At 58.2% G+C, this 115,343-nt stretch carries 89 protein-coding genes, 11 tRNA genes and 4 riboswitches; of the genes, 21 read left to right on the top strand and 79 right to left on the bottom strand.

Annotated features, from left to right (window positions below):
- Positions 1-9: 9 nt before the first annotated feature.
- The 7 genes from AC50YL_RS24500 to AC50YL_RS24470 form a co-directional block, all read right to left on the bottom strand.
- Positions 10-1,008: a type I glyceraldehyde-3-phosphate dehydrogenase gene (locus tag AC50YL_RS24500; RefSeq protein ID WP_494835421.1), complete on the bottom strand. Its 999-nt coding sequence runs from the start codon at positions 1,006-1,008 to the stop codon at positions 10-12.
- 98 nt (positions 1,009-1,106) lie between these two features.
- Positions 1,107-1,937, bottom strand: coding sequence for a sugar phosphate isomerase/epimerase family protein (locus AC50YL_RS24495; RefSeq protein WP_494835420.1), 831 nt, complete (start codon positions 1,935-1,937; stop codon positions 1,107-1,109).
- Between the two features lie 5 nt (positions 1,938-1,942).
- A complete protein-coding gene (locus AC50YL_RS24490; RefSeq protein WP_494835419.1) occupies positions 1,943-3,034 on the bottom strand; it encodes a Gfo/Idh/MocA family protein in 1,092 nt (363 codons plus the stop codon).
- A 334-nt stretch (positions 3,035-3,368) separates the two neighbouring features.
- On the bottom strand, positions 3,369-5,210 hold the full coding sequence (locus tag AC50YL_RS24485; RefSeq protein ID WP_494835418.1) for a glycosyl hydrolase: 1,842 nt from the start codon (positions 5,208-5,210) through the stop codon (positions 3,369-3,371).
- A gap of 209 nt (positions 5,211-5,419) precedes the next feature.
- A complete protein-coding gene (locus AC50YL_RS24480) occupies positions 5,420-6,361 on the bottom strand; it encodes a methylenetetrahydrofolate reductase (RefSeq protein ID WP_494835417.1) in 942 nt (313 codons plus the stop codon).
- A 319-nt stretch (positions 6,362-6,680) separates the two neighbouring features.
- A complete protein-coding gene (gene tatC / locus AC50YL_RS24475) occupies positions 6,681-7,433 on the bottom strand; it encodes a twin-arginine translocase subunit TatC (RefSeq protein ID WP_494835416.1) in 753 nt (250 codons plus the stop codon).
- On the bottom strand, positions 7,430-7,660 hold the full coding sequence (locus AC50YL_RS24470; protein WP_494835415.1) for a MerR family transcriptional regulator: 231 nt from the start codon (positions 7,658-7,660) through the stop codon (positions 7,430-7,432). The genes tatC and AC50YL_RS24470 overlap by 4 nt, the downstream gene beginning before the upstream one ends.
- A 366-nt stretch (positions 7,661-8,026) precedes the next feature.
- Between AC50YL_RS24470 and AC50YL_RS24465 the strand changes: the two genes are divergently transcribed.
- From AC50YL_RS24465 to AC50YL_RS24455, 3 genes are all read left to right on the top strand, one after another.
- The gene (locus tag AC50YL_RS24465; protein WP_494835414.1) at positions 8,027-9,631 is read left to right on the top strand and encodes a flavin monoamine oxidase family protein; all 1,605 of its coding nucleotides are present in this window, start codon (positions 8,027-8,029) and stop codon (positions 9,629-9,631) included.
- A 96-nt stretch (positions 9,632-9,727) separates the two neighbouring features.
- The gene (locus tag AC50YL_RS24460) at positions 9,728-10,285 is read left to right on the top strand and encodes a RidA family protein (protein ID WP_494835412.1); all 558 of its coding nucleotides are present in this window, start codon (positions 9,728-9,730) and stop codon (positions 10,283-10,285) included.
- Between the two features lie 80 nt (positions 10,286-10,365).
- Complete coding sequence (locus AC50YL_RS24455; protein ID WP_494835411.1) at positions 10,366-10,548, top strand: twin-arginine translocase TatA/TatE family subunit; 183 nt, start codon at positions 10,366-10,368, stop codon at positions 10,546-10,548.
- A gap of 181 nt (positions 10,549-10,729) precedes the next feature.
- On the opposite strand, the gene AC50YL_RS24450 is transcribed toward AC50YL_RS24455, so the two are convergent.
- The 5 genes from AC50YL_RS24450 to AC50YL_RS24430 all read right to left on the bottom strand — a co-directional run bounded on the left by AC50YL_RS24450 (position 10,730) and on the right by AC50YL_RS24430 (position 17,853).
- Positions 10,730-12,733 carry a carbohydrate-binding protein gene (locus AC50YL_RS24450; RefSeq protein ID WP_494835409.1) on the bottom strand — a complete coding sequence of 668 codons (2,004 nt, stop codon included), beginning with the start codon at positions 12,731-12,733 and terminating at the stop codon, positions 10,730-10,732.
- A 314-nt stretch (positions 12,734-13,047) separates the two neighbouring features.
- Positions 13,048-14,097, bottom strand: coding sequence for a Gfo/Idh/MocA family protein (locus tag AC50YL_RS24445; protein ID WP_494835407.1), 1,050 nt, complete (start codon positions 14,095-14,097; stop codon positions 13,048-13,050).
- A 142-nt stretch (positions 14,098-14,239) separates the two neighbouring features.
- A complete protein-coding gene (locus tag AC50YL_RS24440) occupies positions 14,240-15,907 on the bottom strand; it encodes an extracellular solute-binding protein (RefSeq protein WP_494835405.1) in 1,668 nt (555 codons plus the stop codon).
- A gap of 83 nt (positions 15,908-15,990) precedes the next feature.
- Positions 15,991-16,902: a carbohydrate ABC transporter permease gene (locus tag AC50YL_RS24435; RefSeq protein WP_494835404.1), complete on the bottom strand. Its 912-nt coding sequence runs from the start codon at positions 16,900-16,902 to the stop codon at positions 15,991-15,993.
- 21 nt (positions 16,903-16,923) lie between these two features.
- Positions 16,924-17,853 carry an ABC transporter permease gene (locus AC50YL_RS24430; protein ID WP_494835402.1) on the bottom strand — a complete coding sequence of 310 codons (930 nt, stop codon included), beginning with the start codon at positions 17,851-17,853 and terminating at the stop codon, positions 16,924-16,926.
- A 313-nt stretch (positions 17,854-18,166) separates the two neighbouring features.
- Here AC50YL_RS24430 and AC50YL_RS24425 point away from each other — a divergent pair, with 313 nt between their 5' ends.
- Positions 18,167-19,906, top strand: a complete 1,740-nt coding sequence (locus AC50YL_RS24425) for a sensor histidine kinase (protein WP_494835401.1) — start codon at positions 18,167-18,169, stop codon at positions 19,904-19,906.
- A 4-nt stretch (positions 19,907-19,910) separates the two neighbouring features.
- Positions 19,911-21,515, top strand: coding sequence for a response regulator transcription factor (locus tag AC50YL_RS24420; protein WP_494835400.1), 1,605 nt, complete (start codon positions 19,911-19,913; stop codon positions 21,513-21,515).
- A 73-nt stretch (positions 21,516-21,588) separates the two neighbouring features.
- Here AC50YL_RS24420 and AC50YL_RS24415 read toward each other — a convergent pair whose 3' ends face one another.
- The 3 genes from AC50YL_RS24415 to trxB all read right to left on the bottom strand — a co-directional run bounded on the left by AC50YL_RS24415 (position 21,589) and on the right by trxB (position 23,746).
- Positions 21,589-22,047, bottom strand: a complete 459-nt coding sequence (locus AC50YL_RS24415) for a MarR family winged helix-turn-helix transcriptional regulator (RefSeq protein ID WP_494835398.1) — start codon at positions 22,045-22,047, stop codon at positions 21,589-21,591.
- 191 nt (positions 22,048-22,238) lie between these two features.
- Complete coding sequence (tpx, locus tag AC50YL_RS24410; protein ID WP_494835396.1) at positions 22,239-22,760, bottom strand: thiol peroxidase; 522 nt, start codon at positions 22,758-22,760, stop codon at positions 22,239-22,241.
- 59 nt (positions 22,761-22,819) lie between these two features.
- The gene (gene trxB, locus AC50YL_RS24405) at positions 22,820-23,746 is read right to left on the bottom strand and encodes a thioredoxin-disulfide reductase (protein WP_494836008.1); all 927 of its coding nucleotides are present in this window, start codon (positions 23,744-23,746) and stop codon (positions 22,820-22,822) included.
- A 364-nt stretch (positions 23,747-24,110) separates the two neighbouring features.
- On the opposite strand from trxB, the gene AC50YL_RS24400 reads away from it, so the two are divergent.
- Positions 24,111-25,064, top strand: a complete 954-nt coding sequence (locus tag AC50YL_RS24400) for an alpha/beta fold hydrolase (RefSeq protein WP_494835394.1) — start codon at positions 24,111-24,113, stop codon at positions 25,062-25,064.
- Between the two features lie 191 nt (positions 25,065-25,255).
- On the opposite strand, the gene iolB is transcribed toward AC50YL_RS24400, so the two are convergent.
- The 31 genes from iolB to gcvH all read right to left on the bottom strand — a co-directional run bounded on the left by iolB (position 25,256) and on the right by gcvH (position 66,402).
- The gene (gene iolB / locus AC50YL_RS24395) at positions 25,256-26,074 is read right to left on the bottom strand and encodes a 5-deoxy-glucuronate isomerase (RefSeq protein WP_494835392.1); all 819 of its coding nucleotides are present in this window, start codon (positions 26,072-26,074) and stop codon (positions 25,256-25,258) included.
- Positions 26,075-26,099: 25 nt separating this feature from the next.
- The gene (locus AC50YL_RS24390; protein ID WP_494835391.1) at positions 26,100-27,560 is read right to left on the bottom strand and encodes a CoA-acylating methylmalonate-semialdehyde dehydrogenase; all 1,461 of its coding nucleotides are present in this window, start codon (positions 27,558-27,560) and stop codon (positions 26,100-26,102) included.
- A gap of 21 nt (positions 27,561-27,581) precedes the next feature.
- A complete protein-coding gene (gene iolC, locus AC50YL_RS24385) occupies positions 27,582-28,577 on the bottom strand; it encodes a 5-dehydro-2-deoxygluconokinase (protein ID WP_494835390.1) in 996 nt (331 codons plus the stop codon).
- A gap of 69 nt (positions 28,578-28,646) precedes the next feature.
- A complete protein-coding gene (gene iolD, locus AC50YL_RS24380) occupies positions 28,647-30,512 on the bottom strand; it encodes a 3D-(3,5/4)-trihydroxycyclohexane-1,2-dione acylhydrolase (decyclizing) (RefSeq protein ID WP_494835388.1) in 1,866 nt (621 codons plus the stop codon).
- Positions 30,513-30,579: 67 nt separating this feature from the next.
- Positions 30,580-31,332 (bottom strand): sugar phosphate isomerase/epimerase family protein, encoded by a 753-nt coding sequence (locus AC50YL_RS24375; RefSeq protein ID WP_494835387.1) that lies wholly within the window; start codon positions 31,330-31,332, stop codon positions 30,580-30,582.
- Positions 31,329-32,270, bottom strand: a complete 942-nt coding sequence (locus AC50YL_RS24370) for an aldo/keto reductase (protein WP_494835386.1) — start codon at positions 32,268-32,270, stop codon at positions 31,329-31,331. Before AC50YL_RS24370 ends, AC50YL_RS24375 begins: the two co-directional genes overlap by 4 nt.
- A 97-nt stretch (positions 32,271-32,367) precedes the next feature.
- Positions 32,368-33,327, bottom strand: a complete 960-nt coding sequence (locus AC50YL_RS24365) for a carbohydrate kinase family protein (protein ID WP_494835384.1) — start codon at positions 33,325-33,327, stop codon at positions 32,368-32,370.
- Positions 33,328-33,371: 44 nt separating this feature from the next.
- Complete coding sequence (locus AC50YL_RS24360) at positions 33,372-34,382, bottom strand: LacI family DNA-binding transcriptional regulator (protein WP_494835383.1); 1,011 nt, start codon at positions 34,380-34,382, stop codon at positions 33,372-33,374.
- A gap of 48 nt (positions 34,383-34,430) precedes the next feature.
- Positions 34,431-35,258: a carbohydrate ABC transporter permease gene (locus tag AC50YL_RS24355; RefSeq protein ID WP_494835381.1), complete on the bottom strand. Its 828-nt coding sequence runs from the start codon at positions 35,256-35,258 to the stop codon at positions 34,431-34,433.
- 18 nt (positions 35,259-35,276) lie between these two features.
- Positions 35,277-36,161: a carbohydrate ABC transporter permease gene (locus AC50YL_RS24350; RefSeq protein WP_494835380.1), complete on the bottom strand. Its 885-nt coding sequence runs from the start codon at positions 36,159-36,161 to the stop codon at positions 35,277-35,279.
- 98 nt (positions 36,162-36,259) lie between these two features.
- Entirely contained in the window at positions 36,260-37,567 is a 1,308-nt protein-coding gene (locus AC50YL_RS24345; protein WP_494835379.1) for an ABC transporter substrate-binding protein, read from the bottom strand.
- A 462-nt stretch (positions 37,568-38,029) separates the two neighbouring features.
- A complete protein-coding gene (locus AC50YL_RS24340) occupies positions 38,030-38,494 on the bottom strand; it encodes a hypothetical protein (protein WP_494835378.1) in 465 nt (154 codons plus the stop codon).
- 206 nt (positions 38,495-38,700) lie between these two features.
- Positions 38,701-39,309 carry a hypothetical protein gene (locus AC50YL_RS24335; RefSeq protein ID WP_494835377.1) on the bottom strand — a complete coding sequence of 203 codons (609 nt, stop codon included), beginning with the start codon at positions 39,307-39,309 and terminating at the stop codon, positions 38,701-38,703.
- Between the two features lie 163 nt (positions 39,310-39,472).
- On the bottom strand, positions 39,473-40,045 hold the full coding sequence (locus AC50YL_RS24330; protein WP_494835376.1) for a GNAT family N-acetyltransferase: 573 nt from the start codon (positions 40,043-40,045) through the stop codon (positions 39,473-39,475).
- 300 nt (positions 40,046-40,345) lie between these two features.
- Positions 40,346-41,416, bottom strand: a complete 1,071-nt coding sequence (locus AC50YL_RS24325) for a glycoside hydrolase family 88 protein (protein ID WP_494835375.1) — start codon at positions 41,414-41,416, stop codon at positions 40,346-40,348.
- An 84-nt stretch (positions 41,417-41,500) separates the two neighbouring features.
- Positions 41,501-42,313: a response regulator transcription factor gene (locus AC50YL_RS24320; protein ID WP_494835373.1), complete on the bottom strand. Its 813-nt coding sequence runs from the start codon at positions 42,311-42,313 to the stop codon at positions 41,501-41,503.
- A gap of 20 nt (positions 42,314-42,333) precedes the next feature.
- Entirely contained in the window at positions 42,334-44,193 is a 1,860-nt protein-coding gene (locus AC50YL_RS24315) for a cache domain-containing sensor histidine kinase (protein ID WP_494835371.1), read from the bottom strand.
- A 15-nt stretch (positions 44,194-44,208) separates the two neighbouring features.
- Positions 44,209-50,022, bottom strand: a complete 5,814-nt coding sequence (locus tag AC50YL_RS24310; protein ID WP_494835370.1) for a sugar-binding protein — start codon at positions 50,020-50,022, stop codon at positions 44,209-44,211.
- Positions 50,023-50,223: 201 nt separating this feature from the next.
- Positions 50,224-51,906, bottom strand: coding sequence for an extracellular solute-binding protein (locus AC50YL_RS24305; protein WP_494835369.1), 1,683 nt, complete (start codon positions 51,904-51,906; stop codon positions 50,224-50,226).
- A 30-nt stretch (positions 51,907-51,936) separates the two neighbouring features.
- On the bottom strand, positions 51,937-52,812 hold the full coding sequence (locus tag AC50YL_RS24300; RefSeq protein ID WP_161744281.1) for a carbohydrate ABC transporter permease: 876 nt from the start codon (positions 52,810-52,812) through the stop codon (positions 51,937-51,939).
- Between the two features lie 18 nt (positions 52,813-52,830).
- Entirely contained in the window at positions 52,831-53,781 is a 951-nt protein-coding gene (locus AC50YL_RS24295) for an ABC transporter permease (protein ID WP_494835368.1), read from the bottom strand.
- Positions 53,782-54,174: 393 nt separating this feature from the next.
- Entirely contained in the window at positions 54,175-55,764 is a 1,590-nt protein-coding gene (locus AC50YL_RS24290; RefSeq protein ID WP_494835366.1) for an extracellular solute-binding protein, read from the bottom strand.
- Between the two features lie 58 nt (positions 55,765-55,822).
- Positions 55,823-56,752, bottom strand: coding sequence for a carbohydrate ABC transporter permease (locus AC50YL_RS24285; RefSeq protein WP_494835365.1), 930 nt, complete (start codon positions 56,750-56,752; stop codon positions 55,823-55,825).
- Positions 56,753-56,772: 20 nt separating this feature from the next.
- Complete coding sequence (locus AC50YL_RS24280) at positions 56,773-57,678, bottom strand: ABC transporter permease (RefSeq protein WP_494836006.1); 906 nt, start codon at positions 57,676-57,678, stop codon at positions 56,773-56,775.
- 407 nt (positions 57,679-58,085) lie between these two features.
- Positions 58,086-60,371 carry a helix-turn-helix domain-containing protein gene (locus AC50YL_RS24275; protein ID WP_494835364.1) on the bottom strand — a complete coding sequence of 762 codons (2,286 nt, stop codon included), beginning with the start codon at positions 60,369-60,371 and terminating at the stop codon, positions 58,086-58,088.
- A gap of 340 nt (positions 60,372-60,711) precedes the next feature.
- Positions 60,712-61,656: a nucleoside hydrolase gene (locus AC50YL_RS24270; protein ID WP_494835362.1), complete on the bottom strand. Its 945-nt coding sequence runs from the start codon at positions 61,654-61,656 to the stop codon at positions 60,712-60,714.
- Between the two features lie 60 nt (positions 61,657-61,716).
- A riboswitch (purine riboswitch) is annotated at positions 61,717-61,816 on the bottom strand.
- A gap of 182 nt (positions 61,817-61,998) precedes the next feature.
- The gene (locus tag AC50YL_RS24265; RefSeq protein ID WP_494835361.1) at positions 61,999-62,943 is read right to left on the bottom strand and encodes a lipoate--protein ligase family protein; all 945 of its coding nucleotides are present in this window, start codon (positions 62,941-62,943) and stop codon (positions 61,999-62,001) included.
- A gap of 4 nt (positions 62,944-62,947) precedes the next feature.
- Positions 62,948-64,387: a dihydrolipoyl dehydrogenase gene (lpdA, locus tag AC50YL_RS24260; RefSeq protein WP_494835360.1), complete on the bottom strand. Its 1,440-nt coding sequence runs from the start codon at positions 64,385-64,387 to the stop codon at positions 62,948-62,950.
- Between the two features lie 24 nt (positions 64,388-64,411).
- On the bottom strand, positions 64,412-65,305 hold the full coding sequence (gene sdaAA, locus AC50YL_RS24255; protein ID WP_494835359.1) for an L-serine ammonia-lyase, iron-sulfur-dependent, subunit alpha: 894 nt from the start codon (positions 65,303-65,305) through the stop codon (positions 64,412-64,414).
- A 13-nt stretch (positions 65,306-65,318) separates the two neighbouring features.
- The gene (sdaAB, locus tag AC50YL_RS24250) at positions 65,319-65,990 is read right to left on the bottom strand and encodes an L-serine ammonia-lyase, iron-sulfur-dependent subunit beta (protein ID WP_494835357.1); all 672 of its coding nucleotides are present in this window, start codon (positions 65,988-65,990) and stop codon (positions 65,319-65,321) included.
- A 22-nt stretch (positions 65,991-66,012) separates the two neighbouring features.
- The gene (gcvH, locus tag AC50YL_RS24245; RefSeq protein ID WP_494835356.1) at positions 66,013-66,402 is read right to left on the bottom strand and encodes a glycine cleavage system protein GcvH; all 390 of its coding nucleotides are present in this window, start codon (positions 66,400-66,402) and stop codon (positions 66,013-66,015) included.
- 204 nt (positions 66,403-66,606) lie between these two features.
- Positions 66,607-66,732: riboswitch (glycine riboswitch) on the bottom strand.
- Positions 66,733-66,881: 149 nt separating this feature from the next.
- Positions 66,882-66,984, top strand: a riboswitch (glycine riboswitch).
- Between the two features lie 3 nt (positions 66,985-66,987).
- Positions 66,988-67,095, top strand: a riboswitch (glycine riboswitch).
- Positions 67,096-67,199: 104 nt separating this feature from the next.
- Between gcvH and gcvT the strand changes: the two genes are divergently transcribed.
- From gcvT to AC50YL_RS24220, 5 genes are all read left to right on the top strand, one after another.
- A complete protein-coding gene (gene gcvT, locus AC50YL_RS24240; protein WP_494835355.1) occupies positions 67,200-68,312 on the top strand; it encodes a glycine cleavage system aminomethyltransferase GcvT in 1,113 nt (370 codons plus the stop codon).
- A gap of 5 nt (positions 68,313-68,317) precedes the next feature.
- Positions 68,318-69,676, top strand: coding sequence for an aminomethyl-transferring glycine dehydrogenase subunit GcvPA (gcvPA, locus tag AC50YL_RS24235; protein WP_494835353.1), 1,359 nt, complete (start codon positions 68,318-68,320; stop codon positions 69,674-69,676).
- Positions 69,673-71,178: an aminomethyl-transferring glycine dehydrogenase subunit GcvPB gene (gene gcvPB, locus AC50YL_RS24230; RefSeq protein WP_494835352.1), complete on the top strand. Its 1,506-nt coding sequence runs from the start codon at positions 69,673-69,675 to the stop codon at positions 71,176-71,178. Before gcvPA ends, gcvPB begins: the two co-directional genes overlap by 4 nt.
- A gap of 421 nt (positions 71,179-71,599) precedes the next feature.
- Positions 71,600-72,202, top strand: coding sequence for a TetR/AcrR family transcriptional regulator (locus tag AC50YL_RS24225; RefSeq protein WP_494835351.1), 603 nt, complete (start codon positions 71,600-71,602; stop codon positions 72,200-72,202).
- Between the two features lie 371 nt (positions 72,203-72,573).
- Positions 72,574-73,317, top strand: coding sequence for an SDR family oxidoreductase (locus AC50YL_RS24220; protein ID WP_494835350.1), 744 nt, complete (start codon positions 72,574-72,576; stop codon positions 73,315-73,317).
- Between the two features lie 160 nt (positions 73,318-73,477).
- On the opposite strand, the gene AC50YL_RS24215 is transcribed toward AC50YL_RS24220, so the two are convergent.
- Entirely contained in the window at positions 73,478-73,921 is a 444-nt protein-coding gene (locus tag AC50YL_RS24215) for a cell wall hydrolase (RefSeq protein ID WP_494835349.1), read from the bottom strand.
- A gap of 69 nt (positions 73,922-73,990) precedes the next feature.
- A complete protein-coding gene (locus tag AC50YL_RS24210) occupies positions 73,991-74,821 on the bottom strand; it encodes a sugar phosphate isomerase/epimerase family protein (RefSeq protein ID WP_494835348.1) in 831 nt (276 codons plus the stop codon).
- A 234-nt stretch (positions 74,822-75,055) separates the two neighbouring features.
- On the opposite strand from AC50YL_RS24210, the gene AC50YL_RS24205 reads away from it, so the two are divergent.
- The 3 genes from AC50YL_RS24205 to AC50YL_RS24195 are packed head-to-tail and all read left to right on the top strand — an operon-like array spanning position 75,056 to position 78,875.
- Positions 75,056-76,618: a spore germination protein gene (locus AC50YL_RS24205; RefSeq protein ID WP_494835346.1), complete on the top strand. Its 1,563-nt coding sequence runs from the start codon at positions 75,056-75,058 to the stop codon at positions 76,616-76,618.
- Positions 76,615-77,790 (top strand): Ger(x)C family spore germination protein, encoded by a 1,176-nt coding sequence (locus AC50YL_RS24200; RefSeq protein WP_494835344.1) that lies wholly within the window; start codon positions 76,615-76,617, stop codon positions 77,788-77,790. The genes AC50YL_RS24205 and AC50YL_RS24200 overlap by 4 nt, the downstream gene beginning before the upstream one ends.
- On the top strand, positions 77,790-78,875 hold the full coding sequence (locus tag AC50YL_RS24195; RefSeq protein ID WP_494835343.1) for a GerAB/ArcD/ProY family transporter: 1,086 nt from the start codon (positions 77,790-77,792) through the stop codon (positions 78,873-78,875). Before AC50YL_RS24200 ends, AC50YL_RS24195 begins: the two co-directional genes overlap by 1 nt.
- A 49-nt stretch (positions 78,876-78,924) precedes the next feature.
- Here the strand turns inward: AC50YL_RS24195 and AC50YL_RS24190 are convergent, their stop codons facing one another.
- The 9 genes from AC50YL_RS24190 to AC50YL_RS24150 form a co-directional block, all read right to left on the bottom strand.
- Positions 78,925-79,512 (bottom strand): TetR/AcrR family transcriptional regulator, encoded by a 588-nt coding sequence (locus AC50YL_RS24190; RefSeq protein WP_494835341.1) that lies wholly within the window; start codon positions 79,510-79,512, stop codon positions 78,925-78,927.
- A gap of 4 nt (positions 79,513-79,516) precedes the next feature.
- On the bottom strand, positions 79,517-80,383 hold the full coding sequence (locus tag AC50YL_RS24185; protein WP_494835340.1) for an alpha/beta fold hydrolase: 867 nt from the start codon (positions 80,381-80,383) through the stop codon (positions 79,517-79,519).
- Between the two features lie 176 nt (positions 80,384-80,559).
- Positions 80,560-81,369: a hypothetical protein gene (locus tag AC50YL_RS24180; RefSeq protein ID WP_494835338.1), complete on the bottom strand. Its 810-nt coding sequence runs from the start codon at positions 81,367-81,369 to the stop codon at positions 80,560-80,562.
- Entirely contained in the window at positions 81,366-82,430 is a 1,065-nt protein-coding gene (locus AC50YL_RS24175; RefSeq protein ID WP_494835337.1) for an ABC transporter ATP-binding protein, read from the bottom strand. The genes AC50YL_RS24180 and AC50YL_RS24175 overlap by 4 nt, the downstream gene beginning before the upstream one ends.
- Complete coding sequence (locus tag AC50YL_RS24170) at positions 82,427-83,452, bottom strand: ABC transporter ATP-binding protein (RefSeq protein ID WP_494835336.1); 1,026 nt, start codon at positions 83,450-83,452, stop codon at positions 82,427-82,429. The genes AC50YL_RS24175 and AC50YL_RS24170 overlap by 4 nt, the downstream gene beginning before the upstream one ends.
- A 32-nt stretch (positions 83,453-83,484) precedes the next feature.
- Positions 83,485-84,630, bottom strand: a complete 1,146-nt coding sequence (locus AC50YL_RS24165; RefSeq protein ID WP_494835335.1) for an ABC transporter permease — start codon at positions 84,628-84,630, stop codon at positions 83,485-83,487.
- 3 nt (positions 84,631-84,633) lie between these two features.
- Entirely contained in the window at positions 84,634-85,629 is a 996-nt protein-coding gene (locus tag AC50YL_RS24160; RefSeq protein WP_494835334.1) for an ABC transporter permease, read from the bottom strand.
- 69 nt (positions 85,630-85,698) lie between these two features.
- Positions 85,699-87,732: an ABC transporter substrate-binding protein gene (locus AC50YL_RS24155; RefSeq protein ID WP_494835333.1), complete on the bottom strand. Its 2,034-nt coding sequence runs from the start codon at positions 87,730-87,732 to the stop codon at positions 85,699-85,701.
- A gap of 345 nt (positions 87,733-88,077) precedes the next feature.
- Complete coding sequence (locus tag AC50YL_RS24150) at positions 88,078-89,184, bottom strand: GntR family transcriptional regulator (protein ID WP_494836005.1); 1,107 nt, start codon at positions 89,182-89,184, stop codon at positions 88,078-88,080.
- 402 nt (positions 89,185-89,586) lie between these two features.
- Between AC50YL_RS24150 and AC50YL_RS24145 the strand changes: the two genes are divergently transcribed.
- The 6 genes from AC50YL_RS24145 (at position 89,587) to AC50YL_RS24120 (ending at position 95,800) form a co-directional block, all read left to right on the top strand.
- Positions 89,587-90,228, top strand: a complete 642-nt coding sequence (locus AC50YL_RS24145; RefSeq protein ID WP_494835332.1) for a GntR family transcriptional regulator — start codon at positions 89,587-89,589, stop codon at positions 90,226-90,228.
- 264 nt (positions 90,229-90,492) lie between these two features.
- Entirely contained in the window at positions 90,493-91,311 is an 819-nt protein-coding gene (locus AC50YL_RS24140) for a metallophosphoesterase family protein (RefSeq protein ID WP_494835331.1), read from the top strand.
- A gap of 81 nt (positions 91,312-91,392) precedes the next feature.
- Positions 91,393-92,325: an ABC transporter permease gene (locus AC50YL_RS24135; RefSeq protein WP_494835330.1), complete on the top strand. Its 933-nt coding sequence runs from the start codon at positions 91,393-91,395 to the stop codon at positions 92,323-92,325.
- A gap of 14 nt (positions 92,326-92,339) precedes the next feature.
- The gene (locus AC50YL_RS24130; protein WP_494835329.1) at positions 92,340-93,227 is read left to right on the top strand and encodes a carbohydrate ABC transporter permease; all 888 of its coding nucleotides are present in this window, start codon (positions 92,340-92,342) and stop codon (positions 93,225-93,227) included.
- A 61-nt stretch (positions 93,228-93,288) separates the two neighbouring features.
- Complete coding sequence (locus tag AC50YL_RS24125; protein ID WP_494835327.1) at positions 93,289-94,887, top strand: ABC transporter substrate-binding protein; 1,599 nt, start codon at positions 93,289-93,291, stop codon at positions 94,885-94,887.
- Positions 94,888-94,993: 106 nt separating this feature from the next.
- Positions 94,994-95,800, top strand: coding sequence for a tyrosine-protein phosphatase (locus tag AC50YL_RS24120; RefSeq protein ID WP_494835325.1), 807 nt, complete (start codon positions 94,994-94,996; stop codon positions 95,798-95,800).
- A 123-nt stretch (positions 95,801-95,923) separates the two neighbouring features.
- Here the strand turns inward: AC50YL_RS24120 and map are convergent, their stop codons facing one another.
- From map to AC50YL_RS24105, 3 genes are all read right to left on the bottom strand, one after another.
- Entirely contained in the window at positions 95,924-96,670 is a 747-nt protein-coding gene (map, locus tag AC50YL_RS24115; RefSeq protein ID WP_494835324.1) for a type I methionyl aminopeptidase, read from the bottom strand.
- A 95-nt stretch (positions 96,671-96,765) separates the two neighbouring features.
- Positions 96,766-97,971, bottom strand: coding sequence for an MFS transporter (locus AC50YL_RS24110; RefSeq protein ID WP_494835322.1), 1,206 nt, complete (start codon positions 97,969-97,971; stop codon positions 96,766-96,768).
- Between the two features lie 261 nt (positions 97,972-98,232).
- Positions 98,233-99,099, bottom strand: coding sequence for an aldo/keto reductase (locus AC50YL_RS24105; protein WP_494835320.1), 867 nt, complete (start codon positions 99,097-99,099; stop codon positions 98,233-98,235).
- Between the two features lie 430 nt (positions 99,100-99,529).
- On the opposite strand from AC50YL_RS24105, the gene AC50YL_RS24100 reads away from it, so the two are divergent.
- Positions 99,530-101,101 carry an amidase gene (locus AC50YL_RS24100; RefSeq protein ID WP_494835319.1) on the top strand — a complete coding sequence of 524 codons (1,572 nt, stop codon included), beginning with the start codon at positions 99,530-99,532 and terminating at the stop codon, positions 101,099-101,101.
- Between the two features lie 306 nt (positions 101,102-101,407).
- On the opposite strand, the gene glmS is transcribed toward AC50YL_RS24100, so the two are convergent.
- From glmS to AC50YL_RS24005, 19 genes are all read right to left on the bottom strand, one after another.
- Positions 101,408-103,240: a glutamine--fructose-6-phosphate transaminase (isomerizing) gene (gene glmS, locus AC50YL_RS24095; RefSeq protein WP_494835318.1), complete on the bottom strand. Its 1,833-nt coding sequence runs from the start codon at positions 103,238-103,240 to the stop codon at positions 101,408-101,410.
- Positions 103,241-104,088: 848 nt separating this feature from the next.
- Complete coding sequence (gene glmM, locus AC50YL_RS24090) at positions 104,089-105,435, bottom strand: phosphoglucosamine mutase (RefSeq protein WP_494835317.1); 1,347 nt, start codon at positions 105,433-105,435, stop codon at positions 104,089-104,091.
- Between the two features lie 21 nt (positions 105,436-105,456).
- Entirely contained in the window at positions 105,457-106,941 is a 1,485-nt protein-coding gene (locus tag AC50YL_RS24085; protein ID WP_494835316.1) for a CdaR family protein, read from the bottom strand.
- Complete coding sequence (gene cdaA / locus AC50YL_RS24080) at positions 106,934-107,773, bottom strand: diadenylate cyclase CdaA (RefSeq protein WP_494835315.1); 840 nt, start codon at positions 107,771-107,773, stop codon at positions 106,934-106,936. Before cdaA ends, AC50YL_RS24085 begins: the two co-directional genes overlap by 8 nt.
- Before the next feature lie 138 nt (positions 107,774-107,911).
- Complete coding sequence (locus tag AC50YL_RS24075; RefSeq protein WP_494835314.1) at positions 107,912-108,541, bottom strand: zf-HC2 domain-containing protein; 630 nt, start codon at positions 108,539-108,541, stop codon at positions 107,912-107,914.
- Between the two features lie 128 nt (positions 108,542-108,669).
- On the bottom strand, positions 108,670-109,236 hold the full coding sequence (gene sigW / locus AC50YL_RS24070; RefSeq protein ID WP_494835313.1) for an RNA polymerase sigma factor SigW: 567 nt from the start codon (positions 109,234-109,236) through the stop codon (positions 108,670-108,672).
- Between the two features lie 603 nt (positions 109,237-109,839).
- The gene (ppc, locus tag AC50YL_RS24065) at positions 109,840-112,629 is read right to left on the bottom strand and encodes a phosphoenolpyruvate carboxylase (RefSeq protein WP_494835312.1); all 2,790 of its coding nucleotides are present in this window, start codon (positions 112,627-112,629) and stop codon (positions 109,840-109,842) included.
- 348 nt (positions 112,630-112,977) lie between these two features.
- Positions 112,978-113,051: transfer RNA gene (locus AC50YL_RS24060), tRNA-Gly, on the bottom strand.
- A 6-nt stretch (positions 113,052-113,057) separates the two neighbouring features.
- Positions 113,058-113,134 (bottom strand) — tRNA-Pro (locus AC50YL_RS24055).
- A 27-nt stretch (positions 113,135-113,161) separates the two neighbouring features.
- Positions 113,162-113,238, bottom strand: a tRNA-Arg gene (locus tag AC50YL_RS24050).
- Positions 113,239-113,241: 3 nt separating this feature from the next.
- Positions 113,242-113,316 (bottom strand) — tRNA-Gly (locus tag AC50YL_RS24045).
- Positions 113,317-113,473: 157 nt separating this feature from the next.
- A complete protein-coding gene (locus tag AC50YL_RS24040) occupies positions 113,474-114,310 on the bottom strand; it encodes an ABC transporter ATP-binding protein (RefSeq protein WP_494835311.1) in 837 nt (278 codons plus the stop codon).
- 383 nt (positions 114,311-114,693) lie between these two features.
- Positions 114,694-114,773, bottom strand: a tRNA-Leu gene (locus AC50YL_RS24035).
- 32 nt (positions 114,774-114,805) lie between these two features.
- Positions 114,806-114,881: transfer RNA gene (locus tag AC50YL_RS24030), tRNA-Lys, on the bottom strand.
- A 6-nt stretch (positions 114,882-114,887) separates the two neighbouring features.
- Positions 114,888-114,963: transfer RNA gene (locus AC50YL_RS24025), tRNA-Gln, on the bottom strand.
- A 9-nt stretch (positions 114,964-114,972) separates the two neighbouring features.
- Positions 114,973-115,048 (bottom strand) — tRNA-Val (locus tag AC50YL_RS24020).
- Between the two features lie 13 nt (positions 115,049-115,061).
- A tRNA-Glu gene (locus tag AC50YL_RS24015) sits at positions 115,062-115,136 on the bottom strand.
- Between the two features lie 16 nt (positions 115,137-115,152).
- Positions 115,153-115,228, bottom strand: a tRNA-Thr gene (locus tag AC50YL_RS24010).
- Positions 115,229-115,233: 5 nt separating this feature from the next.
- Positions 115,234-115,309, bottom strand: a tRNA-Asn gene (locus AC50YL_RS24005).
- Between the last annotated feature and the right edge of the window lie 34 nt (positions 115,310-115,343).

Genomic DNA, 115,343 nt, shown 5'->3' with positions numbered 1-115,343 from the left:
GTCCCATCGTTATTTGTTCGCCAAGAACGCCGCTACCTCCGCCAGACGCGTAGCGAAGCCCCATTCGTTGTCGTACCAGGTCGCGACGGACAGGAGCTCTCCTTCCACGTGCGTGAGCGGCAGATCGATGATCGACGTATGCGGATCGCCGACGACGCGCGAGGACGCCCATTCGCCTTCCAGCACGTCGAGCACGCCTTTCAGCGGGCCTTCCTTGGCGGCGCCGCGGAACATATCGTTCACTTCCTGCACGTTGCAAGGCTTCTCCGTGATCAGGTTCAGCTCGGCGATGCTGCCCGTGCGGGTCGGAATGCGGTATGCTTTGCCCGTGATTTGCAGGTCCGGCCAAATGAACTTAAGCGCCTTGGCCGCGCCCGACGAGGACGGAATGATGTTCTCGGCAGCCGCCCAGGAGTCCCGGCGGTCGCGCATCGGCTGATCCGTCAACGATTGCGTGTTGGTATAGGAATGGACCGTGGAGAACAGCCCGAATTTAATGCCGTAGTTTTCTTTGACCAGCTTGACGACGGCGGCCAGGGCGTTGGTCGTGCAGCTGGCCATGCTGATGATGCGGTGCTTGTCGGGATCGAAGCTGTCGAGGTTGATGCCTTTCAGCAGCACCGCGTCGCAATCGTCGAGGGTTTTGCTCGGCCCGCTGATCAGGACGCGCTTCGCGCCGCGGTCAATATGCACCTGCGCGACGGAACGAACGACGGCGCGGCCCGTGCAATCGACGACCAGATCGACGCCGAGCGCCTTCCAGTCCGGTACTTCCTGCGAGGAATTAATATAGAGAATCTCTCGTCCGCCGATGACCATCGCGCCGTCTTTGGCGGATACGTCCTCGTGCCAACGCTTATAGTTGGAATCCACTTCGAACAGCGCGGCGAGCGTGCCCTCGTCCTTGATATCCGATACCGATACCGGAACGAAAAGCTTGTCCTGAAGCGCGACGCGCAGCAGCGTTCTGCCGATGCGGCCAAATCCGAAAATCGCAATTTTACCCATTAATCTCAGCCTCCGTTTGCAAAGATGTTGTAGACGGGTATAGTGTACTCTTCTGTGCGCCCGAAGTCCAACGAAGGCCCAATTCCTGGTTGCCGGGATCAATGAAGATTTTGTAAAAAGGCGAGACTGCCCGCAGCTTCCCGTTCCTCCAGGCCATGCATGACGAGCGGTCCGTCGAAGCCGGCCGAGCGCAGCAGGCGCAGGTAACCGGCGAAATCCAGATCGCCTTGGCCGACCGCCGCGAATGCCGGCTCGCTGCCTTCGCCGGCGCGGATGTCCTTCGCATGGGCCAGCACGATCTCCCCCGCCAGCAGGCCTGCCGCTTCCTCCAGCGTCCCGGGCCAGGAAGCGCGGTCGCGTCCGGCGACGAGATTGGCGGCGTCGAAAACGATTTTCAACTGCCGCGATTGCAGCGTGTCGAGCAGCTTCCGGGCCGACCTCGCATCGTTGACCACGTTCGCGGCTTCGGGCTCCAGCGCGAGCACGACGCCGTGCCGTTCCGCGATCGGCAGCGCCCGCGCCATGCAATCGCGCATATCGCGCCATGCTTCGGCGCTTCCGTTGTCGGGATGCGGCTTCCACATGTCGAGCGGATCGCGGCTGCCCGACCCGAGCGTCACGATCCGGACGCCCATCCCGGCGCACATGGCGGCCAAATGCTCCAGCCGCGCCAAGCCTTCCGCCCGCGCCGCCGGATCGGGATGCGACATGTTGAAGGTGCCCGACACGGCTTCGATCGCGATCCCCCTGTCCGCCGCTTCCTCGCGCACGGCCTTGGCGACGGCCGCGTCGTAACGCTCGGGCATGGACGCCATGCCCGCGCAGGCCATGTTGAACTGCATGCTTGCGAAGCCGTGCGCGCGGACGGCGTCCAAGGTCTCGGTCAGCGAATCGCGCTTGAAGGTTTTGGCGAAAATGCCGATCCTCATGCCCGTTACACGCTCCCCGCGACGTCCGCAAGCCGGACTTTGCGTTCGTCTCGCGCCGATTCGGCGATGGCCGCCATGGCGCGCATCGCCGCAAGCCCGTCCTGCACGCTCGCCCCGCGCTGCGGCGCACCGTGCAGAATCGTGTTCGCGAAGCCTTCCACCTGCAGCTTGAAGAAGTGGGCATCCGCGCCGATCGGCTTGCGCGAACCGCCCTCCCGCGTCGAGAACAGCTCGACGTCGCTGGATTTGAACCGCCACGGATGGTAGGTCGTGCCCGTTACGCTGCCATGCTCGCCATAGATCTGGAAACCTTCGTGCCAGTCCATCCTGACCGGGATCGTCAGGTCGAGATGGCCGATGGCGCCGTTTGCGAATTCAGCGGCGGCGAACCAGCAGTGCGCTTCGAATTTGCGGACGTAACTCGCCTGCACGGATAATATGTCCCCGCCCAGAAAACGCGCCGTGTCGACCAGATGGCTGCCGTGGGTCAGCATGAAATAACGCTGCTTGTCGCCCTTGGGATCCCCCTCCGGCTTGCGCGAAGCGGCGCTTCGGACCGGAATCGGCTGGATATTATCCGTCACCGCGTAGCGATAGACGGAATCGCAGTACCATGCCTTCAGCGCCAGCATCTCGCCCATCTCTTCCCGGATGAAATCGCGGGCCGCGACGATGCCGGGATCGAACCGCTTCATGTTGCCGACCTGCAGGATGCGCCCCGTCCGGGCGACCGTCTCGGCCAGCGCTTCGCATTCTTCGATCGTCGTGCCGAGCGGCTTCTCGACGAGCACATGCTTGCCCGCTTCGAGGGCGCTCGTCGCGGCGCCGACATGAAACGCGTCCGCGATGCCCACGATGACGGCATCCACGTTAGAATCCGCCAGCATATCGTCGTAACTGGAATAGACGGCCCGCGGCTCGTGAATGGCGGCCATCCGTGCCGTCAAGTCCTCCGCGACGTCGCAGATCGCATAGAGCTCGGCGTTGTTCGCCCGCCGGCAAGCATCGAAATGCGCGGCCTGCGAGATCGGCCCGCACCCGAGCACGCCGATGCGCAGCCGTCGATTTCGATTGTCCTCCGTTTTCCCGGTATCCATTTAGAGCAATCCTCCTTGAACGATCCCGGCACCTCATCACCGGTGCGGCGGCCAGAATCGCAAACCTGTCTGTCGTTCAAGTATACCTGAATCCGCGTCCGCGCCACCATGAGGGAGGACCGGGCCGATGCACGAACCCGACAGTGCTTCTACGGTCCACCGCGGTGCCCCGCGCGTAATGCGCGCAATATGCGAACCGCTGCTTAATGCCCCGAACGTTAAACGGGATTAAAAAATCGGCAGCGCTAACGGCATGTTCCGGGTCGATGCGCCATGCCGGGCACTGCCGATTCGGCGCCTCTACAGCAGAGAACCTAGACGCGAAACGATCCCGCTACCTCACGATCGCCCTTACGGTCATTCGTTCGAACGTCGCCGCGCCGAATTGCACGAAGAAGCGGAGATGACCGCTTGCCCCGTCGATCCGCGAGATGAGCGTTCGGCTGCCGCCCACGCACAGATCGATCCAGCCCGGCATGACGACGGCCAGGACGGAAATCTTCTCCGACAGCCCCTCCACGCGGTAGATGGAAGACGACTCGTCTTCCTGCAGCGAGCGCGCATGGATGCGATGAACGCCGATTTTGCCGGCCGACGGCTCGATCCGGACATCGTAGCCGTCCGCGAATTCGGCCGAATCCGATACCGAGAAGCCCAGGTACATATTCGGGTAGTGCGCGATTGCCTCGAAGGACAGAACGCAGCCGGACTCGAACGCTCCCATGCCGCGCGCGAGGAAGCCGTTCATGTCCTCCAAGTCCAAGTCTCCGAGCAACCGCGTCTCGCCCGCCGCTTCCCTCAGCTCGGGCACGAAGGCCAGCCCCAGCGTACCGTCCGCCCGCTGCACCAATTCGCGGAAGACGAGCTCGCCCGCGTACCTGTCCGGCGAGCTCAGAAAGCCCGCGGCGATCCGCCGCCCATCGTGGAACGGCGCCGTCTTGGGAACGCGCCACTGCACGCAGTCGAACGCGTCCATCGCCGGCCGCAGCCAAGGCCCTTCCAAACTGCGGGCGTAGCGGTAGCGCGCCAACCCGTCGTTGCTGAAGACGAGATAGTGCCAGCCGTTCCACTCGAAGCAGTCCGCGCATTCCGGTTCGTCGTGATAGCCGGGCACGATGAACGGTCCGACCTCCGCCCACTCGGTCAGGTTGGCCGACACGAGGTGAACGAGGCAGCCTTGCGGCCTGCCGGGATCGTCCACGATGCTCGTCGTGACGAGCATATGATACTTCCCCTGCCGGTCCTCGAACACATGCGGATCGCGCACGGACGCGCGCGCGTACCGGTCCGAGATCCGAATGTCCGCCTCGGTCTTCGCGAAATGAACGCCGTCCCCGCTGACCGCATAGGTGAGGCGCGCCGGAGAACCGTCGACCGCCCTTACCGCGTAGAACGCGTAATAGACGCCGTCCTTCAGGAAGACGGAGCCGGTGCAGATCGACCCCTCCCCTTCTTCCGTAATGCCGACCGCGATCGGATGCGGGATCCACGAACGGAGATCCTTCGTCGAGATTTGCGCCCATTGATGCGCGCCCAAGCCCCATTTGCTGGCGTGGCCGCGGCGGTCGTAGAGGTAATAGAGCCGGAACGTGGTCCCGTCGAAGTACGGCATGCAGTCGCCGACGCCCGTGTTGAAGCCCCGCGGCCGCCAATATTGCACCGTCGCCGGCTCTTCGCCCAAGTAGCGGCTTTCGAGCGTCGGGCTGCCCGGCTCCGGCGCGACCGCCTCTCTCCACAGGGTGACGCGATCGGCGCCATCGTGCACGTTCACGGTCGCCTCGCTCAGATCCACCGCGCCCATCGGCCAATCCTCGTCCGCCAAGACGCCGTCCACGTACAACCGCGCCGCATGCCCCGCATACTGCAGCAGCACGTTATGATTCCCGCCGCCGATGCGATCCCAGGGGATCGACAAGACGATCGGCGTCTCCCTTGCGTCCGTATGGATCTCGGCTATCAACGACAGCGCTTTCCTATCGGCGATAAAGCCCGCGTAGATACGCACCGGGCTGCCGGATTCGGCCGACGCGATGACGGCCAGGTCCCCCTCCGGCGCGCCCGCGGTTTCTAAGCCAACCGAAAATTGCCTGACCGGTCCCCAGTCCAGAAGCTTCGGCGAATCGCTCCTTCCGACGGTCGACTCGGGGGAGATCCGCAGTAATTTGTCCGCATTCATGTTTGCGACACTCCGTTCGTCATGGAATAGGCAGCCGCGCGGCTTCGTCCCTCGTACGGCTTCCACTTGGTAGGATTCTGTAAAAGGGCGCGTCTTCCTGCATGCCGCCGCCGGGTTTCCTCCGGGAACGCCAAAGAAGCCGCCGCTCGTGAGAGCGGCGGCCTCGGGCGGGAACGCCGTTTCCGGTTTTCGCGCTGCTTGTCTTGTCTTTAGATAGCGAACGCCGGCCGCAGCCGTTTCTCGATCGCGGCCTGGATATCCTGCACGAGCTGGATGGACGCGTCGATCTCGACCTTGCGCGTCGAGACGCTCTCCACGCTGCAGCCGAGCGGGATGCCTTTCTCGAGGCCGAAATCGAAAATCTCCTCGAAAATCTTCTGCGAGAGCCGAACGGACTTGTCCAGCACGTCGTTGGAATGCTTCAGCTCGTTTTCCAGCCATTTCGGGATGCTGATGCCGAGCCATTTCATGAAAGCCAACGTTTTGGTGGAGCCGCAGGGTGCCAGGTTGATCAAGATCGGAACCATGTCGATCTCTTGCTCCATGCAGTGATAGTAGTAGTCCGAGAGGAAATTCTTCGTCGCCTCGACGTCGTACGTCGCCTGCGAGATGAAGAAGCTGCAGCCGTTCTTGATCTTGCGCGCGATTCTCAGGTGCTCGTCGTTCTTCATGGCATGCCGTTCGGGAATGACGACGCCGCCGTAGGTGAGCGCCGGATTCATTTTCCGGCTCAAATCGTAGGCTTCCGGCAACCCGAGCGTCACCTGCTGCTTGCCGGAAGAAGCGCCCACGAACACGGAGAACCGGTCTTGATCCGAGGGCGCCCCCAGCCAATCCGCCAACTGCGGCTCCGAATATTTGCCCACGCAGCGGTAAATGATCTTGGGCACGTTTAACCCGCTTAAATACTCGCTGCCGTAGGTCGTCGGGTCGACCGTTTGCAGGTAAGGGAAGGGACGGTCGTCCTCGATGCGGTCGCTCTCCTCCTGCACGTCGTACAGGATGAGCCCGTCGATCCGCACCGCTTCCAGCCGCTCGACCTGCTTACGCGCGATCTCGGCGAGCTTGTCCGGCGCATGCGTCTCCTTGGGCGGCGTCATGCCGTAGGTGACGATGCCCGTCGCCCTGCGGCGTATTTTATCTTTCAGCATATGCTCACATCCTTAGTCGCTTCTTGTCCTTATGCTCTATGAATATTCAACGCGCTAAAATAATGAAACAAGCTTCTTGCCGTCGCGCTCTTCTTATTTCTTCGCGCCTCTCCCATTATCCTACGGCAATCCGGCGGCAAACCGCAAATTTTGACCCGCGGATCTGGGACCGCGTCCATCATTATCCTTCCGCGGTCCCGATGGGCATGAAAAAGAACCGCTCCTGCGAGCGGTTCGGATTCATGCATGTCAAGGACGGCCGGACGGCCCGTTGCGTTAAGGCAGCCGCCGGCCAGCGCGTCCGGCACGCGGCGGCGGCTTAGGCGCCCGAGGCTTCGACGAGCGACGCGCTTCTGCGCCGCCCGTAGACGAGACGGGACAGCAGGACGCTGATCTCGTAGAGCAGCACCAGCGGGATGAACACCATCATATGCGAAACCAGTTCCGGCGGGGAAATCAAGCTGGCGACGATCACGAGGATCAGGTACGCGTAACGCCGCATCTTATGAAGCACCTTCGGCGTCAGCACGCCGATCTTCGTCAGGAACATCACGACGACCGGCAGCTCGAAGGCGATCGCGAGCGGAAGCACGATGTTGAACATGAAACCGAAATACTGCGCCACGCCGTAGGTTTCGACCAGCTGCATGCTCCGGGTGATGCGGGACGTGAACGCGTAGCTCATCGGGAAGACGACGAAATAACCGAAGCTCAGCCCGACCAGGAAACAGATCACGCTGTACGGCACGTACCGCAGCGCCGCGGAACGCTCCTTCGGGTGAAGCCCCTTCTTCACGAAGCCCCACAGCTGGTACAGAATGAACGGCAGCGATACCGCGAGCGCGAACGCCAGCGCGATGGTCATGTACATGCGAATGCCGTCCCAAGGCGAGAACACGTTCCACGTCATCTCCGAGCCCGGGGGAACGCTCTTCAAGTACCGCAGCACCTTCGGGGACACGTACAGCCCCCCGCCCAGCGACACCAAGACGACGGCGATAATGCGCCAGATTCGGCTTCTCAGCTCGGTCAGATGCCCCATGAGCGTCATCGTCTCGTCGCTCCGTCTCATTCGCCGCACGCCCTTCCGGCTTTTCTAAGCTCGAACGTGTGAAATCCGTCCCGCAGCTTACCGTTGATTTCCTTCAGCCGCTCCACGTCGCCGAACGAATACTTGCGCACGCCTCCGCTCGTTCGAACCGGAAATACCAACTGCTTCTCCTCGTAATACCGGATTTGCCTTTCCGTCAAGCCAGTCAAGTCGCATACGATTCCGATGCCCATCACCTTGTCATTCATCGTCCAACGGCCTCCCCTAGTGTGTGTAGTAGTCGGTCGCCGGGTGAATCCCCGACAGAAGGCATGTCACAAAACCTTACAATTGCCTTCTTGGGTCGAAATGATAACAGCACGTTAGAAAATATTCAATGGGCCTGTTAGCCCGGTCCGTGCTTGTCCTTTACGTTGCGAAACGTTTCTTTAGCACATAAACGCACTAAAACTGGTGTTTTTTGCCTACTTAACGTTAGGTGATTGAATATTTTTATCATACTTATAAATTTTATTTATGTAAGACTTCCTCACAAAAGATTGGATTTGCCAAAAAAATCCGTGTTACATTGCTCGCAGAGTCGGACTGACGATCCACAAAAGGAGCTGAAGCGCATGGAAACGAAAGAAACGCCAAACGAAGTCTCGCGCAGACAATTTCTGACGACCGTCGGCAAAATCGGCGGTGCCGCCGCCGTATTCAGCGTCATGGGCACGATGGGGCTGTTTACGCCGGAGACGATGAAGGCGGCGGAATACACGCCCCCTAACAGCTGGGACCTGAAGGGCTCGGGCCGCTCCGGCAAAAAAATCATTATCCTCGGCGCCGGTCTCGCCGGCTTGACGGCCGCCTACGAGCTCGGCAAGGCCGGCTACGATTGCACGATCCTCGAAGCCCGAGCCCGTACCGGCGGCCGGAATTGGTCGGTGCGGCGCGGGACGACCGTGGCGGAAGTCGGCGGGCAGAAGCAGGTCGCGCGCTTCGACGACGGCCATTACCTGAACGCCGGCTGCATGCGCATCCCGCAGTTTCACTCCACGATGGAATATTGCCGGGAATTCGGCATTCAGATGGAGCCGTTCAACAACGTGAACGACAGCGCCTTTTATTACAATCAGAACGTCGGCGCCTTATCCAACACCCGGGTCGTGAAACGCGCGGCCAAGGCCGACGCCAAAGGCTATATCAGCGAGCTGCTGGCCAAGGCCGTCAACCAGCCGGGTCTCGATCTGCCGCTCACGCCGGAGGAGAAGGACAAGGTCGTCGCTTATCTCCGCTCCGAGGGCAATCTCGATGCCGACTTGTTCTACAAGGGCTCGTCGCGCGGCGGCTACAAGGATGAACCGGGCTCGCGCCTCGACGCCGGCGTCATCCGCGACCCGTTCGACATGAAGGCGATCATCAACTCCGGTTTCGCCAATTATTTCAGCAGCGAGTACAGCTACGATCAGCAAATGATGATGTTCCACCCCGTCGGCGGCATCGACGCCATTCCGAAAGCGTTCGAGAAACGGCTCGGCAACCGGATCAAGCACAATATGGAGGTCACCGAGATCAAGCATGTCGGCGAGAAGGTGCAAGTCTCCTACAAGGATCTGCTGAGCGGGGACGCGAAGCAGATCGAGGGCGATTTCTGCATCTGCACGATCCCGCTGTCCGTGCTGAAGACGATCAAGCACGACCTGTCCGGCGAGATGACGAACGCGATCAACAACACCAAGTACGCGAATGCCGGCAAAATCGGCCTGCAGTTCAAGCGCCGCTTCTGGGAAGAGGACGATCTCATCTTCGGCGGCAATACGCTGACGAACATGGACATCTCCTCCATCTACTACCCGCCGACTAACTACATGGCCAAGAAGGGCGTGCTGCTCGGCTATTACGCGATGGGTTCCAGCGCGGACAAAATCGGCGCATTGACCTTCCAGCAGCGCGAAGCGCTCGCGCTGGAGCAGGGAGGCAAAATCCATCCGCAATACTTCAGCGAGTTCGAGTCCTCCTTCTCCGTGAACTGGAAAACGATCAAGTACAACATGGGCAGCTGGGTGTCCTACTCGTCCGACGATCGCAAGACGAACTATCCGGTGCTGTGCCGGCCCGACCGGCGCGTCTACCTCGCCGGCGAGCACATCAGCTACATTACGGCCTGGATGGCCGGCGCGATCGACTCCGCCCGCTCGGTCGTCACCGATATTCACGAGCGCGTCATGAAAGAGTAGTCCGTTCGCCGGCAATCGATCGGATTCGAGCCTTCGCCACGCTTTTCCGGGCGCACTGCCCCAGGTTGTTACCAGTCCATTCGGGAGGGATTACCCATGAAATTGAGTCGAAAATTGAAAATCGCCGGCGTCGTTGTCGTGATTTCCTGCCTCGCCGCCACCGCGAGCGTCTACGCCGCGATTACGCCGAGCAAATATCCGCTTGCCCCGATCAACGAGCCGGAATTCTACGGCAGCCCGTCCTCCTCCATCGCCAGCGCCGTCGCCATGCCGGGCAGCACCGCCACGTTCGAGACGAGCGGCACGACGCCGTCGGTCGTCAACAAGGACGGCAAGACGGTCTACGAGCGTTACGGCGATACGGAAACGCAAGGCCTCAGCGTGCTGAAGAACATCGAGAAGCAATTAAAGGATCAGGGCTTGTCGATGAAGGACGTCACCTACCTGCGGGTGTACGTCGCGCCGGACGCCGCGAAAGACGGCAAGTTCGATTTCGACGGCTGGTTCAGCGCGTACGCGAAATATTTCAATACGACGGATAACCCGACCAAGACCGCCCGCTCCACCGTCGGCGTCGCCGGCCTCGTCAACGCCGATTGGCTGATCGAGATCGAAGCCGTCGCCGCCTATCCGAGCAATCACGATCAGGATTAACGAACACTGCGAATAAGCAGGATGTCTGCGATCGCCGTACAGAGTACCGCATTCCTACTATAAGAATGGAGATGATTCGCATGCTGCAAAACATTGGCTTACCGGGTCTGATGATGATTCTGGTTGTCGTCTTGATCATATTCGGACCATCCAAGCTGCCCGAGCTCGGCCGGGCGGTCGGCCGCACGCTGCACGAGTTCAAGTCCTCCGCCAAGGAGCTCGTCTCCGACAGCAAGGAAGAGGTTACGGATTCGAAGTCGTAGCCGCTGCACGCAAGGTACGCGGCCTCGGCAGCTTGGCGCTCCGCACCGTCGAGACGCGCGAAAAAAAGCCCCGTCATTCCCGGTTTCATCCGGGAACGACGGGGCTTTCGCTTGTGCGCTGCGCGCTTGGCCGGCGCGGATCGCGAGCCGCGGCTAACGGATCAGCCGCGCTATCCGGTCTTTATTGCACCCGCAAGTTATCGAAGTAATAATCGAGCGACGTTCTGCCGTTGATCTGCGCGGTGAAGCCCGAATAGAGATACAGATTGACGCTATTGAGCTGATGGCGGCTCGCCTGCGGGATGCCGGAGAGGTTGACCGTCACGGTATTCCACTGGTTCGCCGTCAGATTGGGCAGGCGATCCTCGTAAATGACGCCCCCTGCCTGATCCTGCAGCTTCAGCGTGATCGGTTCGGTCTGCCCGGATGGCGTCTGGCTGGTCGGATAGACGTCGAGCTTCAAGCTCGCCGCGCCCGAGATGTCGACGTACGGGCTCGCGATGTTGGAATAGCCGTTCGCCCAGCCGCTCGCCGGCACCGCGTAATGGAACTTGATCGACTGCGCGCCTTCCGTCTTCTTCGTCGTATCCGCCGTACGGGTCGCTTCGCCCGCCCACTGCGCGACGTTCTCGAAGCCGTTGATCGTCAGCGCGGACGAGCCGGTCGTCGTGACGGTGATTTTGTCGATATCCGCCGCCGGCGTATCGCCCGCGTCCCGTTGGATCTTGATCGTGTTCGCCGTCCCGGCGTTCAGCGGGATCGTAATGTTCGCCGTGCTGCCGAACGTATTCCATCCGCCCGTCGCCGCGTAGCTCGTTTGCTGAATCTTCGTTCCGTTCACGTAGAGGCTGAGCGTCGCGGCCCCGCCGTTGCCGTTCGCGTAACGGATGGCCAGCGTCGCGTTGCCCCCGCCGCCTCCGCTCACGCCGCCGACCTGCGCGTACGCGCCGACCGCGTTCAGATTGCCCACCACCTTGCCGCCGGACGCGTTGGTCGCATTCTGCTGCTGGCCGCCGCCGCCGAACGTGCCGCTCTCCGCTTCGTAGGACAACGTCGTTCCGCCCCCGGGCGGCGTGGTTCCGCTATACCCGGACGTCGGCGGCGCCGGCGCCGGCGGCGTATTGGTCATCACCGCGAGCAGCTGGCTCATGACCGGCTTGAACGTGTTGTTGTTGCGCAGCAAGCCGAAGTTCGATTCCGGATCGTTCAGGTTCGTGCTGCCGTCCTTGTACGTGTACAGGAACATCGGTCCTGTCCAGGACTGCCAGGCGGACTGGGTCCACACTTGAAAAGCCGACACGATGTAATCGCTTTGCTGCTGCTCGGTTACCGTATTCGGCCCGGACGTCGGATAACCGAATTCGGTCGCCCATACCTGCTTGCCGCCGTCTCCGTTATTGGCCATGATCGCGTGAATCTCGTTCGCCCGCAGCAGCGCGTTCCATACGCTCGGCGTGGTCGGCGCGGCCGGCCAGCAGTAAGGATGGATCGCTTGCACGTCAAAATAATTCTTCCCGCCGTTCGCGTAGATCTGCGTGACCCAATCGTACGGATCGACGATGCCGGCGGTATTGATCAGATTCGCCGGCGCGCCGTCGACGATCGTCACGGGAATGTGCAGATCGTTCGAAGCCGCGCGAAGCGCCGTCGCTCCCGGTATCAGGATGTTGCTGACGAACAGCGAAGGGCTGGATTGGACCGAATAGTTCGGCTCGTTCCACAGCTCGTACGCGGTCACGCCGAGCGGCATGTAGCGTCTTGCCGCAAGATCGAGGAAGTTCTTCCACGCGTTGACGTTCGCGGCGTTCGGATAATAGCGGGTGTCGGCATTGCCGCCGTTCGCCCAGCTCGGCGCGTAGGAAGCGACGAGCAGCACTTTCAGCCCCCGGCTGAGCGCCGTATTGACCATTTTGTCCGGCCAGCTCCAGTCGTAGGAGGTCGCCCCTCCGGCCTGAACGATATCCCATTTCAAATCGATCCGGACCCATTGCATGCCCATTGCGACGACGTTGTCCGCCGCCGTATTGAGCTCGGCCTGCGTGCCGAAATACCACTGCCCGTTGACTCCGCCTCTGGAATTCGGCGTACTGTAAGCGCTAACACTTGATGGCGCGATAAAGCCCGACACCAGCATAGCCAGCATGGCGAAGCAAAGCAAGAGCGAAACGCGGTTTTTCCTTGTCACGATAAAACCTCCCGATCGTTAAAGTGTGGATGTTGCGGCAGCTCCCTTTCCTTGCGGTCTTATCCCTCCCCGAAAATGGTCTGAAGCACGGGCCGGCCGCGCTTTGAGGCTATCGTAATTCACGCCCGGCGGCGGGTCAATTCAAGATCTTTACCTGTGCGGTATTGGATTCTTGATATTCCGCGGCCAGCGATCGCGCGCGACAAAAACCGCCAAGCCTCGGCATGCTGACGGTTTCGAGTCCTCATATAAAAAAACCATCCCGACGCAAGCGCATCGGAATGGTCACTGTTAATCTTTAAAACAACTACCCGCTACAAGCTCACCGTACGCTTCTCCGCATTCGACCGGATAATCGCGTCCAGCACCTCCTGGTTGCGGTAGCCGTCCATGAATCCCGGCAGCCCGTCCGGCGCGGCGCCGTCCAGCATCCCCAGGAAATCCGCGTACTGCGAGACCTTGCAGCGCTCCGGCACGTCGATAACCGCCCGCGCGAGCTGGCCCGGCGCTTCTTCGCGAATCCAGATCAGCTGGTCGGGATTCAGCGTCGACGCGTGCAGCGTCCCCGCGTCGCCGTAGACCGACGCCTCGTGCTGGTTGCCGGAGCCGACCGCGTTGCGCGAGGACTGGAAGACGCCGACGGTTCCGTCCGCCATGCGCGCCTGGAAGCTGACGAAGTCGTCGACCTCGATCCGCACCACCCCCCCGGTCGCGGGATCCGGCCGCTCGGGAATGAGCGTCTCCAGCTGCGCCGACAGCTCGCGGAATTCGCCGAACAGAAACCGCGCCAGGTCGATCATATGCGAGCCCAGATCGCCGAGCGTGCCCGTCCCGGCGATGTCCTTGTTGAACCGCCAGATGTACGGGGTGTTACGGGAAGCCGCTCCCCAGCTCTGCAAATATTGGATCGAGAAGCTTCGCGCCTTGCCCAGCTTGCCTTCCCGCAGCAGCTCCCGCGCATAGCGGAACGCCGGCGTATACCGGTAGCTGAAGCCGATCATGCCCGCCGACGGACGGCGCTCGTACAGCGCGAGCAGCGGAGCGGCTTCCTCGAAGACGCGGGTGAACGGCTTCTCGCCCAAGAACGGCTTGCCCGCTTCCAGGCATCCCTGCAGAATCGCCGCATGAACGTGGTTCGGCGTCACGGATACGATCGCGTCGACGTCCGGATCCGCGATCAGCCGTCCGAAATCGGCGTACCGTTTGTCCGCCGGGATACCGAGCTGATCGCCGACGCCCGCAAGCGCTTCTTCATTCACGTCGCTCACCGCGACGACTTCGAACCGCCCTTCGGCAGCGAGCCATCGAATATGCGACTGCACCATGCCGCCGAGCCCGATTAAGCCAATGCGATATTTGTTCATCGTTATTCCTTCTCCCTTCATCCCGGATTGCGCTGCTCATGGCGGTTCCCGTTCCAAACGGTCATCCGCAATGAGCCTCGCTCACCGCACCATTCCCATAAATTTGCCCCGCAGGCGTTCTGCGGGGCAGCAGGCAAAGCGATTATTTCAATTCCTGGTAACGCGCGAAAGCATCGTTGTAGATCTTCACCAGCTTCTCGAGGCCCATGTCGTTCAGCTTCTTGACGTAGCCGTCCCACTCCTCGTCGATGCCGCCTTTGGTTATCCACTGCGCGCGGGTGCTGGCGATATAGCTGTCGATGTCCGTCGTCAGCGTCGGCAGATCCGCGTATTCCTCGGCCGTGTACATGACGTCCGGGAACGGCTCCGTCACGAACTCCTTGCCCAGGTTGTCGAGCTGCAGCTTCAGGCCGTCGCCGCTTGCCGGATCGAGCTTGATGTTCTTCTCGAACTCGGGGCTGGCGTACTTCGGCCCGAAGTCCCGCAGCGAGCCGTCCCAGTACCACGCGTCCGCGCTCGTGCCGTCCGGCGGATCCATCAGCGTATACGTGCCGTCGCTTTCCTTCTTGATCGTGGTGCCGATCGCGCCCCAGAAATTCTGGATGCTCGCTTCGCCGGTGTAGAACTGGTCCGCCCAGCGTGCGGTAACGTCCGGATATTTGTTCGTCGTCGTAATCAGCACTTCGTTGCGGCGGTAGCTCATGCCGTTCGGCTCGCCGAGCTGATACTTGTTGCCGTCCGGGCCGGCAATAGGCGCGATGGCCTCGTACTCCTTGCTCCATTGGCCGAATACGGCGTCCGGCGTCCACTGGTACGTGAAGCCGATCAGGGAGGCATCCGGATTTTGGCGCTTCGCCGTCAGCATCGTATTGTCCTGCGTGAACGTTTCCTTGTCGATCAAGCCTTCGGCATACAGCTTATGCGCCCATTCCATGCCGGCCTTATACGCGTCGGACGTCGGGAAATATTCGGTCTTATCGTCCTTGACGACCATATGGTTGGCCCGGAGATCCGTGATGCCGAACGGCGCGAGGAAGTTCATGTCCAGGTCCCCCGAGTCGCTGTACGGAATTTCGTCCGCCTTGCCGTTGCCGTTCGGATCCTGCTCCTTGAAGGCTTTGAGCACGGCGTACAGTTCGTCGATCGTCGTCGGCTCCTTGAGCCCGAGCTTATCCAGCCACTGCTTGTTAATGACCGGCTGCACGGACGATACCGGACGCGACGGGAGCCGCGCGGGCAGCGAATAAATCTTGCCGTCCGGGAACGTGCTCAGCTTCTTCAGATCCGGCGATTCCGCCATGGCGGCCTTCAGGTTCGGCATATCCTTCTCGATATAATCGTCCAGCGGACGGAAAATGCTCAGGTTATTGACGATATCGGCATTCGTGAACGCGATGTCGCCGATGATGACGTCCGGCAGCTTGCCGCTCGCCAGCATGACGGACTTCTGATCGCCCCAGTCGTTGGACGAGACGACCTGCCAGTTGATCTTGACGTTCGTCTGCTTCTCCAGCTCCTGCAGCCAGGCGTTCTTCGTGAACGTATCGCCCATGCTGCCCCAGCGGATCGTCAGCACGTTCAGCGTAATCGGATCTTTGACGATCGGCAGACCCTCTGGATTGTAATTGCCGTCTTCCGTTTTGCCGCCCTCCGATTTGTTGCCCGCCGCCGCGTTCGTGCCCGCATTCTTATTCGAATTCGTGCCGTCGTCATTGCTGCTGCAGCCCGCCAGTACGGTCGTGCCGAGCACGGACAGCAGCGCCAGGCCGGACAGCATTCGGAATGCGCTTCGCTTCGATACATTTGCCATGCGTAGATCCCCCTTTAAGTAATCGGTTCCATGAGTTCCCGTTCCAATCCTCGACCACCGATCCTTGACCGGCGGCTGCGCCTCTACTCCTTCACCGCGCCGATCATCACCCCCTTGTTGAAATACTTCTGCACGAAGGGGTAGAAGCAGATGATCGGCAGCGTGGACACGATGATGACGGAATAGCGGAGCAAATTGGCCAGCCGCAGCGCGATCTGGGCCGCCTCCCCGGTTCCGAGCGCCGTCTGCATCTGGTTCGTGACCAGAATATCCCGGAGGATCAGCTGCAAGGGGAACAGGTTCTTATCCTGCAAATAGATCAAGGCGTTGAAATACGCGTTCCACTGCCCTACCGCGAACCACAGCGCCAGCACGGAGACGACCGCTTTGGAGAGCGGCAGCACGATCTGGACGTAGAAGCGAAGGTTGCCGCAGCCGTCGATCTGCGCCGCTTCCCATAATTCCGCGGGGATGCTCGTACGGAAGAAAGTACGCGCCACGATGATATCGAATACCGCGACCGAGAACGGCAGCACCATGACCAGGAACGTATCGTACAGATGAAAATCGCGAACCGTCAGGAACGTCGGGATAAGCCCGCCGTTGAAGAACATGGTGAAGATGAAGAAGAGCGACAGCGCCTTGCGGCCGACGAGGTCCCGCCTCGACAGCGCATAGCCGGCCGAGACGTTGACGGCAAGCCCGATCGCGGTGCCGACGACCGTGTACAGGATCGTGTTGCGGTAGCCGATCCAGATATTCGCATGCTTCAGCAGCTCCTTGTAGCCGTCGAACGTCCATCCGCGGGGAAACAGCCACACTTTCCCGCCTGCCACGGCGGATGGATCGCTGAATGACGCGATCACGATAAAATAAAGCGGATATAACACAATCAATAGCATGAGAGCGGCCCAAATGTACAGCAGCGTCTCCAGCGCCTTGTCGCCGGATCCCGGCTTCTTGCGCCGCAATTTCAGGTTCGTCGCAGCTTCCATCGCGGTTCGACCTCCCTCCCGTTACCAGAGACTGTGCTCGGTATATTTTTTGGACACCCAGTTGACGAGGAGGAGCAGCGAGAAATTAATTAACGTGTTGAACAGGTTGATCGCCGCCGAGAAGCTGTATTGGGAGCTGATAAGCCCGATCTTGTACACGTAGGTCGAGATCACCTCGCTGCCGGAGATGTTCAGGTTGTTCTGCATCAAGTACGCTTTCTCGAAGCCTACGCCGAGCAATCCGCCGACACGCAGGATGAGCAAGGTCACCGCCGTCGGAATCAGCATCGGAATGTCGATGTACCGGATCTTGTGCCACCGGCCCGCCCCGTCGACCGTAGCCGCCTCGTAGAGACTGGGGTCGACCGACGACAGCGCCGCGATGTAGATGATGCTGTCCCAGCCCATATGCTGCCAGACGTCCGACCATACGTACACGCTGCTGAACAGGCTTGCCGATCCCATCAGGTTCGGCGCTTCGGCCCCGAACAGCCGGTACAAGGCGCCGATCAGTCCGTTCCCCGGCGACAACAGGATCAGCATCAGGCCGACGACCACGACGGTGGAAATGAAATGCGGCATGTACGTGACCGTCTGAAATACGCGCTTGAACCGGTTCGCCCGCAGCTGATTGACCAGGATCGCGAACGCGATCGGAATGGGAAACGTCGCGAAGCTGTACAGGCTGATGATCAGCGTATTCTTGATCGTGACCGAGAATTGGTAGGAGTTGAAATACTTCTCGAAATACTTCAAGCCCGCCCACGGGCTGTCCATGATGCCCTTGGCGGGGCTGAAATCCTTGAACGCGATGATGACGCCGTACATCGGTTTATACGTGAAGAGCAGCAGCAGCACGACGGCCGGCAGCAGCAGGACGTACAAGCCCCAGTTCCTGCCGATCCTCGCGAACGTCCGCTGCACGCCGCCGCTTGATTGCGTGTTGATCATCGTCCGCACCCCCTTTGCCTGTGAATGAACCTGCCGTTCTCGTCCATGACCCCAGTATACGTGCGGATTCCGGTGCCATATGGACTTCATGCGCGCAGATTCCGGACATTTCGCAGGCCGGCGCCGATGATCGGACCGACCCGGACCCTTGGGCGCGAGCCCTGCGTTGCAATCCAGACTTCTTGCTGGCATTTTCCGGACATTCGTTGCTTGAAAGCGGATTCGCGTCTTGTATTTTCGGATGGCGGCATTATAATAATCAGACGGCGCACCGATGATCCCGGAGCCGAGCGAAAGGGGACTGCGGCGGCAGATGGCACGACAAGCGGAGAACAAGCTGTATCCGATCCAGCATTACGTCCGAATCATCCTGATCATCTCGTTCTCCGCGCTGGTGCTGGATATCATGATCAGCTTCGCTTCGATCACGATCGTCAAGCAGCAATCGGCCCGGGATTTGCGGGACACCGCCTATCTCTACATCAACCGGATCAACAACGACTTCTCCTACATCAACCACTTCATGGGCTGGACGCTGGCCAACGACGAGAACGTCAAGGTCATGGCGGCCCACGGCTCCGACGAAACGGAATTCCTGAAAGCCAACACGGCGCTGTACCGGCGTTTCGTCGAGCTGCAGAAGAGCTACGGCACGGCTTACAACTTCTTTCTCTATTTCGATAAGAAGAATTACTTGCAGAACTGCGCGCCGATGGGGATGACCTATACGGAGTACCAAGCCCTGCAGAAGCAGGTCGGCATCTATATCAAGGACAAGGTTTATTACGAGAAGCTCTATTCGTGGTGGTCGACCGTTCAGCTGGCGGGGAAATTTTATATCCTGAATATCGTCCCGTATCATGACAGCTACCTCATCTGCCTCATCTCCGCGGAAGATCTGATCCGCCCCCTGCGCCAAACCAATCTGGGCGAGAACGGCTATGCCTCCCTGACCAGCGAGGACGGCACGCGCGTGACCAGCCCGATCTCCAACAAGGGCAAGCTGCTCGACGTCAAGCCGAAGCATGCCGCGTTCCCCGATCTGCTCCGAACCAAAACGACGGTGAACGGCGAATTCACCAACGCGTCCTTCTACGTGAAGCTCGTCATCCAATTCGGCGCGTTCGAGAAAATCATGATCGCCCAGCTGCTCATCGTGCTGCTCGCCGTCATCATCGCCTGCAGCCTGTGCTTCATCATGCTTTATTTCAAGAACAAGGTGCTGCAGCCGATCAAGAACTTCTCCTACAACCTCACCTTCTGGGACGGCGACGGCGAGCCGCTCGACATTCGAAGCAGCAAGATGTTCGAGCTGGAGAAGGCGAACAAGCAGTTTCTTAACCTGGTGAAACAAATCAAGGATTACAAGATCGACATCTACGAGCGCGAGATCGAGAAGCAGCGCATCCAGCTGGATTACACGAAGCTGCAGATCAAGCCGCATTTCTTCCTGAACTGCCTGACGACCATCCACAGCATGGCGCAAATGGGCATGGACGAGGAAATCCAGCAGATGGCCTTGTCCACCTCGGACTATTTCCGGTACATTTTCCAGAACGGCCGGGATTTCGTCCGGCTGGAGGATGAGCTCGAGCATGTCCGAATCTATCTCGAGATCCAGAAAAGCCGCTACAGGGACTCGTTCGTCTACCGGATCTCGCAATCCGAGCGGACGCGGGGCGCAAGGATTCCGCCGCTTGTCCTGCAGACGTTCGTCGAGAACGCGATCAAGTACGCGGTGTCCAGGGACAACGAAGCGCAGATCTCGCTCGACGTCGCGCGCGAGCTGGCGGAGGACGCCGAGATGACCGTGATCCGCATCTCCGACAGCGGTCCCGGCTTCGCGCCGGACGTGCTGGCCAAGCTGCAGGACGGACAGCCGCTCGACCAGGCGCACGGAACGCAGATCGGCATCATGAACACCGTCCAGCGACTGGCGTATTTGTACCGCGACCGGGCGGCCATCCGCTTCGCCAACCGCGATAGCGGGGGCGCCTGCGTCGTCCTCTACCTGCCGGAGCCGCCGGCCAATTCAACCGGGATGGGAGCGTGACCGCGTGAACGTGCTGCTCGTGGACGACGATTATTTCGTCGTGACCGCCTTGGAGAAGAAGATCGACTGGGCCTCGCTGGGGATCGAATCGGTCCATACCGCCCATAACGTCGCCCAGGCGCGCGACGTTATGAAGCGCCATGACATTGAGATCCTCATCTCCGATATCGAGATGCCGCAAGGCAGCGGACTGGAATTGCTGGCGTGGATCCGGGAGGAGCATTACGACGTGCAGGCCATCTTCCTGACCAACTACGCCGATTTCAATTACGCCCAGAAGGCGATCGAGCTGCGAAGCTTCGAATATTTCCTGAAGCCGGTCCAGTTCGATAAGCTGATGCTGATCATCCGCAAGGCCGTCGAGCGGGCGCAGGAACAGCAGCAGAACGAGCGGGCGATTCAAGAGGGCCGCTACTGGCAGCAAAATCATGCGAAGATGCGCGAGCATTTCTGGCGGAAGCTCGTCGGCGGCAGCGCCTCCTCCCCGGTCAAGCCGGCCGAGATCGCGGCGGCCGTCCAGGAGCAGCATCTCGCCTACGGCATGAACGATACCGTGCAGCCCGTGCTGTTCAGCCTGTTTCCGTACGACGGCAGCATGGGCCGCGACGAGAAGAACCTGTTCGACTTCGCGCTGCTGAACGTCCTGTACGAATTGTTCCGGCACGCGGACTTTACCGTCGAGACCGTCCTGGAGTACAAGACGCGGCAGTGGATGGCTATCCTGAGCTGGAACCGGCCGCCAGCCGCCGAGGTGCTCGCGGATATGTGCGGGTCTTTCATCCGGCAGGCGAACCGCTCGCTCAAGAGCGATGCCTGCTGCATCGTCGGCGTCCCCGGCACGCTCGGAGGCGCAAGCCCGATCATCCGCCGGCTGCTCCAGCTGAACGAAGACATCGCCAAGCGGCGCAATCAGGTTTTCTTCGCGGAGCAGTACGGTATAACGGCCGAGGAAAGCTATGCGCCGCCGAATCTGCCGCTGCTCGAAGCGCTGCTCGACGAGGGCAAGCCGGCCGAATTCCTGAAGGAAACGACCCGGTATTTGAACGACCGTTCGCTCCAGCCCTATTTCGCCACCTCCGTGCTCAGCCTGTTCCGGCTCGATCTGATGCAGCTCGTGTACGCGTTCCTCAAATCGAAAGGCATTCAGGCGCATCAGCTGTACGCCGGAAGAGCGAACGAGCAGCTGCTCGCCCAGTCCCTGAATTCCGTCGAGGACATGGAGGAATACCTCCGCTGCCTGGTCAATACCGCCATGGAATACCGGGTCTTCGCGGAGCAGCCCAAGTCCGTCGCGGAAGAGATCAAGCAGTACATCCATGCCCGTTACGGCGAGGATCTGACCCGCAATAGCCTCGCGGACGTCGTCTTCCTCCACCCGGACTACCTGGCGCGGCTGTTCAAGAAGGAGACCGGCGTATCGCTCGGCGCCTATATCATCGAGGCGCGGATCGCGGCCGCCAAGCAGCTGCTCCGCGCGACGGACCACTCCGTGTTCGCCGTCGCCAAGAAGGTCGGCTATGCCAACTATTCCTACTTCGCGAAGGTGTTCAAGCAGGAGGCCGGAGTGACGCCGAGCGAGTATAAGCAGCACGGGATGCGGCAGCCGTGATCGGCAACACGCGAAAGAGGCCAACCGGGCACAATCCGGTTGACCTCTTTTTAATGACCTGATGTTCTTGTCTTTATTTCCCCATGGATTTTTCGTTCACCTGATGAAGCAGCTTCCGAATTGCCCCGTTCAGTACGCCGATCTCCGCTTCGGTCATCCCGCTCGCTTCAAGGAGCGACAGCGGTACGCACGTCGATTGGTCTTTGAGCGATATCCCCTTGTCGGTAATCCGAATGTGCAGCACCCGCTCGTCTTCCTTCGAACGTTCGCGCCGGACAAGCCCCGCGGCTTCCATTCGTTTCAGCATCGGAGTCAGCGTGCCGGAATCCAAGACCAACTGGTCGCCCAAATCCTTGACCGACATCGTCTCATGCTCCCATAGCGCAAGCAGAACCAGGTATTGCGGATAGGTTAAGTCCAAATCGTCGAGCAACGGCCGATACATTCGGAAAATCGCCCTCGAGCAAGCATATAACGAAAAACACAGATGAGCATCCAACGGTATATGAGGTCCCTGATTATCGTTTTTCATAGGTCATCCCTCCTCGAACGTTTCTTCGACAGCCCATCGCCCTTCATATTACAATCCCTTTTACGAAAAAACAATGCATCGCGGAGCCGCAAGACGGAAATAGCGAAAAAAGAAGATGAAGCCCCTTGATCAAGGGGCTTCCGTCTCCGTCGCGCTTTGTTCGTATTTTTCGGATTAGGCCGAGGGCCCGCTTAATCCGCGATCCCGCGCAGGGCGGCCAGCGCGCCGTCGTAATTCGGATGATCCGACAGTTCGCTCAAATACTCGACGTAACGGACCGTATCGTCGGCGTCGACGATAAAGATCGCGCGTTGATCCAGCTGCAGTTCTTTGATCAACACGCCGTACGCCTCGCCGAAGGCACGGTGTTTGTAATCCGACAAGGTGATGACGCGTTCGATGCCGGCAGTCGCGCAAAACCGGCTCTGCGCGAACGGCAAGTCGACCGATATCGTCAAGACGACCACGCCGTCGCCCAGCTTCGAAGCCTCTTGATTGAAACGGCGCGTTTGCGCGTCGCACACGTCGGTATCCAGCGAAGGCACGACGGAAATGAGCTTGGTTTTGCCTTTGTAATCGGAGAGGCTCGCTTCCGTCATCAGATCCTTGTTGATGGTGAAAGCGGGCGCCTTGTCCCCGACTTTCAATTCCGGACCTACCAGCGTGATCGGTTGTCCGCCTACCGTTGCTTTGCCTGTACGTTCTTGTGCCATGATAAATAACCTCCATCGGTTGATTCGTTTATTGGGTCGTTAGCTGTTGCCCATCCTGATTACTGCCGTTCGAACAAGAAGCTCTCGCAATCCAAAGCCGCTTTGCACCCGCTGCCCGCCGACGTGATCGCCTGACGATATATCGGATCCATGACGTCTCCGCAAGCGAATACGCCGGGAACGTTCGTGCGGGAAGTTCCCGGAACGACTTCCACGTAGCCCAGCTCGTCGGTTTGGACCTGGCCGCCCAAGAAGCCGGTGTTCGGACGATGGCCGATCGCCAGGAAGATTCCGTCGGCTTCCAGCACTTCCTCCTCCCCCGTCGCGTTGCTGCGCACTTTGAGGCCGGTCACCCCTTTGTCGCCGGCCATGACTTCGAGCGGGGCAGCGTTAAGGCTCCATGCGATTTTCGCGTTACCGCGCGCGCGGTCCTGCATGATTCGGGAGGCTCGGAGTTCGTCCCTGCGATGCACGAGCCGGACCTCGGAAGCGAACCTCGTCAAGAATTGCGCCTCCTCCATCGCGGTGTCGCCGCCGCCGATGACGATGATCTTCTTGTTGCGGAAGAAAAATCCGTCGCAGGTGGCGCAAGTGCTGACCCCTCTCCCGAAATTCTCGGCTTCTCCGGGAATGCCGACCGTTTTCGCGGAAGCGCCGGTCGAAAGGATCACCGCGTCCGCCGTTATTTCGGCGCCGCCTTCCAAGTACAACGTGAACGGACGCTTGGTTAGATCCACGCGGGCGACGTAGCCGGATTGTATGCGGGCGCCGAATCGCTCGGCCTGCTTCCGCATATTCTCCATGAGCTCCGCCCCCGTGATTCCCTCCGGAAAACCGGGGAAGTTCTCGATTTCCGTCGTCGTCGTCAGCTGCCCGCCAGGCTGCGGCCCTTCGATAATGAGCGGCGACAGGTTCGCCCGAGCCAAGTAGATCGCCGCCGTTAATCCCGCGGGACCCGTTCCGATAATGACCGTTTGATGAAGCATCATGTTTTCCTCCCTCGTTCGCCCGATAATCATTTGTGCACAAACTTTATGAACCAATCCTAGCTGCGTGGAAATAATTTGTCAACAAATTAATTTTACACAAGTTAATTTCCGTTGAGGCTCTCCAGCGCGTTGATGCGATTTTTCCCGCCTATATGGAAGCAATAAAATCGGCGGTTCGAACGCAGCGGAATCCGTTCATTTTTACGCTTCAATAGAGCGTTTAGCGGGTCGACTTTCAGAAATTAATTTGTTGACAAATGATTTGTACACAAATAATATAGAGACACGGACGAGCCAAAACTTTCCACGATTACGATGGCGAAGTCAGGTTCGCATCACCTACAACTCCGAGGAGGAATACATGATGAAAAACTTGAAAAGCAACAAACTTTTGACGCTGTCGCTGGCGGTGGCGCTGATCGGCACGGGAACGGGAATCGGAACGAGCCTCGCGAAATCGCCTGTCGCGGAAGCGCAGCATTATTCGTCCGGCGTCGTGAATACGAGCAGCGGCCATTACGTAACGGTCGCGAACAACGTGAAGCTGTACGTCGAAGACGTCGGCGAAGGCAAGCCGGTCGTCTTCATCCACGGATGGCCTGCCAATCACGAGATGTACGAATATCAGGAAACCGAATTGCCCAAGAAGGGCATTCGCTTCATCGGGATCGACCTGCGCGGCTTCGGCAAATCCGATCGCCCTTACGACGGCTACGATATGGACACCTTCGCGGACGACGTGCGCCAGGTCATCGACAAGCTCGAATTGAAAGACGTGACGCTGGCCGGATTCTCGATGGGCGGCACGGTGGCGACGAACTACATGATCCGGCACAAAGGCCACGCGGTGTCCAAGCTCATGCTGTTCGGAGCCGCTTCGCCCAGCTGGAGCCAGCGCGACGGCTATCCGTACGGCATCACGCAGCAGGATATCGACAACATCGCAGCTAACCTGAAAGCGGATCGCCCGAACATGCTGAAAAGCTTCGGCGACGATTTCTTCTACAATCAACCGAGCCCGGCATTCCGCGCTTGGTTCGATCAAATGGGACTGTCTTCGGATCCCCGCGCAACGATCGAAAGCATTCAATCGGTCGCGGAAACGGATCTGCGCGCCGGCCTGAAGACCATCAACGTGCCTACGCTGATTTTGCACGGCGTACACGACAAAGCGGTTCCGTTCGCCATCGCGGAGCAGCTGCACAAAGGCATTCGGAACTCGACGCTCGTGCCGTTTCAAAACAGCGGCCATGGCCTCTTCTATGAAGAAAAAAATAAATTCAACGACGAGATCGTCAAATTCGTCAAGCCTTAAGACCGATGCGGCCTTCGTCAACCTTGCTTGTCGCTCCTGCTATCGGAAAGGCATCCAATCGTCGACCCATGTATCGTCGTTCCTAACGGACATGAAAAACCCGCCGAATGCCCGGCGGGTTTTTCATGTTTTCTGCTTTGTCGGAGACAATCACCAAGCGATTCGGCCTAATAAATAAACATTCGCGCGGTTTACTTCCCCGCCGGCTTCGGCATGAGCCACGCATGATCCGGATCGTTGTAAAACTTCCACGTCCGCACCGGCCCCGCCATCACGTTCAAATAATACACCTCGTAGCCCGGCGGCGCGGACACGGGATGGTAGCCGCGCGGCACGAGGACGGCTTCTCCGTTCGCCACGGCCAGCGTCTCGTCGAGCGATCGGTCGTCCGTATAGACCCGCTGCACCGCGAAGCCCTGCGTCGGCTCCACATGATAGTAGTACGTCTCCTCGAGCAGCGATTCCTCGGGCAGATGATCCCGGTCATGCTTATGCGGCGGGTAGCTGGACCAGTGGCCGCCCGGCGTGAACACTTCCACGACGAGCAGGCTGTCCGCCGCCTCGGATTCCGGCAAAATGTTATGGATCAGCCGTTCCGTGCTGCCTTGCCCGCGCGCTTCGACGCCTACGTGCTCAGGGCCGATCAGGCGGGCCGCGTGCGTCCCCTTGCCCGGTGCCCAGCAGATCGCGAGCCGAAGCTCGGTCGCGGCCGTGACGTCGAACCGGTCGCCGGACGGCACGTAGACCGAATACGGCGGAATTTTCTCGAACACGCTCATGCGCGCGCCTATATTGTTCCACGCCCGCTCCGCGGTCGCGACGTCCGCGCGGCCCGTAAGCAGCACGATGCATGCCTCCAGGTCGCCTGTGGAACGGATCAGCCGCTCCCCGGCTTGCAGCGCATAAACTTCGAAGCCGACATGCGCCCAGCCCGCCGATGCCGGCGTGATGCGCAGGATATTGCCGTCCGCGTCCGGCGTCGGGCTTGGTTTTACGATGAATTCGCTCATGGATGCGTATGCTCCTTCCTGTCGCTTACCAGCGCGCCGTGACCATTTTCTTGCGCGTGTAGAACTCCACGCCGTCCTGTCCGTTCGCGTGCAGGTCGCCGTAGAACGATTTCTTCCAGCCCGAGAACGGGAAGAACGCCATCGGCGCGGGCACGCCCAGGTTGATGCCGAGCATGCCGGCGTCGATGTTCTCGCGGAAATGGCGGACGTGGCTGCCGTTCTGCGTGAAGAGGCAGGCGCCGTTCGCGAAGTCCGATTCGTTGGCCAGCGCGATCGCTTCGTCCAGGCTGTCCACCCGCACGACCGACAACACCGGCGCGAAAATCTCGTCCTGCCAGATCTTCATCTCGCTCGTCACGTGATCGAAGACGGTCGGCCCGACGAAGAATCCGTCGCCCGATACCGCGGCATCGGTACGTCCGTCGCGACGCAGCACTGCGCCCTCCTTCTCGCCGGACGCGATGTAGCCGAGCGTCCGCTCCTTGTGCGGACCGCGGATGACCGGCCCGAGGAAGACGCCCTCGTCCATGCCGTTGCCGATCGTGATCCGGTCCGCCGCGGCGACCAGCTTCTCGATCAGCGGCTCGGCCGCTTCGCCGACGGCGACGACGACGGCGCAGGCCATGCAGCGTTCGCCCGCGGAGCCGAAGGCCGCGCCGACGATCTGCGTGACCGCGGCATCGAGATCCGCGTCCGGCATGACGATGGAGTGGTTCTTCGCGCCGGCGAGCGCTTGCACGCGTTTGCCGTGGGCCGATGCGGTCTTGTAGACGTATTCGGCCACCGGCTGGGAGCCGACGAACGAGATCGCCCGCACGTCCGGATGCGCGAGCAGGCCGTTCACGACGTCATGCGCGCCGTGAACGACGTTCAGCACGCCGTCCGGCAGGCCCGCTTCCCGGAACAGCTCCGCCAGCCGGTTCGCGAGCAGCGGCGTCCGTTCGGACGGCTTCAGCACGAACGTATTGCCGCAGGCGATCGCAAGCGGGAACATCCAGCACGGCACCATCATCGGGAAGTTGAACGGCGTGATGCCGCCGACGACGCCGACCGGGTAGCGGTACATGCCGGACTCCAGGTTCGTCGCGATATCCGGCAGCTGCCGGCCCATCATGAGCGATGGCGCGCCGGCGGCGAATTCGACGCATTCGATGCCGCGCAGCACCTCGCCGTGCGCTTCGGTATAGCTCTTGCCGTTCTCCAGCGTGACGATGCGGGCGAGCTCGTCCCAGTGGTCGACGAGCAGCTGCTGGTATTTGAACAGGATGCGCGCGCGGCGGGGAACCGGCGTCTTGCTCCATGTCGCGAAAGCGGCTTGGGCGACGCGGACGGCGCCGTCCAGTTCGTCCTTGGACGACAGCGGAACATGGTGGATGATCTCGCCGGTTGCCGGGTTATAGACCGGCTCGGAGCTGCCGGAGACGGATGCGACCCATTCGCCGCCGATGAAGTTGGGAAGCAGGGCCGGTGCGTTCGTGTGGGACATTCGGAAAATCTCCTTTCGGGATTATGCGTGTTGGGAAGCCTCGATATAATCTTCGATCTGCCGAACGGTCGGCATCGCGTCGGAGCAGCTGTGGCTGGAGATGACGATGGACGCGGACGCGCTGCCGAAAGCCATGCTCCGGCCGACGCTCCACCCCTGCATCAGGCCGTAGAGAAAGCCCGCCGCGTACGAATCGCCCGCGCCGAACGTCTTGATGACTTTCGCGGGGAAAATCGCTCCCCGGTGCGAGCTGCCGTCTTTGCCGTAGGCGATCGAGCCGTCCTTGCCGTGCTTGATGACGACAAGCTCGGCGTGGCAGCCGAACCATTGCGCAGCCGTAAATTCATCGCTCCGTTCGGCGTTGCCGTCGAAGCGCTCGAGCATGTCGAATTCCTCGCGGGTGCCGATGATGATGTCGCTCTTCTCCGCAGCAAGATGGTAGTAGATCGCCGTTTCCTCCGGCGAAGCCCACGAATACGGCCGGTAATCGATATCGAAGACGACCTTCGTGCCGTGCTTGCGGGCATATCGGAGCGCCAGCAGCACCGCTTCGCGCGACGGGCTCTTCGCCAGCGCCGTGCCGGAGACGAGCAGCGCCTTGCTGCCGGCGATGAGCGACTCGTCCACTTCTTCCGGCGCGAGCAGCAGGTCGGCGACGTTGTCGCGGTACATCAGGATGCTGCAGTCCTCGGGGCTTTTGATCTCCGTGAACGCAAGTCCCGTTACCGCGCCCGTCCGATCCGTCGTCACGCCGGACGTATCGATGGCGTTGTCGCGCAAATAGTTCAGGATGAACCGGCCCATTTGGTCGTCCGCCACCTTGCCGATGAAAGCGGCGCTTTGCCCCAAGCGGGACATGCCGATGCAAATATTGGCCGGCGAGCCGCCGACGTACTTAGTGAACGTCATCGTCTCTTCCATCGGGCGATTGATCTCGTTGGCGTTCAAATCGATGCACAGCCGGCCGATCGCGACGAAATCGCGCGGCTTGCCGGCATCGAAAGCGATGGCCTCCATGCTGCAGCCCTCCCTGATGATCGGATTGAATGTATGTCATGCGATGAATCGCTGTGAATCGTTACGTTGTCAATACGGACGCGCGGACCGGAGTGCCTCTTGCATCCGCTCATGCGCCTCGACAACCTTATCGCTCTCGGATACCTCCGGCACGCCGACATGCCACCAGGACTCGTAGCCGTCGGTGTTCGTGCCCGGCAGCACCTTGATCTCCACCAGCACCGGACCTTCCTCGTCCTTCGCCAGCCGCAGCGCATCCGCCAATTCCTCGGCCGTGCGCGCCGTATAGGCGGCCGCGCCCAAGCTGCGCGCATGCATCGCGAAATCGATCGGCATGTACTTGCCGTTCAAGCGGCCCGTTTCCTTGGAGCGGAAACGGAATTCGTTGCCGAAGCCGTCGCTGCCGTGGCCGCGCTGCAAGTTATGAATGCACTGGAAGCCGTGATTGTCGAGCAGCAGCACCGTCAGCTTCACGCCTTCTTGAATGGCCGTCACCAGCTCCGAGTGGAGCATGAGGTAGCTGCCGTCGCCGACGAACGCGTACACGTCCCGCTCCGGCTCGGCCAGCGCGGCGCCGAATGCCCCGCTGACCTCGTAGCCCATGCAGGAGAAGCCGTATTCCATGTGGTACGTCTTCGGCTCTGTCGTACGCCATACGCGGTGCAGGTCGCCCGGCAGGCTGCCCGCGGCGGCCACGATGACGTCCTTCGGACCGATGAAGCCGTTGATGACGCCGAGCGCGCGCGTCTGCGTCAAGCCTTCGTCGCTTTCGAGCGCGTAGAGACGGTCGACCTCGGCGTTCCATTCCGCCTTGAGCGCGGCGATGGCCCCTTCCTCGTAACCGCTCCTGTAGCCGCGCAGCGTCAGCTCTTCCGCCAAGGCCGCTAGCCCCGTCCGGGCGTCCGCCGTAATGGCCGCGCCTTCCAGCTTGACCGCGTCGAACGCGCTGACGTTGATATTCACGAACGCGGCGTCCGGGTTCCGGAACGCGAACTTGGAGGCCGTCGTGAAATCGGAGAAGCGCGTGCCGACGCCGATGACGACGTCCGCTTCCGCGGCGATCCGGTTCGCCGCCAGCGTGCCGGTCGTGCCGACGCCGCCGAGGGCGAGCGGATGGTTCCACGGCATCGCGCTCTTGCCGGCCTGCGTCTCCGCGACCGGGATGCCGAACGCTTCCGCGAACCGCAGCAGCGCTTCCGTCGCCTCGGCGTAGAGCACGCCGCCGCCCGCGACGATCAGCGGCTTCCGCTTGCCGGCGATCGCTTCGGCGGCCCGCTTGACCGCATCCGGAGCCGCCGGACGGCGGTCGAGGTAATGCACGCGCTTCGCGAAGAACGCGGCGGGATAATCGTAAGCTTCGGCCTGCACGTCCTGCGGCAGCGCCAGCGTCACGGCGCCCGTATCCGCGGGATCGGTCAGGACGCGCATCGCCTGCAGCAGCGATGCCATCAGCTGCTCGGGACGGACGATCCGATCCCAGAACTTGCTGACCGGCTTGAACGCATCGGTCGCCGAGACGGTATAATCGCTCGGCACCTCCAGCTGCTGCAGCACGGGATCCGGCTGCCGGCAGGCGAAGTTGTCGCCCGGCAGCAGCAGGACGGGAATGCGGTTGACCGTCGCCGTGCCGGCCGCGGTCACCATGTTCAGCGCGCCCGGGCCGATCGACGAGGTGCAGGCGAAGATCTGCCGGCGGTTCTTCTGCTTGGCGTAAGCCGCCGCGGCATGCACCATGCCCTGCTCGTTCTTGCCTTGGATGAATGCTAGCCCGCCGGATGCCCGTTCGAGCGCTTCGCCGATGCCCGTCACGTTGCCGTGGCCGAAGATGCCCATCACGCCGCGGACGAATTTGATCTCTTCGCCGTCCGCGGACAGGTATTGGTTGTCCAGGAACTTGAGGAGCGCCTGGGCCGTCGTCAATCGAATCGTAGTCATGCGTTGCCGCCTCCGTTCACGGATGATATCGAGCCGGATTCCAATCGCGAATGTCGCGATTGCCGGCTTACAGCGCTTCGTCCAGCTTCAGCAGGTATTCCAAGCTTGTCGCCAGGCTGTCCAGCGGGCTGCCCGGGCAGTAGTCCTGCTCCACGGCGAACCATTCGACGCCGCTCGCAAGCCCCCAGCGCAGGATCGGCGCGAAGTCGATGACGCCGGAACCGATCTCGGCGAAATACTGGCGGTCGTCGGCCGTCATGTCCTTCAGGTGAAGGATCGGCATCCGGTTCGCGTAGCCGCGAATGAACGACAGCGGATCCTGGCCCGCTTTCTTTACCCAGTACGTATCGATCTCGGCATATACCGCCGGGTCGTCCAGCAGGTATTCGAGCGCGAACTTGCCGTCGATCGTCGTGTGGAACTCGAAATCGTGGTTATGGTAGCCGACCCGGAATTCCGTTCTTTTCACGCGCTCCGCGACGGCCAGCAGATCGCGCTTCACGCTCGCGTAGCCTTCCGGATTCTGCAAGCCGTCCGGCAGGGAGTGGCAGATGAAATCCCGCGTGCCGAACAAACGCGCTTCCTCGAGCACGTTGTCCAGATCGTCCCGCATCCGCGGCAGGCCGACGTGCATGCCGGCGGTTTTGAGACCGAGCTCGTTCATGACCGCCGCGATGTCGCGCGCCGGATTGCCGTGAAGGCCGTCGATTTGAACGGCTGCCCAGCCCATTTTGGCCAAGTCCCGCAGGACCGCTTCGAAATCCTTCTTCAGTTCGTTGCGCACGGTGTACAGCTGCGCGGCCAGTTGATGCTTGATCATTGCGCGATCGCCTCCCTTTTCAAATCCAGCCATTCGACTTCTTCGAGCGTCAGATGCAGATTCATCGCCTCGACCGAGGAGAGCAGCTCTCCCGGATTGCGCGGTCCGATGATCGCGCCGGTGGCGAACGGCTGATGCAGCACGTAGGACAGCGCGAGCTGGATCGGGGTGACGCCCTTCTCCTCGGCCATCTTCACGGCCCGGCGGTAACGCTCCCAGTTGCCTTCGCTGTAGTACACGCGCACCATCTCCTCGTCCGTGCGGTTCTCGGGCGTGAAATGACCGGAGAAGAATCCGCCGGCCTGCGCCGACCAGGACAGGAGCGGCATGCCGTTCGCCGCGTGCCAGGCGATCGTCGCCTCGTCCGCCGAGACGACGCCGGGCCACCGCGCTTCCTGCGGCTTGGCCAGGCTCAGGTTCGTGCTGCTGAACGCGAATCCGGTCAAGCCGCGCGCCGCCGCGTAATCGTTCGCTTCCTGAATCCGCGCGTGCGTCCAGTTCGACGCGCCGAACGCGCGCAGCCGCCCGGCTTCGAGGTTCGCGTTCAGCTCCTCGATGATCGGTCCGACTTCGACGGTCTCGTCGTCGCGGTGGAGCGCGAAGATCTCGACGTGATCGGTGCCGAGCCGCTCCAGGCTTTCCGCCAGATCCTGGCGGATCGCCTGCGGGTTCACCCGCGGCCCCGGACTCCCGTCGTCGTGATGGGCGCCCTTCGTCAGGATGACGACTTTGTCCCGCAGCTTCTCCTCGGCGAGCCACTCGCCCAGCAGTTTCTCCCTGCCCCGGTATTGATGGGCGGTATCGAACGCATTGCCGCCGGCGTCCACGTAAGCCCGCAGCATCAACCGTTCGTTTTCCTCCAACTTGCGCAAGTCGCCCGTGCCCATGATCAGCCGGGAGATCGGTTTATCCACACCTTGAATATGCAACGCGTCCATTCTTGCATCCTCCTTAGACAGCTCAAGTTAGATCCGCTTTATTCGTCCGCTTTACGAAAGTTTCATCTGGTATCGATTCCATATCGACCGCTCCCGCTTATTGCGAGATCGCCCGCGGCAGGCTGGGGCTGCCTTCGTGCCGCTGCAGAAACGCCCGCAGCCCGTTCAAATCCGCCGTGCCCGTGCTTCCGCCGTATGCGCCGACGGACATCGCGCCGCAGGCGTTGCCGAACTTGAGCGACGTCTCGACGTCGAAGCCTTGGATAAAGCCGTACAAATACCCGGCATTGAAGGAATCTCCCGCGCCGGTCGTATCCACGGCCTCGACCTTGAAGGCCGGATGCCGCGTCATGACGCCGTCCTTCATCGCGACGGCTCCCTCCGAGCCGAGCTTCACCACGATATGTCCTCCGTGATCCGCCATGATCGCGAGCGAATCCGCGATCCGCTCGCGGCGCGTATAGTGCAGCGCCTCGGTCTCGTTCATCAGGAACACGTCGATGTGGCGCATCAGCTCGAAGATGCCCTCGTACCATTCGCCGGAATCGTCCCAGCCGACGTCGCAGGAGAGCGTGACGCCCTTCTCCCTCAGCCGTTTGACGATCGCGAGAAATTGCTCGTGGTTATCTCTGCCCCGGTAACCCGTCAGATGGACATGCCGCCCTTGCGCGATCTGTTCGAGGTCGAGCCGCTCGAGCGCCAGCTCCTGATTGGATCCCATATAGGACAGGAAGGAACGGTCCGTATCCGGATTGAAGGCGATCGAGATGCCGGTTTGATGGGTTTTGCTCGTTTGAATGAGGCTGGTATCGATACCATATTGAGCGAATTGCTCCCGGATGAAGCTGCCGTTGCTGTCATCGCCCAATACGCCGTTGAACGCCACGCCAAGGCCGAGCTTGGCGAGAGAGAGCGAGAACAACGCCGCTCCCCCGCCTACGTGCATCATCATGTTATCCACGAACACTTCCTGGCCGGGCTGCGGCACCTGGCTGTACCCCACTACCACAAGATCTATATTGACGTCTCCCACGACGACAGCATCGAATTTCTTCAAGTCTCTCTCCCTCTTCCACTCCGATGTAATGATGCCTGCGCTATTTATCCGTGCTGCCTGCAGCTGTCGCGAACGACGAGATGATGCTTCAGCACGACATCCTCTCTGGGCGCGTCTTCTTGATCCATGATCATGTCGATCAATACCTCGACCGTAACCTTCCCCATCTCCTGGATCGGCTGCTCCATGGACGTCAATCGCGGCCGCACGAGCTCCGTCAGCTGGCTTCCGTCGAAGCCGACGATCGAGAGGTCGTCCGGCACCGCCAGCCCTTGGTCGCGCACGGCGTTCATGGCGCCTACCGCCATGTCGTCGCTGACGGCGAAGACGGCCGTCGGACGGTTCTCGCACGCGAGCAGCTCCCGGATGAGGTCGTACCCGCTTTGCGTCTTGTAATCGCCGAAACGAACATGCTCGTCCACGAGCGGCAGCGAGCTGTCGGCCAGCGCGCGGCAATACCCGATATAGCGGTTCTGCCCCGACGTCACGTCCCGCATGTCGCCGCCGATGAAGCCGATCCGTTCATGCCCGAGCTCGATCAGGTAACGCGTCGCGTCGTAAGCCGCCGTGTAGTCGTCGATGATCACCGAGACGAACGCCTGATCCGTCGGCTTGACGCTGGAGAAGATGATCGGGATGCCGAGCTTATGGATCATCTCCCGGATCTCGTCGTTCAGCTTCTCGTGCATGATGATGATGCCGTCCACGCGCATTTCCTTGAACACGTTCAAGTATTTGAGCTCTTTGTCGATGTCCTCGATGATGTTGCACACCAGCAGGTTATACTCGTTCATGCTCGCCGTTTTCTCGATGCTGCTCAGGATGGTGGAATAGAAGCTCGACGTCACGTCGGGCACGATGACCCCGATGAGGTTCGTCTTCTTCCGGACGAGACTCCTGGCGATATGGCTTGGCGTATACCCCAGTTCGTCGATTGCCCGCTTCACTCTGTCCTTCAAGTCGTCTTTGACGTACTTTTCGCCGTTCAGCACCCGCGAAACCGTCGTAACCGATACGCCCGCCTTCTTCGCCACATCTTTGATTTTCGGCGCCATACGCTCATCAAGCCCCCAATTTCTTCATCCATGCGTCGTTATCGCCCGTTAGCTCTTGACCGCTCCTTCCATGATTCCGGCGATGAACTGCCGGCTGACCACGAGGAAGATGACGATAAGCGGCAAGGTCGCCATGAGCGTGCCGGTCATGACCATGGAATAATCTGCCGTATGAACTGATTTTAACTGTTGGAGCGCTAACATTAAAGTGAATTTGGACGTATCCGTCAAAACAATTAACGGCCACAAGTAATCTTCCCACGTGCCCATGAACGTCGTGATCGCCAGAAACGCCAGCGCCGGACGCAGGATCGGCAGGGCGATGCGCCAGTATTGGCCGAATTTGCTGCAGCCGTCGATGCGCGCGGATTCCAGCAGCTCGTTATGGATGGCCAGCGCGTACTGCCGGATCCAGAAGATCCCGAAGGCAGATGCGATGCCCGGCACGATGAGCGCTTTGTAGCTGCCGACCCAGCCGAACGACTTGATGACCATGAACTGGGGCACGAGCAGCATTTGCCCCGGAATCATCATCGTGCCGATCATGACGTAGAACAGCACCTGCGAGCCCGGGAACTTGAACTTCGCGAACGTAAACCCCGTTAACGAGTTGAAGAACAGCTGCAGCGTCGTGCTGAGCACCGCGATGAAGATGGTGTTGAAGAGGGCGCGAATGAAATTGGTGTTATCCATGACATGATTGAAGTTCGTCATGAAATACCCGCCGAACGTCAGCTTCGGAGGGAACGCGAAGATGGCGCTCGTCTGGTTCGTCGACATGACGACCAGCCAGTAAAACGGGAAGATCGATACCAGCACGCCGATCATCAGCACGGTGTGCAGCAGGATCTTTTTAGTCAGGATTGCCTTGCCCATCCGTCATTCACCTCGTTATCAATCGTCAGATTTATTGAAGACTTTCCAGTTCAGGACCGACAGCAGGCCGATGATGATGAAGAGCACCCACGAGACGGCGGCCGCGTAGCCGTAGTTCTGATAAGTAAAGCCTTCCCGGAACATGTACAGCACCACGGTATCCGTGCCCGGATACGGAGATTGCGTGCCTGCCAGAACCTGCGGTTCGGTAAAGATCTGGAATCCGCCGATCGTCGACATCATCACGGAAAACAAGATGATCGGCTTCAGCATCGGCAGCGTGATCCGCAGGAACGTCTGCACCGTCGACGCGCCGTCGAGCTCGGCCGCCTCGTACAGGTCTTTCGGGATCCGCTGCAGGCCGGACAAGTAGATGATGGCGTTGTAGCCCATGTACCGCCAGCAGATCATCGCCGCGATGACGACGCGGGAGGCGAAGGGCGAGTTGAACCATTCGATGCGCGAGAGTCCTACTTTCTGCAGCAGGAAATTGATCAGCCCGTATTCATTGCCGAACAGGGACTGGAATATGATAACGACAGCGACCATGGCCGTAATATTCGGTAGGAAATAGGCGATGCGGTAGAAGCCCTTGAACTTCACGATGGCCATATTGATCAAGAAGGCGACGATCAAGGCGCAGATCAGCTGCGGCGCGTTCCCCAGGATCCAAAGGATGATGTTGTTGAGGAGCGCATGCCAGAATGTCGGATCCGTGAACAGATACGTGAAATTGGCGGAGCCGACGTACTTCATCTCCCCGATGCCGTCCCATTTGTGGGTCGACAGGAAGACGGAGTAGAAGATCGGGAATACGGAAAAGACCAGGAACAAAATATAAAACGGCGAGATAAACAGATACAACGCTCTGCTCTTGTAGATGTCTTTCAAAAGGCCTCCCATGCGATACCTCCGTTACTTGGCTGAGGCGGGAAAGGGCCTTCGCCCTTCCCCGTCCCATCCGTTATGAATGCCAAGCTTGGCTGCGGTCCCGGATCCGCTTAGTGGGACAGCTGTTTCTTGATTTTGTCCTGCGCGTCCTGCCACGATTTGGCGGGATCGCGCTTCTTGTCGACGGCGACGAGCGCGTCGGTGATGGCCGTGCTCGCGACCGTGTCGCGGGAATCGGTGTGCGCGACCTTGACGTCCTTCGCGGCGTCCGCGAATACGGGGCTCAGGTCTTGGTTGCCGAAGAATTCGTTCTTGTTGACCATATCCGGGCTCGCGTAGATTTCCGGCGTCGACGGATAGTTGCCGAATTCCTTGTAGGCCGTCACCAGGTTTTCCGGGCTGACGAGGAACTGGATCACTTCATAGGCTTCCTTCGGATGCTTCGTCGAGCTCAGCGCGCCGAAGAACGAACCGCCTTGGTTGCCGGCGCCGCCCGGCGGATGCGCGATGTTCCATTTGCCCTTCGTGTCCGGAGCCGCGCTGATCAGATCGCCGACTGCCCACGAAGCGCCCGTGAACATGCCGATTTTGCCGTTGTTGATGGCCGCGTTTTGCTCGGATCCGTTGGAGTACGGGAAGGTCAAGCCATCCTGATCGGCTTTAACCGACATGTCGTACGCGCTTTTCACGTGCTCTTGGTCGCCGATGTAGTTGCCTTGCTCGTCGAAGTACGATTTGCTGCTTTGACCCATGATCGTGTTGTAGATATCGGCGATGTTGCCCGTCGTGGCGCCCGTCGCGTCCTTCAATTTCTTCAAGAGGGCGAAATAATCGTCCCACGTCTTCACCGCGGCGCTCACCGCGTCCGGCGTGTTCGGGATGCCCGCTTTCTCCAGCAGGTCCGTGCGGTAGTACAGCACGACCGGCGCCACGTCGATCGGCATGCCGATCAAGTATTTATCGTCCGGCGTCGCGGCCATTTTCCATTTCCAGTCCAAATACTTGGATTGCACGTCCTTCGCGCCTTGGTCGTACAGATTCACGAATTTATCTTTATAGGTCAACATCGAGGAAACCCAGCTGTCCATCGCGACGATATCGGGACCGTCCCCGCCGCCGACGAGGGTAGCTTTCAATTTGGTGAAGTAGTCGTCCCCGGATGGAAGCTTCTCTGCCTGCAAATCGATGTTCGGGAATTTCGCTTTCGCCGCTTCGATCGTGGAATCGGAAATCGCGCCGTTCCAGTACCAGAGCTTCAGCGGAATTTTTTCGGTTGAAGCGCTTTCTCCGCTGCCATTGCCGGAAGCCGTATTATTGGAGCCGTTGGAACTGTTGGAACCGTTCTGACCGCAAGCCGTCAGGACAAGCAGCACGCACGCCAGCAAGATGGCGGTCAAACCAAAGGACTTTGTTTTCATTGACTCGTTCCCCCAATTTTAGAAAATGATGTGCATTCATAGGATGACTGAATTCCGCTTTCTTCAAAGCTTTCCTCATTCGCAACTTCCTATTCACCTGCCGACATGCTTTCCGATCCTACCACCACCCTCGAAAAATAAGTCGGTACACGACATTCTGGTATCGATACCAGAAAAAGAATAAAAAATATGGTACCGATACCAGATTAACGAATGTTTTTTCTATGGTATCGCTTCCATACCGTTGTGAACAGTATAATCGCATCGTTTCGTTTTGACAATCCTTTTTTTAGTCGAATGTAAGCGTCCCGCATGGACGGGAAACGTCCCGATTGTTTCTTTATTTTGGATCCGCCACCGAATATGGCCGGCATGAATTACGGAACCCGTACATCCCTGCATGATGGAAAGTCAGGTTCCTATTGCGTGATCGCCTTTCTAAAAAGAACGCTGACGCGTCGCTTATGCGTTGCTGCCCGTGCATTTTGCCGTTCCTCTGTTCGGCGATTTCGGATCCATGTCGAATTCGCATCGTTGTTTTTTGACTTGATAGGAATCTTCCTTCTTCACGACATGATAATCTACCGCGGGATAATCGAATTCGTCCGCGTACTTGAATTTAACGGACACTTTGACGTCGTCGGAATCGGACGCGTCCGTATGCATGATTTCAAAGTCGAGCGGCGCCGCTCCGTCCCTCTCCCGACTCTCGCTGCTCTCCTTGCTCTCCACGACGGCCGTAAAATAATTGCGGATGATTTCATTCGCGGCATCCGCAGGCGCTTTGCTGAATTCTTCGACGGACATCGCGGTCTTGGCTTCCAAGGAATTCGCCGATTTCGACCTCTTAGCCCCGACGACGCCGACCGTAACGACCATGGCAAGAAAGATGACCACTACGAGCGTCGCGAATTTGTTCTTGCTCATCGACACTTCCACCCCATCCGAGTTTTTAGTTCCCTGCTAATTCATCGTTTGGGAGCGCCGTTTTGTTTCAATCGCTTGCCAATCCCTCGTATTTATTCCAATTCGAGAGTCTCTCCGACGCCCGCCCGATTGCACGAAAAAGGCAGCCGTTTGGCAACGGCTGCCTGATCGTAATGCGTATTCGGTTATCGTTCCCGCTTCCGAAGTCACTCGAATGATACTTCTTGGTCCAATATGACTTCCGTACGCGGTCGCTCCATTGGATGGGCATACGGGATTAATCTGAATTGCAGCTCCCCGGCGCTGTCCGGCAGCCGCGGCGTAACCATAAAGCTCAGTCGGGTTTGCCCGCCCCCGCCATGGGAACCGTTGCCGTGAATACTGTATGCCTGTTCTCCGATCACGTCGAGGAGCAATTTCGGACGAATATATCCGGTATGCTCGTTATCCTCGGTTCGGTTAATCTCGACATGCACGATGCTGCCGTCCTCATGCTGCATGGCATGCGTGATTTCGTATTCGAACCCGCCCATGACGGACTTTTTCATGATCGACAGGACATGAAGCAATTTCCCGGGCCCGTTCGGCAGCGTGGGGATGATGTCGTCCGCGAAGCCGTGAATGAGCCCATTGATCCGGGGAACCTCCATGTTTAATTCATCCGCCCATGCACGCACGATTTCCTTCGGCGGAAAGAACCGTTTGCCTCTCGTGATCCCCTTCCGTTCTTGGATTAACCGGATGATTTGTTTGTCGATCGCTTCGATCGACTCGCTGTATTCCGTCGGGACGCTTCTAAACTCGCTCCAAGCCATCGCAGGCCCTCCTCGGTACGTTATTATGGCTCTAACATAGCAAATGCCCCTAATAATTACCAGCCCCAATGGGCAAGCCTTGAGTCTTCCCGGGTAAGCTTGACGTATGTCGCCTATAAACTCATCTGTAATTAGGGATTGGATTAACGCGTTGCCCGCAACGCTACAAAGCGCCGTCCTCGCCGGCATTCTCTCGGCGTGCCGCCCATTCGCGGACCAAGAGCCCCATCGCGATCAGGTCATAGCGACGGCCGCCGCGCAGAACGGCCTCGCGAAGCCTGCCTTCCTCGACGAATCCGGCCCCGATATACGTCCGGCGGGCGGCTTCGTTGTACGCGATCACCTCCAGGCTGATCCGTTCCAGGTTCAGCTCGAGAAACGCGTAGCGCAGCAGCATGTCGACGGCATCCCGGCCGTAGCCCTGGCCGCGGTCGCTTGGATGGCCGATGCCGACGGCCATGCGCGAGGAGCGGTTGTTCCACTCGATGCCGTGGAGCGCGGCGAAGCCGACCAGCCGGTCGTCCTCGATCGTCCGGAGCATGAACTCGATCGTGTTTTTGCCGTTCTCGGCCTGTTCGAAATATTCCGCCGTTAGCGGCACCGCGTATTCGGTATCCACATTGCGCATGTACTCATAGCTCTCGGTAAATACCGACAGCTGCGCGGCATCGTCCGGGCGGACCGCCGCAAAACGCAGCCATTCGCCGCTGAACAAATCTAAATCCCGGGATCCCATACGAATTCGTCTCCTCCTTCAAGCCAATTGGCCGCGCCTCTCCGCCCCGTTGGCGTTAGGTAAATAAGCGCCCGCCGACTCATTATGGCACATCGCGCCGAGAATAAAAACAAGCCGGCTCCCCCGCGGATGGCAAGCGGAAGAGTCGACTTCGATGTAACTGCAAGCGTAAACAAAATTCCACCGGCACTCGGGCGAACGGCCGCTTCTCGTTGACATCAGATAGATCGGCGGACCGCGAGTCTATCTTCCCACTCTTACACAAGCTTTACGCGGCGTCCGTCAAGCCTTCGGCTTCCGCTAAGTCTTCAGCGTTTCCGCGAGCAGCATCAGCGTCAAGCCCTGCCCGTACAACGTCGGGAATACCGGAACCGCGTCGTACGCTTCGATGCTCGCAAGCACGGGCGTTCCGCCGGAGACGCCGTCGACCGCGCCGTTGTCGCGGACCTGGCGCAGCACGGCGGGAACCGCCCGCTCGGCGCCGCCGATCAGCGACCGCGGAACGAGTCCCGCCCGGGCCGCCTTGTACAAGCCGCAGGCGATGCCGGCGGAGCCGGACGTCTCTTCGTAGTAGGACGGCCGGTCCAGCACGGTCGGCCACAATCCGCCCGGCCCCTGCCGCGCGACGAGCGCCTCGGCCAGCCGGTGATACCTCTCCTTGATCTCTCCGAGCGGTCCGGCGTCATGGTCCGCTACCGCGGCGGCCTCCAGAATCATCGGAATGCCGACCGCGTTCCAAGCGTTCGCCCGGTTCCACTTCGCGGCCGACATCCAGTCGTTCGTGCCGCAGTTCCAGCCGTGGTAGAGCAAGCCCGTCTCCTCGTCCTGCAGCGCCTGCAGATGCAGCAGCACCTGCCGGATCGACTCGTCGGCCATCCGGCGGTCTCCGGTCATGCCCGCGGTCCTGGCCAGGAAGAGCACCGCCATGAAGACGGTATCCGCCCAGATCTGCTCCGCGAACGAAGCGTTCTCGGTCACCGTATGCTCGAACGCGCCGCTGCGCGTGCGGGGCGCCTGCCCGATCAGCCATTCGGCGATTTGCCTGCTCTTCTCCGCGTAGAACGATTCTCCCGTCTCTTCGTGCAGCGCGGGGAACACGGCGAACGGCGCGACCGCGTTAATGACCATCGCCGTCCCGGATTGCCGGATGTTGCGCGTCGTCCAGGCTTCGAGCTCGCGGACGACCGTCGTTCCGCGGTCCGCCTGAGCGTAATCGGCGGCCGCGATGATGCCGACGCCGGAATTCCAGTCCCATCTGTCGATATTCATGGCCCAATCGGTCCAGGCATGGTCTCCCCATGCGTCCGGGCGGCTGTGCATCATATACGCGTATACGCGCCCGGCCGCTTCTTCCACTGCTTTCCTATCCATTCGTATCTCCCTCTCTTCGGCAGCCATGCGGGCGATGCTTCCCTCCTCGCCTGGCTTCATGCTCTTAATCGTTCACGGCTTTAACTACGCATGGCTGTTGCGGTATTCGGTCGGCGTCACGCCGTACTGCCGCTTGAACACCTCGCGGAAATGATCCAGGTCCGCATAGCCGATCCGCTCGCATATCTCGTAGATCCGGTTGGACGGATCCTTCAGCAGCCGCGCCGCTTCTTCCATGCGGAAGCGAATGATCGCATGATTGATCGTCGCGCCGGTCACTTCCTTGACGAGCACGTTCAAGTACTTGTCGCTGAGCCCGACCGCGGCGGCCACGTCCGGCAAGGCCAAGTCCTTGCGCGTGTAATGCGCCTTCATATAGCGGATCGCCTGGTCCACGAGCTTCTTCTTCTTCAGGTCGCCGGACCATTCGCCCGCCTGCGGGGTGTCCGGCAGGCGCGGCTGCCGTTCGCCCGTCGGTTGCCCGGAACCGGACGCGCCGCCGCGCGCTTCCCGCTCCTCGCGCAATTCCCGGACGACGTTCGCGAACACGCCGGCGATCTCGCCGGGGTCGATCGGCTTCAGGATGTACTCCTGCACCTGAAGCTTGATCGCCTTCCGCGCATGCTCGAATTCGTTGAGGCCGGACAGAATGATGCAGCGAATATCCGGCTTGTGCGCCTTGAACGCCTCGATGAGGGCGAGCCCGTTCATCTTGGGCATCCCGATATCGGTCAACAGCACGTCCGGCTCCTCGCGGCCTTGATCCAGCCAAGCCAGCGCTTCTTCTCCGTTCTCGGCCGTGCCCAGCAACGATATGCCGAGCTTCTCCCACGGAATGGATCGGGCCAAGGTCTCGCGAACCGTCTTCACGTCCTCCGCGATCAGCAGCTTGAACATCGGTTCTGCCTCCTTCTCTGTTAATCCGGCATGCGCGGACGGATCGGCAGGACGGCTTCGACGCAGGTCCCTTCGGCCGCCTCCGCGTAACGCAATCCGAACGCTTTTCCCCCGTACAATTGAATTCTCCGGTGCACGTTCAACGTACCGTAGCCAGTGCCGCTCCTCAACGCGGGATCGGCCGACGCGTCGCGGCCCGTCAGCGATTCGGCCGCCGGCTGTTCCCGCAGGGCGCGGTTCATCCGGTCCGGATCGCAGCCCGCTCCGTTGTCTTCCACGCGCAGGACCAGCTTGTTCCCGTCCAGCCTGGCCGTGATCGCGATCAGGCAGCCGGACGAGCGGCCGGCGAAACCATGGATGATCGCGTTCTCCGCAAGCGGCTGCAGAATGAAATGCACGATGCTCATGGACAGCAGGTCATGCGGAACGCGAACGTCGATGCGCATATCCTCGATCATCATTTGCTGGATATGCAGGTAAGCCTCGACCTGCTTGAGCTCTTCCTCCAGGGAAATCCAAGCCTGCCCCCGGTTCAATCCGTAGCGGAATACGTTCGCCAGCGAGCGGACGATGGCGCTCGTCTCCAGATCGCCGGCCATGATCGCCCTGCAGTTGATCAGATCGAGCGTGTTGTACAGAAAATGCGGATTGATCTGCGCGTTCAACAGCTCCAGCTGCAGCTGGCGCCGCTCCATTTCCTCCGCGAAAGACTTCTCGACCAGCCCGTGCAAGGTGACCAGCATGGAAGCGAACTGCGCATTGAGCGCATCCACCTCGTAAATGCCCGAGCGTTGGGCGGGCAGCGGCTCCTTGAATGCCAGCACCTCCGGACGCTGAACGGCGCGGACCAGCCTCGTGATCGGCACGGTCACCCGCACGACGATCCGGCGAAGCCAGACGCCGGCGATCAGCAGGGCGGCGGCCGCGGTGATGCCGCCGATCGCCGAGATCGCGAACGCGTAGCGGTTGAAATGGCTCTCCGGCACGACCGTAAGCAGCTTCCACCCGTTCTCGAGCGTCTCGTACATGACGCGATGCCGGGCGCCGTCGATCTTGGCCGTCACCGAACCCGCGGAACCGGCCAACGCGCGAACGTAAGGCAAATCCCCGACGGAAGCGAGAAATCCGTACCGTTCGCTGAAGATGACCCGGCCGTCGGCATCGATCAGCAGATGGTAGCCCGATGCCAGCGAGGCATTGTCGAACACGCCCCGGATGCTTCCGGTATCCGCGCCGACGATGACGGTGGCGATGCTTCGGCCGTCCTTGATGCTCGTTTTCTTCGTGGCCGAATAGATCATCGTGGCGTCCGCGCGTCCCGCCTTCTGCGCCCACCAGACGGTTTGGCGCTCTCCGCTTCGCAGGGCCAGGTACCACGCTTGGTTTTGCAGATCCGTATCCTTGAAGATGCCCGTCACGGGATCGAAACGATCGGCCGCGAGGGGGTACAGCCCGCTCTCCGGCTCCAGGGAGACGGACACGACGTAAGACTGCTGAACGACGCTCTTCGAGCCGGTGTCGCTGAGGAGCGAGAGCAGCGACAGGTTCTGCAGGTTGGACTGGAGCGTGAACAGGTCGCCGACGGCTTCGAACGGCTGCTGGTAGGCGCTCTCGAGCAGGTTCTCGATGGACTGGTTCGATACGACGAACGCCGCCATGTTGTTCATCGTGTCGAGCTGGTATTCCACGTTCCGGTAAACGAATTTCATCGATTGCTCCGCCATCTGGCGGGTATGATCGTTTTGAACCCGAATGAGAATGTAGCTCGCCGACGTCGCGAACAACGCGATGAGCGTCACGATGAGCGCGAACACCGGCAGGCTGATCCGAAGCAGCAGGCTCGATGGCCGGCCGCGCTTGGGCCCCACGCTTGCGTCCATGGCCGCTCCTCCTTCTTATTGCTGCTGCAGGTAGGCGATATCCTGCTGCAGGCTCGCTGCAAAAGCGGCGGCGATTTTTTTGCCGCTTTGGGCTTTGATTTCGTCGAGCAACGGCCTGAAGTCGACCTTTTTGTCTTGGTCTTTGTCTTTGTCTTTGTCTTTGTCTTTGTCTTTGTCTTTGCCTTTGTCTTTGCCTTTGTCTTTTTCCTTGTCGTCCTTGTCTTTGCCTTTATCATCCTTACCGTCTTTATCGTCCTTGTCTTTATCGTCCGTGCCCTTGTCGTCCTTGGCCGCATCCTTTTGAATCTTTTGCGCCTTGGCGAGCAGGCTCTGCAGCATGCCCTTATCGGTAATCCAGCCCTGCGCGTAGCCATATTGCAGCATATCGTCCAATTCATCGATGCCGAAGGTAATCGTCAGCGCCGCGGACAGCGTCGAGCGGTTCCCCGCCGCATCCGCGGCTTCGGCAGTCAGCGTATGAACGCCCGCCGCCAAGGACAACGGCTGGACGGCAAATGGGCCGGCAACCGGCTGACCGTCCAATCGAAGGGAAGACGAAGCAATGCCGCTCATCGCGTCCTGCGCATCCACGTCCAACGTTCCGGACGCAAGCCGCGGCAGGGTCGCCGGTCCGGCGATGCGAACGACCGGGACGGTTCCGTCCACGGTGATCGCCGCGGTGGCTTGGAGGCCTCCGTCCTTCGTCGTTGCCGTGACGGTCGTCGCGCCTTCCCTCAAGGCGCGAACGAGCCCGCCGCCGGACACCGTCGCGACCGCCGGATCGGCGACCGTCCAGGTCACCGTCTTGTCGGCCGCGTCATCCGGCGCCACGAGCGCGGTCAGCGCCTGCTCCTGTCCCGGCCGGAGCAGCAGCGCCCCCGGCTGCAGCGTGACTTCCGCCGGCATGGCCGGCGGGTCGTAATCGATAAACGCGAACGCGTCGTACAGCGCCGTGTTCTTCGCGTCGGCCGTCCCGTTCGTCCATTGGATGAAGTCGTCCCGGCCGTTCTGGAGATCCGCGTCGTTGACGGCGACGTTCAAGCCGATCATGCCTCCGTCCGCCGGCGCCAAGTCATGCACGTAGGCAGAAGGAATCTGGAATTCGTAATAGGTCATTCCCGCAGCGTCGTCCCGAACCGCCGCGAACGGCGTTTGCCCGCTTACTTCCCCGTTTGGATTCGGCGCGCCGGAGCTGAAGATCTGCACGAGCCGCGTGCCGTCGTCCGCCAGGGCGAAGCCCCATTCGACATCGTCCGGTCCGTACGGCGCCTCGCGATCGTTCAGCGGATCGAGACTGACCTGCACGGAATCGTTCTTCCACATGTTCGCCGCGTTCTCCGACTGCTTATGAATGTCGTCGCGCACCGCTACCGCGACGTACAATCCGTTCGCCGCCCATTTGGCGTACGCGGTCGCCTCCAGGTTGGCGGGGTCGTGGAACCCGCTCGCGTTCTGGGTCTTGCTGCGGAGATGGAACGGGAACGCGTCCTGCCAATCGGCAAGATCGCCGTCGATCGTCACGCCGTCCGTTCGCTGAGCCAGATTGAATTCGACCGGCATGGCAGCATCATGGAAAATCGTTTTGCCGGTCGTCGTATCGTCGATCTGCAGGTCGACGTCGTATTCGTTGAACGGAACAGGCCGATGATCCGTCCATAGGAAGCTCAGCTGTACTTTGCCGCCTTTCTGCAACGCGGAGAACGCATTCGTCGCGACCGGCTGCAGCTCGGTGCCGTCCGGACCCGTAATCGTCACTTCGCCGGTCTTGGCGAACGACGACGTTCCTTCGAGCTCCACGGTCAGCGTATCCAGCTCCTCGATCGTCTGCTTGACGGGAATGAGCTTGACGCCGATCCCGTCTTCCACCGTCAGCTGCGCGCGCTTGGTCTCGAACAACGCGCCGTCGTAGCTCACCTCGAAGGCGATCTCGTACCGTCCCTTCGCCGCATCCTCCGGCACGACGACCGGATAAGGCTCGTCGACCGAGCCGTTCGCCGGAATCGTGTAATCCGCCGCGGCCGGCGCGGTCTGCGACGAAGTCCAGCCGTCCGGAAGCTTCAGCTGCACCGTCACCTGCTGAGGCACATCCGTATCGTTGACCAGCGAAAGCGTGAACGCGTTGGCATGGCCGGCCTCGCCGTTCGCCTGCGTCGGCACGACGTTAGCCATGACGCCGATGAACTTCGGCTGCTCCGAGGCGACCATCGCTTCCGCGGCGCCGGCGAACTCCCGCGCCAGCAGGTTATAGGCATAGCTCTCCGCATAGCTCTCCCGGCCGTGCAGGCTCTCGGCCAATCTGCCGTAGCGGTTCATCCGCAGCACCGCCGACGAAGAGACGGGCATGACGCTGTAAGCGCCTTTCCTGTCATTGAACGCCGTTGTCGCGGCCTGGGCAGCGCCGGCGTAATCGATGCTGTTCGACCCGATCCCGCCTAGCGCGTAGACGAGAGAGACGGACGCGCTCTCCGCCAGATTGTACAGCGATTCCAATTGAACGTAACCGGGCGCCCGCTCCAGGGAGCCGTCCCCGATTTGACCCGCGATGTCCGTCATCAAGGCGTAGATGTCCTTGATTCCTTGCTCCAGGCCCGCCGCCGGCTGACTGCCGCCGACCGCCGCCGCCAAGCTCGCGGAGATGCCGCCGAGCGCGGTCAGATCGCCGTCGACGACCGTGGCGTTCGCGGCGGTCCGCAGCGCTTGCAGCTTGGCGGAGGCGTCCTGTTCCTTCTTCGATAGAAGCTGTTCCGCCGCTTCATGCACGAAGCCGGAGCTCGCTCCCGTCACGTAGACCGGCGCGCCCGATACGGTCAACTGCAAGTCGCCGTTCGCGGCCGCGACCGCGGGAATTCCGGCGCCGTTAATGTCCTTTACCTTCGCCCCGGCTGCGGGGAAAGGAAGCGTAACGACGCTCGTCGGCGGATGCGACGCTGGATCGTCCTTCGCGTCGACCTTCTTCCAGGCGACCGCGACCGGCACGCCGTCGTTCAGGAACAGCTGCACGGTCACGTCCGGATTCCCGGCATCCCACGTGCCGAGATATTGGGCGCGATCCAGCGTGGTCATCAGCTCGTTGACCGCGGCGTAAGCCAGCTTCGGCCGGCCGTCGTTGTCCGTGATGCCCCAGAAGATGTCGTAGTACCGGTCGTCCGTGCCGTCGTTCTTGTAGTTGTAGTATTCATAGGCCTTCACTTGATCCTCGGCCATGTAATTCAGGAACGCGCGGACGATGTAATCGCGCTGGGTTTCCTCCGAGACCGACGGGTACCCGGCATTGGCCGTCGGCCAGCCGCCCTCCGTCAGATAATAGTCCTTCCAGCCCCCGTGATCGTTGACCATGTCCTTCACGCCGTTAAGCATGTTCTGCAGGTTGCCGTCCGGCATGGAATTGTAGACGTACGGATGGAACGAATACGCGTCGGCATAGTCGTACGAGCCGAGCGCCAGCTCCTCCGGCAGCACGCTGAGCACGCTGGAGGTATGGTCGCCCGCGAGCAGCATGGCGTCCGGATCCGCCTTCTTCATGTTCAGGTACGCGATCTTCTGCAGCTGGACGAATTCCTCCGGAATATACGGCTTGGAGAAAATCTCCGGCTCGTTCGGCATCTCCCACTGACGAATCCGGCCCTTGTAGCGGCTGACGGCGTCATACACGAAATCGCCCATCGCCTTCAGCGCGGGGGTCGTGTTCACGATGCCGTTCTGATAGGCGGCATTCGCATCGATGTCGAGGCCGGTGATTTGGTTAAAGCCGTACGTGAACAGCTTGTTCAGCAGGGCGTCGGATTCGACGTAATCGTAGACCGCCTTGCCGGATGCGTCCTTGACGTTCTTGTCGATCGCTTCCCAAGAAATGCCGGAGCGGTGGGAGCGCGCGCCCAGCTTGCGGGCGCCGTCGATGATGTCGTCCTTCCAATTGAGCGCGTAATGCGTGTTCAGGCCGAATTTGCTCTCGTTGTCGAGATCCGGCTCGCTGACCGGCGCGGCGCGGTTCACGACGGCGAAACGCATCGTTTTCGACAGCGCGGGCGCCGGATTCCCGTCGATGGCGAATGCGGCGGATGCCTCGTACGTGCCGATCCCGCCAATCGCCGGCGCGAAAGCGAGCGCGTCGGATGCCTGCTCGTATTCGCCGAGGCTGTACGACTTGGACCCGGAGGCGACGACCGCCTTATCGCCGTCCGCGCGCCGCACGGTATAGGCGATCCCGATCTCGTGCGCCGCCGCTCCGGCATCCAGCGACAACGCCAGGCCCGGCGTCTCTTCCTGCGTATAGATGCCGGCGTAATTGCCGGACGGCTGCAGATCGACGACGTACGGCAGCGGGATCGGGTCGATCTCGAAGTCGTCGATCATGAGGTTGATGCCGCCGACGACATTCCATTGAAAGTACCCTTTCTTCAGCGCGAGCGGATCGGAATCTTCGCCGCTTGCCGTCTCCGCGCCGTCGATGAACAGCGCATGGGTAATGCCGCTGACGCGGAGCTCGTAATCATGCCAATCGCCGAGCAGCGATTGCACGTAGTTGGCGATGTAGTAATTGCCGCCGAGCGTCGTCTTGCGCATCAGGAAATATTTCGAATTATGCGTAGCCCACTCCATCGCGTTGTTGTTCGCGTCGTCCGTCGCGCGGTACCGGAACCGCCACGTGTTCTGCAGCGCCGTGCTCGTGCGTTCGTATTTGACCTTGAATTTGACGACGAAGTTATCCGCGTTCTGGTACATCGGGAGGTTGAGCTTGGCGCTGCCCGAGCCGTTCAGGTTGAATACCTTGTTGCCGTCCGGCAGCTGGATCACCTTGGCGCTTCCTCCCGTCGTCCAGCCCGCGGGCGCGGCGTTCGGCGCAGTCCCTTCGAAGTCGTTCGCGTAGGGCAGCATCTCGCCGATCGATACCGGGATCTCGCCCGTCGCCGGGTAGCGGGCCGTCCCGCCCGCCCCGTCCGCGGCGGTGATGTAGTAGCGGATCAGATGGGCGCGGTTCGTTCCCGGAATCGTTCCGGCATACGCATCGTTCCCGGCGCCCTGCGCTTGTACCGTCAGAACGGGCGCGTCGGTTGCTCCGTAGGCGTAATGGATCGCAGCCGAGGCGGACGAACCGGCATCCGTCAGCGTAAAGGACACCGGCAGATTCGCGTTATACGGAACGGTGGATGCCGGCGTATGCACGATGGCGAAATTGCTCGGCCCGGCAATCGCGTTCACCTTCACGTCGTCCACGTCCATCGCGACCGCCGGGCCGACGCTCTTCAGGGAAAATCCGATCCCGCCCGCGGCGAGCGACGCGTCGTTGAACGTCGTGACCGCCGTCCCGTCGATGGACAGCGTGAATGCGCTTCCGCTAATGGTCAGCTCGTATTGATGCCAGGCCGTCAGGCTGAAGCCGGGCAGCGCGGCCGCGATATCCACGGCTGCGCCTACCTGCACGTTCGCCGAGGCATTCGGGTATTTCCATAGCTCGACCAGATGCGCGTTTTTGAATTCCAGGAAATAATAGCTCGTGCCGGACGTATAGCGGAACATCGTCCGGAACCGGTCGCCCCGCGCCTTGAACGTCAAGCTGTAATTCGTCGAACCGTAGGGCAGCGCCGTGGACTTGGTGACGATCCGCTGGGGAGACGTCGCCGTCGTCGTGCCCGACAACAGGGCGGCGGCCCCGGTTCCCTGCGTGCTCCAAGCCGTGCTGCCGAACAGATCCCAACGGCCGATCCCCGCGTTAAAGCCGTCCTCGAACAGCGGCGCCGTTTCTTCCGCCTCGGCGGGAAGCGGCAGGCATTGCAGCAGCAAAGCCGCGACGAGCAGCATGGGAAGCATGAAGCGTAAACGCTTATTCATAATTGCACCCCCTCTTACGAATGGAAAAGCAGCCCCCGCCAATGCGGATGAACCGCGATTGACGGAAGGCTTGAGTCCGGCCTATTTGCCTGATTGACCTTGTTGCTTAACCGACTTAACAGCTTGATTGATTACCTTGCTTAACCGACTTACCTGCTCGATTGATTCGACGGCCAGCTTGCCGCGGCCGTCTCGCTCAGCTTACTTGCCCGCTTTCTTCTGAAAGGACGCCTCGAGCTCGCCGATGATTTGATCGCCGCCCTGCGATTTCCACTTCTTCACGAAGTCGTCGAATTTGCCGATATCCCCGCCCATGATGATTTGCGTGAATACCGAATCGCGCATCGTGTTCAGCTCGACCATCTTGGCGATTTTCGTCGGGGATTCGAGGTAGTTGGACGCGTCGGCGATCTGGAATTTATTGTTGATGGCGACGCCGAGCGATTCGGAGAACCGCAGCGGCAGCGACTCCAGGTAACGCGGCCAGCCGTTCAGACCCGGCGCGAACAGATAGCTTTGGATGCCGCGGAAGTTTCCGTTCTTGTCCTGCTGCGTCTTCGGATCGACGAAGGTCGGATTCGTCTTCAGCTTGCCGTCGACGATATTGTAATCCTCGCCCTCGATGCCCCATACGGTCAGCAGCTCGTTCTCCGGCGCCAGCGAATCCTCGATGATTTGCAGCACTTTTTTCGGATCCTTCGTTTTGGCGCTGATGGCGTTCATCTGGGAGAACGGAGCGCCCGTCGGCGCGACCGCCGTGCCGTCAGGACCGACCAGCGAGTCGGTTAACGCCAAATATTTATACGGCTGCTCGGCTTGGTTCGGCAGCGTTCCGTCCGCCGCCAGCTTGCCGCTCTTGATCAGTTCATTGGTCTCGATCTGCGTGTCGTAGTCGCTCGCGGTGGACCACCAGCCCATCCAGGAGAACAGTTTGCCGCTGTACAGCTTCGCTCTCAGCTGCTCTTCCTTGATCGTCGCGAATTCCTTGTCGATGAGTCCTTCGCCGTACATCTTCTGCAGGAACAACAGCGCTTCTCTCATCTTGGGATCGATGTCGTAGCTGCTGAATTTGCCGTCTTTCTGGGTGAAATACCCCGGCGTTACGCCGAAGGCGCCGAAGATGTTGTCGAAGGAGTTGTTGGCGAATTTGACCTCGCCGATCTGCGCCGTGTACCCGCCGAGCGGGATGACGTCCGGCTTCTCGGCTTTGATCTTCTTCAGCAAGTTATAGTACTCGTCAAGCGTCTTCGGCACCGTGGCGCCGACCGCGTCGATGTAATCCTTGCGCATGACGAGGTCCCAGCGATAGCCGGCTCCCGGGCCGCCCTGGTACGGAATGCCGTAAATCTTGCCGTTCACCTTCGCCTGCTCGAACACCTCGGGCGACACTTCGCGCAGGATGTTCGGCGTATCCGCCGGGTTGATCATGTCGGTCAGGTCGACGAATGCCCCCTGCTGCGCGTACTTCTGGAAGTCGTCGGCGAAATCGATGCGCGTCACGTCTGGAATCTCTCCGCTAGACATTTTCAGGTTGAGCTTCGTCTTGTACTGCTGAACGTCGACCATCTCGGGCACGATCTTGATGTTCAGCTTCTGCTCGATCGCCTGCTTGACGGCATCCTTCGAAGCGTCGTACGGCAGGGAAATATCCTGGGCCTTCAGCCATTTCAGCTCGTAGGGCTGGGTATCCTCCGCCGGCGGGGCCGCCGCCGCATTGCCGTTCGTCGACGCCTCCGTCGTCTCCGCCGCATTGCCCTCGGCCGGTTTATTCGCGTTTGCGTTCCCCGCCGTATCGTTGTTGCTGCCGCATCCGGCAAGCGCGAACGTTCCGAGCATCAGCGCCGCGACGGCGCCGTAGCTCATGCTTTTGATTCGTTTTGACATGTCGTTTTCGTCCCCTTTATATGTGCTTGATTAGCCTTTGACCGAGCCGATCAGCATCCCTTGCTCGAAGTACCGCTGGATGAGCGGATAGATGATCAGCATGGGCAAAGCGACGATGACGATGGCGGCCATCTGGATGCCGACCGCCGGCGGCGGCTTGCTGCCCGCCGCTTCGAGCAGCTCCGGCGGCAGGCTGGAGCTGGCGATGATCGTTCGCAGTATGAGCTGCACCGGCGCTTTGTGCCAGTCCGTCACGTAGAGCAGCGCATTGAAGAAGTCGTTCCAGTAGGTGACCATGTAGAGCAGGCCGACCGAGGCGATTACCGGCAGCGAGATCGGCAGGACCACCGAGCCCAGGATGCGGATCTCGGACGCGCCGTCGATGGCGGCGGATTCCCGCAGGCTCTCCGGGATGCCTTCGAAGAAGGATTTCATGATGATCATGTTGAACGCGCTGAAGGCCATGACCAGGATCAGCACGTAATCGGTGTTCAGCAGGCCCAGGTTCTTGACCGTGACGTAGGTCGGGATCAGCCCGCCCTTGAACAGCATCGTGAAAACGAAGACCAGCATGATGATCCGTCTGCCCGGCAGCCGCTTCTCGGCCAGCGCGTACGCCGAGCCCGCGGTGAGCACCAGCGCCAGCAGGACGCCGGCCGCCGTGTTGCGAAGCGTGACCCCGTACGAGCCGTAGATCAAGGAGCCCTTCTTCAGCAGATACGCATAGTAGTCGAAGCTGAGCGAGGACGGGAACAGCACCAGGCCGTCCTTGGCGCTAAAGATCGAGTACGGCGTGACCGAGACGGAGATGACGTACCAGAACGGGATGATGATGATGATGGTCAAGATCGTGAGCACGACGTAATTGGTGGCGACGAATGCGGTTTCGCCTTTCGTAAGCTTCATCGGTCCGATTCCCCTTTGTCAGAAAATGCCGGAATCATTGATCCGCTTGGCAATATGATTGGCGACCAGCACCAGCGCGAGTCCGATGATCCCTTTGATGACGTCCGCCGCCGCCGCAAGGCTCAGACTGAACTGTTCGATGCCGACCCGGTAGATATAGGTGTCGAGGATGTCCCCGACCTCGAATACCATCGGGTTGTACAGGTTGATGACTTGATCCAAGCCGGCGCTCATCAGGTAGCCGACCCGGAGGATGAAGATGACGACGATCGTGCTTGCGATCCCCGGCAGCGTCACGTGGATGATCCGGCGAAACCGCGACGCGCCGTCCACGATGGCCGCTTCGTATACCTCCGGGTTGAGCCCGGCGATGGCCGCGATGTAGATGATGGCCGCCCAGCCCATCTCCTTCAGGGCATCGGTCGCCACGAGGATGGTCCGGAAATACGCGGGCTCGACGAGCAGGTAAGCCGGCTTCCCGCCGAACAGCTCGATGACCTTGTTGATGATGCCGGTCTCGGGCGAGAGCAGGATAGTGATGATCCCGCCATACACGACCCAGGACACGAACCTCGGCAGGTATACCGCCGTCTGCAGCGTCTTCTTGAACCACTTGGCGCGGATCTCGTTCAGCGACAGCGCCAGCAGGATCGGGCAGATGAAGCCGCTTACCATCTTGTACAGGCTGATGATCAGCGTGTTGACGAAGGCGTTGCGGAACATCTCGGATTCGAACAGCATCCGGAAGTATTTCAGTCCCGCCCAGGCGCTGCCGGAGAAGCCTTGAATGACGTTGTAATCGGTGAACGCGATGCTGATGCCGTAGAGCGGCAGGTAATCGAACAGCACGACCCAAGCCAGGGCGGGAAGGAGCAAGGCATACAGCCATCTGAATCTCCATATCCGCTTGAACGTTTTTCCCTGCGCCAGCCTCCTCTCCTTGGCGATTTTCACAGTGGCCAATTCCATCTTTTCCTCCTCCGATCGTTTCTCTCTAGCCCCGCCTTTTTAGGAAGTAAGTGCTTACATTCGTAAGCTTACCGGATATCGGCGGCAGGCAAAACCGGAGCGAAGGACGATATTACCCGGTAAAAGTCGCATGGCGCCGCAGACCGGTAATCTCCCATTCTTGGCCGGGTTAGGCAATCGCGAGCGAGTGCCGGGACGACGGGCAAGCCGCCGGCTTGACGCTGCTGCGGGCTACGGTGCGGGCATGCCAAAAACAAGCGGACACCCGGTGCCAGAAGCTGCCGAATGCCCGCCGTTGCCGCGATGGTTATTTAAGCCCGTTTACGATTGCGACCGTTAATAAACGCCGGTTGCTTCGATGCGCGAAGCCTTCGAGCCTAATCGGCATGGCGCTTATTTTTTAGCCGCGAGGAAGGCGTCGATCTGCTTCTGCAGCTCGACCTGGATCTTCTTGGCGTTGCCTTCGGCTTCCTTCTTGAACTTCGCCCATGTCTCGTCGGGGTCGACGACGCCGTCGAACAAGGCGTTGTAATATTTGTCCTCGGTCGCATTGTAGAGCGATATTTCGTTCGTGACGGGAGTCGGGTCGAACGAGAAGCCGGTCAGGATGCTCGGGACCAAATTATCCGCGTCTTTGTTGAACTGGTAGTGCTTGATCGTCTCCTCGTCGAAGCCGGCGTTGAGACGGTCGAGCGTCGGATTCCAGACCCAGGCATACGGGAAATAGGAGTAGCCGTTCCCGATCTGCTTGTATTGATCGTCGCCGACCTTCTCGTAATTCTTGCCTTCGATGCCGTAGGCGAGCAGGTCGTAGTTGTCCTTCTGGGCCGTCCAGTTCAGGAACATCATGGCGCGCTCCTTGTTCTTGCTGACCTTCGGAATCGCTTGGAAATTCGCCTGCTTGAAGTTGGTGATGTTCTTGCCCTTCTCCATTTGGATGAAGGTAACGGCCTCGAGCTCGGCACCGGGAACGTTTTGCGCAAGAGCGGTGTTCAAGCTGGACGGTACGCCGAATTCGTTGTATACGGCTACGGCGACCTTGCCGGAATTGATGACGGAATCGACGTCCTTGATCGCGAGAATATCGGGATGAATGAGTCCGTCCGTATAGAGCTTTCTGGCATCCTCGATCCAGGACCAGATTTTTGGCTCCATCGTGTCAAACAGGTTGTAGACCTTGCCGTCGTTGTTCTTGTAATACAAGACGAGACTTTGTCCCAGCGCATCCGTTCTCAGATACTGCGGATCGTATTCCATGAACGCTCTGAACGCGCCCCAAGCGATATCCTTCGACCCGGATTGGCCGTAAGCCATCAGCGGAATGATGTCTTTCTCGTTCTCCTTCACTTTGTAAGCGAAGTTGATCAAATCCTCATAGCTCTTGATCGGCGGCACGCCGAGTTTTTCCCGGATATCCTTGCGGACCAGGTACGTTCTGCCTGCCAGATGGTTATTGCCCAATGGGAGCGCATAGATTTTGCCTTGGAACTTATTGGCATCCAGCATTTGCTGGGAACGGACGTTGATGGCGTCTTGGCCGTATTGGGCCAGCAAATCGTCCATCGGCTCGTAGTAGCCCGCGCTGATCATCTGGTCCATGTGCAGCCACGGCGCGTCGAAGATCAGATCGACGTTTTCGCCGGATGCGAGCATGACCTGCGTTTTCTGCGCCAAGTCGGAAAACGGCACGAATACGACGTCGAGCTTGACGTTGAGCGTATCCGCCATCCGCTTCTCGGCCTCCTGGATGACGAGATCCATGTCGGCCGGACGGTCGCCCGGCATGATGATTTTGAGCGTGACCGGATCCAGCTTGGCCGCCGCTTCCCCGCCTGACGTTTCCTCCGCCGGCGGAGCCGCATTGCCCTCGGCGCCGTTCGCCGCGTTCGCCGGTTCGTTCGCCTTGTTGTTGGAGCTGCAGCCGACCAGCACCGCCAGCAGCAGCATGACAGTCGTCGCAAACACTAACCCTCTTTTTCTCATTCTGTGACCTCCTAATGGATGTGGTTCTATTCTCAACCGGATGGTCTCCGGGTTAAGACTACCCTTTCAGCGCGCCGATTGTAATCCCCTTGACGAAAAAACGCTGAATGAACGGATACAAGAAAATAATAGGTCCGATCGTCAGGCAGACGGTCGCCAACTGCACGCCGTACGTAGGCAGCGGCTGGGTGTAGGTCGTCTGGCTGCCGCCGACGTAGGCGCTCATGTTGATGTTCGAGATCAACTGGCGAATCATCATCTGCAGCGGATGCAGCTTGTAATTGTCGATGAACAAGAGCGCCAGGAAAAAGTCGTTCCAATACTGCAGCGCGTAGAACAAGCCCACGGTCGCAATAACCGGCTTCGAGATCGGCAGGATGATCCGGAAGAAAATCTTCATGTCGTTGGCGCCGTCGACCGTCGCCGCCTCGTTGATCTCATATGGCAGCGTCCGGAAGAAGGACACCATGATGAAGGCGAAGAACGGGTTCAGCATATAGGGCAGAATAAGCGCCCATAGCGAGTCCTTCAGATGCAGCCAATTGGCGATGAGAATATAGAACCCGACCAGGCCCGCCCCGAAAATCATGGTGAAATAGGTCAAGAAGGACAGCACGTTGCGGTACTTTACTTTGGGATGGGCCAGCACGTAAGCGTACATCGCGGTGATGAGCACGGCCAGTACGGTGCCTGCCACGGTTACGGTCGTGGACACGAGATAGCTGCTTGCGATCTGCTTGCCGTGCAGGACGTATTGATAGGCGTTCAGGGACAATTCCTTCGGAATCAGCTGGTAGCCGTGCGTCTTGATGGCCGACTCCGCGGCGAACGAATTGATGAACACCAACCAGAACGGAATAAAGCAGGCCAGGGCGAACGCGCCGCAGAACGCGTAGATGAAGAGGACAAACGCCTTCTCGGACAAGGAGCGGTCGGTCCTGATCTTGATCGCTTTGCCGGAACGGACTTGTTGAATCGAGCTTTCCATGTGAGCACCTACCCGTTTTCTCAGAATAAACCGGAATCCTTGTCGATTTTCTTGGCGATCGCGTTGAAGATGACGATCGTGACGAGTCCCATGACCGACTGGTACATGATGACGGCGGACGATTTGCTGAAGTCGCCCAGCTGCCGGAGCGCCCGGTACGAATACGTATCGATGACGTCGGTCGTCGGATAGAGCGGTGCGGTGTCGCCCACGATGCCGTAAATCATGCCGAAGTCGCCGTAGAAAATCCGCCCGATCCCGAGCAAGGCCAATACGATCAACACGTTGCGGATCAAAGGAATCGTAATATGGATGATTTGCTGAAACCGGGTCGCTCCGTCGATTCGCGCGCTCTCGTAATAATCGCCCGATATGCCCGTGATCGCGGCCAGGAAGATGATGGAGTAGTAGCCCGCGAACTTCCAGACATAGATGATCGTCAGGATTGCCGGCCATATGCCGGGCTTCAGATACCAGTTCTGTCCGTCCAGGCCATTCGCGATCAGCGTCCGGTTCAGGATGCCCTCCGTCGTGTTGAGGAACGCGAACACCATCATGCTGACGACGAGCCAGGAGATGAAGTACGGCATGAATACGAACGATTGGGCGATTTTCTTGAAGAGCATGCTCCGGATCTCGTTCAGGAGGATCGCCAGCAGCAGCGCGAGGCCGAGGCCGCAGACGATAAACAGTCCGTTAAGGAAGATCGTATTGAACGTGACCTTGTACCAATCGCTGCTCATGAAGAAGAACTTGAAATTGTCGAACCCGACCCATTTGCTGCCCCAGATGCCGTCGGCGAGCCGATACTGCTTGAAGGCGATCAAATGTCCGGCCATCGGCACGTAGGCGAATACGATGAGAAACAAGAGGCCGGGCAAAGCCAGCGCGTATAAATATTTGTTCTTCGTGATCTCTCTGATCATGGACACTTGGGCGTTGGTCTCCTTTCCTGCCGTTCGCGGTATTCTTGTGCTACGACCAAGCTTAAGATTCGCGCGTCCGGTCTGTATAGTTCTAATAACGGAGATCGGCGCCGGAAGCCGCGCGCAGTCAAGGTTCTCGATCCGGCGGCCGGGTTCGCAATGCGGAAATCGGCCGGTAATACGGGTTTCCGTACAGGAAACCCGCCGAAATATCGGGTTTACAGTCCGGAGATGCGCCGCTCAGGCGTCCGATTACCGTCTTGACGGACCCCGGTAGACGAAAATGCGTCTGGTCACATCGGCCGACCGGAATCCTTCGCCTGACGAGGCCAAACCAAAAAAGGCCGTCCCCAAGGTCCGTTCGGACCTTGAAGACAGCCTCTTCCTTTCTTCCTGCCTATTCGCGATTATTTGTCCCGGTACTGGCTCGGCGTCATGCCCGTCGCCTTTTTGAACACCGTGAAAAAGTGGCTCTTCGTCTGGAACCCGGCCCGTTCCCCGATATCCGTCACCGTCCAATCGGTCGAGGCGAGCAGCTCCTTCACCTTGGCGATCCGCTCCTGCAGGATGTAATCCGACAGCGTCACGTCGAACGCTTCCTTGAACAGCTGGCGCGTATAGCGGGTCGACAGCGAGACATGCTCGGCGATTTCCTCGATCGTGAGCATCGCATCGTGCAGATGCGTCTTCACGTAATCGACGATCTCCGACACGATCTCGTCGCGGCGGCTCGCCCCTTTCTTGTTGCTTAGATCGTCGATGATGCCGAGCAGCTCGCCTTCCAGCCAGCCCCGGATGCCGCCGAGCGTATCGAAGGACTCCAGGATATGCTCGATGCCGTCCACGGATTCCACGGAGGGCAGCTTGTTGAAGGTCTTGAACAGCGTGTAGAGCATGAGCGAGAGCTGAAATTTACTTTGCGCGTAACGCATCGCCTGCATATGCACGAAGATTTGATCCAGAATCGCCGACACTTCCTCGCCCTTGCCCGTTCTGACCTTCATGATCAGCTCGTCCAGCAGGTTATCGTCGGCCAGCGGCTGCACGCTGCGCATGTAGGCCTCGAAATCGCGCTCGAGAAAAATCTTGTCTTCGCCGGAGACGAAGCGGAGCATCGTCAATTCCTGGATATGCTGGTACGTCGCGCGGATGTCCTCGCCGAATTCCAGTCGGCCGCTCACGGATACCGTCACCGGAACGTTGACCCATTGCCGGATCTGTTCCTTCACGTTCTCCAGCAGGCCGGTTACGAGATCGGGGGACGAAGCCGGGCAGGAGATCAATAGGGCGAGGTGGTCGCTGCCCAGATCCACGGCTTCCGCATGCCCGCTTGGGCGGATGATCTCCTCGGCGATGTTGCCCATCGCGTACTTCATCAATTTTCTGGACGCGAAGTCGTACTTGTCCTGGAACGCGCTGTAGGCGTTAATCCGAATCACGCTTAAGTAGAGCCCCTCGTAATCGAACAGGCCGGTATGCTCGCGGAGATATTTCTCGACCGGCGAGATCAGCTTGCCCTGCAGGATCCACTGCCGCAGGTATTCCATCTTGATGACGTTCCGGTGCTCGCGCATGGAAGCGTCGAGCCGAACCATCCGGTCCTCCAGCATCTCGATGCCGTACCGGATGACGCGATGCTCGTCCAGCGGGCCTTCGCTGTGCCCGCTCTTGAGCGCCCCCCCGAATTTCGTCTGCAATTGATCGGCCAGCAAGGAAAACGGCTTATAGGTTCGCCGGGAGTTCCAGAAGAGGATCGCGAGCAGCAGCACGACCATGCCGGCGATGAAGACCATCATCTTCGTCAGGAACGCATGGAAGTCCGCGCGAATGCCTTCGAGCTTCGCCATCTGGAACATCGTCCAGCCCTGCGGCTCGATGAGCGCGTACTGCACCGACCACGATTCCTTGTCGTAATCGATCGTGTAGTTCCCGGAGTCCGCTTGGGCCGCCGCCTTGGCAGCCAGCTCCGCATAAGGCACCGACGCGTCGGGCGACCCGAGCATCACGTTGCCGTCGTTGTCGAGGATGAACGACGTGAAGCCAGCGTTCGCGTTGCCCTTCAGCAAATATTGCTTCATCAACTCGTCGTTCAGCAGCAGAACCAGGTACCCGTAGGACGGCTGTCCGGAAGGCACCATCGGGATCATGAGCGCCAGCTGCCGCCCGTCGCCCGACGGGTGGACGAAGAAGCGTTGATAGGATGGCTGCGGCTGCTTCGCCAACGCCAGCATATCCTGGTCCGCGAACGCTCCGAACGCGAAGAGGCCCGACTTCAGGTCGATGACATGCGCCGTCCGCATGTTGATCAAGTAGGCGTCCGCCAGATACGGCTCGGTCGTCATGTATTTGGTTCCCGCGGCCAGCGCCTCGACTTGGGCTTCCTGCGTCTCCGAATCGGCCGATATCCAGGCTTGGATGCTCTTATCCGCGTACATGGTGAAGCCGTATCCGATCAGTTTATTGAAAATAAAGGCCGCGTTGTCCCGCGAATGCGTGATCTCCGCTTCGTTCACGGTGTCGATCTGTTTCATCGCGTAACGGGAGAACTGGTTCGCCATAAGGAAGACGAACGGCACGGAGACCAGCATAAACAGCAAGGTCAGTCCGAGGAATATCCGGATATGCAGCTGTCTGGGGAGATAGCGGTTGAACGCTGCGGCCGATCGCAGCCGTCGCATGATGGGATGTTGCATGCGGATCCGAGCCTCCTGTTTATCGTGGTAGCCGTTCTGAATGCGGGGGGGTTATTGTTATGAACATATATATGTTCGTTTACAACATTATTATAGAGGCAATTAACATTTCAATCCAGCTGTTTGATATAAATAAGCGATGACGGATCGTTTCCCTAGAAGCGCTTTCATTTCCAGGCCAGCCTGTCATGTTCATTTTTACATGCCGGATCAAGAAAGGGAAGACCGTTTTCCGCCGCTGCCTCCATTCATTAATACGATGAATGATTAAGTATGGCAAAAATAGCCGACATCGCCTCATGAAGGCGATATCGGCCATTTCCTTGCCTGTGGGCGGCGATCAAAAAATCGCCATTAACGCGTTGACCGCGCGCTCGGCGTCGACTTCCACGCCAACCTGCACGGGCTGGCCGACAGCCGGCCGGTTCCGCAGATCCGCCACCGTCATGCCGATGCAGTGCCGGCCCTCGCATTCGACCGACAGCCGCATCGATTCCGTCGCGACGAGTCCCGGCTCGATCGCGGCCAGCACCGTCAGCGGATCATGCAGCGGCGCGCAGGCCTCGAAGCCGTTGGACTGGCGGTAAAACTCGAAATAATACTGCATCGACCGGTTGATGAAATCGGCGACGGCGCGATTCTCCGGCTTGCAGGTCCGCTGCAGCCGATCCAGGTCGGATTGATGCAAGAGGGTGCGCATCGTCACGTCCAAGCCGATCAACGTAATCGCCATCCCCGATTGCATGACGGCCTCGGCAGCCTCGGGATCGCCCCAAATGTTGGCTTCGGCCACCTGCGTGACATTGCCCGGCACGCGGACCGCTCCGCCCATGACATAGAGATGCTTGACCTTGGACGGGAGGTCCGGATCCTTCCGCAGCGCCTGCGCGACGTTGGTCAATCTCCCCAACGAGACGATGACGAGCTCGCCGCCGAGCTCGTCGGCCGTGCGCACGATGAAGTCATCGGCGGGCTCCTCGACCGCGGCTTGCGAGGACGCGGGCAGCTCCACGTCCCCGATGCCGTTCTTGCCGTGCACGTGCGTCGCGAACTCCACGCCGCGCGCAAGCGGCCGCGATGCGCCCTGGCTCACGGGAATCGCGTTCTCGAAGCCGGCCAGCTTCAGCAGCCGCAGCGTATTGTCCGTGGCCATCTCCACGGGAATGTTGCCGAACACGGTCGTAATCCCCGCGAGATCGGCTTTGCCCGATTTCAATGCGGCTAAAATCGCCAGCGCGTCATCGATCCCGGTATCGGCGTCGATGATCATTTTCGAATGGTTCACTTCTTTCATCCTCCTTCGATTTGGACAACCGTTCCGCACACGCAAAAAAATCCCGATCACAAAAAGAAAAGCCCTTTTTGTAATCAGGATTTTACGGTTCCTGGTAGAGACCCTCAAACCCTATTATTGAGGTTATACGTATGGGTAAGAATGCTTTTACTATAATAGTTGCGCGCCAAAGAGTCAATCCTTCCGGGCGCGCGTCGGCCCGTTACCGGTGCCGGGTTGCCGGCGGAATCCGATCGCTTGGCGCAAGCGCCTGATTGCCGGTGGAATGCGGGCGTTGAAGGCGAGCACCAGGTTATCGGTGCAAGCACCAGGTTATCGGCGCAGAGCACCGGGCTATCGGCGCAAATTCCAGCTGTCGGCGGCGTACTTCTCCTTGGCGAGCCGGTCGGCCAGCTCCGTCTCGTAAGCGGTGAGTCCGCTTGGCGCGAGCTCTACGCCAAGCCCCTCCGCGAAGCCCGCGCGGAATACCTGCTCCAGCCGCGCGATCGTAACGGGCGCTCTCTCCTTCTTGCGGAGGCAGGCGTTGATCGCCACGGCTTTGCGCTCGAACACCCGCTTCATGCGTTCCTTCTCTTCCGGCCCGGCGAAGCGAAGCACCTCGAACAGCTGATCCGCATCCAGCTCGAGCAGGATCGAGCCATGCTGCAGGATAACCCCTTTGGCGCGCATTTGCGCGCTGCCGGCGATCTTGCGGCCCTCGACGACCAGCTCGTATTTCGACGGCGCGTCGAAGCAGGCCGCGGACGCCGCGCGTCTGGCGGCGCCGGCAATATCCGCGTGGCTGGACGGTAAATCCGTCAGCGGGGACGGCGTCAAGAATTCCGCTTGGCGGACCGCCGGATTCATCGGCGACGACGGCACCTCGGAACCGGCCGCATCCGCCGCCTCGTCCAATCCCGTCATCTTCGCATCCAGTCCCAATTCGCGAAAGCCGATCAGCAGCCCCATGCTCAGCACGCGGTAAGCTTCCGCCACGCTTGCCGGAATGCCCGGATAATCCTCCGAGACGACGATGCTGTACGTCAATTCCCGGTCATGCAGCACGGCGCGCCCGCCGGTCGCCCGCCGGACGAAGCCGAGCCCGCGTTCGCGCAAGGCCTCCATGTCCACTTCCTTGTCCGCCTGCTGGAAATACCCGATCGACAGCGTCGCCGGATTCCAGCCGTAGAACCGTACCGTCGGCGGCACGAGGCCTTCCCGATGAGCGGTCAGCATCGCTTCGTCGATCGCCATGTTCTCCGCCGGGGACCGATTGCCCGTATGCACGAATCTCCACATGGCGTTACATCCCGAGCGCGAGCAGATCCGCGCTCAGCATCGATTCGCCGATGATTTCCGATAACGTCGGATGCGGGTGAATCATGCGGCCGACCTCCATCGAGGTCGCCTGCACGACCTGCGCCAGCGCGGCCTCGCCGATCAAATCGGTCACGTGCGGGCCGATCATATGAACGCCGAGAATCGCGCCCGTCCCCTTATCCGCGACCACCTTGACGAAGCCGTCGGACTCCCCGAATACGAGCGCTTTGCCGATTGCTTTGAAGGAGAATTTCCCTACCTTCGTCTCATAACCGCCGTCGATGGCAGCCTGCTCCGTCAGTCCGACGCTGGCGATCTCGGGCCGGCTGTAAATGCACTTCGGCACGGATGCGGCATCGGGCGCGTGCGCGTCCAAGCCGCAAATACGCTCCACCGCCACCACGCCCTCGTGGCTCGCGACATGGGCAAGCTGCAAACCGCCGACCACGTCGCCGATCGCATAGACATGCGGGTCGTTCGTCCGCATGGAAGCATCGACGGCAATGAAGCCCCGCTCGACGACGGCCGCCGTCCGTTCCAGGCCGAAGCCTTCGACATTGGCCGCCCGGCCGACCGATACGAGCATCCGCTCGGCCGTGAGCATCTCCGTTTTGCCGCCGCGCTCGATCTGTACCGATACCCCGCCGCCGTCGGCCGCGATGCCCGCTGCCAGCAGCTTGGCCCCGGTCAGCGATTTCACGCGCCGCTTCGCGAACAGCCTTCCTAGCTCGCGGGATACATCGGCGTCCTCGGTCGGCACAAGGCGGTCCGCCGCTTCGATAATCGCGACCTGCACGCCGAAGTCGCTGAGCATGGACGCCCATTCGACCCCGATCACGCCGCCCCCCACGATGAGGATCGAAGCGGGGAGCTCCGTCATGGCAAGGGCATCGTCGCTCGTCATGATGCGCTCGTGGGCGGGCAGGCCGGGAATCCGCCGCGGCCGCGAGCCCGTTGCAACGATCAGATCGGTATAGCCGATCCGCACGACGTTGTCGCTGCCCGCGTCTTCGCCTTCCTTCTCCTCGCCGTGCACCTCGATGACGCCGTTATAACCAGCGCGTTCGGCGCATTCGACGATCGCGCCCGTTCCTGCGTAGACGTCGATCCGGTTCTTCTTCATCAGGAATTGCACGCCGACCTCGAGCTGCTTCACGATCGCGTCCTTGCGCGACTGCACGCCGCGGAAATCGACCGCGACGTCCGCCGCGCGAATGCCGAAGCTTTCGCTGCGCTTCATCGTTTCGAACAGCTCCGCGCTGCGCAGCAGCGTTTTGCTCGGAATGCAGCCTCGGTGCAGGCAGGTGCCGCCAAGCTTATCCTTCTCGACGAGCGCGACCCGCTTGCCGAGCTGGGCGGCGCGAATCGCGGCCACGTAGCCGCCCGGACCGCCGCCCAGGATGACGATATCGTAGTTGTTCATGAGACGGGACCCCTTCCTTGTTTGCTATAAGGACGATGACGGCCTGGCCGCCTTGATCTGCTCGGTCAGCTTGCGTCCGGTCGGCGTCTGCGCCAACCCGCCGAGCGCGGTCTCGCGGTGCTCGCCCGGCATTCGGGAACCGACCTCGAGCATGACGCCGATGACCTCGTCCGTCGGAATGACGCTTCTTACGCCGGCAAGGCCCATATCCGCCGCCGCCAGCGCATTCACGGCGCCCAGGCCGTTACGGACAATGCAGGGCACTTCGACGAGCCCGGCGACGGGATCGCAGATCAAGCCGAGCGTATTCTTGAGCGCCAAGCCGACCGCATGCACCGCTTGCTCGGGACTGCCGCCGCGAAGCTCGACCAGCGCGCCCGCCGCCATGCCGATCGCGGAGCCGACCTCCGCTTGGCATCCGCCCTCCGCGCCGGAGATGAACGAATTGTTGGCGATCACGTAGCCGATCGCGCCCGCGGCGAACAACCCCCGCACGAGCCGGTCGTCGTCCCAGCCGAACCGCTCCTGCGAGCTGACGAATACCCCCGGTATAATGCCGCACGAGCCGGCGGTCGGGGTAGCCACGATGCGCCCCATCGAGGCGTTGATCTCGGATACGGCCAGCGCGTACGCCATGGCTTTGCCCGCCCAATCTCCGACGGACGGCTCCTCGAGCGCGGCGTACTCGCTCATCTTGCGGCCATCGCCGCCGACGAGCCCGCTCCGCGAGGACAATTTGCTTTCGAGTCCCTTGCGCACCGCGTCCTTCATGACTTGGTAATAGCTCGCCATTTGCCCGAAGACGGCCTCCGGCGATTCGCCCGATTCCTTCGCCTGTTCGGCAAGCATCAGCTCGCCGATCGTCAGCGATTCCTCCGCGCAAATCGCCGATAACTCCTTCAACGTACGGAAACGCATCGCAACCGCCCCTTTAGTTCAAATCGATGATCGAGACCGAGCCGACGTGAGGCAAGCCGGCAATCGCCTCGCGCAATTGCCGGTCGGGCTTCCGGTCGCATTCGACGACCGTCAACGCCGCGCCGCTTCTCGCTTTGCGGTCCACGTGCATGAAGCCGATATTCATGCCGGCCGTGCCGAGCGCTCCCGTAATGGAGGCCAGCACGCCGACCTCGTCGTCGTGCGCGACGACGAGCGTCGGATAATAGCCGGTGCAGCCCGCGTCGAAGCCGTTGATCTTATGAATCTCGATATTGCCGCCGCCGATCGAGGCGCCGCGCACTTCGATGGTCTTGCCTCCGCGGGTCGCCGTAATCTCGGCGTAATTGGGGTGAGGCGTCATCCCCGTTCCCCGCCGCAACTGAACCTGCATGCCCGCAGCTTCCGCCTCCGCGAAAGCGCCCGGAATTCGCGCGTCGTCCGTGGCGAAATCAAGCAGTCCGCCGATCAGCGCCAAGTCCGTGCCGTGGCCGGCATACGTCTCCGCGAAGGACCCGTGCAGCATGACGATCGCCTGCTCCGGCACGTCGCCGAGCAGCTGCCGGGCGACGCGTCCGATGCGCGCCGCGCCGGCGGTGTGCGAGCTGGAGGGACCGACCATGACCGGTCCGATAATCGAGAACACGTCCTTGAACCGCATCGTCATCCCCGCCCCCGTTCGCTCGTTTCTAAGAAGTGAACGCCTCGTATTGCTCGGCGCTCAGCAGCCCCTTGACCGTGTCCGCGGCATCTCCGTCCACTTGGACCTCGACGATCCAGCCTTCCCCGTACGGATCGGAATTCACCAGCTCCGGCGCGTCCAGCAGCGCCTCGTTGACCCGCGTCACTTTTCCCGTGACCGGACTGAACAGGTCGGAGACCGTTTTGACCGACTCGATCGAGCCCATCGGCTGATTCGCTTCAAGGTCGGCGCCGACCTCGGGAAACTCGACGAAGACGATATCGCCCAGTTGGATCTGCGCGAAATCGGTAATGCCGACCTTGATCAAGCCGCTCCCGCCGGCCTCCGCCCACTCATGCTCCTCCGAATACCCAAGTCCCGCTTTGATTACGCTCATCTTCAGCATCCTCCCGTTAACGTTTCGTTTGATGTCGTGCGTTGTTATTGTAAAGGCAGCGAAACCTCCGCCGGTTTCCGTCCGCAGCGCAAAAAAGGACAGAGAATCGGCGTGCTGCCGAATTCCCTGTCCTTGGTACCTGAGAGTTTAAGCGGTCGCAGGACCGCGTTACCCCTTTGGTGGCTTTCGCTCTCTCCAGAGTCGCGTCGAATGGCGGTTCCTGTTACCTGAGAGATTAATCAGCCGGCTGGCTGGCCGCTGACTTGCTCCTTCGGTGCCCGGCGAACTTGCTTCCTTGCCCTTCGCCCGGGTCTCTCCCGACCATCGTCATCCGCTTATTTACTTTGACATGCTTAGCTTACCGGAGAGGACAAGTCCATGTCAATATAGCTAACAATTAATGACCTAAAATACCCAATTGTCGTTGACACTTTCTCCCGCGGTCGTGTATAAGTAGACTATGATAACCGAATACGCGGATGATGGTAACGGGAGAGATCGCCCTATAAGCTATGCGGGCGGCGCCGAAGGAGTAAACCTGACACGGGTGAATCTCTCAGGCAAAAGGACCTTTGCCGGACGCACCTCTGGAGAGAACGTGCGGGAAGCCTGAATGCTTCCGCGCCGTCACCCAAGGGGAAACCTGGACGCGCAAGCCGTGTCCGGGGCAACTCTCAGGTACAAAGGACAGAGCAAAGAGAAGACGCGAGCGGCAAATGATGCTGCTTCGTTAGCCTTTTTGCTGCTGTTCTTTTTTGCGTTTTCGCTGTGATCGCTAACCCGAGGAGGTCTATTGCATGACGAACGAACTGAAGAGAACGCCGCTCTACCCGCTCTACGCCGATTATCCCGGAGCGCGCTGCATCGACTTCGGCGGCTGGGAGCTTCCCGTCCAATTCTCCGGCATTCAGAAGGAGCATGACGCCGTTCGCCAACAAGCCGGCCTGTTCGATGTCTCCCACATGGGAGAATTCCTGGTCACCGGACGATACTCCGAGGCCTTCCTGCAGCAATTGACGACCAACGACGTAACCAAGCTGCGCGACGGGCAGGCGCAATACACGCTGATGTGCTACCCGGACGGAGGCGTCGTCGACGATCTGCTCGTGTACCGGATCACGGCCGATCACTACATGGTCGTCGTGAACGCGTCCAACATCGACAAGGATTTCGAATGGATGCGCGAGCATCTGATCGGCGACGTCACGCTCGAAAACCGATCCGACGCGCTTGCCCTGCTCGCGCTGCAAGGTCCGCAGGCGGCCGCTGTCTTGGCCGCGGCCGCGGACGGGTTCGATTGCGCGGCGCTGGCGCCGTTTCATTTCGCGACGGGCGTCTCCGTCGGCGGCGTCAAGGCGCTCGTCTCCCGAACCGGATACACCGGCGAAGACGGCTTCGAAATCTACGCGCCGGCCGAAGACGCGCAGCAGGCATGGAAAGCGCTGTTCGCGGCTGGCGAGGCGCACGGACTCGCGCCGGCCGGACTCGGCGCGCGCGACACGCTGCGGTTCGAAGCCCGGCTGCCGCTCTACGGCCAGGAGCTGTCGAAGGACATCTCGCCGCTCGAAGCCGGCCTCGGCTTCTTCGTCAAGCTCGGCAAGGACGGCTTCATCGGCCGCGAGGCACTGCTCGCGCAGAAGGCGGCAGGCGTGCCGCGCAAGCTCGTCGGCATCGAGATGATCGACCGCGGCATCCCGCGCAGCCATTATCCCGTGTACGCGAACGACAAACAAATCGGCGAAGTCACGACCGGCACCCAATCCCCGACGCTGAAACGCAACCTCGGCCTCGCTTTGATCGAAGCCGAATACGCCGAGCTCGGCACCGGGCTTTGGGTCGAGATTCGCGGCAAGCGCTTGAAGGCCGAAGTCGTGAAAGCCCCGTTCTACAAAAGACTACCGAAGGAGTGAACCGCTTGACGAACCTGCACCGCTACATCCCGATGACCGAGCAAGACCAAGCCGACATGCTGGCGACGGTCGGCGTCCAGTCGACGGAGGACCTCTTCCGCGATATTCCCGAGGCGATCCGCTACCGCGGCGTGCTGCCGATGTCCGCCTCGCTCGACGAATTCTCGCTGCTCGCCCACATGAAGGAGCTCGCCGGGCGCAACGCCGATACCGACAGCTACGCCAGCTTCCTCGGCGCGGGCATTTACGACCACCACGTTCCCGTCGTCATTAATCATATGATCTCGCGTTCGGAGTTTTACACCGCCTATACGCCCTATCAGCCGGAGATCAGCCAAGGCGAACTGCAGGCGATCTTCGAATTCCAATCCTATATTTGCGAATTGACCGGCATGGCCGTGGCGAACGCGAGCATGTACGACGGCGTGACCGCCTTGTCGGAGGCCGGCGCGCTGGCGGCCGGCGCGACCAAGCGCAGCCGAATCGTCATCTCCCGCACCGTCCATCCGGAAGCCCGCGAGACGGTCCGCACGATGGCCCGCGGCCTCAACCTCGAGATCGTCGAAGTCGGCCATGCGAACGGCGTAACCGACCTCGCCGAATTGCAAGCCGCGGTGACGGCCGAGACGGCGGCGGTCCTCGTGCAATCGCCGAATTTCTTCGGCTGCCTGGAGGATCTGTCCGCGATCGAGCCGATCATTCACGGCGTGAAAGGCTTGTTCGTCGTCAGCGCCAACCCGATCTCGCTCGGCCTGCTCGAAGCGCCCGGGAAGCTCGGCGCCGACATCGTCGTCGGCGATGCGCAGCCGCTCGGCATCTCGCAATCGCTCGGCGGACCGACCTGCGGCTTCTTCGCGGTCGCCGAACCGCTGATGCGGCGGATGCCCGGCCGGATCGTCGGGCAAACGACCGACATCGACGGCAAGCGCGGCTTCGTGCTCACGCTGCAGGCGCGGGAGCAGCATATCCGCCGCGAGAAGGCGACCTCCAACATTTGCTCGAACCAAGCGCTGCTCGCGCTCTGCGCCTCGATTTATCTGTCCACGATGGGCAAGCAGGGGCTGCAGGACGTCGCGAACCTGAACCTGCAAAAAGCGCATTACGCCTCCGCGCGGCTCGCCGAACAGCCCGGCATCGCGCTGGCGTTCCCGGCTCCGTTCTTCAATGAATTCGTTATCCGGCTGCCGGAAGGCACGTCCGTGAAGGAACTGAACCTGAAGCTGCTCGAGGCCGGCGTGCTCGGCGGCTACGACCTTGGGCTGGCTTATCCCGAGCTGGCGGGCCATATGCTCGTCGCCGTTACCGAGAAGCGCACCCGCGCGGAAATCGAAAGCTTCGCAAGCAGACTGGGGGAACTGGCATGACCAAGACGACGGATACTATCAACGATTCCTTGCTGCCCGCATCCGCGAAACCGGAAAAAGCGCTTATTTTCGAGCTGAGCAAGCCAGGCCGCGTCGCTTACTCGCTGCCGGCCTGCGACGTTCCGGAAGCTTCGCCGGAGGCGTATATTCCCGCTTCGATGCTGCGGACGATTCCCGCGCAGCTGCCCGAAGTGTACGAGGTCGACGTGATCCGCCATTACACCGAGCTGTCCCGCCGCAACTTCGGCGTCGACAACGGCTTCTACCCGCTAGGGTCGTGCACGATGAAATACAATCCGAAAATCAACGAGGATACGGCGCGCTTCGGCGGCTTCGCCAAAATCCATCCTTATCAGCCCGAAGAAAGCCTGCAGGGCGCGCTTGAGCTGCTCTACACGTTGCAGAACGATCTGGCCGCGCTGACCGGCATGGACCAAGTGACGCTGCAGCCGGCCGCCGGCGCCCACGGCGAGTGGACGGGACTAATGATGATCCGGGCGTATCACGAAAGCCGCGGAGACAAACGGACCAAGGTCATCGTCCCGGATTCCTCGCATGGCACGAATCCGGCGAGCGCCACCGTAGCCGGGTTCGAGACGATCACCATCAAGTCCAACGCGCGCGGCATGGTCGATCTGGACGCGCTGCGCGCGGCCGTCGGCAGCGACACCGCCGCGCTCATGCTCACCAATCCGAGCACGCTCGGGTTGTTCGAGGAACAGATCGTGGAGATCGCCCGGATCGTCCACGATGCCGGGGGCCTGCTCTATTACGACGGCGCCAACTCCAATGCCATCATGGGCATCACCCGTCCCGGCGACATGGGCTTCGACGTCGTGCACTTGAACCTGCACAAGACGATGAGCACGCCGCACGGCGGCGGCGGCCCTGGCGCCGGTCCCGTCGGCGTCAAGAGCAAGCTCATTCCGTACCTGCCGAAGCCGATCGTCGGCCGCCGCGAGGACGGCACGTACTTCTTCGACTACGACCGTCCCGAATCCATCGGCCGGGTCAAAGCCTACTACGGCAATTTCGGCATCCTGGTCCGCGCTTATACGTACATCCGTACCTACGGTCCGGAGGGCCTGCGCCACGTATCCGAATGCGCCGTGCTGAACGCCAATTACATGATGCACCGGCTGGCATCCCATTACGAGATTCCGTATCCCGGCGTATGCAAGCATGAATTCGTCATGTCCGGCCGCGGCCTGAAGCAGTACGGCGTCCGCACGCTCGACGTCGCCAAGCGACTGCTCGACTTCGGCTACCATCCGCCGACCATCTACTTCCCGCTGAACGTCGAGGAATGCATCATGATCGAACCGACCGAGACGGAAAGCAAAGAAACGCTCGACGGCTTCATCGATACGATGATCCGAATCGCCGAAGAAGCCCGGACGACGCCGGAGCTCGTCATCAACGCCCCTTACGGCACCGTCGTACGCCGGCTGGACGAGACGACGGCGGCGCGCAAGCCGGTATTGAACTGCGCCTGCAGCTAACGATGCCGATGTCGTCCGGCGTTTTCCGGCGATCGCAGTCGAACGCGATTTAGAATGTAACGGTGGTTGCTAGACGATTGCCGGACGGATGTTCGGGCCCCCTTCGGAGGTCTACTATAGAGGCAGCAGCTTATAGCGGCAGGCTTGGACGGCATTACGGCGTCCGAGACTGCCGCTTTTTGCCGTCCATTCCCGCTGCCGCGGCGGCGCCGCTCGATGACTCCCAGCACCGGCGCGGGGCTATGCTCGATGACTCCCAGCACCGGCGCGGGGCTATGCTCGATAACTCCCAGCACCGGCGCGGGGCTATGTTGGAAGCTTGCTTCCGCATCCGCTCATGACATATAACAAAGTTGCAATATTGTTATCACGATTATGTTCTGCTATAGTAAAGAAAAACGACCGGAAGGCGGAGGAAAGCATGGCGAACGATCTGTCCTTGAACAAGGAGCAAATACTCGATGCCGCGGAGCAGGTACTGAAGCGCTACGGACCGGACAAAACGTCCGTCGTGGACGTGGCGCGGGCGCTTCAGGTGAGCCACGGCACGCTTTATCGCCACTTTGCGAGCAAAGCCGCGCTGCGCGAAGCGGTGACGGAGCGCTGGCTGCGGCGGAGTATCGCCGAGCCGCTGGCCGAGGCGACCGGGCTCCGTCAAGGCGGCGGCGCGGCCGAACGGCTCCGCTCGTGGCTCGATACGCTGATCGCCTCCAAACGGACGCATGCGGCTGAAGATCCCGAGCTGTTCGCGATGTATGCGAGCGTCACCTTGGAAGCTTCCGAAATGATCGATACGCATATCGACGGCCTGATTCTGCAGATGGCTGCCATCATCGAGGAAGGCATAGCCGCCGGCGAGCTGAAGCCCGGCCTTCCCGAATCGATCGCCCGGGCGATCTTCATCGCCACCTCGAGGTTCCATCATCCCTCGCACGCGCGGGAATGGAACGCGGAGCGGACCGATCGGGATTTCGATTCCGTATGGGAGCTGATCTGGACCGGGCTTGCGTTATCTTCTCATTAAAAGACTTGCATGACCTGTCATGGTTTCACGCATGCATGCAGACATATATGCCCCCATGGGCGCGAACTTGCGAATCCTCCCGATGCGAATCGGAAGGATTTTTGCCGTTATACGGGCGGAATTCGCCTGTTCCAATTTTAAATGACAAATAATAATATCTGTCACTTGATATTTGATCGTCGTTTGTATATAATCAAATCATCGAAGAAAGGGGATGTTAACCATGACGCAACCCGGCCTTTCAGCCATTCTCGTCATGGAAGCTTCCCCCGCGGCCGAGAGCCCGGCGATCCGGACTGCTGCTATGGGTTAGCAGCTCGACCGTTCACGTTTGCGGCAATAATCCAATTATCGATGAGGAGGAACAAACAATGAACGAGCAATTAACGGGAAAAGTCGCGCTGGTGACCGGCGCATCGAGAGGGCTCGGGAAGGACATGGCGGAGCTGCTGGCGCTGCACGGCGCGAAGGTCGTCGTCAATTATGCGAGCAGCCCGGAGAAAGCGGAGCAGGTCGTGAGCGGAATCAAACAGCGCGGAGGGGAAGCGCTCGCGATTCAAGCCGATGTCAGCAGCGTATCGGAGGTCGAGCGGCTGTTCCGGGAGACGATCGAGGCCTACGGACGGATCGACATCCTGCTCAACAACGCCGGCATCATGATCACGAAGCCGCTCGCGGCCATCACGGAGGAAGACTTCGACAGAACGTTCGCGATCAATGCGAAAGGAACCTTCTTCGCGATCCAACAGGCGGCGAAGCATATGGGCCAGGGCGGACGAATCATCAATTTCTCGACCTCGGTCGTCGGCCAGATGTTTCCGACCTACAGCGCGTACGTCGGAGCCAAGGCCGCCGTGGAGCAGTTCGGCCGCCAGTTGGCTAAGGAGCTGGGTCCGCAGGGTATCTCGATCAACACCGTGGCGCCGGGACCGATCAACACCGAGCTGTTCACGGCCGGCAAAACGCAGGAGGAAATCACGCGCGTCGGCAGCATGAACTCCTTCGGCCGCCTCGCCGAGACCGAGGATATCTCGAAAGTCGTGCTCTTCCTGGCCGGCCCGGACTCCGGATGGATCTCGGGGCAGACGATCCGCGTCAATGGCGGGTTCATCTGATCGCGGACGACCGCAGCCGTTCCTTCGTTCTTTCGCCGGATGACTTTTACGGCTGCGCATGCATGCCTCTGCGGACTTTCGAGTTTACGCAAAAAAAGCCGCGATTTACGCGGCCATTCATGACATCCTATTCGTTTCATCCGGCATTTCGTTTATGCCGTTAAAACGTGTTGTATACATTTTCGCATTCTTGCCCGGTCGGTTCATAAAAACAGTGCTTCTTCCATCGTCCTGCGAACGGCTGATCATACCACGTCGGCGGACAGGGTCCCGGATTATCGAACGACCCCGGACGGAAATACCAAAGGGAGAATTTGGCCGGCCAATTCCGTTCCCCGTTCACGGCCCGTTGCGCCAGGCGGCGTTCCCTCTCTCTTGCGCCCTGATAGTACAATCCATGCTGCAGCGCTTCGAACGCATGCGCCTGGTTGATCATTTGAGGAATCGTCCGGAGTCCTTTAAAATCGGAGCAGTTCGCTCTTATTCGGTTAATGCCGACATTTCCGACGAGGAGCATGCCCATCTCGCCTTCGGTCTCCGCTTCGGCCCGAAGCAACCTTGCCAACATATCGATATCCTGTTTCCTGGCTTTTACGACTCCCATTGGCTCACCTCTTTAGATTTCTAGACTCATCATATTGTAGGTGAAGCGCATATGTTACTCCGCGCTGCGTTATCGCCGTACGGCAGCCGCCCGGCCTTCGCGAACGAAACGGGCGGCGGCTGCCAGTTGTTCCGGATGCACGTCTTCAAGCGTGACGAAGCCGCGCGGCTTGTGACGCTCGAGCAATTGCCAGAACAACGGATAATTCAAATCGCCGACTCCGGCCGCCGTACCCGTAACCTCCCCGTTCTCCCCCAGCTTCAAGTCCTTCGCATGCGCGCTCACGATACGCGGCCCGAGCAGGCGGAAAGCTTCTCGGATCACCTCGTCCTGATCGCGAAGCGTACCTGCATGCAGCAAATTGCAAGGATCCAGCACGACGCCGAGGCAGGAGGAAGGGAATCGTTCCAACGTCGCTGCCAGCGCATCCGCCGAGGCGATCAAATGTCCTTGCGCCGCTTCCAATCCGATCGTGACTCCCCACCGCTCCGCTTCCTCCACCAATTCCTCCAATGCGCGGTTCAGCCGTTCCTCATATGCGTCATGGCGGGCAGCATCTTGAGGCACGCCTACCTCGGTCGCCACGATCGGCGCGCCGAAATGCCGCGCATGCCGCAAATGCTCCTTGAACCGGTCGACATTATGCCGGAACCGATCGTCGTCCAGCTCGATCAAGCTGGCGTAGCACCCCAGAACCGCAATGCCGACGCGATGCTCCGCGAAGGTGCCGCCTATCTCGTCGGCTAGTCCCGGGCTCAAGCGGCCGAGCGAGAAATCCACGTCCGAGATTGCCTTGGACAGCGCAAGCTGCACGTAATCCATGCCTTGTTCCGCTGCCTTCCCCGCCAATTGTCGATACGGCAACGTCCCCAGCAGATGGGCCAGCAGGCCAACCGTCATGCGAACTCCCCCTTAAATTGTAGTCGTCTCCATTCTTGTTCGAATCAGAGCCTTCATTCTCCTGCTGCCGGCGCTGCGGATCGACAATCCGAGCCTGCGGCGAAGGCGGCGCGGAGCTCCCGCCTGCCAGTCGATGCATAATCCAAAATGAATGGAGAGATGATAACCGCATTGCCAATAATCGCCATTCATTGCTTATTCATGTCGTTAACGTTCTCTTGGAGGTGGAATGCCGTGTCGGCTGCGCAACATTCAAGTTCTGGCAATACCGCTCCCGAACAAGCCATCCATGATCCGATTAGCGAATCCTTGGCGGAGAACGAACGCCTTATCGGCGGTTATTTCGCCCATTGCTATGATATTGTCTTTCGGCGTACGCATATTTTCGGACAAATCCCTATTTTATTGGTTTATTTGGACGGCCTGGTGGATACCAAAACCTTGGATGCCGTATTGCTGAAGCCATGGATGCTGGAAGCTCCCCGTCCCGGATTGGGCGAGTTGAACGCAGCGGAACTGATGTTGGAGCAACGGCTGGTCTCCATCGCGAAAACCAAAACGGCGGAGACCATGGACGAGGTCGTGCAAAGCATTTTGTCCGGCAATGTCGTGATCCTCTCGGACGGCTCCGCGCAAGCCGTGACCGCGGAATTGAACGGCTTCGAGCAGCGGGCCGTCGAAGAGCCCTCGAGCGAGACGACCGTTCGCGGGCCGAAAGAGGGCTTTACGGAATGCCTCAACGTGAACACCGGCATGCTTCGAAGAAAGCTCCACAGTCCCAAACTAAAAATGGAGTCCATGACCATCGGGCGTCTCTCCAAAACCACGATCGTGATCGCTTATATCGAAGGGATCGTCCAAGCCTCGGTGCTGGAAGAAGTGCGCAGGCGCATCTCGCAAATCGAGATCGATACGGTGCTGGACGGGGCTTTCGTCGAGGAATTTATCGAGGATCATCCGTTCACGTTTTTCCCGCAAGTCCAGAATACCGAACGCCCGGATATCGTGGCTTCATGCCTTGCGGAAAGGAAAGTCGCGCTGTTCATCGACGGCACGCCTTTCGTGCTGATCGTCCCGTGCACGTTTTGGAACGCGTTTCAATCCGCCGACGATTATTACGAGCGATTCATGTACGCGACCGTCATTCGCTGGCTGCGGATGATCCTGATCACCACTTCGCTCTATTTGCCCTCTATCTACGTGGCAATCTCCACGTTTCATCCGCAATTGCTGCCGACGAATTTCTTGATCAGCATCACCTCCGCCCGGGAAGGCGTCCCCTTTCCGGCCGTCATCGAGGCCTTGTTGATCGAATTTCTATTCGAGGGCCTGCGCGAAGCCGGGCTGCGCATGCCGCGGCCGAACGGTTCGGCGATCAGCATCGTCGGGGCGCTCGTGATCGGACAAGCCGCCGTCCAGGCAGGGATCATCTCGGCTCCGATCGTCATCGTCGTATCGCTGACGGGAATCGCTTCGCTCATCACCCCGAGATACAGCATGGGAATGGCGTTTCGGCTGCTCCGTTTTCCGATGCTCGTGTGTTCGGGCATGTTCGGCTTGTACGGGGTGACGATGGCATCGTTGTTCCTGCTCATCCACCTGACGAATCTGGAGTCGTTCGGCGTCCCCTACTTGAGCCCGATCGCGCCATTGACAAGAAGCGAGCTCAAGGACGTCTTGATCCGCGCGCCATGGTGGAAGATGCATACGCTGCCGCTGTCGGGTTCCGCCAGACGCCATGTACGCATTCCCAAAGGGCAACAACCTGGCGGGAGCCAAGGAGACGAAGCGTCATGAACCATCGCCCGGCGGTTGTTGTTGCATGGATACTCTGCATCGCGTTGATTACGGGCTGCTGGGACCGCACGGAAATTTCGGATCGCGTATTCGACCTTGCCGCATCGGCCGATCTGAAGGAGAACGGAACGTATTTGATCGCGGGGCAGTTCATTAACCCTTCCCGAATGGAAGAGAGCCCGAAAGGCGGCTCCGGCGGCAGCAGGTCTTATTTTATTGAAACGGGCAGCGGCCAATCCGGGCTGGAAGCCATCCAAAAGATGCGGCAAAAGCTTTCCAGGGTCATCACCCGCGGTCATCGGCGCAATTATTACATCGGGGAGAGCCTGGCGAAGAACGGAATCAAGGATATGCTGGATGCATTTAGCCGGGATCCGGGCAATCGCATCCGGCTGGACATGTGGGTGGTCAAAGGGGGGACCGGCCTGCAAGCGCTGGAAGTGCCCTACCCGCTGGAGAAGATCCCCGCCGTCGCGCCGTTCAAAATACATAAAGCGGTCGGAGGGGCTACGGGCACGACCTATCTCGACTATTTGATGGCGTCCAGCTCCGAAGGCGAAAGCCCCACTTTGCCCGTCGTCGACATCGTAAAGGGCGACTCCCCGCAAAAAACGATCCGATTTTACGGGCGCGCTATTTTCAACCGCGATTATCGGTTAGTCGGGTATTTGAATTTCGTCGAAGGCGCTTATCGGCAGTGGATACTCAATAAGATCTCTTACCTCGACTTAGCGGAGGAGGTCCCCGGAGCAGGCGGGAGCGTTGGCGTGGTGATCTCGAGATTCGGCGGCAAGGTTAAGAGCAGCGTAACGCCGGATCATAAAGTGAAGATGAGGATCGAGCTGAGCGGACTCGGGCAGATCGTCGAGAACCATACCAGCCTGGACTTCCGGGATCTGAAAAATTTGACGCTGGCGCAGGACGCCGTCAACAAAAAGACAAGCGAGCACGTGTCCGCGATGATCGATAAGGTTCAAAAACAATACGGCACGGATGTCTTCGGTTTCATTCAGACCTTGAATCGGCAGCATCCAAGCGAATGGAAACGATTAAAAGGACAGTGGGATCATATCTTTCCGGGTATAGAAGTCACGGTGAACGTAAACGTGAATTTGAAATACTTCGGCCTGGTCGGCCCGCCGCTTCAATTTAGGGAAAGCGAGATAAAATAATGAAAATCTCCGGCTATCAACTATTTTGGCTGATTTTCACGATGGCTTTCGGGATGACGGCACTGTTCACCATCTCCCTGCCCATCGCCGTTGCCAAGCAAGACGCCTGGCTGTCCACGATCTTGGCAGCCCTGATCAGCTTGTTCACGACCTTCGTTGCCGTCAGGCTGAGCCTTCTCTACCCGGGCCAAACCTTTATCCAATACAGTCAGGTCATTCTCGGAAAATGGCTGGGAAAAATCATGCTCGTGTCCTATCTTGCGACCTGGGTTTCCTTGACCGGAATCATCTTAAGGGAATATGCGGATTTCGTTTACTTGGCCTTGTTCACTTCGACGCCATTATGGATCGTGATTCTCGTCATGCTGGGCGCCAGCGTCTATGTCACCTGCTCCGGAGGCTTGCGAGGCATCGGACGCTGCGGCGAGATTATCGGTCCGATCAGCGTCGTCGGCAGCCTGCTCATCATTATTTTCAGCGTGAACGATTGGAATTGGCTGCGATTGCTGCCGGTATACGCGAACACGGGCTTGGTGCCCATCGCGAAAGGAAGCTTGCTCCCCGCTTCCTTCCTCGGAGAATCCTTCATCGTGGTCATGTTGATCGCGTTCATGTCCAAGCCCCAGCGCGCGCAGATCTCCGCCTTGCTCGGGGTCGCGGCCGCTTCGGCCGCCGTGTTGGCCATGACCTTGATCGTGGTCATGACCTTCGGTCCGAATATACCCGCCCGTTTGATTTACCCGCTTTATTCGGCCGTCACGTACATCTCGGTCATGGAATTCATCCAAAACATCGACGTGCTGGCCGTCTTGCTTTGGATCGTCGCGATCTTCATTAAGCTCTCCCTGTATTTGTTCGTTACCAGCTACGGCAGCGCGCAATTTTTTGGCGTTAAGCGGTGGAAATCCACGATTTGGTTCATCGCGCCCATGGTTTTCGTCATTTCGCTGCTGCCGCGAAACTTCGACATTGAGATGATCTACACGAAATTTTGGCTGGCGGTGATCTATCCGATCAGTCTCGTGGGCATTCCGTTGCTATTGTGGACGGTCGGTTCGCTGCGCAAAAGAGCCCTTTCGCATTAGCCTAACCGCAAAAACTCATCAATTGCTCCATAGCTCCCTATAGCCGTTGTTATGATCGTTTCTCGACGAATCGCAGCAGCCAATCCGCTTGGGGAGTCGCATATCCTTTGCCTAGAACCATCACGCCGGAAAGGATCGTAAGGTAGCCGGCGATTAATTCCTCCGGATCTCCGTCCGCGACCTCCCCTTTTTGCTGTCCTTCCTCGAATAAAGGCCGCAACCGTTTAACGTAGGCCTCGATCGGATAGTTCTGAATCAGTTGGCTGACTTCCTCGGGAACCTCTTCGAAATTCCGTGCCCGATGGAGCAGCATAAAATACGGCGCCCCGCTCTCGTCCAGCATGCTCTGGGTCAGCAGTTTGATCTTTTCGATCGGCGATCCCGCCAACCGGCTCAAATTATCGATTTCCAACATCGAGGTTTCGACCGCTTCCCGGACGAGGGAGACGAACAGCTCTTCCTTCGTTTTGAAATAATGGTAGAACAGTCCGTGGCTCACGCCCGCTTCCGCGGTTATCATGCTGATCTTCGTACCGGGAAGGCCGCGCTGGGCAAAAATTTTGACCGCGGCCAACGTAATCTGCCGTTTGCGTTCTTCGTAAATTTTTTGAAGCTGCTCTTCCTTTAAACGCGGCATGTATTCAAACTCCTTCGGGACTAAGAAAAAAGTGGGTAAGCAGACTCGCGATACGGTCAGGTCCGCCGTCGTTCTCCGGTCCAAAATGATCCAAACCGTCCACGGTTTCCACGGTCGACCGGGCGATCGTTCGGTTCAATTCCGCCATCATTTGCTTCGTCGAATCCGAACTCTTGCCGCCTTGAAGCAACAACGCGGCCGCATGGATACTGTCGTAATGCGGATAGGATGAAGCGAGTCGCTGCACCTCGCGGTGCTCCTGTAAATTTTGCGGAAGCAAGCGCCCGATTTTACGCCAGCGGTCTCCGCGTATCATGATCGTCAAGATAAGCTTTGCATACCAATAGGGGAGCCGCGTAAGCGGAGTTTGGTCCATCCCTCTCACGAAATGCGCGAAAGCTCCGCGTCTATCGTTCTTAAGCATCGCCTGCTCATAACGGTGCATCCACGCGTCATCCATCGGTTTAAGCAAAACGCCGGGCTCATATACCGCTACTTTGGCGATCGAAGCGTCCATCCTGGCCAGCTCCAGCGAGACAAGCCCGCCATAGCTGTGTCCGATCAAATAGTCGGCGCCCGTCGCGGCGCGGATGGCCTGCACGTCTTCGCACTCTTTATTCATAGCATACTTCGGACCTTGAGGTCCACTTATGCCCCGGCCTCTTCGATCCATGAGGTAAACGGTAAAGGAGGGAGCAAGCGCAAGGGCTAAGCGGGTATAATCGTCCGAATCCCTTAACGCGCCATGAACGAGTATAATTCCGGGACCTTTGCCGATCGATCTGTATCCGATTCGCGTGCGGTCGCTCGACACGACCTCGCATTGCTGAAACACGCCTTGCTTGTGGGACACACCCATGGTGGTTGGCATTTTTTCGACCTCCATTTTGATTGACTTAATCAGTCAATAAAATAATAAGAGAGAAAACATCATTTGTCAACGGCTTCTTTACTGAAGCGTTACATTACCCTATCATCGCAAAAAGACCCCACTGATCGTGATCGTGGAGTCTGTTCCGTTCTAACTATCCTATTCGGCGGTATCGATCAATCGGACAATGTCGCAAGAATCGCTCTTAGGCGCACCGGTATTTCCGCTCGAAGTTCGCCCCAAGGAACGAAAGCATCCGGTTCCCATTCGTAAGGCAAGTATTCGAAGGCCGGCCGGAAACCGTAGGAGCGAAGCCGTTCTTCTGCAAGCTTGTCGATGCCGGCACCGGATTTGAACTGCCCCTTGAACATGCCCGGCTCCAATACGCCGCCGTCTCCGGCTTCCTCCATGCAGCAGGATTCCGCGTTCGGAAGCAAGCGGAAGATCTCTTCCATGGGCGACAGGGCATGCTTGCCGGGCTGCACGAACAATCGGACTCGCCCATCGTCCGTTATGTTACTCCGATCGCGAAGCATGCCCAGCAGGTAGCGGCCGTGGAAGCTGGCTTCGCTGGATATGACGTCTCCATCGTGGCCGACATAGACCCAGACATGCTCCAGGTCGTAGACATGCTGGATGTCGTAATCCCAATAAATCGCATATTCGATGACGCAGCTTACGGTTTCCGGATTCACGATAATGTCCCGGTCAAACGATAGGGACGGCGCGGAATGCTCGTAGACCGAAATTCCCGCCCGAATGGGACGAAACGGTTCCCTGCGGTCCAGGTACAGCAGCGGGGCCATCCGAAGCGCGGTCTCCCAGCGGGGGCTTTTCTCGGATACGCCCGATTCCAAGCCTTCGTTTAACCGTTCCACGGGGATGTTTGCGCGCAGCACGACATCCTCCGCATCTCGGATTTCCGTTGCTTCGTCGATAATCGTGTCGCCGCTGTCCAGAAAGATAATCAGCTTTTTCTCGCTCATTCTTCTGCTTCTCCATTCGTTCCTAGCGTATGCGTGACGGGCAAGCCTCCCGTTATTCCTTTGAGGTTCAGCTCGTCGGCGCGATGACAGGCTGCCATCCGTCCGCCGCCGATGTCCCGCAATGCCGGCGCATCCCGTTCGCACACGGCCGTCTTGTACGCGCATCTCGGGTGAAAATGGCAGCCCGAAGGCGGGTTGGCCGGATTCGGAACCTCTCCCTGCAGGACGATCCGCTCTGTCTTGATGTCCGGGTTGGGATCGGGCACCGACGACAGCAGCGCCTCCGTATACGGATGCATCGGCCTGCCGAACAAAGCATCGGTCGAGGCCAGCTCGATGATTCTGCCCAAATACATCACGGCGATCCGGTCGGAAATATGCTTGACGACGGACAGATCGTGCGAGATGAACAGATACGACATGCCGTATTGCCGCTGCAGATCTTTCAGCAGGTTAATGATTTGCGCCTGAATCGACACGTCCAGCGCCGACACGGCTTCGTCGCATACGATGACTTTCGGTTTAGTGATGAGCGCCCTGGCGATGCCGATCCGCTGCCGCTGCCCGCCCGAGAACGCATGCGGGTAACGCCTCAAGAAGCTCGCGTTCAATCCCGTCTGCTGCGCCATCTCCACCACGCGATCGTCGATTTCCGATTTCGTCAGTCCGGAAGCCTTTAACGGCTCGCCGATAATATCGTACACGGTCATCCGCGGATTCAGGGAAGAATACGGATCCTGGAAAATCATTTGAATGTTTTGGCGTACCGCCTTGTATTCTTCCTTCCGGGCTTGCATGAAATCGATTTTCGTGCCGTCTTCGCCATAGTAGAACACTTGGCCGGACGTGACGTCGATGCCTCTGGCCACGCATCTCCCGAGCGTCGTCTTCCCGCAGCCCGACTCGCCCACGAGACTGAACGTTTCCCCTTCCATAAGGGTGAAGGATACGTCCGATACGGCCTTGACCGCCGCGGATTTTTTTCGGAACAGTCCTGCGCCTTCCTGTGCGGGATACTCCTTGATCAGCTTGTCGACCTCGATAACCGGTCGTTCCGTCATGACCTTCCCCCCTCCCCGCTCGGCTGCTCGTCATACAGAAAACAGCTCACCGCGTGCGTCTCGGACAACTGCGTCCGCGGCACGTCCCGCTGGTCGCATACGCCCGGGATCCGGTCCTTGCAGCGGTCGTAGAATCCGCACATCGGCGGCATGTTCAGGGGAATGGGCACCGTGCCTTCGATCGACTCCAAGCGCTCCTTGCTGTCGTGAATCGACGGAATCGAGCGCAGCAGCCCCTTCGTATAGGGATGCCTCGCATGATGAAAGATGTCTTTCACCGTCCCTTGCTCGACGACTTTGCCCAGATACATGACGGCGACTTCGTCGCACATCTCCGCCACGATGCCCAGGTCGTGCGTGATAAACACGATCGCCATGCCGAGCTCCCGCTGCAATTGCTTCATCAATTCAAGCACCTGCGCCTGTATCGTCACGTCGAGCGCCGTCGTCGGCTCGTCGGCGATCAGCAGCTCGGGTCCGCAGGACAGCGCCATGGCGATCATCGCCCTTTGCATCATGCCGCCGGAAAACTCGTGCGGGTATTGATCGAACCGTTTATCGGGATTCGAAATGCCGACGCGCCGCAAGATGTCGATCGTCAGCCGTTTCGCTTCTTTTTTATTTTTGGTGCGGTGCAGCAGGATCGACTCCATGATCTGGTTGCCGATCGTATAGAGCGGCGAGAAGGCCGCCATCGGCTCTTGAAAGATCATCGCGATCTTGCTGCCCCGGATAGCCCGGATCTCCGCTCCGTTCCGTTTGAGCTTGGCCAAATCGACGTCTCCGAGCCTGATCGCCCCCGAGAGAACGGTTTGTTTCGGCTGGATGCCCAGAATCGCCTTGCCGGTGATGCTTTTGCCGCAGCCGGATTCGCCGACGATGCCCAGCGTCTTCCCTCGGGCAACCCGGAAGCTGACGCCGTTCACGGCCTTCATCAGACCGCGGTCCGTCGGAAAATGAACCTTTAATTCTTCTACGTGAAGCAGCGTTTGCGACTGATTTTCCGCTAACGTTTCCGCCATTGCGATCTTCCTCTCCCAGCGAACAACGCTGCTTATTTGTACGGGTCGGCCGCATCGCGCAAGCCGTCGCCCAGAAAGTTGAACGCCAGCACGGTGATGACGACGAAGCCGAGCGGAATCAATTTCCACGGATACAAGGCCACGCTTTCCATCTGCTGCGCCTCCTGGAGCAGGACGCCCCAGCTTGCGGCCGGCGAACGAATGCCCAGTCCGAGGAAGCTCATCGCCGTTTCGCCGATAATCATCGACGGGATGGACAGCGTCATCGACACGACCAAGTAGCTCAAAAATCCCGGGATCAGATGAACGCCGATGATTCTCGCGCTGCTTACGCCGGAAATTCTCGCGGACATGATGTAATCTTCGTTTTTCAGGGCCATGAATTTGCTGCGCACGACCCGGGCCAGTCCCGTCCACTCGATAAACGCCAGAATGATCGTAATGTACAGGAACATCTGCACGATCGGCACCTTGGGCGGAATCGCCGCGGACAGCGCCATCCACAACGGAAGCGTCGGGAAGGAACGGATGACATCGATGAACCGTTGAATGATGCTGTCGACGATGCCGCCGAAATAGCCCGAGATGCCGCCGATCAACAAGCCGAGTACGAAGGTGATGCCGACTCCGACGAGCGGGATGGTTAACGAAACCTGGCTGCCGAGCACGATCCGGGAGAACTCGTCCCTTCCCATCGCGTCCGTGCCGAAGATGAAAATACGACCGGGATCATCGACGCCGAACAGATGCACGTTGGCCGGGATGAGCCCCAGGAATTTGTATTCCGTTCCCTTGACGAACCATTGTATCGGATATCTTTGCGACGGATCCTCCACGAATTTCTTGCGCAGCGTCACTTTGTCCCGTTCGGATTTGAGCCCGTATACGAAAGGAGTCCAATGGAATTGGCCCTCCGAATCTACGAAATGGATTTTCGACGGTCGGCTGTTGATGTTGTCGCTGTCGTAGCTGTCCAACCCTTGCGGAGCGATGATATTTCCGAACAATGCCAACAGATACATAAAAGCCAATACATAAAGGCTGACCCGGGCCAGCTTGTGCTTCATCAATTTCCTGGCCATGAGCCGCCAATGCGAGGCCGCGTAATGCGCATCCTCTTTCTTTCCCGCTGCGAACAGCTTCGACCATAAGGTTGTGCCGCGTAGTTGCGTCTTCATCCGTCACATTCCTTTTCTCATGCGAATTCGGGGGTCGAGCCAGACAAGCAAGATGTCCGAAATCAACGTTCCCAAAACGATGCACACCGCCATGAACAGCAGCCAAGTGCCGGCCAGATACATGTCCTGCTTTAATAAGGCCTGGTACATGATCGGCCCCTGCGTAGGCAGATTCAGAACGATCGCGGTAATCGTAGAGCCGGTGAAAATAGAGGTGAGCGACCAGCCGATCGTGCTGACGATCGGATTGATCGCGGCCCGCACCGGGTATTTGAGAATGATTTTTTTCTCCGACAGCCCTTTCGCCCGCGCGGTCAACATATAAGGCTTGTCCATCTCGTCCAGCATCTGCGCTCTCATGATACGAATCAAATCGCAGGTGCTCGACATGCCGATGACGACGATCGGAATGATCATGTGTTTGAGAAAATCCGCGAATTTGGCGAAGGACCAGGCTTTGTCCACGAATTCGGGCGAGAACAAGCCCAGCATCGGATCGCCGATGTACACGTAGGAAAAATACATCAAGATAATCGCAAGCAAAAAGTTGGGCGTCGCCATGCCCAAAAAGCCGATGGTCGTAAACAGATAATCGCCGATGGAGTATTGCTTGACCGCGCTATAGATGCCGATCGGGATGGACACCACGTACGTAAACAGCATGGAAACGATGGAGATAACCACGGTAAGCCCCATGTATTGGCCGATAATCGAGGCAACCGGGCGGCTGAAGCTTAGCGAATAGCCGAAATCCCCATGGCTGACGATCCCCCACATCCATTTGAAGTATTGGACGTACCAGGGCTGGTCCAAGCCGTACGTTGCCCTCAGCTCCTGCAGCTGCTGCGCGTCCAGCACCTCGCCGCTTGACATCATCTTGGCCGCATAGTCGCTGACGAAATCGCCGGGGGGAAGCTGGATAATAAAAAAGACAAGAATCGAAATCAAAAGCACGACAGGAATCAACAGGATCAATCTGCGCACGATGTAGCTGGCCATGTAGTTCCTCTCTTCATGACGCAAAAATAATGGGGGAGGACAGCTCCCCCATTATTAAAGCGGCTCAAATTATTCGATATAGAATTGTTCCGGATGGGCAACGCCCATACCTCTGTATTCATCCGCGCTTACGAGCGATTCGGGAACGTTCTTCACGTTGTTTTTGACGACCAAGAGAGGCGGCGTCGCGCTCGTGTAGCCGATGATCCATTGATTTTTCATATGAAGCTTGACGATTTCGTTCGACCACTTCTGAATGTCCTCGTTGCTCGTGGCCGCTTTGACCTTATCCCAGTCTTCCAGAATCTTGGCCACGTCGCCGGTCGGCTTCACGCCTTCCTTGCCGTTCGAGGACGTATACAAGCCGTACATCCCGAACCAAGGGGTGATGACGCGCAGCGGAACGAGCTCGTCGGGTCTTAGCGACACGTCGGTAATCGAGACGTTCTTGAACGAGACTGGAATTTTGTTGGCATACGTCAGATCGGTATAGGCGCCACCGTCAACGATTTTCAATTCCGTTTTGAGGCCGATTTCGTCGAAATATTTTCGGACCAGCTCGATAAACTTCTCGTCGTCGGCGCCCTTGTTCTCGTACATCAGCATGGACAGGTTGGAGCCGTCGGCGAACGTTCTGTATGTATGATTCGCGTCCCACTTCAAGCCGATTTCGTCCAAGAGCTTCTCGGCGGCCGCCTTGTCGTAATCGGTCCACTGCTTGTCCCAGCCGTCTTGATGATACGGAAGACCATCCGGAACCGAAGCTTGGGACGGCACGCCCATGCCGCTCGTGACGATTTCCGATACTTGATTGCGGTCAACGGCCACGGAGAGCGCCTGCCTGAAGCGGATATCCTGGAACAATGCGCGGAGCTTAGGGTCTTCGGTCGTCTGATTCAGTTGAATGCCCGTGCTGGACCAGTTCGGCGTCTTCCATTGCAGCACGTGGTAATCGCCCTTTTGTTCGTTTTCCTTGAGCACCGTGAAATCCTTGAAGTCGGCTCCGGCCACCACCACGTCGCCGGCCAGCGTCTGAATCAGCGTATTGCTGGCGTCTTGCACTTTGTTGTAGACGAGGCGGTCGATGTAAGGAAGCTGCTGCCCCTCCGAGTCCGTTTTGAAGAAATACGGGTTGCGTTCCATGATGAATTGATCGCTGTTGGCGTCGTTTTTCGCTACCCAAGGGCGGAGCGTCGGACGCTGCGGGTACAGCCAGTAATAGTAGCCCGTTTCTTTGCCCAGCGTCGCGACATCGGCGAAGCCGTATTGTTTGGCGACTTCAAGCGCTTTGTCATCCCCGATAAATTCCGGAAGGACCGTTTTGTAGTAATGAGCCGGCGCGAAGAACCATTTGTTGTCGATCGTGAGGCGTTGCAGGAATTGCACGCTAGGATGCTTGAACGCGACTTTGACGGCGTAATCGCCCACCTTCGTCACTTCCGCTCTTTCCTTCTCTCCGGTGTCCGGATTGACGGAATAATAGCAGTCGTAGAGCGCTTTGCCGAACGTTTCCGGAACCAGCATGTGCTCCCAGTAGAACACGACGTCGTCGGCCGTAAACGGCATGCCGTCGGACCATTTCATGCCTTCGCGCAAATGAATGACGTACTCGGTCGAATCCGGATTGACTTCGTAGCTCTTCGCTACGTTAGGCTCGACGCCCGAGCCGTCTTGCTTGAAGCGGAACATCGGTTCTTCCGAGATCATCTCGGGTCCCCATTTATCGTCGGGGCCTTTCCAGGACTGGGTCCAGTCGCCGCCGTACTTGCCGGTTTTCTCTTGGACCGGCTCGATCATGATATCGGACTTAACCGGCAGACGCTGATCGACGGCAGGAATCGTCCCCGCCTTGACAAGCGAATCCAGCATCGGCGCTTGCTTGAAGCCGGCAGCGGTTGCCGTGCTTCCGCTAGTCGCCGCGGAGTCGGTTGCCGCATTCGCGTTTGTCGTCGTGGAATCGGGTGCCGCATTTGCGCTGGGCGTCCCGGAATCGGACTTGTTGGCGTTGTTCGCTGCACCGTTGTTGTTGTTCGTACAGCCCGCCAATACGGTCGTAAAGGTTAACAGTAAAAGCGCGCTTGCTTGCATTAGTTTTTTTCTCACAGTAGACTCTCCATTCTCTCTGGTTTGCCTTTCATGGTAACTCCCTCGCTTACGTCGGAACGTCAACTCTATTTCCCCTAACCTTGAGGTTGACCTCCCCCCAAACAGCTTCATATCAGTAGATCAATTTAATCGTATTCTATGCTATTGATATATTCAATTGCTTTCAAAGCATTGATTTTGTAAACGAGCGTTTTGTAAAAAACGTAGATTTTGTAAATCTATTTTCCCGCTTGCCCCCTCAAAACTCATAAAAAAAAGCACCCTGACTCACTCGCGATAGATGCGTCAAGCAAATATCAGCGGGCGAATGAGGATGCTTTTCTCAGGATGCGGAATGATGGTTTATTCCATTGATATACGGCGAACGGAGCTGCGTTCGATCACCGAGGTGTTCACTTTAATCGTGATCGCCCCTTCTCTCGAATTGTCCATTCTTTTGATTACCAGTTGAATCGCCGCTTGCGCGAGCTGTTCCGTCGTCTGCCGGGCGGTCGTCAACGGCACGGGCACCAGACTGGCCAAATGGGTATCGGAGAAACCGACGACGGACAGCTGTTCGGGTACGGATCGGTTCATATGCAGCGCCGTATAAAGGCAGGAAGCCGCCAAATAGTCGTCGGCGCACATCACGGCCGTTAAGGATGCATTGCTTTCGATAAACGTCTTCAGCTGCGGGTTGGACGCGTTCAGGTTGGCGAGATAATTCTCCGAGCATTGCAAGAAAATGTTGTGGCTGCTGATCGGCAGATTGTGATCCAGCATCGCCTGCAAATAGCCTTTATACCGGTCCTCCCTGCTCGTCACCCCGTCGAACGACATCGATACGTAGCCGATCTCCTTGTGGCCATTGGCGATCAAGTATTCGGCAAGCTGATAGGCGCCTTGATAATGATCATGATAAACGCAATCGATGTGCAGTTCCCGAAATATGCGGTCGATGATGACAAGCGGGTATTTCAACAGATTCAGTTCGAGCACTTTCTCGCTGCACGTTTTCCGCCCCCGCGGATACAAGATAACGCCGTCCACGCCATCGTCGTACAGCTCCTGCAGGCACTTGCTTTCATCCTCTTTATCCGCCGAGATCCGGATGAGCAAATGACAATTCGATTTTCGGGCTTCCCGTTCCGCCGCAACGACGATTCTGGCCGTATAATCGTACAGATTGGGGAAGATCATGGCGATCCTTCTCTTGGCCGGCGGAGACGCTTCCGCCGCTTGGGCCGGCGTTTGCTCCGCATCCCCGTTCAGATAGCTCTCCGCCACGAACGTCCCCCTGCGGGCAAGCCTGTATACGATCCCTTGTTTTGCCAACATTTCGAGCGCAAGCTTCGTGGTCATCCGGCTCACCGCGTACAGCTGGGCCAATTCTCCTTCGGAGGGAACCGGATCATGAGGCATGAGCTTCCGGTTTCGGATCTCCTCTTTCACTTTCCCGGCAACCTCCATGTAAAGCAACGGTTTTCCCTCTGGTTTACTGCCTCGGGACTTCATTGGGTTCACCCCTTCATACGGATATATCAGTTGTATACTAACATAAAATCGGGTATGCCGTTGATTTTAAATGCATTTCATGATTTTTTGCGTTATCCCGGGAGATGCGGGTATGATGTAGCTGGTGTCCAGCAATCCAAATATACGCATTTACGATACATTAACAAAACAATAATATCTTCCTTACATACAAGGGCAATAATTCTTGTATGTATTTAACATAAAGGAAACGGCGGCGACGATAACGCGCAGCGCCCCTTCCAACTGCCGCCCTTGCAGGGCTTCGGCAATTGAAAGCGCTCCTATCGTCGGCGCCCGCGCGAGCAATAAGAGATCACGAATAAGGAGCCTTTCATTATGTCTAATCCGCCTCTGGTGGAAACCGCCTACCTCCACATCCGTCAAAAGCTGCTGAACGGCGACTTTTTGCCGGGTACCCTGCTGTCCGAAAACGAGCTCGCAACGGAAATGAGCATGAGCCGGACGCCGGTTCGCGATGCCATGGCCTTGCTGTCGCGCGAAGGCTTCGTCGAAACGCTCAAGAAACGCGGCATTCTCGTCAAAGGCATCGATATCAAGGAATTATACGACATGTTCGACCTTATGACGGCATTGTACGTCTACGTGCTGGATGCCATCGAGCCCCAGCAGTATGAGGAAGTTCTCCCGACGATGAAGCGCTACATGGACGACTTGATCGAAGCCAGCGAACAAAAGCGCTACCGCGAGTACTACGAGAGCGGCCTCCTGTTCGTACGGACGCTGCTCGCGACGTCGCGCAACCAGTGCATCCTGCAAACCTTCGATATGTATAAGGACAAGATTCTGTATTTCGTCGTCTTGTACCGTACTGTCAACAGTCCGAATCGCCCGTATACGAGCCGCAAGCTCTATTCCGAGGTATACGCCCGATTGATTCAGGGAAACATTGCAGGCGCGAAGCAAGCGTTCGTGGAAGCCATGAAAAACAACCGCGAAGAGCTGGTGCGATACATGTAATCGTGCGAAATGGGAAAAACTGAGACCGTCCCCCCGAGGACGGTCTTTTGCATCCCGCCTTTCTTTATCCGCTCTTTCTCCGTACTTTCTCCGTACTTTCTCCGTACGATCTCCGTTCTTAATCCCCTTAACCCGCCCGCTTGTCTCCGCCTCCTCCATTTACAAAACCGATAAATCACATTGACACTCTTCTTACATACAAGATAGATAATCATGCATGTAAGAAGTCGAAGCAACTAGAAACCATTAATGGAGGCAATCACGATGGAAACCATTCAGTTCATTCATATGACGGACACGCACATGAATGCGCCCGGACAATCGCCGTGGGACATCAGCATGTCGGACAAGGTCAAGCAAATTTTTCAAGACGTGAAAGCTTCCGAATACAAGCCCGCCTTTGTCGTCATTACCGGCGATCTTGCGCAAGAAGGCAATGTAACGGATTATGCCTATATTCGCAAGCTCGTGGACGAAGGCTCTACGCTCATTAACACGCCTGTCTATGTCACGCTCGGCAACCATGACCATCGCTCGCCTTTCCGCGAAGGCTATCTGGGCGAGACGCCTTCCGAGCAACCGTATTACTACTCGACCACGATCGGAGGATTGCGCCTCATCGGACTTACCTCGCAGGTCCCCGGCGAGGAAACCGGTTTTGGTCTCATCGACCGGGAGCAGTTGGATTGGCTGGCCGAGGAGCTGAAAACAACGGCGCCGCAAGGAACCGTCATTGCGTTCCACCATCCGATGCTGAAAATCGTCGATATCGGGGCCAAGTATAACTTAACGAATGCGCAAGAAGTCAGCCGCGTCCTCCAAACCGGCCAAGATATTGTCGGCGTCTTCGCCGGCCACGTGCACTCGAACAACGTTGGGCACTATGACGGCATTCTCAATGTAGCCGCGGCCGGGTCTACCTATGTCGGGAAAAGGATCGGAGACGGGCTGATCGCAGGTCACAACTTCTGCAGCTATAACCTCGTCACCGTGACGAACCGTCAGGCCACCGTTCAGACGATTATCGTGCCGACCACCAACGAAGAGCTTTTCCGCGTGGAAATGACACGTTTCGCGGATTAGCATACTCCAGAATGGCGTAGCGGCACCTTGCTCCCAGGCTGCAGCGCAACCAATCGTAATTATGAAGAAGGGAAAATCGACATGAAGCTGCTACCGGCCGGCAAAAGGTTACGAAGTCCCCGGCGATACACCGCGCTAGGTCTCATGATGATACCGGGCCTTCTCTACCTCTTGATCAACAATTACTTGCCGATGTTCGGCGTCATCATTGCGTTCAAAGACTATAACTATACCAAGGGCATCTTCGGCAGCGACTGGATCGGGTTCAAAAACTTCGAGTATTTGTTCAAGACGTCCGATGCGCTCCTGATTACCCGCAACACCATTCTATATAATGCCGCCTTCATCTGCTTGAACATGGTCGTGCCGGTCGCCGTGGCGATTCTGCTGAATGAAGTGAGGAAACGGTGGCTGTCGCGCATCTACCAGACGGTGATCCTGCTTCCTTATCTGATCTCGATGGTCATCGTCGGCTATCTCGTCTTCGCGATGCTCAGTACGGATACGGGCTTTTTGAACAAATCCGTCCTTCCGCTGTTAGGCTTGCCGGACATTTCCTGGTACAGCGAGCCTCGCTTTTGGCCCTATATTCTGATTGCCGTCCATATCTGGATCAGCGCCGGCTCCTTGAGCGTGATCTATTTGGCCACGATTATCGGAATCGATCCCGAGTATTACGAGGCGGCGATGATCGACGGAGCCGGCAAATGGCAGCAGATCAGGCGCATCACGGTCCCGCTCCTGGTGCCGATTATTACGATCATGACCCTCCTGCAGATCGGCCGCATCTTCTACTCCGACTTCGGCCTGTTCTACCAAGTGCCGCTGAACGCGGGCGCGCTGCAACCGACGACCAACGTCATCGATACGTACGTTTACCGTGCCCTGATGACGCTAGGCGATGTCGGCATGTCCTCGGCAGCCGGCGTTTATCAATCGCTGGTTGGCTTCCTATTGGTGCTCGCATCCAACTTCGTCGTCAAAAAAATCAACAAAGACAATGCGTTATTTTAAGAGGGGTGGCTCGCATGAATACGAAAAACTCCATCTGGCCATGGTTCGTGCACATCGTGCTGCTCATCATAACGGCATGCTGCCTGCTTCCGTTCATTTTATTGCTCATCACGTCCGTATCGGACGAGCAGTCGATCGTTCACCGCGGGTATTCCTTCTTTCCGGAGGCCTTCAGCTTAGGTGCCTATCGCTATTTGTTTCACGACATTAACCAGATTTTGCACGCCTATGGCATTACGATCGCCATCACGGTCATCGGAACCGTTGCCGCACTGATCATTACGGCGCTGCTGGCTTATCCGCTGTCGCGCAAGGATATGCCTCTCGGCAGGTTCTGGTCGTTCGTCGTGTTCTTCACCATGCTGCTCAATGGCGGCCTGGTGCCGCAATACTTGGTCTACACGCAGCTGTTCGAACTGAAGAACACGCTGCTCGCGCTGATCGTGCCGGGTCTGTTGATGAACGCGTTCTATGTCATGATGATGCGGACGTTCTTCGCCACGTCGATCCCGGCACCCGTGATCGAATCGGCTCATATGGACGGCGCCGGCGAATTCCGGACGTTCGTTCAGATCGTGCTGCCGCTGTCGATGCCGATCCTGGCAACCATCGGGCTATTTCAGATGATTCATTATTGGAACGATTGGTATAACGGCATGCTCTACATTACGGACAGCAAGCTGTACAGTCTGCAAAACCTGCTTAATCGGATTCTGCTCGACTTCGACTTTCTGACAAGCACCAATTTCGGCGGCGGGAATGCGGTCGAATTGGCGGACGTCCCGAGAGAGACGCTGCGAATGGCGATGGCGGTTATCGGAATCGTTCCGATTCTGATCGCGTATCCCTTCTTCCAGCGCTATTTCGTCAAGGGACTCACGATCGGCGCCGTCAAAGGATAAGGCCTTCTCCGGTTTCGAACTGGTTGGCATATATATCATTCTCTCAGGAGGGCATCATTTCATGTTGAAGAAACGAAAGAACGTGCAGGCGGGACTTACCGTTCTGCTGGCATCGGGTATGCTGCTGGCAGGCTGCGGCGCGAATAACGCGGGCAATGCCAATAACGCCGGCGCTAATGCGGGCAACGCCTCGAACGCAGGCACTAATGCCAGCAATGCGGGCAATGCCCAAACCGATAGCGGGTCGTCATCGTCGACGCCAAGCGCATCGGACTTGAAGCCGTACGAGCTGAAGATCGCTTTTTGGGGCGATGATCAGAAGGACTTGCCTGAAGTCGAGGAAGCCATGAACAAGATTTTGAAAGAGAAAATCAATGCGACGATCAAGGTGATGCCGATCGCCAGGAGCCAGTGGGCGCAGCAATCGAACCTGATGTTGACCAGCGGCGAGAAGATGGATCTGATCATCGCTTCCACGTTGACCAACTTCCCCTCGGTCGCGGCCAGCGGGGTATACACGCCGCTTGACGATCTGTTAACGAAATACGGCTCCGACATCCAGTCCGTCGTAACGCCAGCCCAGCTATCGGCCGGCAAAGTAAAGGGCCAGCTCTACGGCGTTCCGACAATCAAGGACATGGCCCAGTACTACGGCGTTGTGATGCGCAAAGACCTGGTCGACAAATACCATGTCGATGTAACGAAGATCAAGACGCTTGACGATTTGACCGCCGTCTTCCAGACCATCAAAGCGAGCGAACCGGACGTCACGCCGCTGGTCGCCAAAAATCCGGGCACTTCTCCGTTCTACACGGGTTATCTTCCTTTCGACCCCTTGGGCGGAAGCATCGGCGTGCTGCCGGATTTCGATAACGGCTTGAAAGTGGCCGACTGGTACGAGACGCCGCAATACGCGGCTGAGTTGGATTTGATGCATAAGTGGTATCAAGCGGGTTACTTGCCGAAGGACGCCGCCACGAGCAAACAAAGCGGCACCGAGCTGCTGAAAGCAGGCAAGGCGTTTGCGATCTTGGGGAATTTGAAGCCCGGCAGCGATGCGGAATCCTCCCGCGTTGTCGGCCAAGAGATGGTCAGCGCCAGACTGACCGCCGATTTTGCGACCTCCGATACGATCAACAACTCCATGTGGGCGATTCCGAAAAGCTCCGATGATCCGGACAGGGCCATGATGCTGATGAACCTGCTGTACTCGGACAAAGAGCTGTTCAATCTGCTCGCCTGGGGAATCGAAGGCAAGGATTACGTGAAGAAGTCGGACAATGTCATCGATTTTCCGGAGGGCGTCGATATTACGAACGTTGGTTATAATTTCAACTTATCCTATCTGTTCGGCAATCAATTCCTCTCCTACAACTGGCCGCAAGAAGACCCGGACATCTGGAAGAAGATCGACGCGTTCAACAAGAACGCGACGCCGTCCAAGGCGCTGGGCTTTATATTCGACGTAAGCAACGTGAAGACGGAAATCGCCGCGGCCAGCAACGTGGTGAACGAGTTTGCGATCGGGCTGGAGACGGGAACGCTCGATCCGAAGGAAGTCCTGCCGAAATTCATCGACAAGCTGAAGGCTGCGGGAAGCGACAAAATCGTAGCCGAGAAACAAAAGCAGCTGGACGAGTGGGCGAAAACGCAGCAGTAAGGTGCATCAAGATGTGTCCGGCCGGGGATCGGTTGAGGGCTGCTGCCCGGATTTCAACCGCCTCCCCGGCATTCTTTTTTTCAAATTCAACCGGCGAGGTACACGTATGAATCGAATTCTTCCTTTTCAAGGCACGCACAACTTTCGCGATATGGGCGGCTATCGCACGACTGACGGAAGAACCGTCAAACCCGGTCTGTTCTTTCGCTCCGATGAAATAACCGCTCTGTCGGAGCAGGATCTGACCGCTTTTCAAGCCCTCAAGATCAGAACGATATTCGACTTCCGCGACGGCGGGGAAGCGCGCCATAAGCCGGACCCGGCAGTAGCCGGCATCCAAAATATACGTATATCGGCCATTCCCGAGGAGCAAATTTCCCGCATGAACCTGCCGGGTGCCACGCAGAGCCAGGAGCGAAGCGCGCATTTTATCGAAGATTTGGTCAAGAGCGGCTTCTTCAAACAATTTCGGGCCAACGCCTACTTGCTGGAGATGTATGCGAAGCTTCCGATCAATAATCCGGCCTACAAAAGGCTGATGAGCCTCATCCAATGTCCGGACAATTTGGGGCTCCTTCATCATTGCACGGCAGGCAAGGACCGCACCGGCGTCGGGGCCGCATTGATCCTGCTCGCGCTCGGCGTTCCGGAAGCGACGATCATGGAAGACTACCTGTTGACCAATCAGACGATGAAAGCTTATAACGAAACGCAGCTGCAACGGCTTGGCCCGCATGTAGACGAAGCGGAATTGCGCAATATCGAGCAGATGCTCGGCGTAAAAGAGGAATTCCTGGAAGCGGTTTTCGGGGCAATCAAGATGACGTACGGCAGTGTGGACGCTTATCTGGCCGGAGAATTCGGCTTGCTGGAGGAAGAACGGAAAGCGCTGCAGGCGATGTGCTTGGAATAATACGATCCCTAATATACAAACGGCAGCGGTCCAGGACGAAAAATCAGTCCTGGACCGCTGCCGTTTATTTCGCTATCCCATCCGTGAACGAGCATGCCGACAAGCGGGGCGTTATCGAATCGTCTATGCCACCGTCACGATGATGGGCCGATCCTCCGTGATGATAATCGTATGCTCGTGTTGGGCCACGAAGCTGTTGTCCGGCACGCTTAGCGTCCACCCATCCCGCTGCTCGACGGCGTAGCCGGCGCCCGTGGACAAGAAAGGCTCGATCGTAATGACCATGCCCTTTTTCAATACGCGTTTGTCATGCTTGTTATAATAGGGAAGAATCTCCGTGGGGCTCTCGTGCAGGGATTTGCCCACGCCGTGGCTGCACAGATTCTTAATCACGTTATAGCCGCCTTTTTCCGCCTCGCCTTGAATCATCCTGCCGATTTCGTTCAATTTCACGCCATGCTTCAACGAAGCGATTACCTTCATCATCGTAGCATGCGTATAGTCGCAGAGCCGAGTTAAAGACGGATCGCAAAGCGGCATGGTAAACGAGTGCCCGGCATCCGCGTAGTAGCCTCCGAGTTCGGCCGAAACATCGATGTTGATCAGATCGCCCGGCCCGATTTTTCGATTGCCCGGAATCCCATGCGCAACGTCATGGTTGACGCTAATACAAGTATAGCCCGGGAAGTTATAGGTCGCTTTGGGCGCAGGCACGGCTCCATGCGCCTCCAACAGCCGCCCCCCAATCTCGTCCAGCTCCCGTGTGGTCATTCCCGCACGGGCGCGACGTTTCATTTCGCCGATCGTCAATGCCACGATTCTGCCGACTTCCTTCAGCCCGTCGATATCGTCTTGCGATCCTATTGTCACGTTATGCCCCTCCGTTCGATAGATACCTCCATTTTACCATATGGGGGAAGCAAACCGTTATCCTGCCCATCATGCTCGCCCGGTCAAGCTAGGAGCTAGGATTGACTTGAAGCCGCACGCGATGATGTTCCAATACCGATTACTTTTCTTAACATCACTTGTCCCAATACGGCAGTCACGCACCCCAGCACGCCCACGATCACGAATCCCTCCCGCAAGGTCAGCCAATCCCCCGCAGCCCCCATGAATAAAGGACCCGCGAACATCCCCAATCCATAGATCGCTTGGTAGAACCCCATAGCCGTCGCGCGTTTCTCGGGCGCCATATGCTTGATGCTGAGCGACATCAGAACCGGAGACGTAAAGCCTCGACCAAAACCGGCCAGCGATTGGGTCACGATAAGAAACCATAGCGAACTGGTAAACGGAATACAGACCGTAAACAAGCCGCTCAGAATGAATCCCAGCATGATCACCCTCCGCTCTCCAAGCTTACGGGCCAAATGCCTGCCGCCTATCCAAGAAGCAAGGGCGGTAGGCAAAGTCGAACAGAATGTAAGCAGCCCCATATCCAACTTGGTGGCCCCGAGCGACTGGGCAAACACGGGCGTAAAACCGAAAACGGTCGCAAACGTCAGCACTTGAAATAAAATCGAGAGAAACGAAACGGTCAGCAGCGTACGGTCGCTTGCCACCTCTTGTATCCCTTGCACGGTTATCGGAGCCGCCTGGTCATCGAACTTCTCCACGATGAAGAATGAACCCGCCATCCCGACCAATCCGACTGCGGCTCCAATGAGAAAAGCCGACTCCCAGCCATATTGATCCGCGAACCATCCCCCGCACAATATGCCCAGCATCTGTCCCAATGAATTATAGACCGCGATCGTTCCCATGGCACGGGTCGTTTCGTGATTGGCGTAGTAGCTGGCAAAAAGAATCGTAAAGTCGACCCATGTCGCAGCCGCGATGCCCGCCGCGACTCTGAGAAAAAGGATCCAGTTTAGATCATGCGTCAGCAGAATGCCTGCACCGGACAGGATGGAGAACAATAACCCGATCACGATAAACAGTTTGCGCTTATGAATCCGATCGCTCAGGATGCCCACCGGAATACGCAATAGCATCTGGCTAAGCCCATACATGCCTACGATCAGCCCCGCCATCTTATTCGAGGCGCCCATACTTTCGACATACGCGGTTAGAATGGGAACACAGGTATACATCGAGAACCAGAAAAGCAGCGTAACCGCACAAAAAAGCGGTACCCTGTAATTGGCCGGTTGATTTTCAATTCGCATCGTCCACGACCTTTCGGCATTTTGATACTACGATACGCGATGGATTAAACATTTGGATGCGCCTCGTTTCGCTGCATGCGTTGTCCGATCTGCCCTTTTGACATAAAAAGATCCCTTCCAAGTGTCACGCGAACCTCCATGTAGAACATGACGGTTCTTGTGTCTGCTTGGATGGGATGCTCGCGTTGTCCTTTGTACCGGCGGATTCGCAACATCAGCCCTGTTAATTGAAGTGCGATGATGCACTAATGCGAATTACGATCAAGCCGTAATTTGGGCGGCGATGCCGTTCAGTTCGGCCACATCTTCCGCGGACAGCGTCAAGTGGGCTGCGCCGGCGCAGTTGACGATGTTCGCTGCTTTGCTGGCGCCGGGAATCGGCAGCACGGCCGGCGATAATTGAAGCAGCCAAGCAATCGCGATCTGTTGCGGCGACGCGCCATGGCGGCCGGCGATCCGCGAAAGCGTCTCGTTGCTGCCGATGCCGCCTGCGTTGCCCATCCCGTTCAGCGGACTGTACGGCAGGAAAGCGATGCCGTACTCCTCGCAGCGCTTCAGCACGTCCATGGACGATTGGTCGAATAAGTTCATACGGTTCTGAACGCTCGCGACCGTCAAGATTCCGCGGGCTTCTTCCAGTTGCGCGACGGACACGTTCGACAGCCCGACGTGAACGATTTTCCCTTCCCGATGCAAGTCCGCGACCGCTCCGACGGATTCGGCAAACGGAACCTTCGGATCCGGACGGTGGAATTGATAGAGCGTGATCGCTTCGACACCGAGCGCGCGCAAGCTGTCCTCGCACGCTTGACGTAAATACTCGGGACGTCCGTCGGTTTCCCAGCGTCCTTCCGGACGAATGTGTCCGCCCTTTGTCGCGATGATCGCTTCGGGACGATCATGAAGGGCTTTGGCCAGCAGTCGTTCGTTATGACCCATCTCGGTCGAATTCAAGCAGTACGAATCGGCTGTATCAAACAGCGTAATGCCCTGCTCCAATGCAGCATGTACCGTTCTGATGCCGTCTTCCTCGGAGGGCCGTCCGTTCACGGACAACGGCATTCCGCCCATCCCGATCTCCCCGACGGTTATCCCTGTCGAACCTAGCTTACGTTGTGGCATTGTCATCGTACAACCTCCTGAGAGAGTAAGAAGCTTCTAAAAGCAACGATCAAATCGTCTGTTTTCAAGTATAGCAGTTCAACCTTTTCTCCTGTAGTACTGAAAATAAGTTCACATAGTTACCTTGATGTAAGCGATACGCTTCAAGTGCCGTTAACAGCCCACCGGTATTATGTAACGAGTTTATGTTATATTACATGACATATTTTTCATTTTATGCAGCGGATTGGGTATTTTGAAGTAATTTATGTTAGGTATGTTAACATATTTCCGGTTTTATGCTACCGTATGTTTCACGAAGCTTGTTCGTAACCGGCATGTTTCAGCGAATACAAGTTTCGATAGAATCGGGAAGCGAGGGTTGCTTTAGCCTGGTTGGGGGATTCAAAATCATTTGCGGCTTTTTATATTAAGAGCGGAGGGTGAGAGATTAACCATGTTAAAAAGGATAAGCACGATCATGCTCCTTGGCGTTCTGTTAACGACCGGCATTACGATGGTACCGGCCAGCGCCGCCAAAGACTTTCAATTTGCCGAGGTTACGGTAGATGAACTTCAGGCCGGCTACGCGGCGAAAAAGTATACGGCCGAACAAGTTGTTCAGGACTATCTCGATCGAATTAATACGTATGAATCCAATTATAATGCCTTTACCGTAATGAACCCCGACGCGCTCGCACAGGCACGGGACTATGACCGGCGCCTGGCGGCCGGCGAGAAGCTAGGTCCGCTTGCGGGTATTCCGATCGTCATTAAGGAAGCGGTAGACATGGCTGGTTTCCCGTCGACGATGGGTTGGAAACCGTTGGATCCGAGCTCGGGCGGCATCAAGCTCGTTCCCGAGAAGGATGCCCCCGTGGTAGCGCGTCTTAAAGCAGCCGGTGCCATTATTATCGGCAGAACGAATATTCCGGCTTTCAGTTCGGACGGCACAAGGGCCAGTACGAGTTGGGCGGGAGATACCTATAACGCAGTGGATCGCAGCCTCGTCCCTGGTGCCAGCAGCAGCGGTACCGCTACCTCCGTATCCGGCAATTTCGCCGTATTGGGTATTGCGGAGGAAACCGGCGGATCTATTCAGAACCCGGCCGCCGCACAAGCGCTAATTGGGATCAAACCGACCTTCGGCCTTGTTCCGAACGTTGGCGTCGTTCCGCTCGGCGGCAGCACGCGCGACGTTGTAGGCGCACATGGACGCACCGTTCACGATGCCGCGCTCATGTTAGATACCATTGCAGGGTATACGCCGGAAGACCCGAAGACGGTAGCCTCCATCGGCAATACGCCCGTTGATGGGTATACCTCGAAGATGAACGACTTCGAGTTGAAGGGCAAGCGCATCGGCTTGTACGGTCCGGGATGGCGCAATCAGCCGCTGACCAAAGAAACGCAAGCCTTGTACGAACGGGCCGTGAAGGAGTTGGAGGCGCAAGGCGCAACGGTTGTGGCTGACCCGTTTGCCGGCAGCGGCTTTGCAGCCTTCGTCAAAGCTGCCGGCTCTGTAGGCATCGAATCCGTCGTATACGACATGGATCAATATCTGAAGCGTCTCGGACCTTCGGCGGCCATCCATTCGGTCAATGAATTGATCGCCAAGACCGGCCAAACCCCCGACGTGCTGTCCCGCTATCCGGATGCTTTGAAGAATCCCTCCGCGTTCCCGGATTTGACCAATTTTACGAAGGTGCGCAAAGAGTACTTGCGAATCATTAATGCCGTCATGGATCGTAATGATCTCGATGCGCTTATCTTCCCGCAAATGTTCAAGGAAACGCCGAAACTGGCAAACAAGACCGAAAATATCGGGGCGACGACCGTCTCCGAAATCAACATTGCGGGCGTCCCCCTTGTCACCGTACCAGCCGGTTATTATGCGAGCGGTTCCCCATTCGAGCTGGCCATCATCGGCAAAATGTGGAGTGAAGCCGATATTCTCGGCATGGCGTATGATTACGAGCAGGCAACGCATTACCGAAAAATGCCGACTCTCCTAAAAGCCGCCGGCTGAAAAAATTCGTACACGCACTACTCATGATTCATCGAGCGCTGTTACTTCCTTATTACAAACAAATGAGCGCTGACCCAAAGGTCGCGCTCTACTTGTCTTCCAATCATAAGGCAATGCATCGACCGGATGTCTTTATGCTACAGAGCCAAACATGCCGCCGGGAAATTCCTAATCCAGAAGAAAATCCAACTTGGCTCATTTCTTTCGCTTTTCTTATTTTTTAAGTTTTTATCGGTTGTCTCCACCATTGTCCTTTAAAAAAGGGCAACCAGAAATGAATATTCTCCGGTTACCCTAACGATTCCCTTACTCCACCGTCACGCTCTTCGCCAAATTCCGCGGCTTATCCACGTCATTGCCACGCGCCAGAGACGCATAATACGCGATCAACTGCAGCGGTACAACCGACAATGCCGGTGCCAGCAGCGGCAGCGTCTTCGGAATCGAGAAGAGCTCGTCGACGGATTTGCCGACTTCTTCTTCTTTACCGGCGTTGACGAGGGCGAGCACATGCGCGCCGCGGGCCTTCACTTCTTTGATATTGCTCAACGTCTTCTCGTACAGATCTTCCTGCGTGATGACCGAGATGACCGGAATGCCATCCTCGATCAGCGCCAGCGTGCCATGCTTCAGCTCGCCTGCCGGATACGCTTCGGAGTGGATATACGAGATCTCTTTCAGCTTGAGCGAGCCTTCCTGCGCGACAGCGAAGTCGACGCCGCGACCGATGAAGAACAGGTTATTGTGCTTCGCCAAGGACTCCGCGATTTGCTTCAGTACTTGCGCGCTCTCCAAGATGCGTTCCACTTGCTCGGGCAATTCGTTCATCGCCGCAAGCACCTCCGTCACGGACGCGGTATCGCGCGTGCCGATGGTTTGGGCAAGATACAGACCGAATAGATAAAACGCGATCAACTGCGACGTATATGCCTTAGTCGAGGCCACGGCGATTTCCGGACCGGCCTGCGTGATGATAACATCGTCCGCTTCCCGGGCAACGGAGCTGCCGACGACATTCGTGATCGCCAGCACGCGGGCGCCGTTGCGCTTGGCTTCGCGCAGCGCAGCCAGCGTATCCGCTGTTTCGCCGGATTGGCTGACGACGATGACGAGCGTATCCGGCGTAATGATCGGCGAACGATAACGATACTCCGATGCGACATCCGTTTCTACCGGAATGCGGGCCAGATCTTCGATGATCGTTTTACCGACGAGTCCGGCGTGGTATGCCGTTCCGCAAGCAACGATATGCACTTTCCGAATGGCGCGGATTTGCTCGGTCGTCATGCCGATTTCCTTCAGAACGACCGAATCGCCGTCATCCGAGATCCGACCCATCATCGTGTTGCGGTATGCTTTCGGCTGCTCGTATATTTCCTTCAGCATGAAATGATCGTATCCGGCTTTTTCCGCCGTTTCCAAGTCCCAGTCGACATGGAATATTTCCTTGGAAATAAATTCGCCCTCGATCGTCATCAATTCGACGCTGTTCTTCGTCAAAATCGCCATTTCGCCGTCGTTCAGGATGTATACGTCACGCGTATGCTCGAGAATGGCCGGGATGTCGGAACCGATGAAGTTCTCGCCTTTCCCCACGCCAATGACGAGCGGACTTGCATAACGCACCGCTACGAGGCGATCCGGTTCGAATTCCGTCAATACGCCGAGCGCAAACGCGCCGCGCATCCGTTTTACCGCCCGCTGCACGGCTTTCACGATATCGCCTTCGTATTCGTCCGCGACAAGGTGGGAGATGACCTCCGTGTCCGTCTCCGATACGAACTTGCAGCCTTTGGCGATCAGCTCATCCTTCAGATCCAGATAGTTCTCGATGATGCCGTTGTGCACGACGGAGAACTTCAGCGAGTTGTCCGTATGCGGATGGGAGTTCACGTCCGACGGTTTGCCGTGTGTCGCCCAGCGCGTATGGCCGATGCCGACCGAGCCTTCCAGCGGCTGCCCGTCGAGCTTTTGCTCCAAATTAGCCAGTCGTCCGATCGATTTGCGCACTTCCAATCCATTCTTCGTAAACACGGCAATACCGGCAGAGTCGTATCCGCGGTACTCCAGCTTCTTCAAGCCCTCGATCAAAATATCCTGCGAATCCCGTTTACCGATATATCCTACAATTCCACACATATGAATAGACCTCCGTTATCGATAGTTCCCCGCTCGATCCGGATGCCTTTGAATACCTGTCAAAGCATGGCGGCACAAAGCCGCTCTATTCGCCGGCATCGTCCCCGCAAAGGATATCTAGACAATAAGAAATAAAGCGCAGCATTACGCGTCAATTTCGCTAGCTGCATTCAAACGAACCTCTCTTCGGAGGTACAACGAATCAAGTCGTGCTCATCTACGCTCAGCGCAATGGCGACGACAAATTTTATGCCATTCCTCAATCTTCCGAGTCGACAGCATCCGCACGACATCAAGCCCCCGGCTCAATCATCGAACGGAAATCGGACAAACCACGCTTCATAGCTGGTATGCGCCATCTTTCCCTAAAACCACGCACCTACGGCCTCCGTTGCCGCCTGCGCGCTTCCCTAGCTATCGAGCATCCTGCCGATCTTTTGTCAGACCAGTTGCCCGGTCTATTTGAGAATCGGCTTACGGTTGAATGCAGTACCGGGAGGTCCCCGCCGAAAATTTCGAACACCTCCACCTCGTCAGCTTGCCGATCGAACAGCCGTTGAATGATCCGCAGGGTCCGTTCCGAATTGAACCGCTGCAGCAGCCGTAAGATTAAGCGCAAGCTCTGGCGCTTGGTCGTGCTTATAACCGCTATCCTCGCTTTCCTTCCTGAATATCACTCTCTACTATATGCATTTTGCCGACAAGGTGCAACCCAATCTTTTGGTAACCGTTTACAATGATGTAAAGTAACGTCCATGACCGCCATGAAGGCTTTCGCGAATACTCATGATTAAAAAGCAACCCCGGACGCGCTTCACGTCTCTAGGGTTGCCTGAATGAACGTATGATTATTCCGCGCCGAGCTCCGTGCGAACCGTATCCACGATCCGCGCCACATAAGCTTCGACCTGATCTTTCTCGGGACCTTCGGCCATGACGCGAATCAACGATTCCGTGCCGGAAGGACGCACGAGCACGCGGCCGTTGTCGCCCAGCTCTTGTTCCACGTCGGCAATGGCCGCCGCGATCGCCGGGTTGGTCTTATAGGCGGTTTTATCCGCTACGCGCACGTTAACGAGCACCTGCGGGTATTTGCGCATCAGCTTTTTCTGCTCGCTCAGCTTTTTGCCGGACGCGATCAGCGTATCCGTCAATTGCAGCGCGGTCAGAATGCCGTCGCCCGTCGTATTGTAATCCAAGAAGATGACATGGCCCGACTGCTCGCCGCCCAGATTGAAGCCGCCGCGGCGCATCTCTTCCATGACGTAACGATCGCCGACGGCGGTCTGCGCCGTCTGCAAGCCGATCTTCTGCGCCGCTTTGAAAAAACCGATGTTGCTCATGACCGTGGTCACGACCGTATCGTTTTTAAGCTTCCCTGCACGCTTCATGGCGTCGCCGCAGATGCAGAGGATATAATCGCCGTCGACTTCTTCGCCGTGCTCGTCGATCGCGATCAGACGGTCCGCATCGCCGTCGAAGGAGAGGCCCAGGTCCGCGCCATGCTTCAATACTTCCTCGCGCAGGTGCTCCGGATGGGTCGAGCCGACGCCATCGTTGATGTTGAGGCCGTTCGGCTCGGCACCGACCGTGATCACTTCCGCGCCAAGCTCGCGGAATACCGTCGGCGCAATGCTGTGCGCGGAGCCGTTCGCGCAGTCGAGCACGATCTTCAGTCCAGCAAATGATTGCGTGACCGTCGTCTTCAAGAAGTCCATGAATACCCGTTTCGCCGATTCGTCCACCGTCACGGTGCCGATATCGCCGCCCTCCGGCCGCGGCAATTCATCTACTTCCGCATCCATCAGACGTTCGATTTCGTTCTCGGTCTCGTCGGACAGCTTGAAACCGTCGCCGCCGAAAAATTTAATGCCGTTATCTTCGACCGGATTATGCGAAGCCGAGATCATGACACCCGCATCGGCGCCCAATACGCGCGTCAGATACGCGACCGCAGGCGTCGACACGACGCCGATCCGCACCACGCTCGCGCCGATCGAGAGCAAACCCGCGATCAGCGATGCCTCCAGCATCGGCCCGGAAATCCGGGTGTCGAGACCGATGACGACTTTCGGTTTCTCGGCTTGGCCAGCCAGCACATATCCGCCGCAGCGGCCGATCTTGTAAGCGAGCTCAGGCGTGAGCTCGCGGTTTGCGACACCGCGAACACCGTCCGTTCCAAAATATTTCCCCATGTTTGTAAGTTCCCCTTTTGACTATGGATTTCCGTTCGCCGGATTATTGTCCGGCTGTGTCTCTTGATCTTGATTCGTGCCGGCGTCCGTTCCCGGTTGCTGCGAATCGACCGGAGCGTCGACACTATTGCTGCCACTCGACGTATTGCCGCCATCGGACGTCGGATCCGAATCCCCGCCGGCACTCGGATCCGCTGACGGCTGTCCGTCAGTCGGCAAACTGCCATCCGGCGTCCCTGCACCCTCCGGATCCGTGCCGCCGGCAGGCGTCGTGCCGTCCGAGATCGTAACCGTGATGCTGAGCGGCGAACCCGGCGTCTGGTCGATGAAGCGCGGCAAGTGCATCTCGACGGGCACGACATGCGTTCCCGGCCCGAGACCGCTCAGATCGGCTACCAGCTGCACGTCCTTCGCGCCGACCTGCGCAAGCATATTCGCCGCTCCGCTGATAGAAGCATCGACATGCGCATCCTCCGGCAGCGTGATTTGCGCCTTCAACCCGTCGGACAAGCCGATCAAGGTAACGGGCAGCTTCGGCAGCAGCTTCGTCTGCGCCGGCACGATCGTATAGTCGAACGTGACCGTCGCCGGGTCTACCGTCGCGATATCCTGGCCGGGTTTGATATCGAGCTTCATCGTACCCGATTGTTTCAATTGCGACAAGTCTATCGTTAATCCATCGTAAAATTCAACCTTGTCGAGCGCGTCCTGCGGCCCGTAAACCGTAATCGCGTCGACGCTCTGCTTGAACTCCGATATCGCCAATCCGTCCGGCAGGCTGCCCGTGAACCCGACCTGCAGGGGCAGCTTCTTGAACGGCTTCGTGATCGGGATTTCCACCTCGACGACGCTTGGACTGATTACTGCATCCGTCAGCTCGTTGCCGTCCTTATCGAGCGCCACGAGCTTCATTTTCTTGTCGCCCACGGTTTCTTCCTCGCCGTCGACGGACACCGTTCCCCCGACGAACGCGACCTGATTCATCTCGTCCTCCGGCAGCGTCACGTGCACGCGGCCGTTCGGCTTCACGAGCGGCTGTCCGATCTTGTAGCCTTTGCCGGGCGTGCCTTCAGCATGGATTTGGACCTCGAACTCCTTCGTCAGCAGCCGTTCCAGCACGACCGTCACGCTGCTAGGCCGCGCTTCGATGAGCTCCAAGCCGCGCGGCAGGCTGACCTTGACCGGCAGCACCATGCGCCCTTCCGCCGCCTTGCTCAAATCGACCGTAACCTGATAATCATTGTTATGCGAAGCGATCAGCAAATCAGACCGCGAACCGCGGACGGTCAGATGCACTTCCTCGGGATCCAACAGCCGCAACGCGTAGTTTTTGTCGTCCATGCCGATCGGTTTGATCTGCACGCCGTCGATGTCGCGCGTTTCGGTGAGCGTCGCGACCGTGCTCGGCGTTTTCTCGGAATCGAAATGAACCACCGCCCACATAAGGATCCCGATCACCAGGGAGATGATTTTAAGCGCCGTGGGATGGTTGAGCCATTTATCCACGTTCATCGCCCCCTTTCCGCTTCCAGAAAGGAATTTTCATGCCTTGGCGCTCGCGCGTCTTGGGCTTCGGGTTCAGCTCCTCGTACAGCTTCGAGATCAGCGACTCTTCTTTAATGTCGCGAACGATCATGCCCCCGACCGCCAGCGAGATCTGGCCCGTCTCTTCGGAGACGATGACCGATACGGCATCGCTCACCTCCGTAATGCCGATGGCCGCGCGATGACGCGTTCCCAACTCCTTGCTGATGAACGGATTCTCGGACAAGGGCAAATAACAACCCGCGGCTTTGATGTGGCTGCCCCCGATTATGACGGCGCCGTCATGGAGCGGGGTGTTCGGGATGAAAATATTGATCAGCAGCTCCGAGCTGACGATGGATTCCATCCGAATGCCGGATTCCGTGTAATCCTGCAGCCCCGTCGTCCGCTCGAATACGATCAGCGCGCCGATTTTGCGTTTGGCCATATAATTCAACGATTTGATGATCGCGTTGATTCGGTCGCTGATGTCGTGATCCACGACGGACGTGCGGCTGAACAGTTTCCCTCGCCCAAGCTGTTCGAGCGCCCGCCGAAGCTCCGGTTGGAAAATAACGAGCACCGCGAATACGCCGAGCGTGAACATTTGGTTCATCAGCCATTTGAGCGTATACAGATCGAACCATGTGCTGAGTGCCCAGGTCGCCACGAGCACGATGATGCCCTTGAATAGCTGCACGGCCTTCGTGCCGCGCACCAGCAGGATCAATTTGTAAATAATATAGCTAACGATGGAAATGTCGATGAGATCTTTGATCGCGATCGTCCATGTCATGTCGGTAAAGTAGTTCATCCGTCAACCCCCAAAGACCTAATGTGCGCACACATTACTCCTTTTATCGGAATTATAACCTTATTATTTTCTATAAACGGGGTTGCAAATCCTTTTTTCTTTCACAAAAAAACCTCCCGCATGAGGGAGGCAGTAAAATCAATAGGCCAAACTGCTGATGGAGGTCGTCACTTTGTACCAAAACCAGTCCAGCGCCTGGTCAATCTGCTTTACTTCTCCGGAGATATGCGCAGTGGAGGCTTCATACAACGATCCCGAGATCACCGTAACGTCCCCGTCCACCTCGCCGAGTACGTTCGCCTTGCCGTTCTCGACCGTCAGATCGCCGTTTATATGCGCGCCAGCGGGCACGGTAACGGTATCGCCTTCAATGACGACTTCCGCCAAATCAGGTCCACGAACTGCCAATTGACTATCTTGCTGCCACATCGCCAAGAAACTGGAGAACATCACGAGCACGAACACGGCGGCCACCGACACGGCGGGGTGACTCCGCACCCACCGGGCGAATCCGGATCCGGTTCTGCGGCGCTTCACCGGCAGAGCATCCATGATCCGCTGCGTCAGCTGCGAGGATTGTTCGGCCGAAATGACGAAATGCGTGTCCATCATCCTGTGCGTGAGCGCTTCCGTCTGTTCCAGCTGTTCCATTCGGGTGCGGCATTCCGGGCAGGAGTCAAGATGAGCCTTAAGCCCTGCAATATCGTCATGGGGCAGCTCGTCGTCCAAATAATCATGCATGAGCATGATGGCGACGTTGCAATTCATAGCAGCCAGTCCTTTCTTCGTTGTAATTTCGCAGTAGTATTCGATACGTATGATTCACGCGAATGTTTCACTTTTTTATAAGATCCGCACCTGCCCAATAATTGGGTCGGCGTTTGACGGACCGCTTCCTACAGCTTATGCTCCAGCTTCTTCCGAAGAAACTCCCGGCCGCGATGCACCCTCGTCTTGACGGTCGTCACCGGCATGTCCAGCACGTCCCCGATCTCCTGCAGCGAAAGCTCCTCCAGGTAGCGCAGCACCATGACCGACTTGTATTTGGCCGGCAACGTCTCGATCGCCTGATGGATGATTCGCTGCGTATCCGACAGCAGCAGTTCGCTCTCCGGCGTCCGGTCGTCGCTTGGAATCATCGCGTAGCCGTCCAGCCCTTCGTGCTCGCCCGATTCCGCGTCCAGCGAATACACCGGTTTGCGTTTGCGCAGCTTATCGATGCACAAATTCGTCGCGATCCGGTAGATCCAAGTGGAAAATTTCATCGTCGCGTCGTAACGCTCCAAATTCTTATATACACGCAGGAAAACGTCCTGTACGACGTCTTCCGCTTCCTGGCGGTTGTACAGCATCCGGTACGCCATATGGTAAAGCTTGTCCTGATAGAGCTCCACGATCTCGGCAAAAGCTCGCTGATCGCCTTGCAGAGCCAATCTCGCTAATCTCGCCTCAACTGATATCAATGCTACGCCTCCAAACCCGCCGGGTATCTTATTACGCGACTTTTTGATTATACCGTTACAAGCGTGCATAGGCAATGAAAGGGAAACAGAAATGGAATAGACAAGATGAAATTTTCAAATATGCCCTTTCAAGCGTTGTTGCCTCCGCTCATTGCTGCGGTGAATCTAATCTACTTTCTAAATGCGCGTTCGTATCCCTATTCTTGCTTTCGAACGCATGCGCGATTTCATCCCAATTATTTAATGTTTCTAATCTTATAAGACTGCTGCAGCTCCAATCCGCAACATCTACGCCCTCTATCCACAGCTTCATCCACATTCCCCCCACAATTACTGAATAAGCTGTGGATAACTGTACTTGACCAACATAAAAAGCCGATCCTTTAGAATGTATTCATCCCAAGGATCGGCTTCTGCCGTTATGAACATGTGAATTCAAATCATTCAACTTGGTCGAATGCTGCATTCCCCTTCTCTGAAGGTGAACGCATACCAATCGCCCTTTTCGAACAAATGCTGCGCGGCCTAGCGCCCGCACAAACCAATTGATCTTAGTAAACAGATGCTGCGTTGCCTAACGGCCACGCAAAACAATTGTTCTGATCAACCCGTGTTTCTAAGACCCGCCGCGATTCCGTTGATCGTGAGCAATACTTCGCGCAACAGCTCCAGATCGTCGTCGTCGCCTTTCGCGCGGCTGTCGCGGAGTTCTTTCAGCAGTTGCACTTGCATGTAGCTGAGCGGATCCACGTACGGGTTACGCAAACGGATCGATTCTTGGATAACCGGTACGTTATCCAAAATCTCCGCTTGCCCCGTAATTTGCAGGATCGTCGAAGATGTCCGCACGTACTCCTCTTCGATTTGCGTAAAGATGCGGTCGCGAATCGCTTGATCCGCAATCATGCCCGCGTATTCCTTCGCGATTTGAAGATCGGCTTTGGCCAATGCCATTTGCAGGTTATCGATTAACGACGTGAAGAACGGGAATTTCTCGTACATTACGCGGAGCGTATCCATCCGTTTCGCGTCGTCCTGAATGTAGCCCTGCAGCGCCGTCCCGGCGGCATACCAAGCCGGCAGCAGGTAACGGCTTTGCGTCCATGCGAATACCCATGGAATTGCGCGCAAATCCTCAAACCGATCGCTTCCTTTGCGTTTTGCCGGGCGCGAACCGATATTCAGCTCGCCGACCTCAGGCAGCGGCGTCGATTCCTTGAAGAAGGTCATGAAGTCCGGATCGCGGAAAATCAGATCCTGATACTTCGTCAATGCCGTCTCCGAGATGCCGCGCGAAATGTCTTCCCACTCGGCCGTTGCCGTCTCTTCCTGCTCCGGATATTTCGCCAAACGCGAAGCCGTCACAAGCGCCCAAGTCGCCTGCTCCAAGCTGCGGTACGCGATGCCCTTCAAGGAGTAACGGGAAGACAATACTTCGCCTTGCTCCGTGATTTTGATACCCCCGCCGACCGTATGCGGCGGTTGCGCCAAAATGCTTCGGTTCAGCGGCATGCCGCCCCGTCCAAGCGCGCCTCCGCGGCCATGGAAGAACTTCAACTTGACGTCGAACTTCTTCGCCGCGCTCGTAATCGCGTTCAGCGCCACGCGCAGCTCCCAGTTTGCCGTCACCACGCCGCCGTCCTTGTTAGAGTCCGAATAGCCGAGCATGATCTCGTGCAAGTTGCCGCGTGCTTCAACAGACTGGCGATAGACCGGCAGGGCAAACAGCTTTTCCATGATGCCTGGCGCTTCATGCAGGTCGTCGATCGTTTCGAATAGTGGCACGGCTTGCAGCGTGCACGTAATGTTGCCGTTCGATTCCTTGCGGAACAACCCGACCTCTTTGGCGAACACCATGACTTCGAGCATATCGCTAGCGCCTTGCGTCATACTGATCAGATAGCTGGAAATACAATTCAAGCCGAATTCAGCCTGCGCGCGGTAAATCGTATGGTAGACGTCCAAACACTCGCGCGTGCCCTCGGAATAGGAAAAATGCGGCGATGTAAGCGGACGCGGATCGTTCAATAACGTATGCAGCAAGTCGATCTTCTCGTCTTCGGACAAGGACGCGTAATCCGCCACGATGTTCATGTTGGCCAGAATTTCCGTCATCGCGTTCTCATGTTCCTTGCTATGCTGACGAACGTCGAGCGCGGCCAGATGGAAACCGAACAGCTCGACTTGCCGAATCAGCTTGCGAATGTGCGTATCGGCCACATAGTCCGCGAAGTGATGCCTGAGACTGCGGTCGATGATAAGTAAATCCTCTTTCAGCTCGTCCGCGCTGTTGTAACGCTTCGGCGATCCTTTCAAGGACTCATCCAGCGCGTTGGCCAGCTTCTCGAGCATATAGCCGAGTTTGATTCGGTAAGGTTCTTTCTCGTTGCGCCACAGCTCGATGCAGCGAAGCGCGACGACCTGCTCTTTATCCTTCTTGATGGATTCGGCCAGCTCATCCGAAATCTCGATGATGTTCGTGCTGAAGCTCAGCTGATCCATGACTGCTTTCAGAAGTTCTTCATACTTCTCCAAAGCGAGCCCGCGCTGCAGCTTCAACGTTTCCCAAGTCACCTTCGCCGTTACCGAAGGGTTGCCGTCGCGGTCGCCGCCGATCCAGGAGCCAAAACGGAGGTAAGTCGGAACATGCCAGTGCTCGTCGGACGGATAATACTTGTCCAAGCAGCGCTCCAGCTCTTCATACACGTTCGGGAGAACCTCGAACAACGTCTCGTCGAAATAGTACATGCCGTTACGCACTTCGTCGATGACGGTCGGCTTGCGGTCGCGAAGCTCATCGGTCTGCCACAAAGTCAACACTTCGTTCAGCAGCTTCTCGCGTAATTTCTCGCGTTCGCGATACGTAAGCGTCGGATCGTCCAGCTCCATCATTTCGGCGGCGATACGTTGATGAATGTCAAGAACGGCACGGCGCGTAGCCTCTGTCGGATGCGCGGTCATCACAAGTTCCAAGGAGATATCCGCGATGATTTCCTTCACATTGTCAACGGCGATTCCCCGGTCCTTCAGCACTTGAATCGCGCTTTCGATAGATCCCGGCTGGACTTGTTCGCCTGTCGAGCGCTCGTAATCGCGTTTACGGCGAATGCGGTGATTCTGTTCGGCAATATTCACGAGTTGAAAATAAATCGCAAACGCGCGAATTACCTGATGACGGGTTGCGGGAGTCAGCGCATCGATAACATGCTTGAACTCCTCGTCCAGCTCCGGCAAAAACTCCGCGCGCAGCGTTTTGCTCATTTCACGAATTTTCTCAACCGTCTCCAGCAGCTCATGGCCGCCTTGATGGACAAGCACATCCCCTAAAATGTTTCCCAGGAAACGAACATCACGGCGCAGCAAGTTGTTCGCTTGCGGTCTGTTTGTAGTCATTGTTGTACCAGCCTGTTCCGACATTCCTAATCCTCCTTAAGGTTTGCAGTGCGAAACCACATCCTAAGCTTCGCCGAAGGTCAGCAATGCAAAACCACTGCAAAAGCATAATCTTCGGCTTTCAACGCAAGACGCTGCCTAGAATGCATATATGGACGGCCTATTCTTGGTTTTTGCCTGCAGCAATCCTCGCCATAAGCCAAATTAACCAGTTACAACGGTTTTTAACTCTAATCATCATACTACAAATCAATAAGCGGTTGAAGCTTTTTCATAATCGACAGGAAAGCATGTCTTTATTAGGTAAAATAAAAAAGCCTTGGAAACCCAAGGCTTGAATTCGTCATATGGAGCGGGTGATGGGAATCGAACCCACGCTATTAGCTTGGAAGGCTAAAGTTCTACCATTGAACTACACCCGCAGATGATGGTCGGGACGACACGATTTGAACATGCGACCCCCTGGTCCCAAACCAGGTGCTCTACCAAGCTGAGCTACGTCCCGAAGTATGTATAATCTGCAATTAAGAAATGGCGCGCCCTGAGAGATTCGAACTCCCGGCCTTTTGATTCGTAGTCAAACGCTCTATCCAGCTGAGCTAAGGGCGCATATGGAGCGGAAGACGGGAATCGAACCCGCGACCCTCGCCTTGGCAAGGCGATGCTCTACCGCTGAGCCACTTCCGCATTTCACTGTCACTCGCTTTTTCTCAAGCGCGACAAGTAATAATATAACATGGGCACAAGCAGAATGCAACCCTTTTTAAGCAAAAATATAAACTTTTTTTCGTGAAGCATTCTGCTTATGTAGATCCCTTTTTCAAAACCATTCCCGCAAGTCCGTTTAGCTTACTTTTACCGGTTCCAAAACGCGCTCTTCATACACCTCCGGCTTGTCGCCAGCCAATGCGAACGGGAAGCAAAGCGGTACTCCGGTCCGCGGATCCGGAATGATATCCGTCTCGATGCCGAATACTTCTCGAAGCACTTCCTTCGTCATGACGGCCTCCGGCGTGCCCACGCTAACGACCTCCCCTTTCTTGATAGCCACCATATGCTGCGCATAACGGGAAGCGTGGTTCAGATCGTGGACGACCATAATGATCGTTCTGCCTGCCGTTGCGTTCAGTTGATGAAGCAATTCGAGCACCTCGAGCTGATGCGCCATGTCCAGATACGTCGTAGGCTCGTCAAGGAAAAGAAGGTCGGTTTGCTGCGCAAGCGCCATTGCGATCCAAGCACGCTGGCGCTGGCCCCCTGAGAGGCGGTCGATAGGACGATCTTTGAATTCAATCAATCCCGTGCGCTCGACGGCCCAGTTAATAATGGAGCGGTCCTCTTTATTCAACGAACCAAAACCGCGCTGATACGGGAAGCGTCCATACGAGACCAGTTCCGCTACCGTCAATCCATCCGGAGCCGTAGGATTCTGCGGCAGAATCGCCAACTGTTTCGCGACTTCTTTGGTCGATTGCTTATGAATCGATTTTCCGTCCAGCATGACCATGCCGGCAGAGGGCGACATCAGCCTTGCCATCGTTTTCAAAATCGTGGATTTGCCGGAGCCGTTCGCTCCAACCAAAGCCGTTATTTTCCCTTTGGGAATCGTTATATTCAAATCCTCCACGATCAATCGCTCTTCGTACCCAATATTCAGGTTCTTCGTATGCATTGCATTCATGCCATCCACCCCTTGCATCTGTTTGCAGCATTTATTGATAACCGTTCTCATAATTGTTCCATGTATAATGATAACCATTCTCACTGTATGCGTCAAGCAATTCAAACCTTAACATGCAGAAATATATTCATTCACGCGCACAAGCATTCACCATGTGAAATGCACAGGGCATAACCATAACCCACAGATATTCTTCAATCAGCAAGTCGGTAAATCGAATGTTTTAAACATCCATCTTGGAATTCCCTTTATTCCAATGCTGTTCAACAAGTCCCTGTGGGTAATAAAATGCAGCACGCACAAGGCTTTAGAGCTTCCGCTACGCGTTTATCCACAAAGTTATACACAAAAAGACCCTTCGATAACAAGGGTCTTTTATCTGATGCGCGTAGAGGGACTTGAACCCCCACGGTCGCCCGCCAGATCCTAAGTCTGGTGCGTCTGCCAATTCCGCCATACGCGCATATTATGTAATTCCATTTTCGAATTAGAAAATGGTGAGCCATGTAGGACTCGAACCTACGACACCCTGATTAAAAGTCAGGTGCTCTACCAACTGAGCTAATGGCTCATAAAATGGCTGGGGATCTAGGATTCGAACCTAGGGAATGACGGAGTCAAAGTCCGTTGCCTTACCGCTTGGCTAATCCCCACTATAAAGATGGTGGAGGCTGAGGGGATCGAACCCCCGACCCTCTGCTTGTAAGGCAGATGCTCTCCCAGCTGAGCTAAGCCTCCGAGATGAGAGAGATGGTGACCCGTAGGGGACTCGAACCCCTGTTACCTCCGTGAAAGGGAGGTGTCTTAACCACTTGACCAACGGGCCTTGTACAAAAAATAACTGGAGCTCTCAACCGGGATCGAACCGGTGACCTCATCCTTACCATGGATGCACTCTACCTACTGAGCTATGAGAGCGTATATGGCTCCCCGAACAGGACTCGAACCTGTGACAACTCGATTAACAGTCGAGTGCTCTACCAACTGAGCTATCAGGGAACGGTATGTAATTCGGGCAACTTCCACCCTGAAA

The sequence above is a fragment of the Paenibacillus sp. J22P277 genome, from assembly GCF_059383675.1.
Note: the sequence above shows the minus strand (reverse complement) of the source record. Positions and strands in the feature narration are given on the sequence as shown.

Coding starts and splice junctions, on each gene's coding strand:
- AC50YL_RS24040 (WP_494835311.1), bottom strand. CDS start 114,310: ATGAATGCAATGCATACGAAGAACCTGAATATTGGGTACGAAGAGCGA.
- AC50YL_RS24140 (WP_494835331.1), top strand. CDS start 90,493: ATGGAAACCATTCAGTTCATTCATATGACGGACACGCACATGAATGCG.
- AC50YL_RS24265 (WP_494835361.1), bottom strand. CDS start 62,943: ATGTGGAGATTCGTGCATACGGGCAATCGGTCCCCGGCGGAGAACATG.
- AC50YL_RS24110 (WP_494835322.1), bottom strand. CDS start 97,971: ATGCGAATTGAAAATCAACCGGCCAATTACAGGGTACCGCTTTTTTGT.
- AC50YL_RS24345 (WP_494835379.1), bottom strand. CDS start 37,567: ATGAAAACAAAGTCCTTTGGTTTGACCGCCATCTTGCTGGCGTGCGTG.
- AC50YL_RS24335 (WP_494835377.1), bottom strand. CDS start 39,309: ATGGCTTGGAGCGAGTTTAGAAGCGTCCCGACGGAATACAGCGAGTCG.
- gcvH (WP_494835356.1), bottom strand. CDS start 66,402: ATGAGCGTAATCAAAGCGGGACTTGGGTATTCGGAGGAGCATGAGTGG.
- AC50YL_RS24160 (WP_494835334.1), bottom strand. CDS start 85,629: ATGGCCAGCTACATCGTGCGCAGATTGATCCTGTTGATTCCTGTCGTG.
- gcvPB (WP_494835352.1), top strand. CDS start 69,673: ATGACCAAGACGACGGATACTATCAACGATTCCTTGCTGCCCGCATCC.
- AC50YL_RS24320 (WP_494835373.1), bottom strand. CDS start 42,313: ATGTTCAAGCTGCTGATCGCGGAGGACGTGAAGACGGTTCGCGAGACC.
- AC50YL_RS24495 (WP_494835420.1), bottom strand. CDS start 1,937: ATGAGGATCGGCATTTTCGCCAAAACCTTCAAGCGCGATTCGCTGACC.
- AC50YL_RS24415 (WP_494835398.1), bottom strand. CDS start 22,047: ATGAAAAACGATAATCAGGGACCTCATATACCGTTGGATGCTCATCTG.
- AC50YL_RS24100 (WP_494835319.1), top strand. CDS start 99,530: ATGTTAAAAAGGATAAGCACGATCATGCTCCTTGGCGTTCTGTTAACG.
- AC50YL_RS24340 (WP_494835378.1), bottom strand. CDS start 38,494: ATGAGCAAGAACAAATTCGCGACGCTCGTAGTGGTCATCTTTCTTGCC.
- AC50YL_RS24315 (WP_494835371.1), bottom strand. CDS start 44,193: ATGGACGCAAGCGTGGGGCCCAAGCGCGGCCGGCCATCGAGCCTGCTG.
- AC50YL_RS24285 (WP_494835365.1), bottom strand. CDS start 56,752: ATGGAAAGCTCGATTCAACAAGTCCGTTCCGGCAAAGCGATCAAGATC.
- AC50YL_RS24485 (WP_494835418.1), bottom strand. CDS start 5,210: ATGAATGCGGACAAATTACTGCGGATCTCCCCCGAGTCGACCGTCGGA.
- AC50YL_RS24490 (WP_494835419.1), bottom strand. CDS start 3,034: ATGGATACCGGGAAAACGGAGGACAATCGAAATCGACGGCTGCGCATC.
- AC50YL_RS24305 (WP_494835369.1), bottom strand. CDS start 51,906: ATGTCAAAACGAATCAAAAGCATGAGCTACGGCGCCGTCGCGGCGCTG.
- AC50YL_RS24170 (WP_494835336.1), bottom strand. CDS start 83,452: ATGGCGGAAACGTTAGCGGAAAATCAGTCGCAAACGCTGCTTCACGTA.
- glmS (WP_494835318.1), bottom strand. CDS start 103,240: ATGTGTGGAATTGTAGGATATATCGGTAAACGGGATTCGCAGGATATT.
- AC50YL_RS24445 (WP_494835407.1), bottom strand. CDS start 14,097: ATGAACAAATATCGCATTGGCTTAATCGGGCTCGGCGGCATGGTGCAG.
- AC50YL_RS24430 (WP_494835402.1), bottom strand. CDS start 17,853: ATGATCAACACGCAATCAAGCGGCGGCGTGCAGCGGACGTTCGCGAGG.
- AC50YL_RS24360 (WP_494835383.1), bottom strand. CDS start 34,382: ATGGCGCCGAAAATCAAAGATGTGGCGAAGAAGGCGGGCGTATCGGTT.
- AC50YL_RS24455 (WP_494835411.1), top strand. CDS start 10,366: ATGCTGCAAAACATTGGCTTACCGGGTCTGATGATGATTCTGGTTGTC.
- AC50YL_RS24150 (WP_494836005.1), bottom strand. CDS start 89,184: ATGGAGGTTGCCGGGAAAGTGAAAGAGGAGATCCGAAACCGGAAGCTC.
- AC50YL_RS24300 (WP_161744281.1), bottom strand. CDS start 52,812: ATGAAGCTTACGAAAGGCGAAACCGCATTCGTCGCCACCAATTACGTC.
- AC50YL_RS24105 (WP_494835320.1), bottom strand. CDS start 99,099: ATGACAATGCCACAACGTAAGCTAGGTTCGACAGGGATAACCGTCGGG.
- AC50YL_RS24310 (WP_494835370.1), bottom strand. CDS start 50,022: ATGAATAAGCGTTTACGCTTCATGCTTCCCATGCTGCTCGTCGCGGCT.
- trxB (WP_494836008.1), bottom strand. CDS start 23,746: ATGCTTCATCAAACGGTCATTATCGGAACGGGTCCCGCGGGATTAACG.
- AC50YL_RS24350 (WP_494835380.1), bottom strand. CDS start 36,161: ATGGGAGGCCTTTTGAAAGACATCTACAAGAGCAGAGCGTTGTATCTG.
- tatC (WP_494835416.1), bottom strand. CDS start 7,433: ATGAGACGGAGCGACGAGACGATGACGCTCATGGGGCATCTGACCGAG.
- tpx (WP_494835396.1), bottom strand. CDS start 22,760: ATGGCACAAGAACGTACAGGCAAAGCAACGGTAGGCGGACAACCGATC.
- AC50YL_RS24120 (WP_494835325.1), top strand. CDS start 94,994: ATGAATCGAATTCTTCCTTTTCAAGGCACGCACAACTTTCGCGATATG.
- gcvT (WP_494835355.1), top strand. CDS start 67,200: ATGACGAACGAACTGAAGAGAACGCCGCTCTACCCGCTCTACGCCGAT.
- AC50YL_RS24355 (WP_494835381.1), bottom strand. CDS start 35,258: ATGGGCAAGGCAATCCTGACTAAAAAGATCCTGCTGCACACCGTGCTG.
- glmM (WP_494835317.1), bottom strand. CDS start 105,435: ATGGGGAAATATTTTGGAACGGACGGTGTTCGCGGTGTCGCAAACCGC.
- AC50YL_RS24200 (WP_494835344.1), top strand. CDS start 76,615: ATGAACCATCGCCCGGCGGTTGTTGTTGCATGGATACTCTGCATCGCG.
- AC50YL_RS24130 (WP_494835329.1), top strand. CDS start 92,340: ATGAATACGAAAAACTCCATCTGGCCATGGTTCGTGCACATCGTGCTG.
- AC50YL_RS24375 (WP_494835387.1), bottom strand. CDS start 31,332: ATGATCAAGCATCAACTGGCCGCGCAGCTGTACACCGTGCGCAACGAA.
- iolC (WP_494835390.1), bottom strand. CDS start 28,577: ATGGAGGCCATCGCTTTCGATGCCGGCAAGCCGCGCGATTTCGTCGCG.
- AC50YL_RS24220 (WP_494835350.1), top strand. CDS start 72,574: ATGAACGAGCAATTAACGGGAAAAGTCGCGCTGGTGACCGGCGCATCG.
- AC50YL_RS24325 (WP_494835375.1), bottom strand. CDS start 41,416: ATGGATAGGAAAGCAGTGGAAGAAGCGGCCGGGCGCGTATACGCGTAT.
- AC50YL_RS24390 (WP_494835391.1), bottom strand. CDS start 27,560: ATGTCCCACACGAACGCACCGGCCCTGCTTCCCAACTTCATCGGCGGC.
- AC50YL_RS24425 (WP_494835401.1), top strand. CDS start 18,167: ATGGCACGACAAGCGGAGAACAAGCTGTATCCGATCCAGCATTACGTC.
- AC50YL_RS24290 (WP_494835366.1), bottom strand. CDS start 55,764: ATGAGAAAAAGAGGGTTAGTGTTTGCGACGACTGTCATGCTGCTGCTG.
- AC50YL_RS24215 (WP_494835349.1), bottom strand. CDS start 73,921: ATGGGAGTCGTAAAAGCCAGGAAACAGGATATCGATATGTTGGCAAGG.
- AC50YL_RS24460 (WP_494835412.1), top strand. CDS start 9,728: ATGAAATTGAGTCGAAAATTGAAAATCGCCGGCGTCGTTGTCGTGATT.
- AC50YL_RS24280 (WP_494836006.1), bottom strand. CDS start 57,678: ATGATCAGAGAGATCACGAAGAACAAATATTTATACGCGCTGGCTTTG.
- AC50YL_RS24175 (WP_494835337.1), bottom strand. CDS start 82,430: ATGACGGAACGACCGGTTATCGAGGTCGACAAGCTGATCAAGGAGTAT.
- AC50YL_RS24190 (WP_494835341.1), bottom strand. CDS start 79,512: ATGCCGCGTTTAAAGGAAGAGCAGCTTCAAAAAATTTACGAAGAACGC.
- AC50YL_RS24500 (WP_494835421.1), bottom strand. CDS start 1,008: ATGGGTAAAATTGCGATTTTCGGATTTGGCCGCATCGGCAGAACGCTG.
- AC50YL_RS24295 (WP_494835368.1), bottom strand. CDS start 53,781: ATGGAATTGGCCACTGTGAAAATCGCCAAGGAGAGGAGGCTGGCGCAG.
- AC50YL_RS24465 (WP_494835414.1), top strand. CDS start 8,027: ATGGAAACGAAAGAAACGCCAAACGAAGTCTCGCGCAGACAATTTCTG.
- iolD (WP_494835388.1), bottom strand. CDS start 30,512: ATGACTACGATTCGATTGACGACGGCCCAGGCGCTCCTCAAGTTCCTG.
- AC50YL_RS24165 (WP_494835335.1), bottom strand. CDS start 84,630: ATGAAGACGCAACTACGCGGCACAACCTTATGGTCGAAGCTGTTCGCA.
- AC50YL_RS24440 (WP_494835405.1), bottom strand. CDS start 15,907: ATGGCAAATGTATCGAAGCGAAGCGCATTCCGAATGCTGTCCGGCCTG.
- AC50YL_RS24210 (WP_494835348.1), bottom strand. CDS start 74,821: ATGACGGTTGGCCTGCTGGCCCATCTGCTGGGGACGTTGCCGTATCGA.
- sdaAA (WP_494835359.1), bottom strand. CDS start 65,305: ATGCGTTTCCGTACGTTGAAGGAGTTATCGGCGATTTGCGCGGAGGAA.
- AC50YL_RS24480 (WP_494835417.1), bottom strand. CDS start 6,361: ATGCTGAAAGATAAAATACGCCGCAGGGCGACGGGCATCGTCACCTAC.
- AC50YL_RS24195 (WP_494835343.1), top strand. CDS start 77,790: ATGAAAATCTCCGGCTATCAACTATTTTGGCTGATTTTCACGATGGCT.
- AC50YL_RS24435 (WP_494835404.1), bottom strand. CDS start 16,902: ATGGAAGCTGCGACGAACCTGAAATTGCGGCGCAAGAAGCCGGGATCC.
- AC50YL_RS24185 (WP_494835340.1), bottom strand. CDS start 80,383: ATGCCAACCACCATGGGTGTGTCCCACAAGCAAGGCGTGTTTCAGCAA.
- AC50YL_RS24075 (WP_494835314.1), bottom strand. CDS start 108,541: ATGAATTGCAACGTCGCCATCATGCTCATGCATGATTATTTGGACGAC.
- AC50YL_RS24330 (WP_494835376.1), bottom strand. CDS start 40,045: ATGGGATCCCGGGATTTAGATTTGTTCAGCGGCGAATGGCTGCGTTTT.
- AC50YL_RS24180 (WP_494835338.1), bottom strand. CDS start 81,369: ATGAGCGAGAAAAAGCTGATTATCTTTCTGGACAGCGGCGACACGATT.
- AC50YL_RS24225 (WP_494835351.1), top strand. CDS start 71,600: ATGGCGAACGATCTGTCCTTGAACAAGGAGCAAATACTCGATGCCGCG.
- iolB (WP_494835392.1), bottom strand. CDS start 26,074: ATGAGCGAATTCATCGTAAAACCAAGCCCGACGCCGGACGCGGACGGC.
- AC50YL_RS24125 (WP_494835327.1), top strand. CDS start 93,289: ATGTTGAAGAAACGAAAGAACGTGCAGGCGGGACTTACCGTTCTGCTG.
- lpdA (WP_494835360.1), bottom strand. CDS start 64,387: ATGAACAACTACGATATCGTCATCCTGGGCGGCGGTCCGGGCGGCTAC.
- AC50YL_RS24135 (WP_494835330.1), top strand. CDS start 91,393: ATGAAGCTGCTACCGGCCGGCAAAAGGTTACGAAGTCCCCGGCGATAC.
- AC50YL_RS24370 (WP_494835386.1), bottom strand. CDS start 32,270: ATGGACGCGTTGCATATTCAAGGTGTGGATAAACCGATCTCCCGGCTG.
- AC50YL_RS24145 (WP_494835332.1), top strand. CDS start 89,587: ATGTCTAATCCGCCTCTGGTGGAAACCGCCTACCTCCACATCCGTCAA.
- AC50YL_RS24275 (WP_494835364.1), bottom strand. CDS start 60,371: ATGCAACATCCCATCATGCGACGGCTGCGATCGGCCGCAGCGTTCAAC.
- AC50YL_RS24470 (WP_494835415.1), bottom strand. CDS start 7,660: ATGAATGACAAGGTGATGGGCATCGGAATCGTATGCGACTTGACTGGC.
- cdaA (WP_494835315.1), bottom strand. CDS start 107,773: ATGAACTACTTTACCGACATGACATGGACGATCGCGATCAAAGATCTC.
- ppc (WP_494835312.1), bottom strand. CDS start 112,629: ATGACTACAAACAGACCGCAAGCGAACAACTTGCTGCGCCGTGATGTT.
- sdaAB (WP_494835357.1), bottom strand. CDS start 65,990: ATGACGATGCGGTTCAAGGACGTGTTCTCGATTATCGGACCGGTCATG.
- AC50YL_RS24400 (WP_494835394.1), top strand. CDS start 24,111: ATGATGAAAAACTTGAAAAGCAACAAACTTTTGACGCTGTCGCTGGCG.